Raw genomic sequence first — 115,343 nt, forward strand, 5'->3', positions numbered from 1 at the left:
GACAGGGAAAGAATGCGGTAGACATCGTCGCGCTTGGATTCGCGGCCGGTGGCGCGCTCTGCGAAACCATAGGTGCCCTGAAGTGCGATCTCGCCACCTTGGGCAACGATGATGTTGACACCATCATTGAAGCCGCGGTCGATATCGCGCTGGATTTCATCCTCGACGCGCTTGAGTTGCTGCTTATCAAATGCCATTTTCTTATCCTTAACGTGTGTTGAAGTGGTGGTTGCTTAAGCGAGGTACGCTCCGCCGGAAGGCGAGAGAATCTGACCGGTGTAGTGGGCGCCATCATTAGAGGAGAGGAAGATCAGCGTCTGAGCGATTTCTTCTGGTTCTGCAAATCGCTTGAGTGGCTGCATCATGAGCAGTGCATTGGCGTGGTCTTCGCCAGAACCCTTGAGCATGGCGGTGTTGATTCCTGCTGGTGCCAGCGCATTGACGCGAATATTAAATGGTGCAAGCTCACCTGCGGCGGCGCGTGTCATGCCGACAACCGCGGCCTTTGACGCTGGGTAATACGCGGGCATGGGGAGTGCCACGAGGCCTGCGATGGATGCGAAGTTGGTGATTGCTCCGCCGCCTGCTGCTTTGAGCAGTGGAATAGCCTCACGGATCATGTAGAAGGTGCCGTAGAGATTGATGCGCATGGCGCGATCAAATTCATCATCGGTGATGCCGCCGAAGAACTCTGGGTTATAAACTTCACCCTTTTGCATTGCTTCAACCATGGCGTGGTTGATGGCATCTACTCGTTGGGTGGACTCGCGGGTAGGCATTGCGACACCAGCAGCATTAACCAAAATGTCGAGCTTGCCGTGGTCTGCGGCAACCTGCGCAAAGACTTCCTTGACTGCTGCGGAATCAGAAATATCGAGCTGAAGGGCTGTGATATTGGTATCTGCGTATTCTGCGTCGAGCTTCTCAATCGAGATATCTGTGGCATATACAGTTGCACCTTCTTGTGCCATGGCATGAGCGGTGGCATTGCCCATTCCGGAGCCTGCTCCAGTGATCAGAGCGATTTTTCCGGCGAGTCTTCCTGTCTGCATTCTTTCTCCAAGCATGTGTTCTGAATTACTTTTCTGGCGATATGAGAGCGACTCTATACTATTTGCTTTACATGTGTAAACCCTTTTAAGGTCATATCTTTTCCCCTGATGTGGGGTGCTGGTGAGATTGCTTTCTCTATAGGGGAGGAACTATTCTTTTGCGAAATATTGCCTACTACCCCCGTTAAGTTCGAGATCACGTTGTCGAGTTCTTAACTACAATTTCGCATCTTCGAGAGCAGTCACTTTTTGTCCAAAAACCGAGTGAAATTGAGGACAAGAAATTGAGCACGAGATATCGAAGGTGTGATCTCGAACTTTGGCCCCCAAGGCCTGAAATATGAAAACGGCGCACATGATAAAAACTGTCTCTGATTCCATTGATTGGCATCCGCAGCGCATTGCGATAGCTGGAGTAAGTGGCGTTGGAAAAACCACGCTTGGCCAAAAGATTGCGGAGCTTGCAGGCTTCCCGCGAACAGAATTGGATGGCCTTTATTGGGGAGGGGATTGGACTCCGCGGGATGATTTCCTTGAGGAAGTTCAGGCCTTTGTTGGGGGCGAGCGGTGGGTAACAGAATGGCAGTATCGAAAAGTGCGTCCGCTGATTGCTGCCCGGGCGGATACTATTGTGTGGTTGGACTATTCCACGCCACGGCAGATGTTCAGGTTAATAACTAGGACTGTGTCCAGAAGTGTGGCTAAGAAAAAGCTCTGGAATGGCAATGTTGAGCAGCCGTTATGGACAATTTTTAACAACCCGGACCATATTCTGCGGTGGGGATGGAAGACGAGAAACTCCTTGAAGGAGCTTGTACCCACACTTGAGGAACGCTTTGCGCCGTTGGCAGTGGTTCGTTTAAAGAGTCCTAAAGAAACAAAGCGCTGGTTGAGGGCATATGGGGAAAGCTTGAAACTCTGATATGGTGCCATATCCATGGCAGAAAGTTTTATAGAGGTCTCCGCGGGGCATGCGGGTCGGAGATTGGATAAGTTTTTGCGGGCACAGCTAAAGGGCGTGCCCGCTTCGTTGATTTTCCGGCAAATGCGCAAGGGTGATATCCGGGTCAATGCTCGGAAGGTGGATCCGAGCTACCGTTTGCAAGAGGGAGATCGTATTCGAATGTGGCAGATGGATTTGCCGGCAGATTTGCCGCCACCGGTCGTCGATAAGCGTATTTTTAATGCTGTTGCAGACAGTGTGCTTTTTGAAGACGATGAGTTGTTGGTGGTTAATAAGCCAGCGGGAATTCCTGTGCACGGTGGAACGGGGCACGGCGGTGGCGTGATTGAGGCGCTGCGCCAGAAGTTTCCACAGGAACGTGATCTGGAATTGGTGCACCGTTTAGACCGGGATACGTCCGGGTTGTTGTTGATTGCGAAAACTCCGCCCGTGTTGCGTGAGTTGCAGGAGATTTTGCGGGACCGCGAAGAGGAAATTTTTCGGGGATATTTGCTCAAGGTTGAGGGGACTTGGCCTGGGCATCTGCGCCAGGTTGATATGCCGTTGAAGCGCACTGAAACCACTGTTGTGCCACATCCGCAGGGATTGCGTGCGCGTACATACTTTGAGGTGGTCAAGCGTCTGAAGGGCGCAACATTGATGAAGGCGCAGCTGGCTACGGGGCGCAAACATCAAATTCGTGCGCATGCGCAATATGCAGGCCATCCGATTGTCGGTGACCGTAAATATGGAGGCCGTGAAGCAATGTCGGCGAAGGCGATGCATTTGCATGCGGCGGAGCTGATCGTGCCGAGAGCTGCGGGGAAGCAGCAGAAATTTGTGGCGCCAGTACCGGAGGCCTGGCAAAAATAAGCATGAGAAATAACATGTTTTTGGCGGGGAAAATTGACTACGATGGTAGGTGAACAAGGAAAGGGATTACCATTATGTCGAAAGAGCAGCCTCAAATTGGCACCCGTCTCTCCCGTTTCATCGAAAAAGACGGCCTGCAATTCCGAGATTTAGACGGCGACGGCGCACTTGCACCTTATGAAGATTGGCGCCTAAGCGCAGCGCAGCGCGCCGCTGACCTTGTGAGCCGCATGAGCGTGGAAGAAAAAGCTGGCCTCATGGTCATCGGTTCACACCACCCGGGCTATTCGCCGATGCTTCCAGACCACGAAGGTAAGGACGCTGATAAGTGCGAGCCTTTGCTCAACCCCGCCGACGTGTGGCGCGAAGAAAATCCCATCACCGGTGTCCCGTTTGCCGAGCCAGTGCTGGTAACTTCCTCCACTGATAATGCCATTAGCCTGCGTAATCAGCGCTACTTGGTGGTGCGTGACAACCTTCCTGCTCGCGAGCTTGCCACCTGGACCAACGCGGTGCAGGAAATCGCAGAAAACTCCCGCTTGGGCATTCCAGTGGTGTTCGCATCTAACCCGCGCAATCACGTGGCACTTGTCGCGCAGTTCGGTGTCAATGAGTCCGCCGGTGTGTTCTCTGAATGGCCTGGCGAGCTCGGCCTTGCCGCCCTGCAGGATCCAGAACTGATGGAAACCTTCGGCACAGAAGCAGCCAAGGAATGGCGGGCAGGTGGCGTGCATAAGCTCTACGGTTACATGGCTGACCTGGCTTCCGAGCCACGCTGGTCCCGCTTCAACGGCACCTTCGGCGAAGATCCAGAGCTGATTTCTGACTACATTGGCGCGGTTGTGCGCGGTCTGCAAGGACCTGAGCTGTCCAAGGATTCCGTGGCCACCACCATCAAGCACTTCCCAGGCGGCGGCGTGCGCCTTGACGGCCACGATCCGCACTTCCACTGGGGTCAGACCAACGAGTACCCCACCGAAGACGCGCTGGGTAAATACCATCTGCCACCATTCCAAGCGGCTATCGACGCTGGCTGCGCCTCGATCATGCCTTACTATGCACGGCCAATGAACAACTCGGCCAAGCAGCTTGACCAGCAGCTCTGGCAAAACCCGACCACCCAGTTCGAAGAGGTCGCCTTCGCCTACAACCGCACCTTCATCCAGGATTTGCTTCGCGACGCCATGGGTCACCGTGGCTACGTCAACTCCGACTCCGGAGTCATTGACGCCATGATGTGGGGTGTGGAAGAGCTCACCGAAGCAGAACGTTTTGCTGCAGCTGTCCGCGCAGGTACTGATATCTTCTCCGATATGGCCAACCCTCGCCGTTTGCTTGAAGCAGTTGCCGAAGGCCATTTGGAAGAAGCAGAACTGAATCAACCTGTGCAGCGCCTGTTGGAAGAGATTTTCCAACTCGGACTGTTTGAAAACCCATATGTCGTGGAAGACGATGCAGAAAAGATCATCGGTGCTCCAGCAGTAGCAGCACTAGGTAATAAGGCACAGCTGGATTCCGTCACTTTGTTGCGCAACAACCCAGATGTGTTGCCACTAGATCCTTCCGTGGAGCTGAAGATCTACCCATTGGTAACTGGTCGCACCAAAATCGATCAGGTACAAAGCCAATTGGAAGAAGCCATCCGTGCGGAACTTCCAGGCGCTACTTTGGTGGCTTCCGAAGCAGAAGCAGACTTAGCAATCGTGTGGGCGCGGCCAGAAATCGCGCTGTTTGAAGATGACCTTGATGGCGTAGCCCTCTCTGTGGATCCGCGCGCCAACGGAGTCGATGTGGAACGCGTCCAAGCAATTGAAGCTGCCGTGCCAACCATCTTGGCGGTCAACTTCACTAACCCGTGGGTGCTCTCTGAAATCGAGCCAGGTGCCGCAGCCATTGTGGGCACGTTTGAAATCAAACCAGAGTTCTTGCTCAAGGCACTTTCTAATCAAGATGGCGGACCAAAGGGCAAGCTGCCATTGACAGTTCCAGCGTCTACAGAAGCAATCGCAGACTCACCACGTGATGTCCCAGGCAAGTTCTTGGATGATTCCTATGTCTACGTAGATTCTGCAGGGGTGGCTTATAAGTATGGCCATGGACTGACTTTCTAGTTTGTCGGTAGTCTCGTGGACACAACTGAAATCTTAATGAAAAGGAGTGTCCATGAGCACTGTCGTTCCTGGAATCGTTGCCCTATCCAAGGGTGCACCTGTTGAAAAAGTAAACGTCGTTGTCCCAGATCCAGGCGCTAATGATGTCATCGTCAAGATCCAGGCCTGCGGAGTATGCCACACAGATTTGGCCTACCGCGACGGCGATATTTCCGATGAATTCCCATACCTCCTCGGACACGAAGCCGCTGGCATCGTGGAGGAAGTAGGAGAGTCCGTCACTCACGTTGCCGTGGGCGATTTCGTGGTGCTCAACTGGCGTGCAGTGTGTGGTGAATGCCGCGCATGTAAGAAGGGCGAGCCAAAGTACTGCTTCAACACCCACAATGCTTCCAAGAAGATGACCTTGGAAGATGGCACCGAACTTTCCCCAGCTCTGGGAATTGGTGCATTCATTGAAAAGACTCTGGTCCATGAAGGCCAGTGCACCAAGGTCAACCCAGCGGAAGATCCAGCCGCAGCAGGTTTGTTGGGCTGTGGCATCATGGCTGGTCTTGGCGCTGCGGTCAACACTGGTGAAATTCAGCGCGGCGAGTCCGTGGCAGTCTTTGGTCTTGGTGGCGTGGGTATGGCAGCTATTGCAGGTGCCAAGCTTGCTGGCGCATCTAAGATCATCGCTGTTGATATCGATCCAAAGAAGCTGGACTGGGCTAAGGAATTCGGCGCTACCGACGTTATCGATTCCTCTCAGCTCGGCGGCGAAGGCGATGCTTCCGAGGTCGTTGCGAAGATCCGCGAACTCACTGGTGGCTTTGGCACCGACGTCTCCATCGATGCCGTGGGCATCATGCCAACCTGGCAGCAGGCGTTTTACTCCCGCGACCACGCAGGCCGCATGGTCATGGTCGGCGTGCCAAACTTGACCTCCCGCGTGGATGTTCCAGCGATTGATTTCTACGGCCGCGGTGGCTCTGTGCGCCCAGCATGGTACGGCGACTGCCTGCCAGAGCGTGATTTCCCAACCTATGTGGATCTGCATCTGCAAGGCCGTTTCCCATTGGATAAGTTCGTTTCCGAACGCATCGGACTTGATGATGTTGAAGAAGCTTTCGGCACCATGAAGGCCGGCGACGTACTGCGTTCAGTAGTGGAGATTTAACATGGCACACGAAGGATTGCGCGTAGAAAACATCGTCACCTCCGGCATTTTTGCCCTTGATGGTGGCGAATGGGAAGTAGATAACAACATTTGGTTGGTCGGAAATGATGAAGAAGTGTTCATCATTGATGCTGCCCACACTGCTGCTCCGATCATTGAAGCAGTCAACGGCCGCACCGTGAAGGGCATTTTGTGCTCACACGCGCACAATGACCACATCACTGTGGCACCAGAGCTGTCCAAGGCCTTTGATGCGCCGATCTTTGTGCACCCAGGAGATCAAATGCTGTGGGAGGAAACTCACGGCAACCTGGCACACGAAGACTTGGCAGATCAGCAGAAATTCCAGATTGCTGGAACAGATCTGATTGTGTTCAACACCCCAGGACATTCACCTGGATCTAGCTGTTTCTACTTACCTGAAGCAAATGAACTCTTCTCTGGAGACACCTTGTTCCAGGGAGGACCAGGCGCAACAGGACGTAAATACAGCTCCTTTGACACCATCATTGAGTCCCTAAAGACCTCAATTTTGGATCTTCCAGCGGAAACCACCGTGCGCACCGGACACGGTGATCACACCAGTGTGGGCGCAGAAGCTCCACATTTGGAAGAGTGGATTAAAAGGGGACACTAGTTCCTAGATATCTCAGTAGGCTTGTGCCATGGATCTGAAACTTCATGGACAAGTCATACTGGTTGTCGGCGGTGCCGGCACGATCGGTGCACAAGTTGTAAAACTCTTAACGGAAGAGGGAGCTGTGGCGCTAGCGGCGTCGAGAAGCACTCCCTTATCTCTTGATGCCTCGGATGAGGCATCAGTGCGCGCGGCTATTGATGCCGTGATCGCAGAACACGGTCGATTGGATGGAGTCGTGGTGTCTTCGGCACCCAACGCTCATTCGCTTCGTCCAGAAACTGCAGATGATCCCGATGCAGTACTTGCAGCCATTGATGGAAAAGCGATTACATTCTTGCGCGTTGCCACCGTTGCTCTAGAGAAGATGTGCGAGGCTGGTTATGGTCGCATTGTGGCGCTTTCTGGGATGAATTCCTACCTGACCTTAAGCACAGCTGCATCGGCGCGTAACGCAGCACTTAATGTGGTGGTCAAAAACCTGGCGGATCGTCATGCAGGTACGGGAATTACTGTTAATGCCATTAGTCCGGGATTCGTGGTGACTGAACCCGGCGCGCCTATTGATCGTGCGCAGGGAGATACCAGTCTTGCAGAGGTTGCGGAAGCGATTGCGTTTTTGGTATCGCCTCGCACGGCATCTATTTCGGGGGAGATTATCTCTGTGGGGCACAAGACCAAGGGCGTGATTTTGCCTTAAGTTCTCTTAAGATCACCCCCAGGTGAGGGCATAACGGCCGTCCTATCTAGATTGGTCTGGCCAAATCCATTTTGTGAGATATAAAGGCGTTTAACATGTCTGACATGGTGGAGAACAAACGGGCACAACACAAAGTCTGGCTGACGGTTGCATTATCTATCTTCACCGTCGCATGGGGTGGCAATGAGTTCACCCCACTGCTGGTGTTCTACCGCGGTGAAGGATTTTTCAGTGATCTTTTCATCGATATGCTGCTGGTGTTCTATGCCATCGGCGTAGCTGTCGGCCTGCTAGCTGCAGGTCCCTTATCTGACCGCTACGGCAGACGTGCAGTCATGCTGCCTGCACCGTTGCTGGCTATGTTGGGGTCAACACTCATTGCCACAGGTGAAGAAATGGCACCGCTGATTGGCCTTGGGCGCGTGTTCTCTGGCATCGCGGTGGGCATGGTGATGACCGCCGGTGGTGCGTGGATTAAAGAACTCGCCACTCCTCGGTTTGAACCAGGAGTAAAGCCTAGCGCTGGTGCAAAACGAGCCTCAATGTCTCTCACCGGTGGTTTCGCGCTGGGTCCTGCTGTTGCTGGTGTGATGGCACAGTGGCTGCCATTACCTGGGCAATTGGCGTATATCGTGCACATTGTTCTTACTCTTGTGCTTTTGCCATTGCTGTTTACCGCACCGGAAACACGACAATCAGCACACCTAAAGACCAAAGGATCCTTCTGGGCAGATGTCTTGGTTCCCTCTGCGCTGTCACCACGTTTCCTCTTTGTTGTGGCACCTGTGGGACCATGGGTATTCGGCGCAGCATTCACCGCTTATGCAATTTTGCCAACACTTTTACGCGATATGGTTGCCGCGCCCATTGCCTATTCCGCACTGATTGCCTTGATCACGCTTGGCACCGGATTTGGTATCCAACAATTTGGGCCACAAATCATGGGTACTTCTAAAACTCGTGGACCTATCCTGGCAATGGTCGCCACTGTGGTTGGCATGGTTGGCGCGGTTATTGTCTCCTTGCATCCGCATCCGTGGTGGGCACTGCTTGTCTGTATGTTCCTCGGTCTGTCCTATGGCCTGTGCATGTTTATTGGACTGGCTGAAACACAAAATATTGCACCACCTGTAGATATGGCTGGACTCACCGGAATTTTCTACTGCCTTGCCTACTCCGGCATGGTTTTCCCCGCCATTATGACCTGGCTTAACCAGTGGCTCAGCTACCCAATTATGTTGGGATTCGGTGCCGCCATGGCCACGTTATGTTTGCTCATCGTGAGTTTTAGTACACGTAAAGTCTAAGAAAGAACTACAGTTGCTCCCATGCGCACAGTAGTAACCGGCGGTGCCGGCTTTATCGGATCCCATCTTGTTGACCTCCTAATCAAGGAAGGCCACGAAGTAGTTGTCATTGATAACCTCTCCCGTGGGCGCCTGGAAAACCTCACTGATGCGTTTGAGACTGGCAAACTTACCTTTGTTGAGGCTGACCTCTTGGAAGTAGATTTCAACGAGTTCCTCGGACAGTTCACCCCTGAGGTCATTTTCCACCTCGCGGCTCAGATTGATGTCCGCCACTCTGTGGTTGATCCTCTCCACGATGCCGAAACCAATATTTTATCCACCATCCGCATCGCTGATGCTGCTCGCCAACACGGTGTCCGCAAGGTGGTATTCACCTCTTCAGGCGGATCCATCTACGGCGAGCCTTCCGAATTCCCAGTCTCTGAAGCAGTGCCAGTAGATCCACACTCCCCATATGCAGCATCCAAGGTATCGGGCGAGATCTACCTCAACACCTTCCGCCACCTCTACGGCCTGGATTGCTCCCACATTGCTCCTGCAAATGTGTATGGCCCACGCCAGGACCCACATGGCGAAGCCGGAGTCGTGGCGATTTTCGCACAGCGTCTCCTTGACGGATCAGACACCAAGGTATTCGGCGACGGCGGCAACACCCGCGATTACGTCTACGTCGGAGATGTTGTCCGTGCCTTCTACCTGGCCTCCGGCGAAATCGGTGGGGGAGAGCGCTTCAACATTGGCACCTCAGTAGAAACCTCCGACCGCCAGCTCCACGCCCTTGTTGCCACTGCAGCCGCATCCAAGGATGACCCAGAATGTGCTCCTGCACGTCTAGGCGATGTCCCACGCAGCGCACTCAGCTTCGCCAAAGCAAAAAAAGTACTTGGTTGGGAACCAGAAGTAGATATCGCGCAAGGCGTTGCTAATACCGTGGAGTATTTCCGCACCCACTAGGTTTTGCCGAGGGCGGATGTGGGATGAGCGACTTCGCATATTCGACTTCTCACCAACGACTTCACTATGAAAATTACGAAAATCGTAGTGAAGTCGACTATGAGAAGTTGAATGTATGAAGTCGTTCCCGTGAAGTCGAACTGTAGGACTTCTGAAGCCTTGTCTGGGTGGGGGCTGCTCTTTTTAAGTTCGACTTCATAACAGCGACTTCATAACAGCGACTTCTCACCAACGACTTCACTATGAAAATTGCGAAAATCGTAGTGAAGTCGACTATGAGAAGTTGAATATGCGAAGTCGTTCCCGTGAAGTCGAACTTAAACTCCAGGACCCTCATAAAAATTAGGCCCCCAGGAAAACCCTGAAGGCCTAAAATCAACCACTAAAACCCAAAACCAATTACCAGAAGAAACCTAGTCCTTAACATTCTCTGGCAGCACAGCGTTTTGTAAAGCTACTGCGCGGGCGAGCTTTGAGTAGCGAAGTTCTTGTTCCCTAAACCGCACGTAGCTGGACAGTGTGGTGAACATGAATGCTACGACCAGGGCGTAGAGCATGAGGTCGGTGCCGCGGTCTACACCAACGAAATTAGCGATCGCGGTGAGATCATCGGGGCGGATGACTGCCCAGACTGCGGCGAAGATGAACACAACAAAGCCAATTTTGACCCACGCTTTGGCACGAGCCTTGCGGCGATTCCGAAGGAAGTACAGTGCAAGAGCAGCGGTGGCCAGCAGGAGCAGTATCTGAATGATGATTTGTGTGGTGGACTGCGTCATGGGAGTCTCCTTGCGAGGAAGCCGTCGGCCAGGATATTTACGCCGTTGATCAGGGATTGTCCCTTGCTCATGGAGTATTCGGTGTAGAGGATATCTACGGGTTCTTCGGAGATCCGCCAACCGCGTTCGGAGATTTGATCAACGATTTCCGATGCATGCGACATGCCGTTCATGCGGATATTGATCTCTTGCGCCACTTTTTGGTTGAACACGCGCAGACCATTGTGGGCATCTGTGAGCCCTAGCTTGCGGGTCTTTGGTGACAACATGACAACGATGCGCAGCACGATGCGTTTGATCATGGGCACCTGATCGCCTTCCTGGCGTGGGCGGCCAAAACGCGTGCCGACGATAATGTCCGCGTCCTCGGCACGGAGCCGGGAGACCATCTTCACAACGTCTTTGACCTGGTGCTGACCATCGGCATCGAAAGTAACAAAGTACTTTGCGCCAGGTTGCGCACGGGCATATTCAATACCAGTTTGGATCGCAGCGCCTTGGCCCAAGTTGACCGGATGATTAACCAGGTGTGCGCCCGCGGCATGAATTTCTTCCGCGGAGTTGTCTGGGGAGCCATCGTTGACCGCAACGATATTGGGGAATGTCTTGAGCGCGTTTTCAAGAACTTCTCGGATAACCGTCCCCTCGTTATAACAAGGTACGACTAACCATGTGTCTTTGAAGTCGCTGTTTTGTGATGCATCCATGATAGAAGTAGAGCCTAGTGCATGCGGGCCGATTTTCCTGTTAGGTGCTGCCGACGCCAGTGATGATAACTTGATTGTCATGAAATCCCTTGATCTTGAGCAGCTTGCCGGTACACAATCGCGCACGTATCAATCGCGCAAGATCACCGATGACATGATTGCCCGTCCAGTCCATGTGGCGATCGCGTTGTGGGAGGTGCCATGGGAATCTGCCGACTCGGGAAAAATTGAGGGTTGGGTGATCGCCGTTGACGCACCACGAGGGCGGTTTGTGCGCAGCGGACAAACTAAAAACGGCGATGTTGTGTCACGAACTGTGTCAATGTTGAAAGCAGCGTTGAAAGGGGTGCGCGGGAAGGCATGGCTTGTGACGGGGCGTCGACAAGCAGCTTTGCGCGCGGAATTGGTGCGCCAAAACTACCTGGTTACAGGGAGTTTCGCCGAGCAGAATAGAGCCGGCGTGAAAGCCTCGGCGATCTCGCGCCGCGCCGAACAAGCAGCCCTTTACAAGGCCAAAAAAATCGGCGAATTCGCCGAACGCGCACCACGCGTCAAAGAACGCCAAGAGGCACATTGGTGGCCACAATTTGCGCGCGCGGAAGGAGCACTAGGCGTTTTACGCTTAGCGACGGACGCCTCCACCGACGGCGTCTTCCGCGGAGCCATGTGCTTCGTAGCCTCAAACGGCGACTACCTTTTAGATACCCGCGACACCACTGCCAGCTCCGATGAACTAGAACTCGAAAGCATCACCCATGCCCTCCGCTACCTCAAAAAAATTGGTGCGAGCCAGGCACGAATAGAATCAGACAGCAAAGCAGCACTCGAAGCAATCGACTTCATCTTGGCCACTACTCCGCGCCGAGGCCGATGGCGCGGAATTACCGCACGTGCCCGTAACCATTTCAAAGAAGCCTGGGAAGAACTCGAAGGCGCCTGCACCGTGGAATTATCACGCGTCTTGGGGCATGCCGGCGATCCGCTGAATCAAGCCGCAGACCAAATCGCGTACATGGGAATGCGCGCCGTAATTTTCGAGCAAAAATCCGCACACCCAACGCTGCTTAAAGGAATTGAAAAAGCATTACACAAGGCGGGGTAGTGTGGGTGAGAGTCTTTTAGATAAATGAGGATTATTTGATGAGCAACAAACGTATCGGCGTGGTTATTGTTTCCTATGGCCACGAACAAGACGTTGCCAATTTGGTAGACACATTTGCAGACCAGCTAAAAGATGGTGACCGCGTGGTCGTCGTAGACAACCGCAAGCCGTGGGTGTTGAAAGACGCCGTCGGTGATCGCCTGGAAAAGCATGGTGTGGAGATCATCGACCACGACAACGGTGGCTTCGCCGCTGGTTGCAACGTGGGTGCTGCACGCATTGTGGATGATGTAGACCTACTGTTTTTCCTCAACCCGGACACTGTTATTGATGATCCAACGCTGTTTAATTCACTGCGCCGCGTCGATGAACAATGGGCGGCATTCATGCCCTACCTGCTGCTTCCTGATGGAACTGTTAATTCCGCAGGCAATGCGCTACACATCTCGGGGCTGTCCTGGGTAACCGGACTGGATGAAAAACCAGTGGAAGGCGAAGCAGAAGTTACCGATATTTCCATCGCTTCTGGCGCCTGCCTAGCCGTGCGCGTGGACTGGTGGAAGCGCCTGGGTGGCATGGAAGAAATGTACTTCATGTACCACGAGGACACGGATTTCTCTGCACGTTTATTGCTGGCAGGCGGGCGAATTGGACTCTTGCATTCCGCTTATGTCACCCACCACTATGACTACGCCAAAGGCGATTACAAGTGGATTTATATTGAACGCAACCGGCACGTGTTATTGCTAAGTGTCCTCCCACTTCCATTGCTGCTGGTGTTGCTGCCACAGATTCTGGGAGCAAACCTTGGGCTGTGGGCAATCGCTGCTAAAGAAAACCGAGTGGGACTCAAGATGAAGTCTCTGCGCCTCTTGCTGCGTGATGCGCCAGCAATTTTTAAACTGCGCAGTCGGACACAGAAGCTTGCCGAACTCACACCTTCGCAATACCTGAGCAAAATGGAATGGCGTCTAGACAATCCCAATCTTGGCGATATCGGATCCAATAAAATTGTTGCCACTGTCTATGGAACCTATTACAAGGTGTGTATGAGCATCCTGAAATTACTCGCATAATGCCCCCTATTGAGGGTGCTTAGTTAATTCCCGGTGCGGTGCGGGTGAACAATATTTAAATATTACCTTTCGCTAATGGAAAGCCCCAGCTCAGAGAAATTCTCATTGGATTTAATTGCTTCGTTAACTAAAACCAGGTTCTTTCCAGGAGAATTTAATGAAGAGGCTTTCCCGCGCAGCACTTGCTGTCGTCGCCACCACTGCCGTCAGCTTCGGCGTCATCGCAGCCCCTGCTTCTGCGCAGGAGAACAACGTTGAGCTGAACATCCTCGGTGTCACTGACTTCCACGGACACATTGAGCAAAACCTTGAAGATGGTGAAATGGGTGCAAGCGGACTCGCTTGCTATGTTGCATCCGAGCGTGCAGCAAACCCAAACACCAGCTTCGTCACTGTTGGTGACAACATTGGTGGCTCCCCATTCGTATCCTCCATCCTGAGGGACGCGCCAACCCTTGCGGCTTTGAGTGCAATGGGCGTTGATGCATCTGCACTGGGCAACCACGAGTTTGACCAGGGCTACGAAGACCTAGTCAACCGCGTCTCCCTAGATGGCACCGGCAGCGCAAAGTTTCCATACTTGGGTGCAAACGTTGAAGGCGGAGATCCTGCTCCAGCTAAATCTGAAATCGTTGAGCTTGATGGCGTGAAGATCGCCTACGTTGGTGCAGTAACTGAAGAAACCGCCACTCTGGTTTCTCCAGCAGGTATCGAAGGCATCACCTTCACCGGTGATATTGAAGCCATCAATGCTGAAGCAGATCGCGTTATTGAGGCTGGCGACGCAGATGTAGTGATCGCATTGATCCACGCAGAAGCAGCACCAACCGATCCATTCTCCAACAACGTTGACGTTGTTTTCTCCGGACACACCCACTTCCCTTATGTGGAATCTGGCGCAGCACGCGGCGATAAGCAGCCACTCGTAGTCATCCAGGGACATGAGTACGGCAAGGTTGTCTCCGATGTAGAGATCTCCTACGACCGCGAAGCTGGAAAGATCACCAACATTGAGGCACGCAACGTTTCTGCGGCTGATGTTATTGCAGGTTGTGAAACTCCAAATGAAGCAGTTGACGCAATTGTCGAGGCAGCCGTTGGCGCAGCTGAAGAAGCTGGCAACGAAGTTGTCACCACAATCGAGAACGGCTTCTACCGTGGAGCAAACGAAGAGGGCGCAACCGGCTCCAACCGTGGTGTCGAATCCTCACTAAGCAACCTCATTGCAGAAGCTGGTCTGTGGGCAGTCAATGACGCAACCAATCTGAACGCTGATATCGGAATCATGAACGCAGGCGGCGTCCGCGCTGACCTGGAAGCCGGCGAAGTAACCTTCGCAGAAGCTTATGCAACCCAGAACTTCTCTAACACCTACGGTGCTCGCGACCTTACCGGTGCTCAGTTCAAGAAAGCTCTTGAGCAGCAGTGGAAGGAGACTGGTGACCGCCCACGTCTAGCACTTGGCCTGTCCAACAACGTGCAGTATTCCTACGATGAGACCCGCGAATATGGCGATCGCATCACCCACATCACCATCAACGGTGCACCAATGGACATGGATGCCAGCTACCGCATCACCGGTTCTTCCTTCCTCATCGCAGGTGGTGACAGCTTCACCGCATTCGCTGAAGGCGGCCCAATCGCGGAGTCCGGATTCGTGGACATCGATCTGTTTAACCGCTACATCTCAGCTCACTCTGACGTAGAGGTTCGCGCAAACCAGTCCTCCGTAGGCATCAACCTCTCCGGAGCTGGCCTTGCAGAAGATGGCACTCTCATTGCAGGTGAAGAACTGACTGTTGACCTCTCCTCACTGTCCTACACTGGACCAGAGGCCAAGCCAACCTCCGTTAAGGTCACTGTTGGTTCCGAGTCTAAGACTGCTGAAGTAGACACCACCATCGTTCCTCAGATAGACAGCACCGGTACCGCATCCGTAACCCTGACTGTTCCTGCAGGAGCAACATCTGTTGACATTGAAACCGACAACGGCACCACCTTCTCCCTGCCAGTTACCGTTGAAGGTGACGACAACGGCAACGGTGATGACAATGCGGATGATCAGGCTTCCGGTTCTTCCGCTGGATCCCTCGTAGCAGTTCTCGGTGTACTTGGTGCGCTGGGTGGCCTGCTTGGATTCTTCTTGAACTCCGCGCAGGGTGCTCCATTCATGGCACAGCTACAGGCAACTCTTGCTCAGTTCATGTAAAAAGTACGTAATTCAGTAAGAGGCCGGGCCTCACCTTTGGGATTCATTTCCTTTGGTGGGGCCCGGTCTTAGCATTAGATAAAGGATCTTTGTTGCCACAGTGAGAATGCGATGGATTTCTAGATAATTTTTCATATAGAGCCCAGGGGCTCTCCTTCTCACATGAGTGGAGAAAGTATACGGCAATCAAAGTGATGCGGGAGGCAGCAATGATGCTGCATTAGTCAGAATCTAGTTTCTGAAATTCTTGGTAGCGCTAGATTGCTTTCAATTCGATTTATCAAATAATTTCTGAGATAGATTTTGGACCCTAAATCAGTAATAAAATGAGGTACAGTACTAGGCATAAGTCACCGGCCCCCTCTGAACCAGATCGTGAGATCAAGTAAGGGGTCGGTTTTCTAATTCTTGTGGTGTTTTGAAGTGTACAAAGCGAAACAAGAGGTCACTGTCCTCCACTGGATCCCTCGTAGCAGTTCTCGGGTGTACTCAGTGGGTTGCTTGGATTCTTCCTGAACCGTGCAGAGTGCTTCATTCATGGCGCAGCTATAAGGAAATGATTATTCAGGTCGTGTAGAAGTTAGTACTTATCCTCATAGCTAGGAGCATTCTTGAAAAGAGATCTACTCTACGAAGTGGTCTGAACAGCCTTAATATTTTTGATGATTGCATCGGGAATATTTTAGTGAATGAGATAGAGACCATCCCCACCTAGGCGGGGAGAACGCTCTGTATGTGGTGAGCCCTGCGGTTCCATCGGGACCATCCCCACGTGAGCGGGGAGAACCAAAAAGCTGATTCGGTCTGTCGCCCGGCTTAGGGACCATCCCCACGTGAGCGGGGAGAACACTAATTAATCAGCAGATATTTTGGGTCCAAAGGTCATTTTACATCACTTTGATTTTGAATCTGTTGCTTACTATTCCATCAATAAATAAGAATGATTCCAAATTTCATCCGCCGAATAATAGATCCCAAAAGCAGCGCCAGAAAAGCGGCGCCGGAATAGTCTGTACAACCCACGTAACCGGCACCGCCCAAAGTAACTCCCAAAGCCAAAGCTAGGGGCCAAAACTAACTCCAGGCCCCTAGCTCCACTCAAGAAGTAAAAACTAAACCGCTTCAGCCTCTGCAAATGAAGCTGTGTCAATGACAACGCGGAACTGCACATCGCCAGCAACAACGCGGTCATAAGCTGCGTCGACATCGTTGATGCCGATGGTTTCGATCATGGCGCCGAGGCCGTGCTGTGCGCAGAAATCGAGCATTTCTTGGGTTTCACGGATGCCGCCGATATTGGATCCGGTAAGTACCTTGCTGCCGGAGATGAGGTTGCCGAAGCCGACTGATTGCTGCTCTGGTGGGAGACCAACAACAGCCATGACACCTTGTGGTTTGAGCAGTCCGAGGTACTTGTTGACTGGGATTGATGCGCTAATGGTGTTGAGGATGAAGTCGAATTCTCCGGCGTGCTCTTCGAAGAAGCTGTCGTCAGCAGTTGCGAGGGTTCGGGCTGCGCCTAGTTCCTTGGCGAGTTCTGCCTTGCGCAGGGATCGTGAAAGTACGGTGACGTCTGCGCCCTTTGCTGCAGCGATTTGGACACCCATGTGGCCGAGGCCGCCGAGGCCCATGACGGCTACTTTGTCTCCTTCTTTAACGTTCCAGCGTGCGATTGGGGAGTAGCTGGTGATACCTGCGCAGAGCAGTGGTGCGGCCACTGCAAAATCAATTTCCTCTGGAATACTGCAGAGGAATCGTTCGTTGACCACGACTTTTTCAGCGTAGCCACCTTGGGTGATGGAGCCGTCGACATCGTCGGAGTTGTAGGTTCCTACGTTGCCGCGGAGGCAGTAGTTTTCAAATCCGGCAACGCACTGTTCGCATTCGCCACAAGAGTTCACCATGCAGCCGACGCCAACGCGGTCGCCAACTTTCCACTTGGTTACGCCTGTTCCAACGGCAGAGACCACACCTGCGATTTCGTGGCCTACTGTGAGTGGGAAATGTGCCTCGCCCCATTCGTTGCGGATGGTGTGGATATCGCTGTGGCAGATGCCGGCAGCTTTGATATCAATAACCACATCATCTGCGCGTGGGTCGCGGCGTTCGATGATCTTGACCTCGAAAGGTGCATCGGGGCCGGTTTTCTGAAGTGCTTTTACTGGGATACTCACCCGCGCCATGGTACCGATTTTTCTTGGTCAGAAAAGATCAAGAAGCAAAACATCAACGAAATTAGGGTTGTGCATATGTTGGAACTGAATCGGATTATTCAAGAGATTGAGGATGATCTGGAAGTGGACGTCGATAAGCTGGCGCGTCGTGCGCTGACCACCGAGTATCATCTGCGAAAAATGTTTGGCACCCTGGCCGGGATGTCGCTTGCGGAGTACATCCGCAATCGGCGCCTGACGCTGGCGGCGGCGGATTTAAAAGCCGGGCAGGCGGTGCTCGACGTCGCGATTAAGTACGGTTATGCCTCTTCCGAGGCCTTCGCGCGCGCTTTTCGACGTTTCCATGCGGTCAATCCTTCCCAGGCCCGTTCAGATTCCATCATGCTCAGTTCTCAGCCACGGCTGAGATTTCATATTCATGTTAAAGGAGTGACAGATTTGCGATACCGCATTATAGAAAAAGAAGCCTTCTATCTCACAGGATTTCATACCCAAGTGCAGTTGGTATTTAAGGGAGATAACCAGGGCATTGTTGATTTTGAGAAGTCTTTAGGCAAGGATCTCAAAGCTCGGTTGCTATCTCTTAATGACATTGAGCCCAAAGGTGCGCTTTCAATTAGCGATGAGATAGAAAACCAGCAGGCAGAAGGATCAACGCTGGATTATTGGCATGCAGTGGCCACGAGTAACCCTTCGAAAGAATTCGAATCCATGGAGGTTCCAGCTGGAACCTGGGTGATGTTTGAATCCGAGGGAGCATTTCCGGAAAGCATCCAGCAAATGTGGGCGGATGCAGCTACGGAATGGTTCCCCGCGAACCCATATTCATGGGCGCCGGGGCCGCAGCTGCTGCACACGGAATATTCGGAGGATTTTTCCACCGCATCGGCGCAATTATGGTTGCCGATTACGCGGAATAGTTAATTTCTACACAGCCCTCAGGAGATAGTTTCCGTAGCCGGATTTCTTCAGTTCCTCACCAAGCACTGTGAGTTCTTCAGCTGTGATGAAACCCTCGCGGTACGCAGCGACTTCGGGGGATCCGATGATGTTGCCGGTACGTTTTTGCAGGACCTCAACATAGGAAGACGCCTCGGACATGGAATCGATCGTGCCGGTGTCCAGCCAGACGTCGCCTCGGTCTAGGCGCTGCACAGTTAAAGCACCTTGCTGGAGGTAGGCATCGTTAACGGAGGTGATTTCCAGTTCGCCACGCGAGGAAGGCTTGATTGACTTGGCGATGTCCACCACGCGATTGTCGTAGAAATATAGTCCTACCACGGCAAAGTTGGATTTTGGCGCGGTGGGCTTTTCTTCAATAGACACCGCCTTATTAGCAGCATCAAATTCCACCACGCCATAACGCTCAGGATCGGAGACCTCATAAGCAAAGACAATGCCACCGTCGGGGTTGGAGCACTGCTTTAGTGCGCGGCCAAGTTGTGCGCCGTCGAAGATGTTATCGCCAAGCACCAGTGCCACATCATCATCACCGATGAAGTCTTCGCCGATGATAAACGCCTGGGCTAGTCCGTCGGGGGAGGGCTGGACGGCGTAGCTGAGATGAATTCCCCAGGAGGAGCCGTCGCCAAGCAGTCGTTCAAAGGATGCGCTGTCTTCTGGAGTGGTGATGATCAGGATGTCTTTGATGCCAGCCTGGATGAGCGTGGTCAGTGGGTAGTAGACCATGGGCTTGTCATAGATCGGCATGAGCTGTTTAGAAATGCCCTTGGTGATTGGGTAGAGCCTGGTGCCAGAGCCGCCTGCGAGGATGATGCCTTTCATTTAAAGCTCCTTGAGGTAGTCGTTGAGGCGGGTATTCCATGCCGGCGCAGTGAAGCCGGTGGCTTCAATTTTGCCGAGCTCCAAAACGGAGTTCAGTGGGCGTGGTGCTGCGTCTTTGCCGGCAAAGTATTCGGCGGTGCTCACACCAGTGACCTTGGCAGGATCCGTAAAGACTGCACGCGCAATATCTGCCCAGCTTGCGGGTTCGCCGGTGTTGGTGAGGTTGTAAGTTCCGTATGCTGCACCCACATTAAGAAGGTGTGCGATGCCCGCGGCGATATCTTGTGTGAAGGAGAGTCGGCCGATTTGATCATCGACAACCGAGGGGGCGATGCCACGTTCATCGAGTGATTTCATGGTGCGGACGAAGTTGTTGCCATCGCCGATAACCCAGCTGGTGCGCACAATATAGTGGCGTGGTGCGGTGGCGGCGGCGATATCACCGGCTGCTTTGGATTGTCCATAAACACCGAGCGGGGAAAATGGTGCGGTTTCAGCGTAGGAAGATGCGGTGCCATCGAACACATAATCAGAGGACACATGCACGAGGGTGATGTTGTTCTCGCGTGCGATGACCGCCAGGTTGGCAACGGCGGTGGCGTTGATGGCCCAGGCTGCGCCACGATCATGTTCAGCCTGGTCAACGGCAGTATAAGCAGCTGCGTTGATGATGGTGGAGTACTGTTTCCACGCACGCGCATCAGTAAGATCGGCGGTGATGTCTAACTCGTCACGGGTGACAAATTCTGCCTCTGGGAACTGCGCGCGCAGCGCGGTTCCCAGTTGTCCGCCGGCGCCGAGGACTAAGACCTTGCGGTCGGGCAGGGGGGAGGCGTCGATAAGTGCGGGATGTTTTTTGTCTTTGTCGGAGATCTCGGTGATCGGGAGCGGCCAATCAATCATATCGAGATTGACGTTGGCGTAGTGCGCGTCCGGGGACCAATGATCGTTGACGAGGTAGGTGTAGAGCGTGCCATCCTCGAGGGCCTGGAAGCCGTTTGCCACACCACGTGGGACGTAAACTCCCACGTCAGGGGTAATTTTTTGCGTGACGACGTTGCCGTACGTGCTCGAGCCTTCGCGCAGATCCACCCACGCGCCGAAAACAGAACCAACCGCGACGGAGATGAACTTATCCCACGGCTCGGCGTGCATGCCGCGGGTGGTGCCGGCGGTGGCGTTGAAGCTCATGTTGTTTTGGACTGGGCCGAAATCAGGCAGGCCGAGGTTGACCATTTTGGTGCGTTGCCAGTTTTCTTTGAACCAGCCGCGGTTGTCGCCGTGGACGGGGAAATCGAAAATCAGCAGGCCATCGATGTCGGTGGTGCGCATGGTGAGTTCTTTGTTAAACATTATTGGCCTTGCTGTGCGTAAGTTGCTTCGACGTTGTTCTTGGTGCCGCGCCACCACGCTTCATTGTCGCGGTACCAGGCAATGGTTTGCTCCAAACCCTTGCGCATGCCGGAATCAGTGTCGGTATATTTCGGTTCCCAACCAAGTTCGGTGCGTAGTTTGGTGGAGTCCATGGCGTAGCGCATATCGTGGCCGGGGCGATCGGCGACGTGCTCATAAGACTCTGCGCCGATGCCCATGAGTTCACAAATAAGCTCGATGACTTCCTTGTTATTCACATGATCATTGTCGGCGCCGATGATGTAGGTGTCGCCAATTTTTCCTTCTTTGAGGATCAGGTGCACGGCATCGTTGTGGTCATCGACGTGGATCCAGTCGCGTACCTGCTCGCCGGTTCCATACAGCTTTGGTGTCAGGCCTGCCAAGATATTGGTGATCTGGCGGGGGATGAACTTTTCAATGTGCTGGTACGGGCCATAATTATTGGAGCAATTAGACATGGTTGCTTGGATGCCGAAAGAACGGATCCAGGCGTGCACGAGGTGATCAGAGCCAGCCTTGGTTGCAGAGTATGGCGAGGATGGTTTGTAGGCGGTGGTTTCGGTGAAACGGTTTGGATCATCGAGTTCAAGATCGCCGAATACTTCATCGGTGGAGATGTGGTGGAAGCGTTTATTATGCTTGCGCACCGCTTCTAGCAGGGTATATGTGCCGATGAGGTTGGTGTGTACGAAGGGGGTGGGATCATTGAGCGAGTTATCGTTGTGTGATTCCGCAGCGAAGTGGACGGTGATGTCATGGTCTTTAACTAGGGAATCCACTAGCTCGGCATCGCAGATATCGCCCTCGATAAGGGTCACTTTGCTTTCGGGTAAACCTTTAAGATTATCGGCGTTACCTGCGTAGGTGAGTTTGTCCAGCACCGTGATCTGGGTGTATTCCGGATGCTGCTCAACAGTTTGGCGGACGAAGTTGGCACCGATAAATCCGGCACCTCCGGTCACAAGCAAAGAAGTCATGCGGACTAGCTTAGTTCGTTTGGAATATCTGGCTGAGTTGCAACGTGCAAGGATGCACGTGTGTCTTCATCGGTGGCGTTTGAACCCAAACCACAAAATAGACTGCTTGGTCTGAAATTTCTAGACATGAGCGTACTGTGTGGTCTATGTTTGAGGAAGCTTAAAAGTCTCTACCCTTAAAAAGCTGGTTTCCCATGATTATCACCGGACTCGCCGTCGGTGCTGTGCTCGGTATTGTGATGCAGCGAGGAAGGTTCTGTGTCACCGGCATGCTGCGTGATATCTTCCTGCAGCGTTCTTGGCGCACTTTCGTCGGTTTGTTAATTGTCATCGCTGTGCATGCCGTGGGTATTGCCGCACTGACTTCAGCCGGTGTCATCACCCCGACTTATGACAACTTCGCTCCGCTAGCAGTGATCGTCGGTGCCTTCATCTTCGGTTTCGGCATCATTCTTTCCGGTGGCTGTGCTTCTGGAACGTGGTACCGCTCAGGTGAAGGACTGGTTGGCTCCTGGATCGCTCTGGCCACCTATGCACTGTCTACAGCAGCGATGAAGACCGGCATCCTCAGCGGTTTCACTGCAGCGATGAGCTCTTGGGAGACAGAACTAACTACACTGCCAGCACTTTTCGGAGTGTCCGTCTGGTGGTTCGTAGTTCCTTTCGCAGCTCTAACTGCTTACCTCACCCGTCACTTCATGATCAAGGAATCTAAGCGTCCAAAGATCGCCCGACTTGGTAACCAGCCAGCGTGGAAGCGTCCTTTGCATGTCTATACCGCCGGTGCTCTCATTGGTCTGATCGGTGTTATCGCTTGGCCACTATCTGCAGCTGCTGGACGCAACTCCGGCCTGGGTATCACCACCCCAACCGCACACACCTTGCAGTACATCACCACCGGTGATGAAAGCTACCTCAACTGGGGTGTCATGCTGGTCCTGGGTATCCTCGCAGGCTCCTTCATCGCGGCGAAGGCCACCGGAGAATTCCGTATCCGCGTTGCTGATGCCACCACTTCAGTCCGCGCAGTAGCTGGCGGCACCATGATGGGTGTAGGCGCTTCCCTTGCAGGTGGCTGCACCGTGGGCAACGGCATGGTCCAGACCAGCCTGTTCAGCTTCCAGGGATGGATCGCCCTGCTGTTCATCGCAATCGGCGTTGGCGTAGCAGCCAAGATCTTCCTCAAGCCTGCGGCCGTGGCCAAGAAAACCAATGCACAAGAAGGTACCTACAGCACCGAACAGAGCATTGCTAACGAGTCCGTGACTTCCGCTGAAGACCGCGTCCTGCCTGTGACAACATCCCAGGCGCCAGTATCTCTTGGTGGCGTAAAGGTAGCTACCGGACTAGTAAGCCTCAAACCAGCAGTCAGCGAGAAGCTGCGCGATCTCGGCGATGGCTACTACGCCTTAGATTCCCTTGGCGCAGTCTGCCCATTCCCACTCATTGAAGCCAAGGATGTAATCAAGACCTTGGATTCCGGCGAGCATCTTGTCATCGACTTCGACTGCACCCAAGCCACTGATGCCATCCCACAGTGGTGTGCCACCGACGGCCATGAAGTTACCGATTTCAAGGAAACCGGAGATGCCTCCTGGCAGATCACAGTGAAGAAGGGCTAGTAGTTCTTCATTCTTAGTTGGGGTGCACCTGTAAAAGGGTTGCACCCCAATTTTTTGTGACTGTCTGGCTGGTGCCACAGACCTTCTGCCTGAGCCGTGAGAATCAAGAAAGCAGAGGTGAAGCTGTCATCCTGCAACGTTGCTTCGCACGCCTGCTGAAGACAGTAGCTATTGATAAAACCAGCAACTCGTTCGACGCGTTCTGAACCAAGAATTTCTTCCAAATCCTCAGATTCATTTTCTACGCGTGCAACTGAAATGAAAGTTACTGGGGCAGTGTTGCGATGCCAATCAAAGCAAGGGTTTTATTAGCTTTGTGGGATAGTTTCAGGCTGGATGAAAAACTTGACATTTGTGCAGGTCAAGGAACTATCGGTTTTCGCTTTAGTATTTTCTACTCAAACTCGAAATCGAGCTCAATTTTGGTGTCATCGTATAGTTCTTCATCAAGTTTTTCGGTGAATTCGTTTAGTAGATCGTTGTAGAAATTAGCTGCTTGATCTTCCAGTATTTCTCGGTTGGTATCTATTTGTGCAATGAAGTTTTCAGGGCTCATGATCTCGGTAACTACCGCCGCGGTATCAATATCTTCAGTACTGAAACTGATCCAACCAGCATCTTCGGCTAAAGTTTTGAACTTTAGATCGTCATATCCGATGAAGATAAACTCGGGGATAGTGATGGAAAATCGGTTGTCACCTGAGGATTTGATTTCAACATCTGAGGCATCAATTCCAAGTTTTCCGGTGTAGCCGTATTGGATGTGCACAGTTTTTTGCGTGCCAGGAATTCTTTTACCACGAATCGTGCGTTCAATGCTTTCTTCATGGATTCCAATAGCTCCGGCGCTTAAAAGTACAATTTCTTCTTCGCGCTGAAGAGCTTTGATGACCATGGTGTTATTGACAGTTGTTCGGGTTGAAGACGACGCCTCTTCATCGCTTTGTGAGTTAACCATCAGCACAATTAGGCCAGTTATTAGACCAATCAATGCGACTAGCGCGAAGAGCATGAAGAATAGCCTGTTTCGAAGCATTTGTTATTGCTTTCTTTGAATGGGGAGGGCATTCAGGCTTCCGCGTTCTTCTTGCTGTGAAATTGCAGTGGGTGTGTGGAAACTTAATGCGACGATGTGAGGAATAGTAGCAACTTATATAACAAAGTAAAAACTGAATCACTACGGTATTCACAGGAAATTTTAATCCTCTAAAGAGTCAGGATTCCTGAACCAACCCAAATTAAACCCCAACCAAAGCCCGTTCCCTACGTGCCCCACCAATAAACGCACCCATGTGCACAATCAAGCCACACAGCGGTCCAACAATGAGCGCGAGACCTGCAGCGACACCTAGATCGAATGGTCCGAGAAGGAATCCCACGGCAACGACAGTGGCAACAACCCAGCCGCCGAGGTAGATTCCGTGGCGTTCAAAAGCAATCGCAGCGCAACCAGAGATCATGAGTGAAGCAGTAGTGGTTGCTCCCAAAGTAAGTAATGCCAATAGCCAGCCAGGAACTGCGAAGAGTTCTTTTTGGAGGACAACATCCAAGATCCATGGGCCAACTAACCAAGCTAAACCGGCACCCACAATGCCGATGGCCCAGACAAGCGCTAAAGGCCCAGCCAGAGTTTTCAGGGGACCGGAAGTGCCTTTAACAAAGCGCACGATGATCGCGGATTGGAATTGCTGGAGAGGCACCAGCAGGGGAGCGCGGGTCAAAATAACAGCGTAGGACACAGCTGCCATGGACACTCCGCCAGCGACAGCTGAAGGGTTCGCAAATTTCAGCAAGGTGGGGAAGCCGGTAATCAATACCGCCGTGGCACCAGATGCAGCCATTGCAAGCAACGCTTGGCGGATAAAAGTTCCACGTGGAACATCGGCAACTGAACCCAAAACGGAACGCACGGAACCAAAGCACATCACGATGACCAGCCACGATACCGAACCCACCACGGTGATCACTAAGAATGCCAACAATTGATAACCCAGCAGCCACGCAATAACCGCCAATACCATGCGGATGCCGGTATCAAGTGAAATCAGCGCAGCGTATTCTTTCCACAACTGACAGCCGGATAAAATTCCAGAAATTGTTGCTTGGATCGCGTAGCTGGCAAGTCCAACCGCGAGGAGTGCAACGCCAAATCCTTGCAGACTACTGAGCAGCTGCCCGATCCAAAAAGGCGCCGAAACGCCAAGCACTACGAGCATAACTGCGGCAACGCCAAAGCTAAACAGAAACGGCTTAAACGGCCGAAAACCACGAGAGCCAGAATCTCCAGCAACACCCGCAGCAGCAGAACCCGAAGACCTAGCAGCTCCTGCAGCCCCAGCAGTCACCGCACGAGTGGTCTCCTGCGTCAGGCCCGTTAACACACCGGTGCCAGCGAAGAAGAGCCCCCAATAGGCAGTGAACTCTTCCGTTAATATGCCAGATTCACCGAGCGCCCAGGCTGCGATGATGATGACCACGAAGCCGGAGAGTCCAGCGATGATCGTGGCGAGGGTCAGGTATTTCATTAACGGAGGAACTCCGGGCGCCAAGGCCACCTTGGCTTTTCGACGCCCCCACCCAGCTGGGCAGGCTCAGTGACCTCAGGGGTCTCTACCGAAACCTCAGAAACCTTAGAATCACCAGAACCAGGGAACTCCGGCAACACGAGTTCTTTTAGCCAAGAATTCCACACAGCATCCAAAGCAGCGTGGTCTTTAGATACTTCGTAGAGGTGGCGTTTGAGGTCGCGTGGTTCGACGAGGGCATGGCGGCCTTCGGAAACGTATGCCTGAACAGCCTTAAAGAACGCGGCATCACCAAGCAGTACCCGCAACGCGTGAACGGTCAGGGCGCCGCGTTTGTACACGCGGTCATCAAACATATCCTTCGGGCCCGGGTTGGACAGCAGAATATCCTGGGGCAGCGCAGCGAGGCCTTGGTAGAATTCCCACGCGCTATCTGCAGCCGATTTAACACCAACAGATTCGAACCAGAGCCATTCGGCGTAGCAGGCGAAGCCTTCGTTGAGCCAGATGTCGTTCCATTGGGCAAGACCCAGGGAGTTTCCGAACCATTGGTGGGAGAGTTCGTGGGCGATCAATCGTTCCCAGGTTCCTTGACCAGTGGCGTGGTTGGCGCCGAAGCTGGAGAGGCCATGAGCTTCGAGTGGGATTTCGAGTTCGTCTTCGGTGATGACTACGCGGTAGGTGCTAAAAGGGTAGGGGCCGAAGTATTTTTCATAGGCGTCGAGCATATCGACTTGTTTGGAGAAGTCCTGCAGGATCCGTCCACGCAGCTCGAACTGTCCAGCTGGCACATACGCATCTACGGAAACCCCAGATGCAGACACTCCCAATGGCACCGTGTCGTAATCTCCCACGTGCACGGCTGCGAGATAGGTGGCCATGCGTTCGCGGGATTGGTAGTGCCAGGTGGTCATGCTTCCGCTGACCTGTTTGGATTTTAAGTCTCCGGTGATTACTGCAACGTATCCATTGTCGGTGTGGAAGTGGACGTCGAAAAGCGCCTTCTCGTCGGGCGTGTCGTCGCAGGGGAACCAGCTCGGCGCGCCGCTGGGTTGGGAGGCGACGAGGGCGCCGTTGTTGAGTTCTTCCCAGCCGATCATGCCCCATTCGCTGCGCACTGGGCGCGGGTTGCCGCGGTAGCGGATGACCAGCGAGAATTCCTGGTCGACGGGGACTTGGTTGCGGAAGGTGACGCGCAGTTTGCGGTCGGTGTGGCGGAAGCGCGCGACTTGGATGCGGGTGCCGGCGGTGCCGATGGCGGTGACTTTTTCCACGCGCAGGCTACCTGCCAGGTCGAGGGTGAGGAAGTCGAGTGGCTGGTAGTTGTCCATCTGCAGCGTTGCGGTGCCCATGAGCAGGTTGGGTGCTACGCGGTAGGTGAGATCAAGGTTGTAGCTTCTGATGTGGAAGCCTAAGTTGAAATCGATTCCCGTGTAAGAATCGCGTGTACCAGGGACTGGGGTGGAGCGCATCCTTCGCATAATCATAGATACCAAATGCTACCTTGCTGTTCTAAAGTCTTCTCGATCCAGGTGTAAATCAGCGATTCCATGAATGCGGATTGCTTGTTGTCGGCGGCACCGGCATGCCCGCCTTCGGTGTTTTCGTAATAATCCACGGCCTGCCCGGCATCAAGCAAAGCTTGCGCAAAAAGGCGCGCGTGCGCGGGGTGGACGCGATCATCGCGGGTTGAGGTGGTTACCAATGCAGGCGGATAAACCTGCTTATCGACGCCCACCACCTTCTGCACCGGCGAGTACTGCTCAATCACCGCCCGTTCCTCGGCAACATCAGGGTTGCCGTATTCCGCCATCCACGAAGCGCCTGCTGACCAGGTGTGATAACGCAACATATCCGCCAACGGCACCTGGACTACTGCTGCTCCAAAAGCTTCTGGGTACTGAGTCAACGCACCACTGGTGAGCAAACCACCGTTGGATCCACCGCGAATCGCGATCTGTTGCGGGGTTGCGTAACCGCGCTCCACAAGATCTGCCAGCACTGCGTGGTGATCCTCCCACACCTTCATGCGGTTCAACTTAGTTGCCTGTGAATGCCATTCCGGACCGAATTCACCGCCGCCACGCAAATTAGCTTCGACAAAGAAGTAACCCTTTTCCAACCACGCGATGCCACGCGTAGGGGAGTGGCTTGGAGTAAGTGAAACCTCGAAACCACCGTAGGCGTGGACCAAAGTTTTCCGGGGCTCTGCTGTAGAGAAGGTTCCGGTGATGAAATACGGAATCTTCGTACCATCCGCAGAAGTGGCCCAATGCTGACGAGTTTCCTGCCCCGCATTGTCAAATTGCAAGGGCGCACGCTTTACCGAAGACAACGCCCCCGGAAGCTCAGCCCGCAGCAACGTTGGTGCTTCCGTGAAACTTGCCGCCTGCACCCAAATTTCATCGCCATCCAGTGCAGAGGTAGCAACCACATGCGCGGTGACATGGTCGGGGAGTTCCATATGCGTCGGCGCAGCAACCGGATCAGTCAGCGGTACCGTGAGGATTTCCGTAGACACATTATTTAATAAGGTAAGCACCAAAAAATTCTTCGTGGTGGCAAGCCCCTGCAAAGAAGTAGCCGCAGTCGGAGTAAATACTGCAGCAAAATCACGCGCACCAGCCAAGAAATCATCCAACAGCAGCACACCCAAACCACCAGCCGGAATACCCGCAAAATCAGTACGCGGATTCACAAACAACCACTGACGCTGCACAATCACATCGCAATCAGTCGGCACCTCCAACAACACCAAACCATCAGCTGTATCCAAGTACGTCTCTGAGTTATAAAAATCCACCGAACGAGAAGCAAAAATACGCTCAAACCCAGGCGTCGAATCCCGCCACGCATGCGTCGCCACATCTTGAAGCGAGCCCTCAAAAAACACCTCCGCCTGCTCAATCGGCGTGCCACGCTTCCACTTCAACGCGCGCGCCGGGTAGCCGGAATCCGTCAGGGAACCTTCACCGGTATCCGTGCCGACCAACAAGGTATCCACATCAATCCAGGTGACATTCGATTTCGCCTCAGGCAATGCAAACGCGCCAGCTCCTACGAATTCCCGCGCGACCAGATCAAATTCCCTAATCACCGTGGCATCGGCACCACCGCGCGATAATTTAATCAGCGCTAAATCTCGTTGTGGCGAGCGCACAACCGCGCCCTTCCACACCCAGTTTTCATCCTCTAATTCCGCCAATGCATCCACATCAATGAGCACATCCCACTTCGGCTGCTCCGATTGATAAGACTCAAAAGTGGTCGTGCGCCACACACCACGCGGATGCTCGGCATCACGCCAAAAATTATACAACTTCTCCCCGCGCCTGCTCACATAAGCAATGCGATCATCGGTGTCCAACGCAGCCAGCAGCCGCGCTTTCAGCTTGTCTTTGCTTGAGCTTTTTAGCTTTTCGACGCTTTCCCCCGACCACTTCTCCGCCCACGCGAGCGCTTCCGGGGTGTCGATATTTTCAAGAAAAGAATAATCAGTCATGTAGTTAAGACTAGTGATGTGTCTGGAGTGAGGTATGTGCACGTGTGTTTGCACCTGTGTTTATTAGCCCTGGTGGCTGGAAGTGGTTGTGAGATGTGGCGGGCTAATTACTAAAAGATAAACACCATGGCGGTGTAGTAATTTTCACCATCGGTATCCACAAGAGCTGAAAATTGTGCAGGTTCTGACGAAGCGCTGTTTTCTACACCTTGGAGCATTGATTGGGCCTGAGCGATCTCAAAGTCAATGTTCTCTGTAGGAAATACTGAAACCGAAATGCTTGTGGAATCATAATCTTCGTTATAAGACATTCCTTCAAACAGCGGAAGTTCATCATTCATGGCACGGTCAAGATGGTCCTTGGCGATACCTTCCACTTCTGCAGTGGCGGTCATACCACCTTGGGTCATGAGTTCGTTGAGCAGATTTTCAAGGTGAGTTGCTTTGGCATCTTTAGCCGGCGGAGCTTCAGTTTCGCTCGAACTTGAACTGGAGACAAAACTTGATTGAGCTTGAGTGGCGCTAGCCGGGAATAGCAGAACACTTGTAACCGCTATGGCCAGGGATTTATATAAAAGTTTCTGCACAGGTAGAGGGTAGCTTACTGCAGTGACAGATGGGCGGTTTAGAAAGTCTATGAATTTTTCATATCTCTTTCATATTTATTCGACTGCTACTATTTGGATCTAACGAGGCGTTGAATTCAAACTAATTAATTAAGAAAACAAGTTTGAAAATAAAATCCGATAAAATACATAAATCAACTAATTTGCGAGTTTCCTTGTATATACAGGGATGGTTCTTAGTGAGTTTGAATTTTGTAAAATGGTTGAGATCCATGCAAGAGCAGGGAAGCTAAATGCGGAACATAAAGTGATTAAAAACCTTAGTCAGTGAATTGTTATGAGCTGGTAAATTAGTGTTTTCCCCGCATGGGCGGGGATGGTCCCTCACCACCTGCAAAATCGCCATTCCTGATCTTGTTTTCCCCGCATGGGCGGGGATGGTCCGGCTGGTTTGGTAGGGGTTGTGAGTGGCCCTGTGTTTTCCCCGCATGGGCGGGGATGGTCCAAGGACGGAGCTCTACCAACTGAGCTACACACGGTTTTCCCCGCATTGGCGGGGATGGTCCCCAGCATCGACGCTAAAACCTGGGATTCAGAGGGTTTTCCCCGCATGGGCGGGGATGGTCCCACACCTTCAGGTTTCGACGCCAACCACCCCTGGTTTTCCCCGCACCCGCGGGGATGGTCCGCGGCCGGTAGCTCCCACCGCGCAGTAGTCGCAGTTTTCCCCGCACCCGCGGGGATGGTCCGATACGCATCCTGCGGAGTGGGCGATGAATCAGCGTTTTCCCCGCACCCGCGGGGATGATCCGCAAATCGTACTCAACCGCTAGACGAAAATCATGTTTTCCCCGCACCCGCGGGGATGGTCCCACCCTGACCTGCAAGAATATTCCGCACACCCTGTTTTCCCCGCACCCGCGGGGATGGTCCGTGTTTGGGTTGACACGCTTTTTGCAATGTTTGTTTTCCCCGCACCCGCGGGGATGGTCCCTCACTGCGTGACGCGTCGAAAATCTTGCGAGCGTTTTCCCCGCACCCGCGGGGATGGTCCACATTATGGCTCCTACGGGTTCAGGGTGAATGAGTTTTCCCCGCACCCGCGGGGATGGTCCCACGGGATCAATGCCCATCAGAACGGCATACGGGTTTTCCCGCACCCGCGGGGATGGTCCGACGCGGGACTTGCGGGCGCTCCAGGAGCTGCTTGTTTTCCCCGCACCCGCGGGGATGGTCCCGACTGACTCAAATTCAGCAGTCTTGGTGGCAGTGTTTTCCCCGCACCCGCGGGGATGGTCCCAGATTGGGGCGAATATTGCGTTTATGCCAGCCCGTTTTCCCCGCACCCGCGGGGATGGCCGGAAAATCCGCGCCTAGTTTTCTCGCACCTGCGGGGATGATCTCAAATATGGTTGCTCCCATAGCAAGCACGCTCTTTGGCAAAATGTGGATCCTTATTTCGACAGTGACATGCTACTTAGGGAGCCAACCTAATTACATTGTGGTCTGAGACTTGTTCATGAATTAGGCCTCCGACGGGGAGGATTTGCTCAGCTTCAGAGCGGAAAAAATCCACTACGGCAAGAGTCGCTGGGCTTGGATCAATATTGTCAGGGATACACACTACTGTGAAGTTTTCTCGGCCGATATCTCTGATGGGAACTGAACTGAGTTTCTTGCCAGAGATGGTGTGAAAGTGTTGGTTATAGCTGTAGAGAAGTGAAATGCCTAGGCCACTTCCTACCAGTTCCTTGACTGTTTCAATACTGTCGGAGGTCCATCGAATTCGGTCTTTTAGGCCGTGCTCTTCGAGGATTGCGGTCATGTGCTGACGTGCTGGGCTGAGACCGAGTCGGATGAAATCTTCATTGTGTAGTTGATGGAAGCTGATGTCGGTTTCAGCAGCTAGAAGATGATCAGTGGACATGAGTATGTAGGGCTTGAGGCGTCTGATAGGGAGGGCTTGGACACCTGGTCGTAGCTGATTGCGCTGTGCCAAAAACATGTCAATTTCACCAGCAGAAAGAGCAGCGGTAAGGACGTCGTAGTCTCCTTCGATGAAATGTATTTCAGTCTCTGGATGGCTCTTTCTGAAATGCGTGATCAGAGGCGGAATGGTGGATGCCGATAGGGAAGCGAAGGCGCCGATGCGAACAGTTCGGCCAATAGTGGTGGATTGGGCATCGATGAGGAGAGGTAGCTGTGCGACATCTTGGAGAATTTTTCGTGCTTGTTCTGCCACTGTTTCTCCAGCTGGAGTGAGGCTGACTCCTTTTGCACGTACTCGGTTGGTGAGCGGCGTGCCCAGAGCTCGGTCTAGTTCTCCTAGTGCATGGCCAACTGCGACAGGGGAGACCATGCAGATGTCTGCAGCTGCGTTGATCGTTCCGGTTTCGGCCACCGTAACTAGATATTCCAATTGGCGGAGTGAAATATTAAACATAAATTTAATTTAGTTTAAATCAATGATTAAACAAGTTTTTCTTTTACAAATCACTCTGTATCGTGACTTTCATCTCAAAGACATTCTTTTGTGAGGCAGATTTTATGCTATGAGTTGGAGGAAAATAATGGAGAAACCATACGTCATCACCCTTGGTACTGCGGGTGGGCCTCGGGTCTGGACGCCGGAAGATGGTGCAGAACCGCGCTGCGGCATTGCGACAGCCATTGTGGTGGGGGATCGTTGGTACCTCGTGGACTGCGGTCAGGGGGTATACCGGCAGATCTGGAAAGCTGGGCTGGATTTAAAAAAGCTTGCCGGAATTTTCATTACCCACCTCCACTCTGATCACGTTGTAGACCTCACGAATGTCTTGGTTTTAGCCTTCCCAGAATTTGCGAAGCTGGGAATTCAGGTTCCAATTTATGGACCTGGAGATCGCGGCTTCCTTCCACCTGTGAACAAGCAAGCAACAGGACCTGTGAATCCGGTATATCCGGATAACCCAACACCGGGCACTGTAGATTTTGTTGACCTGGCTTTGCGTGCACATGCAACTGACATCAATGATCGGGTCATGGATTCGCTGCGGCCCTCTCCTCTAGATATTTGGCGTCCGAAGGATATTGCCTTGCCTTCGGAGATCGGTTTTCATCCGAATGACAATCCTTATCCAGAGATGGCACCTTTTGTTATCCATGAGGATGACTCGGTGAAAGTGACTGCCACTTTGGTTATCCACCCGCCAATTGCTCCAGCGTTTGCTTTCCGCTTTGATACTGAAGCTGGAAGCGTCACGATCTCAGGCGATACGCGTTTTTCTGAGAACTTGCGTACTCTTTCGGAAAATACGGATCTTCTCCTCCATGAAGCCATTGATTTTGAGTGGGTTCACCGTTTCAATGATGAGCACACAGAAACTGGTCGTGCTGTGATTGAGCATCATCAAAAATCGCATTCATCACCAGAAGATGCAGCCATTATCGCTGAGGAATCGGGTGCGAAACAGTTGGCATTGCACCATCTCGTGCCAGGTACAGCTCCGGCCTCTGTTTGGCATGCTGCCTCCAATACTTTTGGCGGAAAGCTTCATATTCCTGTTGATAATCAGCGAATCTCCCTTTCAGAAAAGATCGGAGATGAACATGCGTAAAACACTGATTGCGATGATTTCACTCATGGGCGTTTTTCTCGCAGGCTGCAGCACTGGAGATTTTGAGTACCCGTCTAAGAAGATGGAGCTCATCGTTGGTTATGGCGCAGGTAGTGCTAATGACACAATTGCACGCTCCTATGCCTCAGCTTTGGAAGAAGTTTCTGGAGCCACTGTGTTGGTAGTGAATCGACCGGGTGCAGGTGGAATTATCTCTGCAACAGAAGCGATGTTGGCTCCTGCTGATGGCTACAGCCTGTTACTTGCTCCAATTTCTGCATTTACTACGGCGCCCCTAATGCAGGAGGTCTACTATTCACCGGAGGACTTCCGAACGGTATCTGCGCTGGCTGAGCAACCTTTTGCTATAACCGTGGCTGCTGATTCTCCTTATGATTCTTTGGAAGACCTTGGGAAGGTGGATTCACTAACCAGCGCCATCCTTGGCGAGGGGCATGCCAGCCAGGTCGTTATCGGCACCATCATGCAGCAATTGGGAAGCCAGATTCGAAGTGTCCCTTTTGATGGATCTGGCGCAGTTCTGCAGTCGGTGATCAGTGGTGAAACTGATGTGGCCATTACTGATGCCAACACTGCCTATCAACGAGTGCGATCTGGTGAGCTGAAGGCTCTTGCGGTTACCGGTTCACAACCAATGGAAGTCTTTCCAGGGGTACCTACAGTAAGTGAAGCTGGTTTTCCTGAAGCAGATTACATGGTGACACAGGCGCTTGCGGTTCCTGTTGGTACTCCAGATGAGATTGTAAAAAAGCTTGAGGAACTATCTGATCGAGCAGTGGGAACTGCAACCTATCAGGACTTTCTTGCAGCTACTAATACCTTTGTGCCAGAGATGGAAGGTAGCGAATGGATGGAGAATTACGCACCTTCTGAAATGGAACGTTTGAAGAAGGCCTATACAGAACTGGGAATTGGTCCAAAATGAGTAATATTTCGCAACCAGACAGAATTACAGATGAACAAGTTCAGCTGAGTGCAACCAAGGTTGACACCGTTGACAAGGAGTCTGAAATTTTAGACTCCCCGCATGAACCATTGCACCTGGAATCAGGCAGCCCCATCCTCTATCGAATTGTCATCGGGGTGTTGACGATTGTTGCTCTCTTCCTTGCTGTTTATTCCTGGAATCTAGGTATTGGATCCTTTAGGAAGCCAGCACCTGGGCTATGGATCTTCGTTGTTTCCCTCATGATCTTGGTATCGATTCCGGGTGCGATCCTTGTCAAAGAAAAATTTGAAGTTTTTAATATCGCTGACGTGAGCCGCTCTGTGATCATGGCTGCTGGACTTGGTGCTTTTGTTCTTCTTTATCCATGGTTTGGATTCTTGATTGCCGGAGCTGTGTCTCTAGTGATCATTACTCGTTATAGCGCGCTGGAAACCTGGCGCAATACCTGGATCATCGCTCTTGGAACACCTGCGGTGTTGTATGTCCTCTTCGGAGTTCTTTTCCAGGTGTCTTTCGTTCCACTACCCACGTTCTTTTAATCCCGTACGTTAAGAAAGGAACCTTCCCATGGATACTCTCAGTGGATTGATGTCGGGATTTGAAGTTGCCTTCAGTCCCTATAACCTGCTGTTTGTTGGTCTTGGAGTCCTCATCGGCACTGTAATTGGTTTGATTCCAGGCTTAGGACCTGTCACAGCCATTGCACTGCTGCTCCCGCTAACTTATGAGCTTGAAGCAACCACATCAATCATGATGCTTGCTGGTATTTATTATGGCTCGATGTATGGTGGCCGAATTCCTGCGATTCTTCTTCGGCTTCCCGGTGATGCTTCAGCGGTGATCACTACCTTTGATGGTTATCCGCTGGCTAAACAAGGTAAGGCCAGTGAAGCTTTATCGTTGACTGCTATTGGTTCATTTATCGGTGGCACCATCGCCATCGTAGGACTAACTTTCCTTTCTCCATGGTTGGCCACACTGGCTACCAACATCAACTCAGCAGATATGTTTGCATTGGCTTTCGTAGGCTTGCTGATGATTGTTTTGATGGGGTCTGGTTCTAAGTGGAAAGCTTTGATTATTGGTTGCTTGGGCATCCTGATCGCAACGATTGGTATCGATCCGGTCAGTGGTACTTCTCGACTTACTTTCGGCAATCTGGAATTGCTAATGGGCATCGATATCGTTGCTGTTGCCGTTGGTCTTTTCGGTATTGGTGAACTGATTTACAACGCTGAGCATGGCTTCCACAAGGGTATGAAGGATATGAACGTCAAGCCGAAGATGCCAAGTCGAGCAGATTGGGTGCTCTCCCGGTTTGCCATTCTGCGTGCTTCTATCATCGGTTTTTTCATCGGTATCATTCCTGGCGGCGGTGGTCCAGTATCCTCTGTTGTCGCTTATGGAGCGGAAAAGCGTATTTCCAAGCGACCTGAGAAGTTTGGTAAGGGCGCCATCGAGGGATTGGCTGCAACTGAGACTGCAGATAATGCTTCATCGAACTCTGCATTCATCCCACTGCTAACTCTCGGTGTTCCTCCGAACCCAGTATTGGCATTGATTTTCGGTGCACTCATGCTGCAAAACATCACGCCTGGTCCAAATCTGATTAATGAACACCCAGAAGTATTCTGGGGTGTTATTGCATCCATGTACATCGGCAATGTGTTGCTGTTGGCTCTGAACTTGCCGTTGGTGGGTGTGTTCGTGCAGATGCTGCGTATCCGTGGCAGCCTGATGGCACCAGTCATTCTCCTTGTAGCTCTATGTGGTGTATTCAGTGTCCGTAACAGCCTCTTCGATGTAGCGACCTCTATTGTTTTCGGTTTCGTTGGATACGCACTGCGTAAGGCAAACTTTGAGATGGGTCCATTCATCCTGGGATTCATCCTTGGACCAATCCTAGAAGTTCAGTTCCGTCGCACCATGCTGGTATCTGATGGAGATTTCGGAATCTTCCTAGAACGCCCTCTAGTGCTGGCCATTGGTCTGGTTATTCTTGCAATAGTCGCGGCTTCTGTTGTAGATCTCTTCAGAAAGAGGCAGAAAAAGCTGCGACAACTCGCGGACGACCCCGACCACACTATGTATATCGGCTAGTCAGAGTGCTATTTCAATGACTGAAACACTAAAATCTGATGGACGTGGCTGGTTCTCACGATTCGTATTCCCGGATGGTGAGGAACCAGATCCACGATTCACTCTGGCTAATGAACGTACTTTTTTAGCCTGGACACGTACTTCACTAGCATTTCTTGCCGGTGGCATCGCGTTTGAGGCATTCCCGATTGACTCAATTGATCCGACTCTGCGTACTGGAGTTGCGGTGTTCATTATCGCTGTGGGCATGCTGATCGCAGCTGGTGCAGCAGGCCGGTGGGTGAATGTGGAACGGGCTATGCGTCATAAAAAGCCCCTTCCTGTCCCCGCGATTGTGCCCCTGTTATCACTGTCGGCTCTAGTCGCAGCGTCTACTGTCCTTGTCCTCTTTGTTATTAAGTAAAAGGCTATGTCTTCCTATCTCGCACCGCTTCATAGTGATCCCGGCTTGCAACCTGAGCGCACGATCCTTGCGTGGAACCGCACGACGGTGTCTATGGCGGTGTGTACTGCAGTGATCTTGCGGTGGACCAATTTTTATGGGGCAGCCATCCTAATTCCTGTTGCTTTTCTCGTGGGATTGGCGATGTTTATTTTGGTCACGCAGAAATTCCGGTATCACCGTCAGTCTCTGGGGCTCGCTAATGAGACGATATCTCCGAACCTGATCGGTGTGACCACTATGACGCTTACGTTGTTGCTTTTCGGTGGAGCCGGCGTATTTTTTGTTGTCGTCAACTAAAAAGGGCAGATTTTCCCGAGATCATCTAGTACTCCAAGACGATTAATCAAGCCATATGAATAACGGCATAAAATAAAAAGAGGCGATGAGTGCACACTTCACTCATCGCCTCAATTAATTAGCCTTCAGGGTTTAATAAAGCCATATAAGCCCCAAGCCCTAAACCCCAAAAACTAACCCTACCTAGGGCGTGATTCGCAACCCACGCCATCGCGATCGCGGTCAAGGTGGGTTCCATAGCCTGGCTCGCCTTGGCGAATTGATCGGCCTAGAACGCGCCAGACTTCAGTGCAGTTCTTGTAAGAACGGTTGGTCTGAACTGGAGCAGGCGCAGGTGCTGGGGCCGGGGCAACACGCTGAACCGGAGCCGGAGCAGTCGCAGGAGCTGGGGCAACTGGCTGAGGAGCTGGTGCCGGCGCAGGAGCTAGGGCAGGTGGGTTCGGAATGATTCCTGGCAATGGGTTAGGGATCATGCGCTGCTGGACTGCCCAGTGCACGCCGCCTGCGATAAGTCCGCCAACCGCTGCGATTGCAGCGATGCCGAAGATGATTTCGCTATCGGAGTGCTCGGAGCTTCCGCTGCTGAGCTCTGAGGACTGTGAGGCGTTTACATCTGATTCAACGGTTTCGGCCTGTACTGGGGAAATCGCTGAAAAGGCGATCGCAGTGGTCGCTAGGAGGGTGACGATTGTTTTACGCATGAGGCTAATATTGGCATAACCTGGCAGTTTTCATACTATTTTCTGGCAACGCTCCCCGTTTCGGGTGTATTGGAGGTGCTATTTAAAAATCTCCCACGTCAACCCGCGTAAACCTACAAAGTCTCGAAGATGCAGGGGAGCGTGCTCCCGCACTGGAGCCTTAACAAGATCGCTTTTCGATGCCAACCTCCACGCGCCCCAGCCTGCCAAAACAAAAACAAGGCCTCACTTCAGAAGAAAGAGATGGGGCCTCGACATGGTCCCAATTAGATATTAAGAAGCAAACAAGCGCTCCAAGTCTTGATGGGAATTACCCTCTTGCTAGCCATATGGGTGGCAAGCGACCTAAGGGCCACCAGAGTTTTAGGGGAGCAGCTGTAGCGTGGCCCAAGTTGAGCCATTAGCCCCATAAACGATACCTATGCCCATAACTGAGTAATTGCCATTGAGCATGTTTCTGTTGTGCCCTGGTGAATTTTTCCAAGAGGTGAAAGTTTTTTCCGCTCCAACGGAATTGCTTGCCCAGAAGATGTTTTCGGCTACATTTTGACCAGAGTGGCGAAAATTATCTTCTCGGGACATCGTTTGTGACCAGCGTTTGGAATTTTCCATTAGGTCGGTGCGTATTTGGGCTGGTGCTACGCCGTGAGCTGCTCTGTGCTTATTGATTAGGTCGAGGACTTCTAGTTCCACTGAACTTGCGTTGTTGTTTGTGGGGTTTGTGTTAGTTGCTGGCGAGCTGTTGGTGAAGTTGCTAGATAGTGCGGAAAAGGCATTTGCGTTAGGGATCACGCTTAGGGCAAGTGCGAAAGGTAGGGTGATTGCTGCTATTTTTCGAGTAATTTTCCACATACTTAAGATTCTAAGCTAGGTATTAAATTTTTATGTGAAAAAACTTAAAGCCGTATAGGTTTCACCCTGTTTCGGAGGTGGGTTTGAGCTATATGGAAAGTATTTATAAGAAATTGGATTAATCAGATTTTTGTTATTGCTGAGATATCGCCCCATTTTTCTACCCCTTATCGCGGGCTATTTGTGCGGAACCTGAAAGCCCGTCTTATCAGGGAGGGCCCTACAAGATTGCTTTTCGACGCCCACCTCCACACCCCAGCCCCCACCCAAGTGCAACCAGGCGTTCCCAAAAAAAACAAAACAAAAATAAGGCCCCATCTCCAAGAAGGAGATGAAAACCTCGCTACGAGCTCATTCACGAGCCCAGCTAGAAAACCAAATGAACCCGAAAAATTATGGGAGTGGAAATCGTACTCCAGCGGACCCTGCAAGAAACTTTTGTTGCAAAAGAATAGACGTGGGACTGGATCACTCCCTAAAAGGGATACAACAGATACGATCCTGTTCCTCTAGGTGTAAACATGCTAAATAGTAAGGGCTGTTAATCGACCTTGATTGAAGTATCTGGCATGTAATTTCCAGTGATCTCTGGAGAGTAGTGCGCTGCTGCTAATTAGTAGATAATACTTGTGGAATAGTGTTTGCTGTTGAAACCCTTATTCGTAGAGGTGCTAAAAAAGCAGGCCAACGAAAACTCCAGCTACAAATAGCAGGAGTCCAAAAATTAAAAATATCGTGACACTCCGTTTGGGGCCACCAAGCTTCTTGATCGACTTTGTTGCAGTGATGTAGCCACCAAGATTACTCATTTTTTCTCTTTTCAGCTGAGATTTTTGACTAAGAGATTGCGCGGATAAGGGTTGACATAGGGGTAATGAAATAAAGCAGACACGAGGCCTGATAGATATGAATTCGACCAAGAAAACATACAACACCCAGGAGCACTCGTGCCTGCCCTGCCATCATCTATCATCGACCCCCTCTGGCACCAATTCTCCAGGTTAATCCCACCACTGATCGACACCCACCCACTACGCTGTCACCGCCCACGCATCAGTGACCGGATCATCTTCGACAAACTCATCGCAGTTCTCGTCCTCGGTGCCTCCTATCTCAAGATCTCTGATTCCACCTGCTCAGCGACCACACGTCGGGCACGCCGGGATGAATGGATCACCGCCGGAATCTTCCACAAGTTGGAACAGATCTGCCTAGAGTCCTACGACCGTATTATCGGATTAGCCCTGGACAACATCAGTGTTGATGGGTGCATCGTTAAAGCACCGTGTGGTGGTGAGATAGCTGGAAGGTCTCCTGTTGACCGGGGAAAACAGGGCACGAAACGCTCCCTGATGGTTGATGGTAACGGGATTCCTTTGGGGTGTGTGATTGCTGGGGCGAATCGGCATGATTCAATTTTGCTGGCCCCAACATTAAAGACATTATCGAGGTTTGGGGATCATCTACCTGGTCGCATTACGGTGCATTTGGATGCTGGGTACGATTCGAAGAAAACCAGGAGTCTGCTGAGCACATGTGGTTACACGTGGGTGATTAGTGCCAAGCTTAGCTCCGTGTGTCGGAGTTGTAGATGATAGGTGGTGTGGATAACACCAGAGCTATTTTCTCGCCTTGTGCCGGGGGCAGCTTGGATGCATTCGTGTTCGCTGTGTGACCGGTTAAAAGGCTGGTCATTATGGTGCATTGATAGTCTTTGGCTCATGTTGTCACAGTGGGGTGTCGGTTTAAAAATCTTATGATGAAGTTGATGTCGATGTTGCCATTGAACAGTAGGAATGCTTCTGCTTTGTGTTTGGACGAGGCCGAATCGGGAGTGTTTGTAGCTTTTGAGGATAGTTATTACATCGTTGGTGAGAGCAATTTTCGGGGTTGCGGACATAGTTTTAGCCCCAACAACTCTAGTGAGTCCAATCAGCAGTCAAGCATGCTTATCCAGAAGCTTCTGATTTGTGAGAGCTGAATAATGACACTTCTTCAAATGGCAGGGAAGCTATCTAGACAATTGCGTGGAATTTAGTCATCTTGTTCTGTTTCTTCCATTTTGCGAGTAGCTACGGTGTCATCAACAAGTGCAGAAAGGTGGAACAAACTGGTGAGGAGAGATCCATAGATAGGCCAGGCTTTAGAGCTTAATTTTTGATCCTCACTCATCTCACTGGAGAGCTTCGCGAGCCGTTCGCGGATGGGATCTATTTGCTGTTTCGGATCTGACAGAAGACTTCCGGCATCGTGCACCAGCGCTACCCATTGCTGTTGGAATATTGGATCCCAATCGGAATCTATATTCGGGGTATCACGAAGAGTGCGGGCAAGGTGGCGTAAATGAGCGATTCCTTCATCAATGCGCGTGAGGTTTGCTTCGTAGTTTATTTCCGTTGGCTGGGGGCGGCCACGTTGGATACGGATTTTGCGAGGATTTACACGACGGCTTTCTCGGGCGAACCGTACTGAATTCCACGCTTTTTCCAGTTCGTTGTTAATAGAATTGATTTCCCGAAGCCATTCGTCTGCATTGTCTATATTCCACTTTTCTGAAAGATCATCAGCAATTTTTTGCAGAATCTCTCCCATTCTTTGGTCTAATCCATCTACGACCATATTGGCCTCCCGGTCGCGTAGCGGCGGAAAGATGATGAGGTTGATGCCGATGGCAATAGCCACGCCGAGAAAGATCTCTAGAACACGGTCAAGTAAGAGTGGCTGCTGATCGTCAAAGCCGGCGGCAAGAAGAAAAATGGATGTAGTGGCAATTCCGATTCCTTCAGCGCGTAGCTTTGGTATTCGCGCGCCTATTAGACCAATGACCATTGCCAGACCGAAAGTCCATACATTGACGTCTAAGTATGTGCCTATGACAAAAGAAAGTCCGACTCCGATGACAGAAGCGATCGCTGTTTGGATCCCACTGATAACGGTGTGGTAGAACGTGAATTGCATGGTCATCAGAGCTACCCAGGGGGCTAGAAAGGGTAGTTGAGAGTGTAGAAGGTTGACAGAAATCCACCAGGTGACTGTCGCAGCAAGTGCTGCTTTGAATACCTGCAATACGTCTGATTGGAACGCGGGAGAGCTAATTTTTTGTTTTAAACGGGCAGCGACTTCAGACATAGGTCTCTCTTCGACTGGAATTGTTTTACAGAATCCTATCGGAGGCCATAAGAGAAAGGTGGTCTTAGTATGGAGGTGCAGAAAGAGAGGAAAACCGGTTGCATTTCACATGTGAAATGCAACCGGTTTTAAGTTAAACCCTAAATCTTAAGCATTAAACGCACGGTTGAAGGTTTCCCATGATCCGCGGAGGTCGTCCTGCCACCAGCCCCATGAGTGGGTTCCAGTTGGGCGGAGGTTCCAGTCGGCTGCAATGCCGGCGGAGTCAAGTTTTGCCTTCAGATCGTGGGTGCACTTGTTGGTTGCGGCTTCAATGATGCCACCGGTGATTACAGTTTCGGCCATTGCGATGGACTGTACCTGCTGGTTGAGTCCTTCGAAGCGTGGGCTGTCTACGGATTCCCATTCGCCGGCAAGTCCTGAGGCGTTGGAGACGTAGAGTTCGGTGCCGCGGAGTTTGTCGGAGTTGATCAGGGCGTCGTTGTAGACGTTGTATTCGCCGCCGCGTGGTCCCCACATTTGCTCTGGGGTTGCGTTGCCGCGGTCGAGGGTGAGTTTGAGGTATTCCCATGGGAGGATGCTGGAGGTTGCTGCGCATCCGGAGAAGGAGGCTGCTGCGTCGTAGAATCCTGGGTAGTGCTGTGGGAGTACAAGGGAGGAGGTTGCGGACATGGACATGCCTGCGATTGCGCGCTGGCCGTCTGCGTTGAGCTTTTCCTCTAGTGGTCCTGGGAGTTCCTTGACTAGGAAGGTTTCCCACATTTGCTTGCCGCCGAGTGCTTCGTTCTCTTCTACCCAGTCGGTGTAGTAGGAGAATTTGCCTTCCATTGGGATGACTACATTGACGTTTTTGTCGAGGTAGAACTCGAGTGCGTCGGTTTGCATGACCCAGTTAGCTGCGCCTTCGCCGCCGTCGCCGCCGTTGAGGAGATAGACCACTGGGCGTGGTCCTGCGGACTCATCTGCGGTGATTACTACCAGTGGAACATCGCGATCCATGGATGGGGAGTATGCCCACATTTCTTTGACGCGTTCATCCGCTGCGTTGACGTATGCGCGCCAGCGAGGGCTTTGTTCTGGGTACTTGGCGCCTTCTGTGATGGTGGAGAGCGCGGTATCACCGGCGACGTCTGCTGGGGTTAATTCGGCAGCGCCTGCAGCGGTAGGCATGGTAATGGTGGACATTGCAATGCCTAGCGCGATGGCTGGTGTGGCGATGCGGCGAAGAAGCTTCATACGTCTTTCCCTCGTGAACTTGTGGTTGGTAGCCCTGACCTCGCGATAAATGAGCAACCTAAACAGGTAACTAATAGACAGCTTGTGCGGGACTGCAGGGCGTAAACCCACTTATCGACAATATAAACCAAAGCTGGGCTAACAGCCCGTTGTGCACCGCATCTTGGAATAGAATGTGGCGCACCTTTCATTTACATCGAGAACTTAAGCAACAACGTTAACAGGCTCATTAAGATTTCGGAATCGATCCCTACAAAATTGCGGGACCAATTAAATTCAAATTTCAAAATCAATACCATCGGTACAATGTGTGCCCATAGTATCGAACGAAAACTAAGGTAAATCTAAGTATTAACTAAATATATTTTAAGTAAAAATGTTCTTTGAATAATGTTCTACCCCACGAATTTGTGCTTTGTGCTGAAGCGTAGCGATTTTCACGCTAGATTGAAGAATCTAAGATTCAAACTTATTAAGGGCTGGTTAATTTCTGGCATTTTCTTAGTAGCCGTAGTGTTGCTAACCTTGATAGATTGTTAAAAAATCATCTGCAAAAAGGCGCCAAAATATGGAATTACGGGAATACGCGACAATCTTAATAAAGAATTGGGTGCTTATTGTTATTGCAGCCATTCTTGGAATTGCTGCAGGTGCGGGCTTTTCGCTTTTGGCAACTCCGGAGTATCAATCGCGTACCCAATTGTATGTTTCTGTGCGTTCGGGTGCGGGTACTACCTCGGACATGGTTCAGGGTGCTAATTTTTCTCGCCAGATTGTTAATAGTTATGTAGATGTCATTAAAACTGGTGTGGTTCTGGAGCCGGTTGTTAATGAGCTTGGTCTTGAAATGTCTGCATCTGCGCTCGCGAGCCATGTTACGGCTGCTTCTCCTGCAGATACTGCGTTGATTAACCTCACTGTTACTAGTCCTTCGCCGCAGCAGGCTGCAGAGATTGCAAATGCGGTGGGGGAGAGCTTCAAAAACGTTGTTCAGACGGAGTTGGAGCCTGACCAGGAATCAGGCATGAGCCCGGTTAACCTGACTACCACTCAGGTGGCTCTTGAGCCTTCTTCACCGGTCAGCCCTAATGTCACGATGAATATTCTTCTGGGCTTGCTCGTCGGTCTTGCCGTCGGTGTGGGAATCGCGGTTCTTCGTTCAGCTCTAGACACGCGCATCTATTCTTTGCGCGATGTCGAAGCAGTGACAGATAAGCCACTACTAGGTGGAATCCTTGAGGATCAAGATGTTAAGAAACAGCCTCTTGTCATCAAAGACAAGCCTCAAAGCGCCATCGCTGAATCATTCCGTACTCTGCGCACTAACTTGCAATTTCTTAACGTCGGTGGCTCATCTTCGGTATTTGTTATCTCCTCCGCAAAGCCTGGTGAAGGTAAGTCCACCACGGCAGTTAACCTTTCTTTGACTCTTGCAGAGGCTGGTTCTCGTGTGGCTCTTATTGAGGCCGATCTTCGCCTTCCTCGCGTGAGCAAGTACCTTGGCGTGGAGGGCGGTGCTGGTCTTACGGATATTTTGATTGGCAACGCAGATTTGAATGATGTTCTGCAGCGCTGGGGCAGGACTCAAATGTATTATTTGCCAGCCGGCCGCATTCCACCGAACCCAAGTGAATTGCTGGGCTCTCCGGAGATGGACAAGGTTATTGCGGAGCTCGAGGAGAGCTTTGATTATGTCATTATTGATGCCCCTCCCGCACTAGCCGTAACGGATGCTGCAGTTGTCGCTCACGGAAGGGCAGGAGTCTTGATTGCTGTTGCTTCTGGATCCACTAAGAAACCTGAGTTGCATGCAGCGCTTTCGACTCTTGACAATGCTGATGCCAATGTCGTCGGTGTAGTAGTTACTATGCTTCCCGACAAGGCCGTTTATGGGTATGGCTATGGCAACTATGGATATGGTGATGCCGCAAATGTTGATACAACACTAAAGGCAGACAATGAGCACTAGCTTCACTATTCTCACTGTCTGTACTGGAAACATTTGTCGCTCTCCGTTAGCTAAGCAGCTACTTGAGCTTGAGCTTCCGAGGGCAGATATAATCCGCGTTGATTCTGCCGGTGTTCAGGCGATGGTTGATTCGCCTATGCCGGAGCAGTCTTTAGAAATCGCACGTAAACAGGGTGTCCTAAGCCCTGAGGGCCACCGCGCCAAACAGATTACCGAGGAGCTGATTAACCAATCTGATCTGATTCTTGCGATGGATCGGGGGCATCGAAAATCCATTGTCCAGCTAAGTCCGCGTGCAACCCGTAAGGTTTTCACTGTTGTTGATCTTGCCAGGTTAATTGAGGCAACAACTGATGCTGATCTGCAGGAAGAGCTCAATCTGGCAGGGGATTCTGTGATCGAGAAGCTGCATGCGACAGTTGAGGCTGCTCGTCTTAGCCGCAGTGAATTGAATCCTCTGGATAACCTCGCAGATGAAGATATTGTTGACCCGTACGGAAAGAGTCAATCGGTTTATGAGGCATCGGCGAGCCAGCTAATTCCAGCTATCCGTTTGATTGCTTCTTATTTGAACAAAGCATGGGAGTCCGCGTAATGGCGAGGAAGTATCAGGTAGGCCAACGCCAACGTGGATGGCCCATATGGTTAAGCATTCTTGTTATTGTCGTGCTTTTGGTTGGAGCTGGAGCACTTTCGCTTTTTGCTCTTAAAAGCGTTAAAGAAAGCGATAAAAACGAAGGCTTTTCGACGACTAAAGCTGCCTCCGTAGAGCAAATAAGCGCTGAAACTACTGAAGAAGCCGCCGAGGAAGTGTCGGCAGAAATTTCGGAGTCGGAAGAAACCTCTGCTGAGCAAGCTTTGTTACCGCTTGTGGCACCACAGCGTCAGATTGCACAATTTGCAAATCTAGCTGTGCGATCCCAAGTTGGTACGTGCACTGATCCTGGAACGCTCGAGATTTCCACTGATGGTGGACAAGCTTGGTCTGCATCAGAGTCATTTGCAGCAACCACCGCAACGCAAGTACTTCGGTTGATTCCGGTGAGCACTTCAAACATCTTTGTAGTCGCACTCAACGCTGATTGCGAGCCTCGGATTTACGGAACAGCCGATCAAGGTGCAACGTGGCAACAACCAGTTTCAGCAGTAGGAACCTGGTACTTAGATCCTTCTAACCCAACGCAGCTGCCAGCTCCCGGTGGGGCTAAAGCAATTAGCTGTGAGGCAATTTCAATTGCTCCAAGAACTAACAGCAACGTTGATGCGCTTTGTGCAGATGGTTCATTGACCTCCACCTCTGATGGAGGTGCAACATGGTCAGACCCTGTGGCTGGAGATGGTGTGTTGAATGTTGCGCACTCAAATAGCGATCGATTGCTGATCACTCAAAGCCCTGATCAATGCTCAGGAGTTCAACTGAGTGCCAATGTTCCTGTTGCTGAGGGAGCTACATGCGTGCATGCTGAACTCGGTGAATCCGATGCCGGTCAAATCGCAGCAACTCAATTTGGAGATTCAATTTTAGCCTGGGTTGGCGAAACCCAATTTATTTCAAAAGATGGTGGACAAACATGGCAATAAGCACTGGTAAAGCAGGTCAGAATTTAAAAGGGTCAGTGCCTATTGGAAAAGTTCTTTTCCTCATTGATGCCATTGCCTGGATCGCTGCACTATTTATCGGTGTGGTTTTGCGGTATGAATTCAATTTAAGTTCCATCAATTGGAGTGGATTCGCATGGTTCGGGCTTGCTGCAGTTATTTTGCAGTTTGTTCTCGGACTTTCTCTCCACCTTTACCGTAAAGGATTACGCCACCCTTTCGGTAGTTTCGAAGACACCCTGAATGTATCTATTTCAGTCATTGTTGTTGGTGTTGTTCTTTGGATCGCATCACTTTTTGTTGGTCAGCGTTGGGAAATTTCACGCGGTGTCATGCTGCTAGTTATCCCGCTTGCTCTCGTGTTTGTATTGGCAGTACGTTATCTCGCGCGTATGCGATTCGAGCGTCTTCGCCGTCCGGCTGCAGATTCCACACCAGCATTGATACTTGGTGGTGGATACATCGGCACTAACCTGATCCAGTGGATGATGTCCGACCCTAAGTCACCTTTCCGTCCTGTCGGCGTTATTGATGATAATCCTGAATTAGCATGGCAGCGCGTACGCGGTGTGCCTGTTCTCGGAAAATTTGAAGATATCGCTCAAGTTGCATCAGATACCGGCGCAGAGCTCCTTATCGTTGCTATTGGTGATGCCAACTCTGCTCTTTTAAGGCGTGTCCAAGATACCGCTAATAAAAATGGTCTTTCAGTCAAAGTGATGCCAGCTATTGACCGCGTTGTTTCTAAGGGCGTTCGTGGTAATGATCTTCGTGATCTGTCGATTGAAGATTTGCTTGGACGTCAACCTGTTGAAACTAACGTTTCAGAAATTACTGGCTATCTAACAGGAAAGCGTGTCCTAGTCACCGGTGCAGGTGGTTCGATCGGTTCTCAGCTGTGTACAGAAATTGCTAAGTACGGACCTGCTGAGCTCATGATGCTTGATCGTGATGAGACCGGCTTGCAACAAGTTCTGATTAATGTTGCTGGTAACGGTTTGTTGGATACGGATGCTGTGGTTCTTGCAGATATCCGCGAAGCGGACGCGATGAAGGAGATTTTCCTCAAGCGAAAGCCAGAAGTTGTTTTCCATGCGGCAGCCTTAAAGCACTTGCCAATGCTGGAGCAGTATCCCGATGAAGGCTGGAAAACAAACGTCTTAGGAACCCTCAACGTGCTTGCTGCCGCAGAGGCCGTTGGAGTTGAAACTTTCGTTAATATCTCTACTGATAAGGCCGCGAACCCAACTAGTGTTTTGGGGCACTCAAAGCGAGTCGCTGAGAAATTGACTGCTTGGTACGGGCAGAATTCCACTAGTAAATACCTATCAGTTCGATTTGGAAACGTCATTGGTAGTCGCGGATCGATGCTTCCAACTTTCACCAGGCTCATCATGGAAGACAAACCATTAACAGTGACGCACCCAGACGTTACTAGGTTCTTTATGACAATTCCTGAAGCTTGCCAACTGGTTCTTCAAGCTGGCGGTATTGGACGTTCTGGTGAGGTTCTCATCCTCGATATGGGTGAACCTGTAAGTATTTTGGAGATCGCCCAGCGAATGATTGCGATGTCCGGTAAAGATATTGACATTGTGTTCACTGGTCTTCGCGAGGGGGAGAAGATGCATGAAGAGTTGGTGGGCGATGGCGAAACTGAGGATCGTCCATTCCACCCAAAGATCTCGCATGCGCATGCGGAGAGCCTCTCCCCAGAGAATTTAGACCATAATCAATTTATGATCCGAGCAGGCAAAACTAATGCCACGATCTAAAAGCCAATATTAAACAATGGCATTTTAAACTTATTTAGACCAACGGTAATTGCCTCTTGGTATTTGAAGCTTATATGAGAACGTACAAAAGCTTGGATAGTTGTGATGCATATGAATTCACCAGTTGGGATAAATTAGAGATTCCGAGAAGATGAAGCAAGGAGAGCGATACACGATGTATGAACAAATTTACATGTCGAAGCCAGACGTTACTGAACTTGAAGAAAAAGCGGTTTTAAAAGCTATACGAAGTGGCTGGGTTGCTCCGACAGGGCCAGATTTGACTGCATTCGAAGAAGAAATGGCCCAGCGGGTAGGGGTTAAGCATGCAGTAGCTTTAGGTTCTGGTACTGCTGGTCTCCATTTAGGTCTCCTATCGCTGGGGGTCGGACCAGATTCTGTAGTTGTCACGTCTACGATGACTTTTGCTGCTACTGCGAATGCGATTTCATATACAGGTGCTACTCCTTATTTTATTGACGCAGATCCCGTCTCAGGAAATATGGATACGGATTTGCTCCTCGAGGCGTTGAATGAGCTTCGGGAACAAGGGATAAAAGTTTCGGCTGTTGTTCCCGTTGATTTGCTGGGGAAAGCAGTAGATTACACAACGATAGAGTCCATTTGTGCAGAGTTTGGAATTCCCTTACTGGCAGATGCTGCTGAATCGTTAGGTGCGTCTCACAAAGGTAAAAAGGCTGGCTCCTTCGGATCAGCTTCGGTTGTTTCGTTTAATGGAAATAAAATTATGACGACGTCAGGAGGGGGGATGTTACTGACTGATGATAAAGATATCGCAGACCGCGTTAGGTATCTTTCTACTCAGGCTCGCCAGCCTGTTGTGCACTATGAACATATTGATATTGGCTACAACTATCGGTTGAGTAATATTCTTGCTGCTCTTGGACGGGCGCAGCTCACACGGCTCGATTCAATGATTACCAAGAGAAAACATTGGCGTGAACGCTATAGAGATTTGTTTGGCAAAATTCGTGGTGTCGAAATTTTTGGTGGAGAAGACAGCGAAGATAATTATTGGCTGACTTCAATTATAGTTAATTCTACAGTTGCAGGCTCGACAGCAAGTGAATTGCAAGACGCTCTCAAGCAAGAAAATATCGAATCTCGTCCACTATGGAAGCCAATGCATCTTCAACCCGTTTTCGAAGGACTTCAGGGAAAAATTAACGGAACATCGCAGTCTATGTTTGAAAATGGGCTTACTTTACCTAGTGGTTCTGGAATGACTGAGGATCAGTTTGAGCGAGTGTTGAAAGTAATCTCGAATCATTTTCAAACAGCAGCATAGATGCCAGAATGCAATTCAATATTAGGGAATCATTATGAGAAATATATTGCTTTTAAGCTCAGGTAGAAGAGTCGAGTTGATTCAAAGCTTCCAGCGTGCCTTTGCTAAGAAATCACCAAATTCAAAAGTTGTTGCTGCAGATGCTCAGCCTTTGGCTCCAGCATTATATTATGCAGATTCTTCAGTTGTACTACCTAAAATCTCAGAAAGTGGATACAAAAAGGAACTAATAAAAGCCATTAAAGAACGCAATATTGATCTGGTTATTCCGACAATTGATCCCGAACTTCCTGTGCTTGCAGCAGCTAAGACTGAAATTGAAGAGGTCACTGATGCAAAAGTAATGATTGCAGATCCTTGGGTGATCAATATTTGTAATGATAAAGAGCTTACGCATAGTCATGTAACCGAAAAGGGTCTCATCGCTCCTGATCTTTACGACACTGAATCTGAACTGGACGATTCAAACTTTCCTTTGATCTTGAAGCCAAAATCAGGTAGTTCAAGTATTGGCGTTAATGTAGTGAATTCCAATGAGGAATTGCAGTTCCTTCTTCCGCGAACTAATGATCCAATGATTCAAGAATTGATTTCGGGTGAAGAATATACCGCAGATTGTTTCTGTGATTTTGATGGCAAAGTGATTAGTATTGTTCCGCGGCTTAGGATTGCAACTCGCGGTGGAGAGATTCTAAAAGGGAAAATTGTCAAAGATATGGAAATAATCAATTCAGTTCGATCTTTGCTAGAGACTTTACCTATGCCTGGGCACAGCACTGTTCAGTGTTTCAAGACAGAACGAGGTATTGAGTTTATTGAGGTGAACCCACGGTTTGGTGGAGGAGCTCCAATGAGTATTGCAGCTGGAGCGAACAGCTGCGAGCGACTCATTGATTTACTTGCAGGTAAGACTCTAGATTATGACGAAGGCTACGAAGATGGACTGTTGTTTTTACGTTTTGATCAGTCTATAGTTTTGCGTGAAGAACAGTTGAAAACTGGGCTGAAAAATTGATTAAAGCCGTAGTTTTCGATCTTGATGACACCTTGATTTCCGAGTCGGAATATCAGCGAAGCGCAAATAATGCAGTTTTCGGTCATCTTTCAGATTTGACCGGATTTCCAATTTCGGTAGTTAGGGATCATTCGGCGAGAGCATCACTTGGACCACGAACTGAGTATTTTCAAAATTTGCTGCCGATGCTCGGACTTGAGGTCAATCAGGACTCAGTTAGCTCTTTGATTTCTTTTCATCGAGAACACACTCCAGAATTAAACTGGTATCCAGATGTTCTAGAAGTTGTTAGTTGTCTCAAGAATGAAGGCGCAAAACTTGGGATCATCACTGATGGTTATTCGGTTGTACAACATCAAAAATTGAAAGCAGTGCAAGCTGAAAAATTTTTCGATGTGGTGATGGTATCTGATGATCTTGGTAGGGAATTCTGGAAACCACACCCTCGTGTTTTTAATGAAACTGCTTTGAAACTCGGGATTCTTCCCCACGAAATGTTGTATGTAGGAGATAATCCCGCGAAGGACTTTTACATTTCGAAGACTCTAGGAGTGATAACTGCCCGGGTAATTAGAAATGATTCTATAAAGGCAGATCTAGAATATTTTGAAGATGTCAAGGAGAATTTTCCGTTAAAAAATTTTCAGTCTGTAGTTGAATTATTTAGGAATCTAAAGTTAAATTAGTGTTTTTATCTGAATAATGTGCGAATTAATATGCTTTTGGTTTTAATCAGTATTCTGAAGACTCGTCTTCATTCGCCTCAATCGGCTTGATATCAAACTATTGAGAAATTTCCTGGTTTTTATTTCACACTGTTTAAGGTGTTTCTAGCCGGATCCGATTTTTCGATAAACACTATAAGAGCTTTTTAAATAGAAACCTTCAATCGAACGAAAGGATATTTGGAAATGGTAGCGAGGAACAGAGTTTATGATTTTGGTAAGCGATTGATCGACATATTTGTTAGTTCGATTGCCTTCGTTATAACTGCACCTTTACAAGCGTTAATTTTTCTAATCGTAAGATTCACGCTTGGTCGTCCAGTCTTTTTCAGACAACGGCGACCGGGGAAAAACGGAGTGATCTTTGAGATGATAAAGTTTCGAACAATGCGCGAAGCTACGAATAATTTAACAACTGATGCTGAACGATTAACAAAAATTGGCAAAATACTTCGTGCGTCTAGCTTAGACGAGCTACCGACATTGTGGAATGTTTTAAAAGGGGATATGAGCTTGGTAGGGCCAAGACCTTTGCTTGAAAGTTATCTTGAAAAGTATTCTGATGAGCAAGCTAGGCGGCATGAAGTTAAACCTGGCGTTACCGGGCTAGCGCAAGTTAGGGGGAGGAATTCGATTACCTGGGATGAGCGTCTTGTTCTTGATGTTGAGTATGTTGATCGGCGTAGTTTGAAGCTTGATTTCAAAATTCTCATTGAGACTATCAAAGTGATCATAAAAAAAGACGGCATAACTCATCAAGATCATGCGACTATGCCACTATTCAAGGAATAAAATTGATTACTTGTCCGTAAAATGCAGGTGCCTTTTCATTTTGCCTACCAGGTACAAATATGAATCGCAGGAATTCCAGGTGTGGATATCTCGCATGTGCGGTGTTTGAAGCTCAAGCTTCTGATGTGCTCAAACGTGCTTCCTGATTGTTCCGAACGTGCATTTTGTAGCGCAGTGGTGAGTAACTCGTAGCACGAAAGTGAGAAAAGTGTAGCACCCCGGCATAATCCGATACAGGATTCCTGGTATCACCCAACAACCCGATTGGGTGACAACCAGAAAGGCAACCACCGTGATCAAATACCGGTTGGTTATGTAGCAACTCCTAAAGGGCTGCTCATATCGTGACATACACGGCCGATACACAGTGTCCCACTCCACGACCGCCAAGGCAGGAAAAGCCCTTGCCGATAACAACATCACCACTATCGACTAGTTCAACGGCTGCAGTGGCGATGACCTTGTGTCCCTTATCAGTGATCGCCGGACCGTTATCGCTGACGACTTCGTCGCTATTGATATCGAAGCAGTGCCGATTATGGTGGTTTGGTACCGGGATTCCGGAAAGTTGGTACCGCATTCTGATCACATTCTGTTGTGTGCCAGAGGGTTGTGCACACTCAGTGTCATGACCTTGTGCATGCATAGTGTCATGACCTTGTGCACACCCCAGACCTACACCACAGGCATAGTCCTAGGCTGCTCACAATTGAGATCATGCGCTCGTTAAGTTTTTGAGACAGCTTGATTGATTTTTCTTCTTACGCTGCTGCTAATCCATACTGCTGCTGATATGCGGTTAAAGCACTAGCCGGTGAGAGCCCCTGGTTATTGCTATGCGGGCGGCGCCGGTTGTGACCTGCCCCTCGATGTACTCCATCACCGCGGTTCGGGCCGACAGGTGATTCTTAAAGTCGTAGTGGTGATACATTTCGGTCTTCAAATGTGAGAAAAAAATTCTCCGCGACTTCCGTTATCCCAACACACCCCGGTCAATCTCATGGATTGGGTGATCTTGTTGCCGGCGCACCATGTCTGGAACTGCTCGGAGGTGTATTGCGATCCTCTATCGGAGTGAAAAATTGCGCCTTCAGGATGAAGACGCCCATGATTACGTGCCATGGCCAGCGCGTTGATCACCAACGGTGTGCGCATAGTGGAATCCATAGACCACCCCACCACCATCCGCGTAGCCAAATCGATCACGGTAGCCAAGTACAGCCACCCGGAACCCGTCTTTAAGTGCGTAATGTCACCAACGAGCCTGGTTCCAGGCACGGTAGCGGTAAAGTCTCGTTTCCCGTGGCTATCGAGCATATGATTTTTAATATGCTCGGTCCGGGCAGAAGGGTCACTGACCGTGGTGTTCTGCCAGGCCCGCATTCGTCTGGCACGCACTCCTCATTCGTTCATAATTGATCCCACAGTCCCAGTAGAAACTGTGACACCACGCTGGTTGAGCAACGTGGTCAGCTGATCCCTACCCGCCATCTGGTTGCTTTTTCAAACTCCTGGGCAACCTCAGCCCTGAGTTCTGAATGCCTTATGGCTGTCGGAGTCAGACCCGCAGGCTTGGCCCACCGGTAATACGACGCTCTGGACACGCCCAACTTTCTGCACATCCATGTAATGGGAAACGACGCCTTCTCTTGCTCGATGAACGCTGAGAGATCCTCTACAGGTGCTTCGGCTTCCAAAGAAGGCGCTGGCTTTTCCCAAAAACTCGTTTTCCCGTTTCAACGCGGCGTTCTCAGCCTGCAGGGCCTTGTATTTCGCCCATTCGACTGGGCCTGGTTCATCCACACCGGCGTCTGGATGCTCGGACCTCCAGGTTCTTACCCACGCACCCAATGTTGCTTCTTGGATGCCTGACTCGGTGGCTGCATCTTTGATGTAGTGCCCGCATGACACGACGAGTTGCACAGCTCCTGCTTTGAATTCTTCGGTGAAGATGACGTGCGATTCGACATGGAACTAATTCTCCTAGACCCTGTCTCAAATCACCATACGGGCGCAACCTAGTGGGATCGGGCGTGTACAAGGATATGACATTGTGTGTGCACAACGTGCTGACACTTTACATTCTGATCACGTGGTACCGGCAGAAACCCCACAACGACAGGCCCTACCGGCACCCGTTTGGCAATCAACTAGTCAGTTTCCACCACAGCTAACCGCTTCCGTTTCACGATTGTTACCAAGCCGCTTCAAAAAGCACGTTCCTCACAATCAGACCAAAATGACCTAAGTTCGGCTGGAGTCTAAAGCCATTAAAAATGGTAGGAAATACTCTAGTCCATCTTCTTAGCACAGGAGAGAATAACTTACTTTTTTAACCCGGCACTGAGCTTTCGGAAAGGAATCTTAATAAATCGAAGTACACTTTTTGCGATGGAAAGGGAAGCGGCGAAAAGTAATTGTTGTAAACTAATAACATTCTTTGAATAAAGGCTTTTAAAGGTGGCTAGCTCCCCAAGTGCCATAGCAAACATATTTGAAGAAAGTCCTGTCCCACTGAAAGGTTTCTTGAAGAGGACTGCGGTTGGAGCGTCGAGCCGAACGGCAAGATGATCACTTGCAACAATTTGAAGCCAGAGTTGGAAATCTTCCGAATAACGCCTGCCTGTAGGAAAGCGAAAAACCAATTCAGATTTCACCATAACTGTGGGCGTTGCAAATCGGTTGCGCACAAGAAGTTTGTTTATGGAAATTGGAGATGAAGAACTATTTGATAATTCAGTTTCCATAAAATCTTGACTATTATCTTCAATGACTTTCACGGAGGAGCCCACGAGAGCTAGCTCATCCCCATATTCATTAACTGCATTTAATTGTAATTCAGTTTTTTGAGGGTGCCATGCATCGTCTGAATCCAAAAAGGCGATCCACGTTCCAGACGCCTGACTCCATCCGAAATTTCTCGCGCTAGCAGGGCCCTCATTTGTATTGAGACGATAGACTTTTACTCCACTATAATCAGAAACGAGATCTTTGAGGCGCTCGAAACTTTCAATGTCCGAACAATCATCAACAATAATAATCTCCGAGACTCGAACTGTTTGGTTCCTAACAGAACTAACAGCACGCAATATTGTGGCTTCAGAATTATAATATGGAATCACTACACTAATTGAATCCTTCGTCATGATGTAATCCTTTATTTTGTGTTTGAATTTCAGAGCCCAAATCCTTTTATATAATCCTACTGAAAAGCACTATATGTTGTTAGATGTCACATTGGCTAAGTGTTAAAAGATTGATTCCACCGCTCGGTCAGTTTAAAGAAGCAAAATCTTTTGAGATTCAAGGACCTGACCCCTGTTTGGTAGATACCTAATATCCCAACATTCTGGGACAGAAAGGTAACCTACCGATCATGCCCACCAAGACTTACCCCGAGGAGTTCAAACGCGACGGAAGTTGCTTTGTACGAGAACTGAAGATGGGGCCTTAATCCAACAGATCGCCAACGATCTCGGCATCAACCGAGTGACCCTGAAAAACTCTGATCAATAAATACGGTGCGCACGCCTCGACCAACACCAAACAAGCAACAGCCATGTCTGAAGCTGAACAAATCCGACAGCTGAAGAAGGGAAACGCGCTACTGTGTGAAGAGCGAGACATCTTGCGTAAGGCTGCTAAATATTTCCCGGCAAGAGACAAGACTTATGAACCGCTTCCGGTTTGTTGATGACGTGCGAAAAACCTATCCGGTTAACCGGTTATGCGAAGTGTTGAAGATCAACCGCTCGTCCTATTACAAATGGAAAAAGACTGCCCCGACCAGGAACAACCGCCTGCTCAGCGACGCAGTCCTAGGAGCTAAGATCAAATCCATCTTCACAAAAGAACGCGGATGGTACGGTGCGAAACGCATCACTGCCGAGCTAAATGACGGGCCGGATACAACAACCCGGGTTAACCACAAGCGAGTCGCTCGAGTGATGTCGTCGATGAAGCTTGATGGTTTCACGAAGAAACGCAAGGTCATCACCACAATCCCAGCAGCAATAAAGCCGGTGTTTCCAGACTTGGTGAAACGTCATTTCAACGCTTTGGCTGCTAATGAAGTCTACGTCGGTGATATTACTTATCTGCCGATTGCTGATGGGTCGAATATGTACCTAGCCACGGTCATTGATTGCTATTCCCGCAGGTTGGTGGGTTTTGCCATCGCGGATCATATGCGTACGTCATTGGTTCAGGATGCTTGGGTGTGATGATTCTTGTTGACAGGGAAACCCGTATACGACAAGGATTAAGAATATGCTGCGCTCGTTAAGTTTTTGAGACAGCTTGATTGATTTTTCTTCTTACGCTGCTGCTAATCCATACTGCTGCTGATATGCGGTTAAAGCACTAGCCGGTGAGAGCCCCTGGTTATTGCTATGCGGGCGGCGCCGGTTGTGACCTGCCCCTCGATGTACTCCATCACCGCGGTTCGGGCCGACAGGTGATTCTTAAAGTCGTAGTGGTGATACATTTCGGTCTTCAAATGTGAGAAAAAAATTCTCCGCGACTTCCGTTATCCCAACACACCCCGGTCAATCTCATGGATTGGGTGATCTTGTTGCCGGCGCACCATGTCTGGAACTGCTCGGAGGTGTATTGCGATCCTCTATCGGAGTGAAAAATTGCGCCTTCAGGATGAAGACGCCCATGATTACGTGCCATGGCCAGCGCGTTGATCACCAACGGTGTGCGCATAGTGGAATCCATAGACCACCCCACCACCATCCGCGTAGCCAAATCGATCACGGTAGCCAAGTACAGCCACCCGGAACCCGTCTTTAAGTGCGTAATGTCACCAACGAGCCTGGTTCCAGGCACGGTAGCGGTAAAGTCTCGTTTCCCGTGGCTATCGAGCATATGATTTTTAATATGCTCGGTCCGGGCAGAAGGGTCACTGACCGTGGTGTTCTGCCAGGCCCGCATTCGTCTGGCACGCACTCCTCATTCGTTCATAATTGATCCCACAGTCCCAGTAGAAACTGTGACACCACGCTGGTTGAGCAACGTGGTCAGCTGATCCCTACCCGCCATCTGGTTGCTTTTTCAAACTCCTGGGCAACCTCAGCCCTGAGTTCTGAATGCCTTATGGCTGTCGGAGTCAGACCCGCAGGCTTGGCCCACCGGTAATACGACGCTCTGGACACGCCCAACTTTCTGCACATCCATGTAATGGGAAACGACGCCTTCTCTTGCTCGATGAACGCTGAGAGATCCTCTACAGGTGCTTCGGCTTCCAAAGAAGGCGCTGGCTTTTCCCAAAAACTCGTTTTCCCGTTTCAACGCGGCGTTCTCAGCCTGCAGGGCCTTGTATTTCGCCCATTCGACTGGGCCTGGTTCATCCACACCGGCGTCTGGATGCTCGGACCTCCAGGTTCTTACCCACGCACCCAATGTTGCTTCTTGGATGCCTGACTCGGTGGCTGCATCTTTGATGTAGTGCCCGCATGACACGACGAGTTGCACAGCTCCTGCTTTGAATTCTTCGGTGAAGATGACGTGCGATTCGACATGGAACTAATTCTCCTAGACCCTGTCTCAAATCACCATACGGGCGCAATGCCAAAAGCCTATCCGCCACAGTTCAAGCAGCAATGCGTTGATGCGGTACTAGTGCTGGGAAAGACGGACCTGACCCCTGTTTGGTAGACACCTAACATCCCACCAATCTGGGACAGAAAGGTAACCTACCGATCATGCCAAGCAAGACCTACACAGAGGAGTTCAAGCGCGACGCCGTGGCCTTGTACGAGAACTCCCCGGAGGCTTCAATCCACACCATCGCCACCGATCTCGGGATCAACCGGGCTACCCTGGCGAACTGGGTGAAAAAGTATGGAACCGAAACCCGTGCCACCAGCCCTGCGACTGAGAAATCCCCCTCTGCTTCAGTGACCGAAGCTGAGCAGATCCGGCAACTACAACGCGAAAACGCCCGACTGAGGGAAGAGCGTGACATCCTGCACAAGGCAGCAAAATATTTCCCGGCAAGAGACGAACTGGTGATCCGCTTCCGGTTCGTTGACGACACCCAGAAGAACCATTCGGTTAAGCGGTTATGCGAGGTCCTGGGCCTCAACAGGTCCTCGTATTACAAATGGAAAACTACCTCTCCTGGGCGTGAGAAACGCCTGATCAACGATGCTATTCTCGGTGCTCGAGTCACTGCCGTATTCACGAAAGAACGTGGCTGTTATGGTGCCAAGCGCATTACAGCTGAACTCCAAGACCAGGTGGGGCATGAGCCGGTGAATCATAAGCGGGTCGCGCGAGTCATGAAGTCCTTGAAGCTGTTTGGTTACACAAAGAAACGCAAGGTCACCACCACGGTGTCGGACAAAACCAAAACAGTGTTTCCTGACCTTGTCGGCCGGAAATTCACCGCTGACAAGCCCAACCGCCTTTACGTCGGGGATATCACCTATTTGCCGATCGCAGACGGATCGAATATGTATCTGGCCACCGTTATTGACTGCTATTCTCCACGGTTGGTGGGGTTTGCCATCGCGGACCATATGCGGACCAGCTTGGTTCAGGACGCGCTGACCATGGCTAAGGGCCAGCGCGGGAGCCTTAGAAGTGCGATCTTTTACTCGGACCACGGCAGCGTTTATACGTCCCGCGCGTTCCAGAACACCTGCACAGAGTTAGGTATCCGGCAGTCGATGGGAGCGATTGGTATCAGCGCGGATAATGCTTTGGCCGAGTCTTTCAACGCCACGATGAAACGGGAAGTGCTCCAGGATTCCAAGACCTTTGCCAACCACTTGCGCTGCCGCCGGGACGTATTCCGCCGGCGCACCCGCTACAACACGGTGCGCCGGCATTCCTGGTGTAAATATCTCGTCCCTGCGGTGTGTGAGGAGTGCGGTCCTGCTATCTTGAAATCTGCTTCCTGATCAAATCCCCTGTGTCCACTTTCCGGGGGTCGGGCCCTTACTCCACTCACGTAACGTCCTCGCAAATCTGGGATCCAAACATAGTAAAATTACCTTGGAACCTGCCTGCCGGGTCATTGTGGATAAGAAACTAGCCCCAAATTTGGCAGTGATTAAGCGTATCCAAACTGATATCCTGCATAACACTGCCCTTGAAGTTGATCCGGGGCTGACCCCTAATTCAAATGGATTTACGCAATGTGAATTCTGCCTTATCGACAGATCAAAATATTTTTCCGGTATGCTACCTTTTCTCAAATATCCAAGTAAAGTTACTTAGATCATCTGTCTTGGTGATTTCAATAAAGAAAAATATTGCAAAAAGAACAATGAGTGCGATTCTTAAAAGAATTCTTTCCTTAGACTTTGGAATAGAGGTCGTGTACGCAAGGCCTAATACGACGAAAGGTAATGGGTAAATTGTAAATCGTGCAACCATTGCGCTGCTTATAGAGGCCAAATAGGTAACGCTAAAGACCAACATCATATTTACATAGAACCAAGCTTGTGAATCCTCGATTTGTTTTCTTGAATTAAATAACCAAAATAAGAGAATTGGTATGAATGCTGTGAAAACTCTTAGTGGATTTACCGAGCGGGATGCATAGTTTCCCTGCCATTGAGAAACATCTCCGGTCACATTTACAAGCATATCAAGAATGAAGCCCATACTGAGCATTGAAGCTATACCGATAATTATGATAACCAATTGATACTTGGCGCTTGTCTTTTTTGTCGGTATGAAATAGAAAAGAATAGCAACTACCGCGCTGACGTGAAAAAGAAATGCAAGGCAGACTATAAGTAGCCATTTTGCAAACTTACGTTCTATGATTAATCGATGAGCTGCGAATAATATGGCAACCGCTAGGTATTGGCGAACAGCATTAAAAGATCCAGTCCAGCCCGCGTATAGAATATAAATGGCAATAGAAAAAGCAAAGGCCGGGCTCCATCGCCAAATGGTAATTACTATTAGTCCGATAGTGATAATTGCTGCAAAAGCGAACATTATTTGGCTGCTGTCACCAAGCTGGCTTGAGAACCAGGCGAGAATTCGGATTCCGGGCTCGTTTGTCAAACTAAGATCATAAGGAACTTCGGATGCATATACCCTAAAAAGGGTATGGTATGTAGGGTAATCTGTTCCTACATTCCATCGTAGAGCTGACACAGAAATTAAAATCACAGCGACGAATAGTGCGCCAAGTGTTGTAGTCCTTGGATATGTGTTGCCTTTTCTTCGACGCCAACTGGCTTCTGTGATGCCAGAAACCAGTACAGACGCGAAAAATGCAATAGTATAAACGGTCAAAATATTTACCTTAGCGTTCTAGATAGAAATCTCTGAGACATGTTAATGGACTTCGGCATGCTGCGCTGAAGTTATACTCTAAAATGTAATTCTGAATGTATCTCTACCTAACAATTCTCTAGTTAATAACTCAATGGGACGCTATCAAGCAATTGGAGAAAATCTCGATACTCAAAGAGTGATCTCCCCCCCAGATGTCTTAAGCTTAAGGGTAGATTGCACTGGGGCAATGGAAATGTTCGAAATTTGAGTCGAATTCAAACCGTAAAGGAATTTTATGAGGATCGGTCTTATTACAAGCGTTGGAGCAACCCTGAACGCGTTTTTTCCTCCAATTATTGAGCATTGGGAATCTATGGGGCACCAGGTATTTACCGCAGCTTCAGATTCTTTTAGGTTTGAGCGGCATACGATCTTGAACGCCGTGACTAGGAACCCTTCGCCGAAAAATCTAGGAGCTCCATTTCAGCTTTCCAAATGGGCTAAAATGAACAATCTGGATGTAATAATCACCAATACCGCGACTGTTTCTTTCCTTTCTCGAGTTGTAAAGATGCCGGTCCCAGTGATCTATTTTTGCCATGGCTTACATTGGAATTCTGGAAATGAGAAAGCCAGTGCAGTCTGGAAAGGGTTGGAGTATCTGTCACTCCGTAACACCGCTGCAGTGATCACAATTAATCACGATGATGAAGCATGGTTCAGGGAGAAAGCTCCAGGTGTTCCTGCGTTACGAATCGCAAGTGGCGTTGGAGTGCCAATAGATAAATTCCCAAGAGCAGAGAGGCTTCCAGTTGATGGTGCAGTGAAGTTAGTGTGGGCAGGAGAATTTTCTAAGAGGAAGCGTCCCTTTTTGGCCATCGATGTCGTGCGTCAAATGGTTGAAATGGGAGCGCCTGTTCATTTAACAATGTGTGGTCGGGGGGAGTTCTTTGAAGAAGCTAAGAAAATGATTAAAGACCAAAAATTGGAAAATCAAATTTCATTAGAAGGTTACACTAAGGAAGTTCACAGATTCTTGAGTGAGTCTCATGCGCTGTTGATGACTTCGGAGTGGGAGGGGCTCCCTCGAATTGGTCTAGAAGCACTTGCAATTGACCGTCCTATTTATGCATTTGACGTTAAAGGAACGAGAAGTCTGCCGTTAGTTAACACTGTTACTGAATATGATGTTGAGTATCTTGCAAAACTAATAATTCGGGACGCATCGATACAATTTGCAAATAATCTAACTGTGAACCCGGAAGATCTAACCCCAGATTCAGTAGCAGAGGAAATCTTAAGAATTGTATCTGTTGGTGTTGAGGAAACTAGAAAATAAGTGGAAATTCCTTTAGAACGCCACTTGCAACTTAAATAAGTAATTATTTTTAAGCTGATGCGCTGTTTTAATGTAGGCACTTTGAAAGCCAGTGTAATATTAAGAGATTTCAAAATCCCAGACATTGCATCCTGGGCCATTTTAGGTTTTGCTTTAAATTTTGAATTTAGTGTGGAGCATCTAAAGAGAAAAGTACTTTAGAAGCTATTAATGACCATTTACCTTGGTTAGTTATTAGGAGAAAAGATGAAAAAGAACAGAATCAACAAACTTTCTTTTTATGAAAGTGTCATCAGCAGTGGATTCGATGTGAGAAGCGGAGCTTTTGCCGTGCTTAATTCGAATATTCAGATGTGCTTGAATGAATACGGGGAGTTTGAATCAACTGCGCTTAGTGAGTCTGCATTTGAGGACCCTATGCTGAGAGAAGTGTCAGCAATGACGAGTAGCGTCAATGAGGATGACGTTGCATCGGAGCTTTTCGGAGCAGTTGCAGGAATAAAGTATCGAGAAGTTATTGGATACTACAGTGGACTGTACGCGGGGCATGTGGTTGAAGGGGATTTTCGAAAAAATGCTAGTTCTGGTGGCCTCACGACTTGGATTTTGAAAGAACTCTTTGAGAAAGACCTTATTGATGGAGTCGTGCATGTCAAGAAAACTGGACAAGGTAGTGAATTATTATTCGAGTATGGAATTTCGAACAGTGTAGAGGAGATCCTTGCAAGTTCGAAATCTCGTTATTATCCAGCTGAGTTTTCTAAAGTGATAACAGAAGTGAAGTCTCGCCAGGGACGCTTTGCTTTCGTAGGGATTCCGAGTATTTTGTTTGAGCTAAGACTTCTTTGCAGAGTTGACCCTGAAGTAAATAAAAAAATTAAGTATATGTTTGGCCTGATCTGTGGACATCAAAAAAGCACCAAATATGCGGAAAGTATTGGATGGCAATTTGGAATTGCGCCGGGGCACCTTACTGATATTGATTTTAGAAAGAAAGTACCGGGATTGCCAGCGAGTTCTTACAGTACAGAATTAACTGGATTGGTGAATGGTGTTGAAAGAACGGTATCGAGGTTCCAGGATGATATTTTTGTATCGAACTGGGGTCACGGAATGTTTAAGACCAAATTTTCAGATTTCACTGATGATGCATTAAATGAGACTGCGGATGTCTCATTGGGTGATGCATGGTTACCGGAATATGTTCATGATAGCGGCGGGAATAACGTTCTAATAGTGAGGAATCCAGACATCCAGCGGATTATTGAAGAGGGGGTGTTCAACGGCCAAGTGAATTTAGATCAAATCAGCGAGCAAACGGTTTTAGACTCGCAAAAAGGTCTGATCAATCATACTCGGAATGAGCTTCCTTATCGGATTTCTAAGTATGATGAGAATGGACTGTGGCGCCCTAGAAAAAGAGTCACCGCAGATATCGAAGAAATTACCACTCATAAACGGAAAGTCCAGGATAGCCGAGCCAGAATACAAGAATTATCTAGTCGGGCGTATAAGGAGGCTGTGTTCTCTGGGAATTGGAGTCAATTCGAAAAAATCATGGTTCCTGAAGTTGAAGCTTATTCGCGACTATACAGAAAAATGCGACTTAAACGATCCTGGGCGAATGGTCCATTCTGGGTAATTAGGAAGCTTGGGTCAAAGCTGTCTCACAAATGGCAGAAGTGGCAAAAGAAAGCGTAATTGAAAAGTTCTATCGATATCTAAATGAACCAGAGTAGCAATGAGTTGTTTCGCTTAAGTTGTGGTAGCTGATAGAGAAGTAGGGGATGGCAGGAAAATTGTCTTTAAATATTCATTCTGGAGAGTCAGATAGTGCGGTTTATAGCACATGTGAAAAGGTACTTATTTCAACCCTCTATCCATTAGGGAAAAACTACGGTGGAATGCTCCAAGCATTTGCGCTACAACAAGTCCTAAAAACGATGGGGTTTGAAGTACAGACCATAAACTCTAGCCTCCAGAATAATAAGGCGAGATTTTTGGCTAGCAGAGTAAGGTTTCAATTAAAGAAACTTTTAAAAAAGGATCCTGGAGTATTCCCGCTCAGTGATGAGCAAACCAGATCAGTTTATCGAAAAACACTCACCTTCGTTTCTCGGCATATTGACACTGTTGATCTTTTTGAAATGTCAAAAAAGCAAAGAGTGCGATACTTAGAGCAGTGCAAAGCTATTGTGGTCGGTAGTGACCAAGTCTGGAGAGGCGGTTATGCTCATATACCTACACAGTTATTAGACTATGCGAAGAATCTTCGTCTTTTAAAAATTTCATATGCAGCATCGTTTGGGGCTGACTCTCTAATTAGATATTCTTCACGACTGAAGTCAAGAGCAAAGGAATTAGCTAGTCATTTCGATGCAGTATCAGTCCGTGAGAAAAGTGGGATACAGATATGTCGCAATGAATGGGATGTTGAAGCTCAATTTCATATTGATCCGACGCTTCTGTTAGATGCCACCGTGTATTTAGATCTTCTTAAAGATTCTGGAATCGAAGTGTCGTCTCATGATGGAGGTGGCCTAGTTTCGTATATTCTGGATGAATCTGATGATAAACGAGCCACGGTGACTGAGTTGGCTAACAGAATGAATCTTTCATTTGATGAGATTCTTACTGTTCGCCCAGAGGGGGGAAAAGAATGGATGAAAGATCCGAACAAATTTGTAGTTCGTTCAGTTGAAGAATGGCTAAAGAAATTTATTGAAGCGGATTTTATCGTTACTGATTCTTTTCATGGAACCGTATTTGCGATTTTGTTCCAGAAGCCCTTTGTTACAATCGGAAACCCGGCACGAGGTCTAGCTCGATTTGACACTTTATTATACGTATTTGGTCTTGAAAATCGACTAATGAAGGTAGGAGAATCAATAGATTCGCTAGACCTTTCAGGACCAGATTGGAATAGAACAAAATTGGTGTTGGATGCAGAACGAGCCCGAGCGTTTTCTTATTTGAAAGCGAATTTAAGCAATTCCACTCGAAGCACTACCTAGAAGGTTACTGACTTTGTTGACGCCGCACTTGTCTATTTCTCTTGGTAAATGACAATTCGGACATCAGGAGATCTAGATAATGAAGCAAGTTAGAAACGTTGGTCAAGCAGGAATGCTATTGACTGCGGGAAGCATAGCAAGTGCTATTGCTAAGTGGTATTTAGTCTGGTTGGCACAGCGAATTGGGGGGCCTGAGACTCTCGGTACCTATGGAATGATTCTAGCAATCGCAACTCCTATATTCGTGGCTGCACAGTTGGGTCTTCGGACGGTCTTTTTAACTCTCAGGCAAGCTTATCCGTGGAAAAACTATTTGGAGTTAAGATTCTTCGGCTTGGTTTCTGCGACAATTGCTTTGCTTCTATTCTTGTTTTCTTCCCCACAAGAAATGTTTTATTTAGGCTTGGCAATATTAAGCTTTAAAATTGTAGATTCTTTACAAGATTTGAATGTTGCAAGAATTCAATACGCAAACCGGCTAAAGGTAGTTGGGTGGATATCCATTGTTAATGCTATTTTTTCAATTGTTTGTTCTACACTGATTGCGATAACAACTGGGTCATTTATCTTTGCAATTATCGGTGCTACAGGATCCTCTCTGGTGGTAGCAGTGGTTGCACGGCATATTGCATTAAAGAATGCCTATATTCCAGAAACGCTCCTTAATGGAAAACGTAAAATTGTTCAAGCTAGTTTCCCTGTTACGGTCGCTGAACTGTTATCCACTCTGTTGCTATATTTACCAGTTTTTGTAATGAGTTTGAGCAACGACTTGAAAATAGTCGGTGTATTCACTGGTACAGCTTATGTATTGACTGCAGCAAATCTTGTTGGAGCGAGTCTTTCAAAGATTCTTATCTCACCTTTGAAACATCGGTTCAAACAGGGGGGGATCAGTTCATTATATAATTTTGTGCAAAAAATTACATTATTTCTCTTTGTTAGCTGTGGATCTGTCTCTCTCATTTTTATTGCTTTTGGTGGCCCTTTATTTGAGACGGTTTATGGATCTGAATTTGCATTGACGTATTTTGAATTGTCGATTTATTCGATAGCCTCGGTTTGCATTATTTTGTCTCTAGTTCAGTCTGTGGCTTTGAGTGTCATGAATAAATACTATGCAGTAACCGCAGCATTTATAGTAGCGTGCATAGTTTCGTTAGTTTCGGGCCTCATCTTCATGGAAATGTCTGTTGACTTACTGATGGTGGGTATTGGTATGTCGGCGGTGGGTTCTGTTTGTAGATTTATAGTGCTTTGGAGTATTCTGTTTTTTAGTAAATTTAGGAGAGGTAACACTTCGTCTTCTATATTGAATTAGTGCTTTGGCTTTTTCTTTTCACGCGGAAGATAGATCTGACCTCTTTTTATAGACGCCTAAATTTCCAACAATTCGGGATGGTAAGAAAACCTACTGATCACGTCAAACAGAACCTACTTCGAGGAGTTGATAAGCGACGCCGTCGCCTTGTATGAGAACTTCGTTGGGGGTCTCATCTCCGGCAGATGGCTAACGATCTCGGAGTTAAGCGAGCGACTCTGCGCAACTTGATCACTAATTATACATCCATCCCCAACACATAAGAATCAACCCCCATTTGTGGCGGTATCTGAAGCCGAGTAAATCCTGCCGGCAGCTGAAAAGGAAAAGGCCTTCTACGTGAAGAGTGAGATATCCTGTGTAAAGGCACTTGAATATTTCTCAGAAGAGTAAAGCTTGTGTTCTCAACAGTGCCTGATCAGATATACTCAGTTGCCGTGCACACCACTTCAAAAACGTCTTCATTAAATATCGCTAATCGCCTCGATTGGGTTGACGCAATTAAAGGCGCAACCATCTTACTCGTAGTTGCGGGACATGCGACGAACTTTGCCATGCCATATCATTGGTATGGAAGTATTCCCGATGATATTATGTCGGCATTTAGATCCTTCAGAATGCCGTTGTTTTTCATGTTGTCAGGGTTTTTCTTCTTGCGTAGGGTAGAAAAACCCTGGTTTTGGTGGATAAAAAATCGGGCCTATATGCCAAAAGTGGTGTCTGGCGGCGTGTCGGGGTGGGGTGTTTAGCGGATGGTTCCTTTTCTGATTCCTACTGAGTGGTTGTATTCGGTTGGGATAGCATTGTCGTAGAGGGCTGGCCTTCCGGTTTCGTGGTTGGTGTGGTTCTCGGTGTGGGTTAAGACGTGGACTTTGGCGAGTTGGTCTTTTCCCCAGTTCTGCTGTCTGGCGATCTTGTGTGGGTCGTCAGGCAGTGGTGTTTTGTTGTAGAGCCACCATTCGAGCATTTTTCTTTGCCGTTCCCCGCCGCGTCCGCGGTGGCAGCGAGCGATGAATTTCAGTTGCGAGTTGATGCCGCCTTCTAGTCTGTTGGTATTTGATGCCCAAGATTTTTTGTCTATCGCTTGTTTTGGTGGGGTGAGGTAGATAAATAGGTGTCCCTTTTTGTGCAGGTTAGTCAGCGAGTTATAGGCGCTGCGGACTCTGCGGTGGGTGAATTCATAGCGTTTGCCGGTGCGGTCTATTTCTGGGGGCAAGGGGGTTTTCTCGTTGAGGAAATCGTGGTGTTTGATTCCATATTTGTGGAGGTCGACGGCCCATTTTCGGGCTTGTTGCACGGTTTCTCTGCTTGTTAGTTCTAAGGCGAGATTATAGATTTCGCGTCCGGCTTCGGTGCGTGGCCGGGAGGTGACATAGCGGCGAACAACTCGTTGGGCATGGATGAGGCAGCGTTGGATCAAGGTGTTAGGCCAGAGCTTTTTGATGGCGGCTTGAGCACCTTGTCCACCGTCGAGTACCACGCATAAGGGTGCTGCGAGTTTAGAGAGTAGCTGTGTGTAGGCGTGGGTGGTTTCGTGTTTGCACCAGTGCCAGCACAAGACGTGGTCGGAGGTTGAGGCTATGAGTAGACATCCGGCTGCGGTGTAGGTGCCGTCGATAAAGATTTGGTCGTGGATGCGGTGTCTATCGGGGTTGTTGGGTATTTCGATAAGCCACAGTGGCTCGAAGTATCGGTATACGGTGCGGGTGGATACTTTCATCAGCCTGGCGCATTCGGTGATTGGGTAGATGCCAGTGACGTGGTTGTGGAAGTAGGTGAAGTGGTGTTTGGCAGTGATATCTGGTCGGTAGGTTTGTTCGGAGACTCCGCAGGTGGCGTTTTTACAGCGCCATCGGGTGCGTGCGTTTCTTTTCCCATTTTTCTTCATTTCCCCAGCGCATAGTGGGCATTGTGGTCGTATTTCGGACATGAGAAATACAAAACCGCACCTGTTAGCACATGTGCGGTAGAAATTCCGGGATTGACCGAAAAACTCGTCTGTGCAAGCTTTTTGACCTTGCAGAGTATTGATTTAGCTATTGAGAGCTGCGGAGGCTGCCGGATCTAGACACCACTTTTGTCACATAGCCCAAAAATCGAACGTTACCTTTCATCTACCTTTTTACTCTTTGGACTGCCATTTGGATCCTTGTTGAAAAGTTTGCCCCTTGGGAAAGGCTAACTAGTAGTTCTAATATTTTTCAATCATTTACAAATCCAAATGAAGGCCCCTGGTTTATCATTGCTTTAGCAATATATTTCACGCTAATGAAGATACTGTATTTCTTCCCAATTTGGATGCAGTTCGCATGTGGTGCCATCATTTCTCTACCGATAGCCACAGGCTTCGCCTCAATTAATCCAGGTTGGGATAATCTTTTCACCTACTTCATTATGTTCCAGATTGGTGCATACGGAAGAAATTTGATTACTTATATCGCGGACAACTCCAATTTATGGTGGTTAATATCCACTGGTGCAGTCTGGGCTGGACTTTCTGGCATTATGCTCCTGCAAGGCGGAGTGTTTTTATCCCCTATGCGAATTCCTGTTTCCATTGCGGGCGTCACAATGGGAGTAGTTGGTATTACCCTATTTAATAAATGCGCGCCCTGGGTGGGGCTCGCATGGATAGGAAAAAAGACTCTTCCTATCTATCTACTTCACTGCCCACTAATTGGAGTTATTTATGGAATTAGTCCAGCCTGGCCCGAAAACTCCGCCTTAATCCAGTTCATGGTTCCTCTCATCACAACGATCGCGGTTGTAATCATTTCCCTCCTTCTTGAGAAACCACTCAGAGCGATTCCGGGAATATTCACTGCCCCGTGGAGAGGAGAAGGTGTACAAACTCTTCAATCTGCTAACAAATGACTGTAACTGACAAAAATTCTGTCTCTCTTTCCAAGATTGTTGAAAACACCCAAAATGAATTTGTGGCGGGCGGTAGACGGAGACTAATCGGTGTGCTAAAAATCCTAAACTTTAACTAAAAGCAAAGGTACTGCTAAGCATTGGTTAAAAATAGAGAATTATTTTTGCCCCAACAGCTTGTGGGAACCTGCCCCACACAATCTTGTGCGAGGTCTTGAAGAATTGTGGAACCCACGAAAACTTGAGTCTTTCCGCGCCAACGGCTGATTAACCGGATCTGGGTGATGAAAAGCGAAGTCGAGGCTACCCGAGGACGGCTCTTTACCCCGCAATCTGAATTTGTGAAACTTTCTAGTATCACAAGTGCATGCAATTAAAACCTTACAGGGATATGTGCTCCATTTGAAGAAATCGTTGCGATGGGAATCGAGCTTCCAACGGTCGGGCCCAGTCGGATTACAGCAGTGTGTACACGTCGTAAGCGCCGTTTTTCGATAGAGTAGGAACTCGTTTCAATCGGTTGCTAATGTTTGCAAGACATTGAACGATTGGACAAGTGACTATCTAGGTTTTGATGCATAATATGTATTAAGGCTAGCGACAAAATCGGCTATATAGAAACTATTAGTCGGAATCACTATATTTTTTAGGAGTTTTACAATGCAGTTCTTAGAACCAATCATCTTCTTTATTAACACAATTCTTGGATACGGGTTACACGCAGGGTCTTCCGCCTCAAGCAATCTATCTCACAGTATTGGTCTTTTCTAAGAGATAATTCCTTCGTGAATCCCGCGAACATTTGTTCTTCGAAGATCGCGGGATTTATTTCCCCCTATTTGGTGTACAAGGACTGTTCGTATACCCAGATAGACGACAGCTTCGATGTAACCACGTATCCTTGAATGCGTGACTGAACATTATGACGTAGTAGTACTCGGAGCTGGCCCCGGTGGCTATGTCTCCGCCATCCGCGCAGCCCAGCTTGGCAAGAAGGTTGCTGTTATTGAAAAGCAGTATTGGGGTGGTGTCTGCCTTAACGTTGGCTGCATCCCTTCTAAGTCTCTGATCAAAAACGCTGAGGTTGCCCATACCTTTACCCATGAGAAGAAGACCTTCGGCATTAACGGTGAAGTGACTTTTAATTACGAGGATGCTCATAAGCGTTCCCGTGGTGTTTCCGACAAGATCGTCGGTGGAGTTCACTACCTGATGAAGAAGAACAAGATCACTGAAATTGATGGTTTTGGAAACTTCAAGGATGCAAAAACTCTCGAAGTGACCGATGGCAAAGATGCTGGCAAGACCATCACTTTTGATGACTGCATCATCGCAACCGGCTCGGTTGTCAACACTCTGCGTGGGGTTGAATTCTCTGAGAACGTGGTTTCTTACGAAGAGCAGATTCTTAACCCTGTTGCTCCAAAGAAGATGGTCATCGTTGGCGCAGGCGCGATCGGCATGGAATTCGCCTACGTTCTTGGCAACTATGGCGTAGACGTAACTGTCATCGAATTCATGGATCGCGTACTTCCAAACGAAGACGCAGAAGTCTCCAAGGTGATTGCAAAGGCTTACAAGAAGATGGGCGTTAAGCTTCTTCCTGGCCATGCAACTACCGCAGTTCGTGATAACGGTGACTCTGTCGAGGTTGATTACCAGAAGAAGGGCTCTGACAAGACAGAGACCCTCACTGTTGATCGCGTCATGGTTTCCGTTGGTTTCCGCCCACGCGTTGAAGGCTTTGGTCTGGAGAACACCGGCGTTAAGCTCACCGAGCGAGGTGCAATCGAAATTGATGATTACATGCGTACCAACGTCGATGGCATTTACGCCATCGGTGACGTGACCGCGAAGCTTCAGCTTGCTCACGTTGCAGAAGCACAGGGCATTGTTGCCGCAGAGACCATTGCCGGTGCAGAAACTCAGACTCTCGGTGATTACATGATGATGCCACGCGCCACATTCTGTAACCCACAGGTTTCTTCCTTCGGTTACACCGAAGAGCAGGCCAAGGAGAAGTGGCCAGATCGTGAGATCAAGGTTGCTTCCTTCCCATTCTCTGCCAACGGTAAAGCAGTTGGTCTGGCCGAAACTGATGGTTTCGCAAAGATCGTTGCCGATGCTGAATTCGGTGAACTGCTCGGGGCACACTTAGTTGGTGCAAACGCTTCAGAGCTCATTAATGAATTGGTTCTTGCTCAGAACTGGGACCTCACCACTGAAGAGATTTCTCGCAGCGTTCATATCCACCCAACGCTATCCGAGGCAGTTAAGGAAGCTGCACACGGCATTTCCGGACACATGATCAACTTCTAATATCCACCTAATTGGCCCTGTTTCCATATGGAAACAGGGCCAATGCTGATTTTCAATCCAAACCAAGTGCTGGTTAGTGCTCATACTCACATAAACTTCTCGAGTATCAAAGAGAATTATTTCTAAAATTCGGTATCGTCTAAGAAATGAGTTTGCCAATAGCTCAGCATCAAAATGCTGTAAAAACTGTCGTGGTACCAGCTGCAGGAATGGGAACACGGTTCCTTCCTGCAACAAAGACAATTCCTAAGGAGCTTCTTCCTGTAGTTGACACCCCAGGTATTGAGCTCGTTGCTAAAGAAGCAGCTGATCTTGGTGCAACTCGATTAGCAATTATTACTGCGCCAAACAAAGACGGAATTCTTAAACACTTTGAGGAGTTCCCTGAGCTCGAGGCAACTCTTGAAGCTCGCGGTAAGACTGATCAATTGAACAAAGTCCGAGCAGCTCGAGAATTGATTGCCACGGTGCCTGTGGTTCAAGAAAAGCCACTCGGTCTTGGACATGCAGTGGGCCTAGCAGAGTGTGTGCTTGATGAAGACGAAGACGTTGTCGCTGTCATGTTGCCAGATGATTTGGTACTGCCTTTTGGTGTTACTGAAAGAATGGCGGAAGTTCGCGCTAAGTTTGGTGGATCTGTTCTAGCTGCAATTGAGGTGGCTGAGGATGAAGTCTCTAGTTACGGAGTTTTTGAGCTTGGGGAAATCGATGCGGAATCTGAAAATGAAGGCATCCGACGTGTAGTAGGAATGGTTGAAAAGCCTTCTCCTGAAGAGGCTCCGTCAAGGTTTGCGGCTACTGGTCGTTATCTGCTTGATCGTGCTATTTTTGATGCTCTTCGCCGTATTGAGCCTGGTGCTGGTGGAGAACTGCAATTAACAGATGCCATCGCTTTGTTGATTGAAGAAGGTCACCCAGTCCACATTGTGGTTCATGAAGGTAAGCGCCATGATCTAGGAAACCCAGCGGGATATATTCCGGCTGTTGTGTACTTCGGACTTCGTCACGCAGAGTACGGTTCTAGAATTCACCGCGCAGTTAAGGAAATACTCGCAGAGTTTGAAGAATAATTAGGAAACCGCCCCTTACATTGTAAGAGGCGGTTTTCTCATGCGGGTAAAATCCTATCTCATGGCTAAGAAAGTTGATACTTCAAGTGCTACCCCCGCGCTCACCCTGCTTACGGAAAAGCAGATTCCTTTTGAGCTAGATGTCCATGATGTGGATCCGAAGTCAGCAAAAGGGTTCGCGTTGGATGCTTCGGAAGTAATGGGTGTGGAACCCGAAGTGGTGTTTAAAACGTTGATGGCCGACATTGATGGGGAGCATGTAGTTGCTATTGTTCCGGCCAACAGCACGTTGAATTTAAAGCAATTGGCTAAGGCTGGCAAAGGAAAGCATGCCAACATGATGGATCGTAGTCGAGCTCAGGTTGTTACCGGGTATGTCCCTGGTGGAATTTCACCAATTGGGCAGAAGAGTAAGCACCCCGTGTTTTTAGATGAATCGGCGATTCTTCAAGATCGTATTTATATCAGTGCGGGCCGCCGTGGTTGGTCGCTGATTATTGCCCCAGATGATGTTTTGCTCGCTACTGATGGGGTTTATGCAGATATTGCAGATCATTCTTAGCGCGAGCGTAGACAAAATGGCTATTGAGAAAGAATGGATCAATGAAAAGCCAATTCAAAAGACTAGTTACATTAATTCGAACAAAGGAAAAATATTTACCCCTGTTGAAAGACAAGTGGAAGTATTTAATTGCTTTGTTCTTGATTTTCGTTACTAAAGATACTTTTCCTGTTCTTGGCTACTTTATTTCTGGTCTAACATTCTTAGTACTGATTCACGACACTTTTGAAGTTATCCGCTTTGTTCGAGCTATTGACCTTATAGCCAATGATAAAGACAAAAACAGCTTTCCTTTTTCAAGTGTTCCTCGAAAGCCGAGCACCGGAGAGCCCACAAATGGGAATCCAGAGATACTAAATCTTGTGGCTTTACAGCAAGGATGCGAAAGGGAAGAATACACGTTTGAAAAGGTTTGGTTTGATGACTCTATAAACAAAATCTTGTGGGAATCTTCTGAATTTATAGGTGTTAGCGTACATAAGAAAAAGTATCTTTTGCCCCCGGATCTAGCAGAAATAGCAGCACCGGTGATAGCACAAGCAGGACGTAAGGCGCAGGGTGGCGTTCGCGGTCAGCCTATTTGTTCAATGGGGCACGCGCTAGGTTGATGGTGGATCCGAGTGACCTAATAGCTAATCCGCACGGAGAGTTCTGGTTTTAAAAAGCGATGTACTTTGACTTGTTGTCAAGTAATCATTTGTGGCATTACAGTCGTGATATTTCGATCCCAGAAGGCGGATTCAGGATCCCATTGCAGCATACAGTGGATTTTGAGAGGCGACTGTTGAGTCTCGATGAATCGAGATTGGCTAATACTGTTGGTGTTTCTTGTTTGGTAATCACTAAAGATGGCTGGTTGATTTTTGTAGTGCAGAGTGAGAGGAATGCTATACATCCCAGTGCAATTGCTCCTAGCGGGTCAGGCTCTTTAGATTGGTCTGATGTTCTCCAAGAAGTGCGTTCGCATGCAAATTGTGAAACTAGAAAAGCATCCCTTCAAAGTTTGTTGTTTCGAGGCATGTTACGAGAGTTGGAAGAAGAAACTACAGCGTCTGTTCATGCAGTGCCCCAAAAATCGCATGTCGTTACATCGTATTTTCGTTGGCTATCGCGTGGTGCTAAACCGTGAATTCACGGGTTTGGCTAAGTCTGTACAAAGTTGGGAGGAGATATGCCAGAAGCCAATTCAAATTGATGAAATGATTTATACAAAAAGCAGAATGCGAATTCCGTTGAGCTTTCTTTTGGAAGCGGTGAATCGAGAAGATGATTTTGAAGAAGCCGCGGAAATTAATCGACTTCGGGACAAGCTAGTTGAGGTTGCTTCGTCCCATATAAGCTCCCACGAAGTTGGAGTTGGGCCAGCGAGTATTTCAGTCAGTACGGGTCTTTCATGGCTAGCTGCCATTAAATTCTTGAAGGAAAATCCTTCGTATCTGGACGAGTTCCGATTGTAGAAACTCCACCGGCACAGTCAAGTACCAGCGGAGCAACCATCAGAAAAGATAAAACCCACCCCCGCAGGGAAACGTCGACAAGCAGCCCGCAAGGCCCAGCAACCTTGCTCCCCCCCTACCGCCGCAACCAGGCGCCATGTAGGCGAGCGTCGATAAGCAATCTAGTAAGGCGCGATCGTCGATTCGTGGGCGTCGATGTTGATGCGGCCGTGGACGGATGGGAATGCGCGCTGCGCGCAGTTTTCGCGGGTGCACACGCGGCAGCCGGACCCGATCGGGGTGGCTGTGGAAAGGTCCTGGAGGTTGAAACCGCGGGAGTAGATGGTGCGATCGGCGTGGCGGGCTTCGCAGCCCAGGCCGATGGCAAACATCTTGTCCACTTCACCGAACCGTGCCTCGTGGTGTCGCACGGTGCGTGAGATCCACAGGTAGTTGCGGCCATCAGGCATTTGCGCGAATTGGCGCAGCACCTGGCCGGGGTTGGTGAAGGTTTCAAACACATTCCACAGGGGGCAGGTGCCGCCGTAGTGGGTGAAGTGGAAGCCGGTGGCGGATTGACGCTTGGACATATTGCCGGCGCGGTCCACGCGCACGAAGGTGAATGGAATGCCGCGGAGGTTGGGGCGCTGCAGGGTGGATAGGCGGTGCGCGGTGGTTTCATAGCCCACGCCGAATAGCTGGCCTAAGAACTCGATATCGTAGCCGGATTTCTCAGCCTCGGCGTGGAAGATCTTGTACGGCAGCATCACAGCGGCGGCGAAGTAGGAGGCCACGCCGCGGATGGCGAGGGTGCGGGCTTCAGGCGTAGACCAGATGCCGTCATCAACAATGCCTTCGATGAGGTCATTGGCTTCCAGGTAGCCCAGTTCGGTGGCCATGCGGAAAGCTTTTTGTCCGGGGTTTAGGCGTGCGTGGACGGTGAGCAGGCGCGTTTCCGGGTCAAAGTGGTGCAGCGTCCCGGATTCCTCTTTGGAGGTGGTGATGGTGACATCGTGATCCATTTGCAGGCGGCGGGCGATCGAATCTTCCATGGCACGCGAATCGTACGGCTGCCAGCCCAGTTGCGCGGCGATGGCTTCGGCGCGGCGATCGAGCGCATCGAAATAGTTCTGGCGCGCATAAATGAAATCGCGGACCTCTTCATGCGGCATGCTTACCGCTTCCGCAATTGGGCGGCGTTCCTCAGGCGTATTGGTGCGATTATCCACCGCGATGGACAGCTTATCGCGCACATTTCGGTAGCGCTGATGCATTTCCACCATGGCGCGCGCCAGCTGCGGGTGGTTGTACACCATCTCCGAAAGTTCTTGCAGCTCCACGGTTGCCGGGTTGATCTCGCGGTCCAGCATCACGTCCTGGACTTCGGCGAGCAGGCGGGAATCATCGTCGCGGGAGAAAAATGTTGCGTCCACGCCGAACGCCTCGGTGATGCGGAGCAAAACTGGCACGGTGAGTGGCCGCACGTCGTGCTCGATCTGATTCACATAACTAGCAGATAAGCCCAGCGTTGCTGCCAATGACGCCTGGCTCAGGTCTCTTTCCCGGCGCAGTTGGCGCAGCCTGGACCCCACATATGTCTTTCCCATGAGAAGACTATAGCGTGATGGCCATCACCTTAGCCAATGTTGGCAATTTGGTGTTGCAAAGTTGTGGATTTTCGCTTTTCGACGTCGCCCGCCACCCGTAGGTGGCAAGGTGGTCTGGCCACACGCTGTCGGGAACTATTTAGGCACCTACGGTGCAGGTGTTTGGAATTGTATGTCACCTGCACAAAGCCTGTCTGTGGTGGGAGAATACTTTGCGTCTAAACTTTTTGGTTGATACCAAACGGGGTTAGTGGGCTTGGGTAAACGCAGCTTGTGAGCAAGCTCACCTTGGCTTTTTAATGTTGGGGGCGACTCACGTTTTCGCAGGTAGATCATAGTTGATTCGATAGGTGTCTTGTAGTGACAAAGCAAGGCTACCCTAATAATTGGCCTGAAAGTGTATGGGAACGCTAATTGGTGCGAGTGGGGGAGGGCCGTATAACTAGTGAATGCGATCATCTGGGAAGTAAGGTGACTACGACACTGGAGGTGCCATGACTGTTAGAAATCCCGACCGTGAGGCTATCCGTCACGGAAAAATCACGACGGAGGCGCTGCGTGAGCGTCCCGCATACCCGACCTGGGCAATGAAGCTGACCATGGCCATTACTGGCCTAATCTTCGGCGGCTTCGTACTTGTTCACATGATCGGAAACCTGAAGATCTTCATGCCGGACTACGCAGCCAATTCTGCGCATCCGGGTGAGCCACAAGTTGATGTTTACGGCGAGTTCCTGCGCGAGATCGGTTCCCCGATCCTGCCACACGGTTCCGTCTTGTGGATTCTTCGTATCATCCTGCTGGTTGCATTGGTTCTGCACATCTACTGTGCATTTGCCCTGACCGGCCGTTCCAACCAGTCCCGCGGAAAGTTCCGTCGCACCAACCTCATTGGTGGCTTCAACTCTTTCGCAACCCGCTCCATGCTGGTTACCGGACTCGTTTTGCTTGCGTTCATTATCTTCCACATCCTCGACTTGACCGTTGGTGTTGCACCTGCAGCCGCAACCTCATTCGAGCATGGCGAAGTGTATGCAAACATGGTGGCATCATTTAGCCGCTGGCCTGTAGCAATTTGGTACATCATTGCCAACCTGGTTCTGTTCGTTCACCTGTCACACGGCATCTGGCTTGCAGTATCTGACCTGGGAATCACCGGACGTCGCTGGAGGTCAATCCTGCTCGCCGTCGCGTACATCGTTCCTGCACTGGTTCTGATCGGCAACATCACCATTCCTTTCGCTATCGCGCTCGGCTGGATCGCTTAGGTAAAGGTAGGAAGAATTAATGAGCACACACTCTGAAACAACCCGCCCAGAGTTCATCCACCCAGTTTCCGTCCTCCCAGAGGTTTCGGCTGGTACGGTCCTTGACGCTGCTGAACCAGCAGGTGTTCCCTCTAAAGATATGTGGGAATACCAAAAAGACCACATGAACTTGGTCTCCCCACTGAACCGTCGTAAGTTCCGCGTTCTCGTCGTTGGTACCGGTCTATCCGGTGGCGCTGCAGCAGCAGCACTCGGCGAGCTCGGCTACGACGTCAAGGCGTTCACCTACCACGACGCACCTCGCCGTGCGCACTCCATTGCTGCACAGGGTGGCGTTAACTCCGCCCGCGGCAAGAAGGTAGATAACGACGGCGCATACCGCCACGTTAAGGACACCGTCAAGGGTGGCGACTACCGCTGCCGCGAGTCCGACTGCTGGCGTCTAGCCATCGAGTCCGTTCGCGTCATCGACCACATGAACGCCATCGGCGCACCATTCGCTCGCGAATACGGTGGAGCTTTGGCAACCCGTTCCTTCGGTGGTGTACAGGTCTCCCGTACCTACTACACCCGTGGACAAACCGGACAGCAGCTACAGCTGTCCACCGCATCCGCACTACAGCGCCAGATTCACTTGGGCTCCGTAGAAATCTTCACCCACAACGAAATGGTTGACGTCATCGTCACCGAGCGTAACGGTGAAAAGCGCTGCGAAGGCCTGATCATGCGTAACCTGATTACCGGCGAACTGACCGCACACACCGGACACGCTGTTATCTTGGCAACCGGTGGCTACGGCAACGTGTACCACATGTCGACCCTGGCGAAGAACTCCAACGCCTCGTCCATCATGCGTGCATACGAAGCAGGCGCATTCTTCGCGTCTCCTTCCTTCATTCAGTTCCACCCAACCGGCCTGCCTGTGAACTCCACCTGGCAGTCCAAGACCATTCTGATGTCTGAGTCGCTCCGTAACGACGGCCGCATCTGGTCACCAAAGAAGGAAGGTGACGATCGCGATCCAAACAGCATCCCTGATGAAGAGCGCGATTACTTCCTCGAGCGCCGCTACCCAGCATTCGGCAACCTCGTCCCACGTGACGTTGCTTCCCGTGCGATCTCTCAGCAGATCAACGCTGGTCTCGGTGTCGGACCTCTGAGCAACGCCGCATACCTGGACTTCCGTGACGCCACCGAGCGCCTCGGACAGGACACCATCCGCGAGCGTTACTCCAACCTCTTCACCATGTACGAAGAGGCAATTGGCGAGGATCCATACTCCACCCCAATGCGTATTGCACCGACCTGCCACTTCACCATGGGTGGCCTCTGGACCGACTTCAACGAAATGACGTCCATCCCAGGTCTGTTCTGCGCAGGTGAAGCATCTTGGACCTACCACGGTGCAAACCGTCTGGGCGCTAACTCCCTGCTTTCCGCTTCCGTCGATGGCTGGTTCACCCTGCCATTCACCATCCCTAACTACCTCGGCCCATTGCTTGGTGTTGAGCGTCTGTCCGAGGATGCACCAGAAGCAGTTGCAGCGATTGACCGCGCAAAGGCACGCATCGACAAGCTGATGAACATCCGCGGCGACAACCCACACGGACCTGATTACTACCACCGCCAGCTCGGCGATATCTTGTACTTCTCCTGTGGCGTTGCACGTAACGTAGAAGACCTCCAGGACGGCATCAACAAGATCCGTGCACTCCGCGAGGACTTCTGGAAGAACATGCGCATCACCGGCACCCCAGATGAGATGAACCAGGTTCTCGAGTACGCAGCACGCGTTGCTGACTACATCGACCTTGGCGAGCTCATGTGCGTTGATGCTCTCGACCGCGACGAGTCCTGTGGCGCTCACTTCCGTGACGACCACCTCTCCGAAGACGGCGAAGCAGAACGCGACGACGCAAACTGGTGCTTCGTTTCCGCATGGGAGCCAGGCGCAAACGGAACCTTCGTCCGCCACGCAGAACCACTGTTCTTCGAGTCCATCCCACTGCAGACAAGGAACTACAAGTAATGAAACTTACACTTGAGATCTGGCGTCAAGCAGGCCCAACTGCAGAAGGCAAGTTCGAAACCGTACAGGTTGACGACGCCGTCGCGCAGATGTCCATTCTGGAACTGCTTGACCACGTAAACAATAAGTTCATCGAAGCAGGTAAAGAACCATTCGCATTCGCGTCTGACTGCCGCGAAGGCATCTGTGGTACTTGTGGCCTCCTCGTGAACGGCCGCCCTCACGGCGCCGACCAGAACAAGCCTGCCTGTGCGCAGCGCCTGGTCAGCTACAAAGAAGGCGACACCCTCAAGATCGAACCACTGCGTTCCGCCGCATACCCAGTGATCAAGGACATGGTCGTTGACCGTTCCGCACTGGACCGCGTCATGGAACAGGGTGGCTACGTGACCATCAACGCAGGTACCGCACCTGACGCTGATACCCTTCACGTCAACCACGAAACCGCTGAACTCGCACTTGACCACGCAGCCTGCATCGGCTGTGGAGCATGTGTCGCTGCTTGCCCTAACGGCGCAGCACACCTGTTCACCGGCGCAAAGCTTGTTCACCTCTCCCTACTCCCACTGGGCAAGGAAGAGCGCGGACTGCGTGCACGTAAGATGGTTGATGAAATGGAAACCAACTTCGGACACTGCTCCCTCTACGGCGAGTGCGCAGACGTCTGCCCAGCAGGTATCCCACTGACCGCTGTTGCAGCTGTCACTAAGGAACGTGCGCGTGCAGCTTTCCGAGGCAAAGACGACTAGTCTTTAATCCAAGCAAGTAACGGCCAAAGACAGCTAAACCAGAAAGACGAGTGAACACCATGTCCTCCGCGAATAAGAATTCCGCCCCGGAGCGTATGCACTACATCAAGGGATATGTACCCGTGGCGTACAACTCTCCACATTCCTCCCTCGAGCGCAGCGCAACCTGGATGGGCATGGGCTTCCTCCTGGCTGCACTCGCAGGCGTTGGAGCAGTGCTCTTTGCAGTAGCTTCCAACAGCGTCGGCCAGCAGCAAGAACACTGGGTAACCTACAGCATCATCGGTGCTGTATTCGGTGTTGTCGGCCTGATCATTGGCACCGTCCTGATCATCAAGGGACGTGCACCTTACAACCGTTACGTTAAGGAAACCGGCCGTACACAGTAATTCTGTGGCCAGCCCACTTCCTTAAAGGATTTTTGGAGCACCTCCAATAACACCCTCTTATCCACTTCGGTGGATAAGAGGGTGTTATTTTTTAGGGGTGCTACTTGGTTTCATCCGCCACAACGAGCACAGGTGACAACGGAATGATGCGTTTCCAATGCTCAGACAAGTTGTCGTAGTTATCGATGATCAGATCCACAATGTCTTCACCAGTGAGTAATCGAAGCCCAGATTGCAGTCGTTCAATACTTCTGGCAGCCGTACTATATCCACCAAGCGTGAAAAATAGACACAATTCCCCATTGCTCAAAGTGCCGATGAGCTGATTAACCTCCGGAGATCCAATGGTGGACATCTTTTGCTTGCACTGCACTTTAATCTGCGGTGGTTCAATTCCAAGCGGATCCTTGTGCGCAATAACATCGATGCCACCATCTTGGAAATACTGCGTTACTCGCGCTTGGTATCCAATTGCTCGAAGTAGGGCAGCGGAGAGCTCCTCAAATTCGCGAGGAGAAATACGACTGGACAATACCTCCAAGATGAAGTCACGGGTATAGCGCATAATTGTCGTTGCTCGAGGCTGCTCTGGTTCTTGCTCATCTTCCGGATCATTATTTTCCAGTGGAGCACGCAGAATATCTATGGTCTCGGCGATTTCATCAGCGTCATCAGTCGTGCTATTCAGAACCGTCAAAAACTCATCAGTGTTTCGATTGATCTGAAAAAGCGTCAGCATAGATCCCAACGTATAGAGCGCTGCTTGGGAGAACACTGCGCGGGGAACATTAATTTTTCTCCACTGAACTGGACGCCTGTGCTTATGGCTGCTTGCGGAAGCATCGTAATAGTAATCACCTGTGACCACTCCAATGTTGATGGTGCTGGTGGATTTGTCTGGGGCAACCACAATATCTTGGGCAGCAATAACGTGCGCGAATCGATAAATTACACCTGCCTGACTAGAAATACTGCGCGGCTTGCTCTCGGGATCCGCAACGCTGAGGATCCGCTTAATTGCTTCACGATCATTCGGGATCGAAGCAAGTGAGGAGACATCGTCCCACCCAATGCTGATGAAGCCCTCGCTAATCAATTCATGACTAAGCCTGTCATTATGGATTCCCCACATTTGTACTGTCATGAGATTTCACCTTAGCGTTCGCTTTGGTCGGCAGCGAGAAAACGTAGCCTCCTTCAAGGGGGTAGATCTATATAGAATTCTATGTAGAATCTCAGTTATGAAAACAATGGGAATTACAGAAGCTTCCCGGACTGGCATTTCGGGGTTGGTATCAGCGGCTGAAGCTGGTGAATCAGTGGCAATCGCACGGCATGGTCATGTTGTTGCAGAGCTCATTTCTACACTCGAAATTGATCGGCTACGTAAAAGCCAAGAAGACCTTTTGGAAGCGCTGCTCGTGATGTCACGGTTCATCGCAGATGATGGCTACCGAACTGATTTAGATGTGGTGATCAATTCCTTGGGATTTGACCGTGAAGAACTCGAAGCAGAATTAGCATCTGAATTGGAAAGCGAGAACCTTGATGGTGATGCCACGCGCTCGGGTGAGATTAACTAGGGAAGCAGAAAAAGATCTCCTTCGGCTTGCTAAGAAAGATCCACAGATAGTTCGTGAAGTTCTGAAGAAGATGCTTCTCTTGCAATACTCACCCGATGCGGGGGAGCCGCTTTTGGGCACTTTGGTGGGATTCCGCAAGCTCACGGTAGGCAACCGGGCATACCGAATTTCCTGGAGGAAAACTGTTGATGAATCCTTTCAGCCAATTTTAGAAATAGCCGAAGTATGGGCAATTAGGACAAGATCAAACAGTGAGATTTACAAAGAACTCATGCGCCGTGTGGAGTCTTTAGGAAAATCTGATTCTCCAGATATTCGAACCCTTCAATCTGTGATGGACAGATTGAGCAGTTCGATTGGTGAGAGCAAAGTTCTTCCGGAGCCGGAACAAATAGTTAAATTACCGCAATGGCTCATCGAAGCTCTTCAAGTAAATCTCAATTTATCTTTGCCGGAGATCGCCCGATTGACTCAAGACGAAGCACAGCAGCTGTTGGCAAAGCATTGGAGCTAACCAAGCAATTGACGTGAAATTGTTTGAACGAACTATTTCGATGCTGAATAGATGCTCTCGATCTACCACAGGGGTAGGATCATTCATACATTAAGTAGCTTTTAACCAAAAGGAGGTGACAAGGATGGCCTTTGATCTTTATATGACTCAGTACCTCACAGGAGTGACTGAATCACAGCTTCGCGGATGGTCAAAGAAAGGAATCCTTGTCCCCGAAATTAATGAAGCACGACCCATGCTGTACTCGTTCCGTGATGTGGTTGCACTAAGAGTTATCGCAAAATTTCGAGCAGAACTCTCTTTGCAGCGGATTTCTGCGGTACTAAGAAATCTTGAAGAGAATGAATTCACGGAGCACTTATCTGAATATCGTTTTGCCTTTGATGGGAAATCAATCAGGGTAAAAGATGGAGATAGCTGGATGGATATTGATCAACAATCAGGTCAATGGGAATTTATTAGCTTTGAAGATGTCTACCAAGCATTCAACAATTTTAAGGGTGAAGTCGTTCCTGATCTCCTTAATCCAGCGCCAGGAATCGAAGTTGATGCCGGAACACTGGGAGGTGCACCGAGAGTGGAAGGCTCAAGAATTCCTACTGACGCCTTAACAGAATTACTTCGTGACCCAGATACCTCCGAAGAAGAAATTCGGGAGTTCTATCCAGCTCTGCGAGCAGTTGATTTAAAGAACGTCGGAAAATTTGACTCAGTTGTTTATGGTGCCGCTTAATGAATTTCCTGATCGATGAGAATTTCCCCGCTAATTCGCTTGGATACCTGAGCCAAATGTATCGGGGGCATTTCTTTGATCATGTTGTGATGGGAAATTACAAAGCAGGCATCGATGACTTGAGCTTATTTACAGAAGCTAAAAGGCAAGGCATCGATGTTTTGATAACTGGAGATATTAGACAAATAACAGGTCAAGATCGATTGAATGAACGGAAAGCTTGTAGACAAGCTGGTTTGCACTGGTTAGGTGTGCCTCAAGTCTTAAAAGCTCGGGGCAAAGAGGGCAAATGGGCACAGACGAATTCCTTGCTCTCAAATATGCGTTATGCCTTACCTGTATTTGAATCTGCGACTTCTCCAACAGCCATTCTCCTTCGACCTGGGTCTATTAAGCTCCAGGCCGAGAAAGAATTTCCGCAACTTTTATAGTTGATGAGTTCTGTCAGCACTAAACTGGCAGCGCTTTGTCTTGGATGTATCACCCTTTTGCTTCACTTGTATCACCCTGGATGATACAAGTGAAGCTTTTTAGGGAATTTCAGCGTGGTTTATGCCAGCCGTTCGAGCTTCCTGAACTAAACCGGCAGCGCCTCGCCCTGGATAACTTTGAATGGTTTAAACACACCGTTTTTACCCGGGCCGATGCTGAATAGATGCTCCCGATCCATCACATGGCTGCGGTCGGTATAAGACAGTAAATATTCATCAAAGGCGGGGAGTATGAGCTCTGGTGCCAGCGCAGCTGCAACTTCTGCGTCGGTGACATCGACAGCCCAGGTAGGGATCCACATTTCTTCCCCCTTGGGTCCTGTAACTGCTTGGATAGATCCTTCAGCTGCTACCAAGGCGATACCCTTTTTCACATCACGCACAGTCAGGCCAGTCCACCACACGAGGTCTTTCACAGTGGCTGCGCCGCGGGAATGAAAATAACGCCTCGTCATTTCTATCAGGGCCTCTTCGCCGCGCAGCGCCAGCGAGAGGGGACAGATGCTATCGAGAAGAACAAAACAATCTTCATTCCCAACAGGTGGACCTTGCACGATATCGCCTTCGCCCCCGAAGTGTCGCAGGAGATGTTGGCCTCGGTATTCGCCGGGATCCACATCCACTGAGCGGAAAAGTTCATAGGCCTGGGTTCTGGAAACTGGGGATTTTTCGGCGGCCGTGACCAGGGCGTCGCGGGCGCGCTGGACGGCGGCGTCGTCAAGCGAGAGGCTTGAGCGACGCTTGGTGGAGGCTGCAACGATGCGTGGGGAGCACAGCAGTGTCATCCAGCGGACGTCTTCGGCCGCCAGGATTTGGTGGGTACCGCGCTGCGTCCAGCTGCGGATGAGCAAGGAGTTTTCGACGGCCGCCCGCGCGTTGGCGGTATGCGCACGCGTATCAAGCGCGATGATCGCCGAACCGCGTTGCTGCGCCTGGCTGGCCAGCATATGTTTGGCCACATCCACAGAGGTGGCCTCGGCCTTGAATTTAAGCGCCTGCGACGGCGCAAGAAGCTGCGCAATGAGGCGCAGCGCACGGAGACGATCTAGTGAAAGTGCAGGCATAACCCCTAAAATACCCTGATTATTAGCAACCGTGTGCCCCCGTGTCGCCCCCTGCGTACATAATGGAGAACATGGGAAAACATGAAACCGTTCCGGGAGGTATTCCGGGAGGATCTCCAGAAATGGAAGCGCAGCGGCGCAAAGAATTACGCAAGCATAAAGCGATTGCTACAGGCTTGCTGATTTTTGCGGCCGTAGTTTATTTTGCCTGCCGTTTCGTGGAAACCCGCCAGGGCGATACCGGGGCGTGGGTTGGTTTTGTGCGCGCGGCTGCAGAAGCCGGCATGATCGGTGGTTTGGCTGACTGGTTCGCTGTGACCGCGCTGTTTCGGCACCCGCTGCGCCTGCCCATTCCGCACACCGCCATTATTCCCCGCAAAAAAGACCAGCTGGGTGAAGCACTGAGCGGATTTGTGGGAGATAATTTCTTAAATGCCCAGCTCATTACTGAAAAAGTCTCGCAGGCGCAGATCCCGGAGCGGGTGGGCGAGTGGTTGGCGCAGCCGGAGAACGGCGAAAAAGTGTCCAAAGAAGTGGGTAAACTGACCGCCAATATTATCCGCGCGATTGATCCAAAAGATGCGGAAGCGGTGATCAACTCCGCGGTGATCGATAAAATCGCCGAACCAATTTGGGGCCCGCCAGCTGGCCGTTTGCTGGAACAACTCCTCGCAGAGGGCAAGGCTGAGCCGATCGTGCAGGAATTGGCGCACTGGTTGCATAAAAAAGCGCTCACCTCTGAGCCGCTGATTGATCGTCTGCTCAATGAGCGCCGCCCGATTTGGGCGCCGAAATTCACCGCGCAGCTGGTCAGCGGCAAGGTTTATGATGAAGTGGTCAAATTTACCGAGGCCGTCGCCGCCGATGAAAACCACGAAGCCCGCCAATCGCTGCGCCGCTTCCTCAACAAATTGGCGCAGGACCTGCAATATGACGGCGATATGATCACAAAAGTCGAAGAAATCAAGCGCGATATCATGGGCTCCGGCGCAATTGCGCAGGCAGCACCGACGATCTGGGCGTCCGCGTCCGAGTCGCTCATCGATTCCGCCACTGACGAGGCATCAATTCTGCGCCGCAAAATCGCCGAAGCCGCCACGAGTTGGGGTCAAAAATTGCTTGACGACGCCTCCCTCCGACAATCCCTTGACACCCGCATTACCGGCGCTGCAGCCTTCCTCGCGGATAACTATGCTCCGGAAGTCACCAGCATCATCTCCGAAACCATCGAACGCTGGGACGCGGAAGAGGCCTCCGAGAAAATCGAACTCATGGTGGGCAAAGACCTCCAATACATCCGCCTCAATGGCACAATTGTGGGTGCACTAGCCGGACTTGTCATTTACACTATTTCTCATCTGCTCTTTGGCGCCTAACTAGGAGTAACAACCATGTCTGACCATTCTAAAGACGATTCCATTCTGTCCAAGTGGGGCAACGCAGCCTCCGAACTCGGCGAAGCCGTTGGCAAAGTGGCCAAAAATGTTCGTGATGAACTCTCCGACAACGACACCTTCAGCAAACTCAAAGCAGAAGCCTCCGAAGCCGTCGATCAAGTAAAGTCCGGCTCTTATGTCGAGGCTGGTAAAGAATTGGCTCGTGATGCAGGTTCCATCATCAAAGATGCCGCCAGCAGCGTCAAAGGCGCAGTCAATGACGCCGATAAAAACGATGTGAAATCAGCTTTCGGATCAGCCGTGGAAGCCTCCCGCGACAAGTTCGATGACACCCTAGAAAAGCGCAAAGCAAAGAAAGATTCCGCAGAACCAGGCGATGAGGATATCATCGATGGTGAAGTAATTCCTCCGCAGAATTAAGGAAGTCGGTTTTTTATCCCATGGATATCTCCATGCTCAGCATCATGACCAATTACGCCATCTGGGCCATCTTTGGACTAATCGGCATCTTTGGCTTCGTTGGCGCCTTCTTTGCAGCCACCACCAGGGAAGATGCCTTTGAAGTGGCTGATCGCCAGAAGAAGATGATCTGGGTGGCCATGCTTGTCGCTTCCGGATTTGTTCTCACTGTGCTCGGCCCTACAGTTCCAATCCTTCCGTGGGTTGCGATCATCATGATTGGCCTTTATTGGTTCGATGTTCGTCCACAAATCAAGGGCATCCTTGAAGGTGCTGGCGGTTGGTAAAAACCCGTTGAAGTGCATAAATCCTCCTACTTTTTGTAGGGGGATTTTTTCGTCCCTCATGTGATTGTGAGCTACCGCATTGGTGGTGTTTTGAGCCTTTAATTTCACTCAGTGCAATATTGCACTCGGTGTAAGTTTGCACTAGGTTTACTTGAGTGGATATTGAAGAGCAGCCCTCATTAAGGGAAATTAAGCGCCAAAAGACCCTGGAAGCGATCGAAGACAACGCGACCCGGCTCATTTTGGAGCGCGGTTTTGACAATGTCACAGTCGAAGACATCTGTGCCGAAGCGGGAATCTCTAAGAGAACCTTCTTCAACTATGTGGAGTCTAAAGAAATCGCTGCCATCGGACGTTCCGTGAGGTTTCCCGAGGAACAAGAGCGAGAAGATTTCCTCTCCACACAGCACGAAGATGTTTTAGAAACTGCCTTCGATCTCGTCGTTAAACTTTTTGGTAACCATGACAGTTCCACCGCAGGGATTGCCGGTGTTATTTTGCGGAGACGAAAAGAAATCCGCAGCAGGCACCCCCAATTGGCGCTGCAGCACTTTGCCACATTCCACCAAGCCCGCGCAGAACTCGAAGAACTACTCAGTGACTATTTCGTTCGCTGGCCTAACTCCCAACGTTTGGATGATCCTCCAAAAGTTGAAGCCATCGCCATCATCGGCGTGCTGATCACCTCGATGTTCCAAGGTTCACGCGAGTGGCATGAAAAGCCCGGAGCCGATCAAAACGATTTCCGTGACTGCTGCCAAAAAGCACTAAACAATATTTTTCTTCTTAAAGGTGGAGCACCACAATGAGTTCAGATTTTAAACCGGAGGACGAACGTCCGGTAACCACAATTTCAAAGAGCGGAGCACCTTCCGCTCACACGTCCGCACCTTATGGCGCAGCAGCAACTGAAGAAGCCATTGAAGAAAAGACCAATGGTCGTGTCGGTCTAATCATCGGCGCCCTCATGCTGGCGATGCTTCTCAGCTCCCTGGGGCAGACCATCTTCGGTTCCGCCCTGCCAACAATCGTTGGTGAACTCGGCGGCGTTAACCACATGACCTGGGTAATTACAGCCTTCCTGCTGGGTCAGACAATTTCTTTGCCAATCTTCGGCAAGCTGGGCGACCAGTTCGGCCGCAAGTACCTGTTCATGTTTGCCATTGCACTCTTCGTGGTGGGCTCCATCATTGGTGCACTCGCACAGAACATGAACACCTTGATCGTGGCTCGCGCACTGCAAGGTGTTGCCGGCGGCGGTCTGATGATTCTGTCTCAGGCAATTACCGCCGATGTCACCACCGCCCGCGAACGCGCAAAGTACATGGGTGTGATGGGTTCCGTATTCGGCCTTTCCTCCATTCTTGGCCCATTACTTGGCGGCTGGTTCACTGATGGTCCAGGCTGGCGCTGGGGACTCTGGCTCAACGTGCCAATCGGTATCCTTGCACTTGTTGCGATTGCTGCTTTGCTGAAACTTCCAAAGCGCGAACGCGGCAAGGTCACCGTTGACTGGTTGGGCAGCATCTTCATGTCCATTGCAACCACTGCTTTGGTGCTGGCTGTCACCTGGGGCGGTAATGAATACGAGTGGGGTTCACCGATGATTATCGGTCTGATTCTCCTGACGATTATTGCTGCGATTGTGTTTGTTTTCGTCGAAAAGCGTGCTGTTGACCCGCTGGTTCCGATGGGCCTTTTCGCAAACCGCAACTTCGTGCTCACCGCTGTCGCCGGTATCGGCGTCGGCCTGTTCATGATGGGCACCTTGTCCTACATGCCTACCTACCTGCAGATGGTGCACGGCTTGAACCCAACCGAAGCCGGCCTCATGCTGATCCCAATGATGATCGGCCTGATCGGTACCTCCATTGCAGTGGGCAATATCGTATCCAAGACCGGTAAATACAAGTGGTACCCATTCTTCGGCATGACCGTCATGGTGCTTGCGCTCTTCCTGCTGTCCACCCTGACCCCATCCGCAAGCCTGTACCTCATCGGCGTCTACTTCTTCGTCTTCGGTTTCGGTCTCGGCTGTGCAATGCAAATTTTGGTTCTCATCGTGCAGAACTCCTTCCCAATCACTATGGTTGGCACCGCAACCGGTTCAAATAACTTCTTCCGCCAAATCGGTGGAGCAGTTGGTTCCGCAATGATCGGTGGCATGTTCATCTCCAACCTTTCGGACCGTTTCACTGAAAATGTTCCAGCAGCTGTGGCCTCAATGGGCAAGGAAGGCGAGCAGTACGCGGCAGCAATGTCCGACTTCTCTGGCGCATCCAACCTCACCCCACACCTCATGGAAACCCTGCCGCAGGCACTCCGTGAAGCTATCCAACTTTCTTACAACGACGCACTAACCCCAATCTTCTTAGTGCTCACCCCGATCGCTGTACTCGCTGCGGTCTTGCTATTTTTTATCCGCGAAGAACACCTCAAGGAAACGCACGAATAATGTCAGATAACTCTGCGCTCCCGACGCCTGAAAAGGTTAAAAAGCGTCGGACAAAGAAGGAAAAACTCCCTTCCTCCATGACACCAGAAGAGCAGAAAAAAGTTTGGTGGATCCTCAGCGCGCTGATGGTAGCCATGATGATGGCTTCCCTTGACCAGATGATTTTTGGCACTGCACTGCCCACAATCGTCGGTGAACTCGGCGGCGTGGACCACATGATGTGGGTCATCACCGCATACCTGCTGGCAGAAACCATCATGCTGCCGATCTACGGCAAACTCGGTGACCTCGTTGGTCGCAAGGGCCTATTCATCGGAGCTCTTGGTATCTTCCTGCTGGGTTCCGTCATCGGTGGACTTGCTGGAAACATGACCTGGTTGATCATCGGCCGTGCCGTTCAAGGTATCGGTGGCGGTGGACTCATGATCCTATCCCAGGCGATCATCGCCGATGTTGTACCCGCACGTGAACGTGGCCGCTACATGGGTGTCATGGGTGGCGTGTTCGGACTCTCTGCAGTTCTTGGACCACTACTGGGTGGTTGGTTCACAGAAGGTCCCGGCTGGCGCTGGGCATTCTGGATGAACATTCCACTGGGCATCATCGCTATTGGTGTCGCTATCTACTTCCTGGATATTCCAAAGAAGAACGTGAAATTCCACTGGGATTACCTGGGCACCTTCTTCATGATCGTTGCCGCAACCAGCCTGATCCTGTTCACCACATGGGGTGGATCCCAATACGAGTGGAGCGATCCGATCATCATCGGACTTATCGCCGCTACAGTTATTGCTGCTGCGCTGCTGGTATTTGTAGAACTCCGCGCCAAGGACCCACTGGTTCCGATGGAATTCTTCAAGAACCGCAACTTCACCGTCACCACCATTGCAGGCCTCATTTTGGGTGTGGCAATGTTTGGCATTATTGGCTACCTTCCGACATACCTCCAGATGGTCCACGGAATCAGCGCCACCGAAGCCGGCTACATGCTGATCCCAATGATGGTTGGCATGATGGGTACCTCCATTTGGACAGGTATCCGCATCACCAAAACTGGTCGATACAAGCTGTTCCCACCAATCGGCATGGTGATCACTTTCGTGGCGTTGATCTTCTTCGCCCGCATGGAAGTATCCACCACACTGTGGCAGATCGGCCTCTACCTCTTCCTCCTCGGCGTTGGCCTGGGTCTCGCGATGCAGGTGCTGGTTCTGATCGTGCAAAACACTTTGCCAACAGCCGTCGTGGGTTCCGCAACAGCTGTGAACAACTTCTTCCGACAGATTGGTTCCTCACTTGGATCCGCATTGGTTGGTGGCATGTTCGTGGGTAACCTGAGCACTCTGATGGGCGAGCGGATGCCAGTTGCCATGGCAGAACTATCCCCAGAAGAACAAGCAGCCATGGCGGCCCAAGGTGGACTTGATTCCAACGAGCTGACTCCAGCTATCGTGAATCATCTGCCAGCACCACTTCATGATGCCTTCGCAAGTGCATACAACGATGCGCTCATCCCAGTGTTCTACGTGATGATGCCATTGATTGTTATCGCGCTGCTCCTCTTGCTGTTTGTCAAGCACGAGAAACTGCGTGAGACCACAACGGACTAAACAAATAACAAAAGAGACCAGCCCTCGGGTTGGTCTCTTTCGGTTTGGGGAAGCGTCGAAAAGCTAAAAAGCTTTAATCAAAGACAACCGTGCGGTTACCGTAAACCAGCACCCGGTCCTCGAGGTGGAAACGCAAACCGCGAGCCAGCACCTGCTTCTCAGCATCGCGACCAAGACGCTGCATCTCCGAAGGAGTGTCCTTGTGCGTCACGCGAATGACATCCTGCTCAATGATCGGACCATCATCCAAATCATGAGTCGCATAGTGGCAAGTCGCACCAATCAACTTCACACCACGGCTATACGCCTGGTGATACGGGCGCGCACCCATAAATGACGGCAAGAAACTATGGTGAATATTCAACACCTTGCCAGACCACATCTCACAAAGATCCGGCGGCAAAATCTGCATGAAACGAGCCAACACAATCGCATCCGGCTCATAACCATTCACAATCTCAGCGACCTGATCAAACGCCTTCCGCTTACCAACCGCATCCTTAGGGAACGGCACATGGAAAAACGGCACATTATGATTCTCCGCAATATAACGAAGATTCTCATGGTTACCCACAACCGCAACAACTTCCATCGGATAATCATTCTCCGCCACACGACCCAACAGATCATGCAAGCAGTGTCCCTCCTTAGACACCAACAACACAGCCTTCTTCACCTGTGCAGTATCAGTGAATTTCCACGTCGCCCGTGGACCGAACTCTTCTGCAATCGGAGCGAACTCCTCCCGCAACTGCTCAATGCTGGCATCAATAGATTCCGCACGAATCGCCTGACGAGTAAAGAACCAATTTGAATCAGGATCCGTAAAATAACCGGCCTCAGTAATCCAACCCCCACGCTCCGCAAGGAACGAAGACAACTTGGCTACAATTCCTGTGGAGTCAGGACAGCCGAAAGTAAGCACAAACTGACGCTCTTCAGGCGCTGTGCTTGGACGATTACGGATTTCGGGAGAACTCGGGGTCATTCGTCGCATTCTACATTGGAAATATCCCATGTCTAAGTAGGGTATGGAGTATGACGATTTCCCCATCAGACATGGCCCGAATCCTTGACTACACTATTCTCGGCCCTGAAGTTTCCCAATCAGATCTATCCGCTTTCATCGACTCCGCCATCGAATTAGGCGTGGGCACAATTTGTGTTCCCAACAGCATGGTCGGACTCACCCTAAAAGCCCAAGACGCTGGTATTCGAGTAGCCACTGTCGCCGGATTCCCACACGGAAAAACCCCCGCTTTGGTGAAAGCCGCCGAAGCTCGCCTTGCAGTCCAATCTGGTGCCTCTGAAGTAGACGTAGTTTTGGACATCGCAGTAGTAAAAGAAGGCGACTCCAACCGACTGCTACAGGAAATCGTTGCAATTAGGGAAGCTGTACCGCATCCAGTGGTGCTGAAATTCATCCTAGAAACTGCCGTTGTTAGTGATGAGGCCATTGGGATTGCAGTGAATGCGCTAATTGCTGCCGGTGCTGATTACGCAAAAACTTCCACAGGATTCCACCCAGCTGGCGGAGCAACTGTGGAAGCTATTGAAGTAATGGCTGCGGCAGCTAAGGGGAGAATTGGCATCAAAGCCTCCGGTGGAGTGAAAACTTGGGAAGATGCTGTTGCACTTGTTGCTGCGGGCGCGACACGTATCGGAACTTCCAACGCACAGGCCATTTTGGAGGGTGCGCCTGCCTAGTTTGGGGTGGACCTCAACGCGGGTGCAAATTTTCGTTCTAAATGTGAACCCACCAGTGATTTGGAACGAGGATTTGCATTGTTGGGAGCCAATAATGCGAATACTCGTTTCATTTTTGGGGTAGAGACGGCGGATGGAACGAGAATTTGATCAGGGAGTTCACAGGCAGAAAAGCACTCAAAATATCGGCGAAAAAGTGACGCTTTGTATGGCGTTTTAAGGGCTTTGTAGCAGGGGAGTGACACATAAGGTCATTTGGGGATTTAGGTGCCTTAAACGCGAGGGAACCAAATGGTGAAAAACGCAGTCTAACCAAGTATGAAGCCAGTTAGATATGAAGACGTAAAACACGAATTAAACAGAAGGAAATTCGCTGCTAAATACACAAAAGTAGTGGGCACGTTGTGGATTAAGAATGAACATATCCAAAACCCACTGGCTATAGCGGATGCCTTATTGATGAGATTTCCAAACGGTGTGATTAGGGGTTTTACAGCGTTATCTTTAAGAGGCTATTCATTGTTGGAGGAACAATGGGTGCCGGAAATAAGTGTTGTTAAAAAGAACAGCAGCCTGATTGTGCATTGTGGAAACGTCATACTCCGAAAAACCCCAGAGGTGTTTTTAGTAAAGGGGAGGCGGTGCGTTAGCGAATCCCGGGCGCTGCTTGATGAGTTGCCTAAAATGCATATTGAGCAGCAGGTTGCTTTAGTGGATTATTTGGTACGACAAGAGGAAGAGCTCTATTACCGCTTGAAACAGGTGGAAGAATTACAAGAAGTAATTGATTTGGTGAATCCGATGGCGGAATCGCGGCCAGAGTCGATGCTTAGAGTAAGGCTTGTGCGCACGGGAGTTTTGGGGTTTGAGCCGCAGATGCCAGTGGGATGTGAAAGTGGCACTCGTTATGTGGATTTGGGGAATCCTAGGCTGAGGATTGCGCTGGAGTATCAGGGCGCTGTGCATTTTGAGAATGCGGAGAAGCGCTCGCAGGATAGTGCGCGGGTGAATGAATTACGGGCTGCGGGGTGGGTGGTGATAGAGGTGACCTGGCCAGATCTTAGAGATCAGGCCAGGTGGGGGAGGTTTCTCAAGGAGTTGAGGAGGCAGATTTCTCGGGCGGAGGATGCTCGGAAGGTGCGGAGGATCGTGTTTTAAGTCTTGGTGAAGCGGGCGATGGCGTCGGAAACTTCTTTGAGTTTTGCGTCGAGGTCTTCGCCACCAAGTTCGGCGGCATCTTTGACACAGTGGGCGAGGTGATCGTCGAGAAGTGCGAATGCCACGTTTTTGAGGGCGGAGTTCGCGGCGGAAATTTGGGTGAGGATATCGATGCAGTATTCGTCCTCTTCGATCATCCGGTGAATGCCGCGAGTCTGGCCTTCGATGCGTTTGAGCCTGGCTAGGTAGCGTTTTTTATCGTCAGAATAGCCGTGTGACATTAGTTGCTCCTTGCTTTGAATCCTCGCAGACGCAAGGAGTTAGAAACGACGAATACGGAACTGAACGCCATGGCGACGCCCGCGAGCATTGGGTTGAGTAGTCCGATTGCCGCAACTGGGATTAGTGCAACATTGTATGCGAAAGCCCAGAAGAGGTTTCCTTTGATGGTGCCGAGGGTTTTTCGGGAGAGTCGGATGGCATCGACGGCGGAGCGCAGGTCGTTGTTCATGAGGGTGATGTCGGAGGCTTCGATGGCAACGTCAGTGCCGGCGCCCATGGCGAGTCCGAGGTCTGCTTGGGCAAGGGCTGCGGCATCGTTGACGCCATCACCAACCATGGCTACATTTTTGCCTTCTGCCTGGAGGGATTCCACTTTGGCGACTTTTTCGTGGGGGAGAACATCGGCGATGACTTGGTCAATTCCTACTTCTGTGGCTACTGCATTCGCGGCGCCTTGGTTGTCGCCAGTAAGAAGAATTGGGGTGAGCCCTAGTGCTTTGAGTCCTTTGATAGCTTCGGCGGAAGTATCTTTGACGGTGTCGCGGACGGTGATGACGCCGGAATCTACGCCGTCAATCGTGACGACTACGGGCGTGCCGCCGATTTTTTGGGCGTGCTGGAAAGGGTGAAGGAGGGCGTCGATAAGCGTGCTTGAAGGCTTGCCGACGCGTACCTCATGCCCGTCTACCCAGCCCGTGACACCCTGACCTGCGGTGTTTTGAAAATCGCTGACGCCGGGGTGGTCGCTGGCCTTGGCGATTGCCTGCGCGATGGGATGCTCGGATGCGGATTCAACGGCAGCAGCGAACTTGAGGATTTCGGCCTCGGTGTAATTGATGGCGGTGACATCAGTGACGGACATGATTCCGGAGGTGACGGTGCCGGTTTTATCGAGGACGATGGTGTCGACTTTTTTCGTGGATTCCAGGATTTCTGGGCCCTTGATCAACAGGCCAAGTTGCGCGCCACGGCCAGTACCGACAAGAAGTGCGGTTGGAGTTGCGAGGCCGAGTGCACATGGGCAGGCGATGATCAGCACGGCCACGGCTGCGGTGAATGCGGGGGCAAGACCTGCATCTGTGAAAATGAGGTGGCCGAGCAGCGTCAGAATGGAAATAACGATGACAACAGGGACGAACACCTGTGAGATTTGATCAACAAGTCGCTGGACAGGGGCCTTTTTAGACTGCGCATCTGTCACCAATTTAGCCATCTGCGACAGTGTAGTATCCGCGCCGATGCGGGTTACTTGCACCATCAAACGGCCAGAAGTATTTAGCGTTGCGCCAGTAACTTTTGCACCTTTAGTGACTTCAACCGGAATGGATTCGCCAGTGAGCATGGATTCATCGACAGCAGAGGAACCTTCCACCACTTCACCATCTGTAGCGATTTTCTCGCCGGGACGGGTGATAAATACCTCGCCTAATTTCAGCTGGCTAATCGGAACGCGGACTTCCACACCATTGCGCAGCACAACCGCATCCTTTGCGCCCATATCCAAAAGTTTGCGCAGAGCTTCGGAAGACTGGCCCTTTGCTTTCGTCTCAAACCAGCGTCCGAGCAACAGGAATGTAATAACTACCGCGACAGTTTCCAGATAGATTTCATCCATCGTGGAGCCAGAGGGGAAAAGATGCATTTCCATTTTCATGCCGGGATGCCCCGCATTTCCAAGGAACAATGCCCACAGTGACCAAAGGTATGCAGCAGCGGTGCCCAAAGTAACCAGGGTGTCCATGGTGAAGGAACCATGCTTTAGGTTTGCCCATGTTGCTTTATGGAATGGAGCGCCACCCCAGAAGAAAATTGGGGTAACGATCGTGAGAACTGCCCACTGCCAATTGTTGAACTGCAGCGCAGGAATCATGCTGACCAGCACCACAGGTATAGAAAGCAGTGCTGAAATGATTACGCGGTGTTTTAAATCGGAGGCTTCATCATCGCGGGCGGCATCGATGCGGGATTGGCCGCTGTCTGACTCGGGAACTTCCGTGGCCATGGTAAAAGCGCCATAACCTGCTCCTTCAACAGTTTTAATCAACTGTTCCGTGTCTACTTTTTCGGGATCGTAGCTGACTTGAGCTGATTCAGTTGCGTAGTTCACGGTTGCTTCGACGCCATCGAGTTTGTTGAGTTTGCGCTCAACTCGGGCGGAGCAAGAAGTACAGGTCATGCCAGTTACGCCGAGATCGACGTCAATGAAGTTCAGTGCCGCCGGAATGGGGGTCTGAGACATGGGGATCATCTCTCCTTCTAGGGGGTCTGTATAAACCCCACCATATACCCCCTGGGGGTATCGGTCAACCATGGGCGAGGCCGATGAAAAAACTAAACCGCACTGCCACTAATCCACAAGGAAAAGCAGCAGTGCGGTGTTATCTGGGAGCGAAAACTACTGGACGCTCTCCAGGGTGCGAACGTTGATGTTTTCACCAGTCAGCGTCACATTGATGCCGCCATCAGCTACCTCAATATTGTCGATCTGCAGCCCACCAGCAACTTCTTCGATGGAAGCCTTCACACCGTCGGTGAGCATTTGGGACACCTGATCAGGGAGTCCGAAACCGAAAAGCTGAGAATCTAGAACCTCAAAAGCCAGCTGGCCGTTCAGCACGATCGGGCGCAGAGATGCCCGCGCTGCACCATCAGTGAATTCCACTTCGACAGATTGGTTCTCCGCATTGGAGGTAACATCGGTGATTTTCACCAGTTCCTGAATGATCTGTCCTGCAAGTCCTGCAGATTCGCCGTTTCCGCTGGCTGCCTGAGCCATTTGCTGCTGGACAGTCGCAAGGATGAAATCATCCGGTGCAAAAGTGGTCAGAGTTAAGTTCTGAGCAACTGGATTATTAGTGTCGCGAATAGCCAAGCCCTTGAGCTGAACATTCGCCTCAGGGGTGCCGCTGATGGCAGGGGAGCCATCTTGGTTGGAAATCGACAACGTATCTGGAGTATCAATTGTGACTTCATTGATGCTTCCCTTGGCAAGACCCAGCAGTAGCGGGCTCGCACCAAAGCTGATGGAAGGTTCTTCCGTGGAGGTGATCCCTTGATCGGATACCTGAGCTTGGAATTCGTCCTTCAGCTGTTTGCCGATCATAAAGCGCAACCCAAACTCGGCCACCAGCACGAGTAGGAGCAGGATGACCACGATTGTGAGCAGGACTTTTGGAAATGCAGATTTTTTCGTTTTAGCCACGATTACCAGTGTTCCTTATTTAGCTAGAGTTGGGCGGTTTTAAACCGGAAGAATTGCCTGAAAGCTTCCTGTGAACCGGCAGGACCGGCAGGACCAGCCAAGTCCGAAGAAAACTAGGGCGCCACAGTTTCCCACGGCACCGTGAGTAGGCAATCGCCCACGCGACGTCGGGATACTTTGATGGGCCAGCCTTGGTCGATGAGCATTTCTCGGGCTTTTTCCCAGCGGACTCGGGGGCCGTAGGGCTCCCAGCCGGCGGAATGGTTCCAGGCCAGGTCGGCAGCGGTCAGTAAGGTATGAATTTTTTCACCTGGCACGTTTCGGTGGATCAGGATTTTGGGAAGTCTTTCGGCTACATCAGATGGGGTGGATACTCCCCAGGGGTCCCAAGCGAGGGTGAGTTCTTTGGGGCCGGTGGCATCGAGGGTGATCCAGGTGCAGCGTTTGCCCAGTTCATCGCAGGTGCCTTCGAAGAATAATCCGCCGGGGGCTAATCGTGAGGTAACGGTTTCCCAGGCTGCTTCAACTTGGTCGACGTCGTATTGACGGAGCACATTGAAGGCTCGTACAAGTTGGGGTTGGTATCCGGCGAGTTCGAATCCGCCGAGTTCAAAGGACACGCCGTGTTGAGGTTCTAGGACGCGTTCGGGGTTGATCTCTAGGCCGATTACTCGCATGTCAGGGGAGAGGCGGTGCAGCCAGCGGCCCCATTCTACGGTGGTGGTGTGGCTGGCGCCGTAGCCGACATCTAAGGCCAGGGAAGAGGCGTCGAGAAGCGATCGTACTTCGGAATGGTGAAAGCACCACCGGTCGAAGCGCCTGAGGCGATTCACACCGGTGGTGCCGCGGGTGATCACGCCGATTGGCTTCTGTTTTCCGTTTGTTCCCAAGCGGAAAGAGGCGCGCAGATTGTGGGCGTGATCAGCCATGTTTTATAGATTTAGAGGTTCTCGGAGATCCACTTTTCGGTGAGGGCGCCCTCGTTTTCGAAGAGTCCACCGAGTGCGTCTGCAACCTTAGGCTCGATAGCAGGGCCCATGAATGGGATGTTCACGGAAACTTCGTTGTTGTACTCGAAGGTGGTTGCGGAATCGTCGCCGTTGACTGCGATGGTGCCCTTGAAATCAACAGGGGTGCCCTTGACGTCAGCGTTGTAGGTGATGATTGCTGCATTGTTGGTCAGTGCAGGAACGGTGATCTCACGCTTGACCTTCAAGGCCTGGCTGATCATTGCGCGAACTGCCTCTGGAAGGACCTCAAGTGGGAGGACCTCAAAAAGGGTTGCGTTTGCGCCGCCATCAGCTGCGGTGAACTCGTTGACCTCGCCCGCTTCTGGGGAAAGGTTCTCTGCAATGTAGGCCCAGTATGCTTCGGTGGTCAGTGCTTCGTGGACCTTGCCGACGGGCTGATTGATCGTAATGGTGTTTTCTGTACGCGTTGCCATGAGGTTAAGACTACCGTTAGTGGTGTGTTGGATTCATCGCTAGCCCAGGAAATTGCCGAGATCGACGGCGTCGTACTTGATTCAGACGTCACTTTTGCCGATTTAACCACCCTCCATATTGGTGGAAAACCCCGCGGCGCAGTGCGTTGCCAGACCATCCCAGCGCTGGTCAGTGCTATAAAATTGCTTGACGACGCCTCCCTCCCCCTCCTCATCGTCGGCGGCGGGTCTAACCTCGTCGTGGCAGATGGAGATTTGGACGTCGTGGCCGTCATTATCGAAGCCGATGATGTCAGCATCAACCTCTCCGATGGTTTACTCACCGCCGAAGCGGGCGCTGTTTGGGACGATGTTGTCCAACTTTCGGTGGAGGCTAGCCTCGGTGGCATCGAATGTCTTTCCGGCATCCCCGGTTCCGCCGGCGCCACCCCGGTGCAAAACGTGGGTGCATACGGAACGGAAGTGTCCGATGTCCTCACTCGCGTACAACTTCTTGATCGTGCCACCTACGATGTGGAATGGGTCGAAGCCTCTGCCTTGGAACTGTCGTATCGCTATTCCAATCTGAAATTCACTAATAGAGCCGTCGTGCTCGCCGTTGAGCTCCAATTGCTCACCGATGGTTTGTCCGCGCCGCTGCGATTTGGTGAGTTGGGGCGTCGATTAGCAATTTCGGAGGCTGAAGACCACCCGCGCCGCCCAGTGGGTATCGTGCGCGACACCGTGTTGGAACTGCGCCGTGCAAAAGGCATGGTCGTGGACCCTAGTGACCACGACACCTGGTCCGCCGGCTCATTTTTCACCAACCCGATTGTTACCCCAGAAGTTGCCGACGCAGTTTTCGATACCGTCGGCGAGCCAACCATGCCCCGTTTCCCAGCTGGTGAAGGCAAAGAAAAACTCTCCGCAGCCTGGCTCATTGAACGTGCAGGCTTCAAAAAGGGACATCCTGGAGCTGGCGCAAAAGCCTCATTAAGCACAAAGCACACCCTGGCGCTGACCAATAGGGGAGAGGCGGATGCTGCTGATCTCGTGGCATTAGCTAAAGAAATCCGCAACGGCGTCTTTGCGTCCTTCGGGGTTTCCCTAGTTCCGGAGCCAGTGTGGATAGGGATCAGCATCGATGACTGATTATTCCCAAGTTTCCGGCACCGCAGCTCCATTGCATAGGGCTTTGATGGCAGCAGGCTACCCAGAGTTGGAATCTTTGAATGGCGTTTCCTATGAGAGTTTGATTTCTCTGCATGGTGTGGGCAAAGTTGGGCTTGACAGGGTGCAAGAGGCCCTCAAAGAGCTCGGGATGTCTCTCACGTTCCCATAGCTGGTCTGCGGTGCAAATTCTCGTTCCAGAATCGAATGTTTCAGCAGTTTGGAACGAAAATTTGCATCTCACTGGCTTTCAAATGCAAATATTCGTTCGATTTACGGGATTGTGGCGGGGGCGGAACGAGAATTTGCACAGGATCCTCCCAGCCGCTAAAACTGCCCCAAAACATCGCCCTCTAGAATCGCCTCTCCAGCCTCGATAGCCCCCAACCCATACAAATACCCATCCCAGGTTTCCTAACCCCTTAAAACGCAAAAATTCCCCGAACCGCCAACTCAATCCGGGGAATTTCCTAACGCAATTACTTGCCGAGCTTCTTCAACAACTCAGCCTGAACTTCACGACGCCTAATCTTGCCCATCTGATCCCGAGGCATTTCCTCAAAATGGTAGAAGGTGCGTGGAACCTTGTAGCGAGTGAGGTTTTCGCGGGCGAATTCCTTCAAACCTTCCGGATCAAGCGCAGCACCTTCCACCAAAGTGATGGCAGCAACGACATTTTCGGAACCATCTTCCCGAGGAATGCCCACGACTGCAGCATCTTCAATATCTGGGTGCTCGGTGAGTACTTCTTCCACCTCAGCAGGATAAACATTGAATCCGCCGGTGATGATAACTTCCTTGATGCGGGCAACGAGACGAATGAAGCCGTCTTCTTCCATTACTCCCACATCGCCAGTTCGGTACCACTCGCCGTGGAAGCTATTTTTGGTAGCTTCTTCCTGGTTGAGGTAGCCCTTGAACACCTGTGGGCCCTTCACAAGGACTTCGCCTTCGGTGCCGTCTGGGACGGTTTCATCGAGGTTTTCTGGGTCTGCGATGCGCACGATGGTGTCTGGGAATGGAACACCGACGTAGCCTTGGCGGCGGTGATCACTCATTGGGTTGCCCACGATCACTGGTGAGGTTTCGGTCAGTCCGTAACCTTCGACAAGGCGTCCGCCGGTGTGCTTTTCCCAACGTTCCACGGTGCGCTGAGAAAGAGTGGATGCGCCGGAGAATGCATTGCGGACACCCTTGATTGGGATGCTTTCTTGCTCGGAGGCGTCGACAATCTTTTCATAAAGTGTTGGCACGCCTGGAAGCCAGGTTGGGGTGTGCTTTTTCATGATATTCATGATCAGGTCGATACGGGGGGTTGGCAGGAGCACCATTTCGCCGCCGATGAACACGGACAGTGTGCCAACCATGGTCAGGCCGTATGCGTGGAACATTGGCAGAGCTGCGAGCATACGTTCTGGTTTATCGCCAAGTCCTGGAACCCAGCTTTTGCCCTGCAACAAGTTGGAGAACAAGTTGCCGTGGGTTAGCTGCGCGCCCTTTGGACGTCCGGTGGTTCCGGAGGTGTAGAGAATCAGTGCGACAGTTTCTTTGGTGACAGTTGGCTCGGAGACGACATCCTCGCCTTCGCCACCCATTGCTGCGCTGGTCAAAGTTTCAAAAGGAACCGTATTTGGTGCAGCTCCGGACAGTGATTCACGGCTTTTGCGCAGCGCTGGGATAGGTAGCTTCAGCGCGAGACGCTGGAGTGTAGGCATCGCGTTGATCATGTTGACCGACACGATGGTTTCCAGCTGAGTTTGGCCACGGAGCTTTTCCACAGTGGGGGAGGCTTTATCCCACACGATGGCCACGCGGGCGCCATGATCCTTGAAAGGTTCGAGCAGCTCATGGGTGGTGTAGAGCGGGTTGTGTTCAATGACAATCGCGCCGAGTTTCAGCACTGCATAGAACGCTGCGATGTGCTGCGGACAGTTCGGGAGGATGATAGCTACGCGGTCGCCGGGGCGGACGCCTAAGGCGCGGAGACCAGCGGCGGCCTTGCGGACTTCCTTATCCAATTCGCCATAAGTTTGTGAGCGACCAAAAAAGTAGGTGGCTGGCTTATCTGCATTGATGGCCAGGTTGTTGTCATAAACGTCCAGGAGCGTGGTGTCGCCGTACTCCAGCGTGTGTGGAGTCCACTCTGGGTAATGCTGGAGCCAGGCTTTGGTTTCGTATGCTGACATGGTGTCCCTTCAAATACGTCTAAGTTCGTTGCCCCTAAGTATATAGAGACGCCCCAACACACACCGTGGTCATGTACTGGGATCTAGAATGGCTGCATGCGCGTAGCTATGATTTCCATGCACACCTCCCCGTTGCAGCAGCCGGGTACAGGTGATTCAGGCGGTATGAACGTCTATATCCTGTCCACTGCAACTGAGCTGGCGAAACAGGGTATTGAGGTGGATATTTATACCCGGGCCACCAGGCCTTCGCAAGGTGAGATTGTGCAGGTGGCTAAGAATTTGCGGGTCATTAACATTGCCGCCGGACCTTATGAAGGTTTGTCTAAGGAGGAGCTGCCTACTCAGTTGGCGGCTTTTTCGGGCGGTATGTTGGTGTTTACGCGCCGGGAGAAGGTTACTTATGATCTGATCCATTCTCACTATTGGCTGTCGGGGCAGGTGGGGTGGTTGATGCGTGATTTGTGGCGGATTCCCTTGATTCATACGGCTCATACGTTGGCTGCGGTGAAAAATTCTTATCGGGATGATTCGGACACTCCGGAGTCGGAGGCGCGTCGTATTTGTGAGCAGCAGCTGGTAGATAATGCGGATGTGTTGGCGGTGAATACGCATGAGGAGCTGCAGGATTTGATGCATCACTATGATGCGGATCCGGAGCGTATTTCTGTGGTGTCGCCGGGTGCGGATATTGATTTGTATAGCCCTGGTAATGATCGTGCGACGGAGCGTTCTCGCCGCGAGTTGGGCATTCCTTTGCACACTAAAGTGGTTGCGTTTGTGGGTAGGTTGCAGCCGTTTAAGGGGCCACAGGTGCTGATTAGAGCGGTGGCGGAGTTGTTTGAGCGAGATCCGGAGCGCAATCTGCGAGTGCTTATTTGTGGTGGGCCTTCTGGTCCAAATGCGACGCCGGATACGTATAGGGCGATGGCTGTGGAACTGGGCGTCGAAAAGCGAATTCGCTTTTTGGATCCGCGCCCGCCGAGCGAGCTGGTGGCCATTTATCGGGCGGCTGACATCGTGGCCGTGCCAAGTTTTAATGAATCTTTTGGGCTGGTTGCCATGGAGGCGCAAGCCAGCGGCACGCCGGTTATTGCGGCCCGGGTGGGCGGTTTGCCCATCGCAGTTGCAGAAGGCGAGACCGGATTGCTTGTCGACGGACACTCCCCGCAAGCCTGGGCCGACGCCTTGTCCACTCTTTTAGACGATGATGAAACGCGCATCAGAATGGGCGAAGATGCTGTTGAACACGCCAGAACTTTCTCCTGGGCAGCCACCGCAGCGCAATTATCGTCGCTGTACAACGACGCCATCACCAATGAAAGTGTCGATGGTGAAACGCATCACGGTCAAGTAACCGCGCGTCGTGCAACATAAAGTGGCAAACTGTTAGTTATGACTAACGGAAAACTGATTCTTCTTCGTCACGGTCAGAGCGAATGGAACGCATCCAACCAGTTCACTGGATGGGTCGACGTCAATCTGACCGCACAGGGTGAAACCGAGGCTAAGCGCGGCGGCGAGCTTCTCGCTGATGCCGGCATCCTCCCCGGCGTTGTTTATACTTCTTTGCTGCGCCGTGCGATTCGCACCGCAAACCTTGCGCTGAATGCAGCGGACCGCCACTGGATCCCAGTCATCCGCGATTGGCGCCTCAACGAACGTCACTACGGTGCACTGCAGGGCCTGGACAAGGCTGCCACCAAGGAAAAGTACGGCGATGACCAGTTCATGGAGTGGCGTCGTTCTTATGACACCCCACCACCAGAGCTTGCCGATGACGCCGAGTTCTCCCAGGCTAATGACCCTCGTTACGCGGACCTCGATGTAGTTCCACGCACCGAGTGCCTGAAGGACGTTGTGGTTCGTTTCGTTCCTTATTTCGAGGAAGAAATCCTGCCACGCGCGAAGAAGGGCGAAACCGTCCTCATCGCAGCCCACGGAAACTCCCTGCGTGCGCTGGTTAAGCACCTCGATGGCATTTCTGATGCTGATATCGCGGAGCTCAACATCCCAACCGGTATCCCACTGGTCTACGAAATCACCGAAGACGGTTCCGTAGTTAACCCAGGCGGAACTTACCTTGATCCTGAGGCAGCAGCAGCCGGCGCGGCCGCAGTAGCAAATCAGGGCAATAAGTAGTTATTTGTAGGTGAGCACTCTTCTTGCTTTCGTATCGGGCGCGGTCCTCATGGGCCTCGCCCTACCTGCGTATACGAAAATTAAAGATCGGATGCGTCGCCACAAATCCGCGGTCACCCTGTCCGAAAATCAGGTAACTACCGTCGGGCAGGTCCTTCACCTGGCGATTCAGGGCTCCCCAACAGGAATTACAGTTGTGGATCGCGCCGGAGACGTCATTTTATCCAATGGTCGTGCCCACGAACTGGGCATCGTCCATGAACGTTCCGTGGATAGCAACGTGTGGCGTGTTGCGCAGGAAGCTTTCGAGGATCAAGAAACCCACTCCTTGGACGTCCACCCAGACCGCAATCCGCGGCGCCCGGGTAGTCGCATCACTGCGGTGCAGGCGGTGGTCAAGCCTTTAACGCTTATCGACGATCGCTTCGTTATCATCTATGCCTCCGATGAATCTGAAAATGTTCGTATGGAATCGGCCCGCCGAGATTTCGTCGCAAACGTCTCCCACGAACTGAAAACCCCAGTCGGCGCCATGGCTCTTCTCGCAGAAGCTCTCATGGAATCCTCCGAGGATCCGGAACAAGTGGAATACTTCGGTTCCAGACTTCACCGCGAAGCCCACCGCATGGCCGACATGATCAATGAACTGATCTCCCTTTCTAAACTTCAGGGCGCCGAACGACTCCCCGATATGGAACCCATCAAAGCGGACCTCATCATCGACGAAGCCATCGAGCGCACCCAACTGGCAGCAGACAACGCCAACATTGAAATCATTCGTGATGATCGCACTGGCGTATGGGTAGAAGCCGATCGATCTTTGCTGGTCACGGCATTAGCCAACCTGATCGGCAACGCGATCAACTATTCCCCACAGTCCGTCCCAGTATCCGTTTCTCAAAGCATCCGCAATGGCGTCGTGATGATTCGAGTTACCGACCGTGGCATCGGCATCGCCCCCGAAGACCAATCCCGAGTTTTCGAAAGATTTTTCCGCGTAGACAAAGCCCGTTCCCGCCAAACCGGCGGCACTGGCCTTGGCCTTGCCATAGTCAAACATGTCATGGCCAACCATGGCGGTAGTATTAGTTTGTGGTCACGGCCTGGCACAGGCTCCACATTCACACTTGAACTCCCCGTATATCACCCAGAGTCCAAGGAACCGGCAGAATCTAAGCAGGGACCTAGTTTGGATTCACCCATTCGCACGACTGCGTCCAATAAAACACCTGGACGCCGAAAGGAAAAACCATGACGACAATCCTGATCGTTGAAGATGAGGAATCGTTAGCAGATCCTTTGGCCTTTCTTCTTCGCAAAGAAGGTTTCGACACCATCATCGCCGGTGATGGTCCAACCGCCCTTGTGGAGTTCAGTCGGAACGAAGTCGACATCGTCCTGCTTGACCTCATGCTTCCCGGAATGTCCGGCACTGACGTCTGCAAAGAACTCCGTAACGTCTCTACCGTTCCTGTCATCATGGTGACTGCCCGCGATTCCGAGATCGACAAAGTAGTGGGCCTGGAACTAGGTGCAGATGATTATGTCACCAAGCCTTATTCTTCCCGCGAATTGATCGCACGCATCCGTGCAGTGCTGCGCCGCCGTGGCGTTTCCGAGAGCGAAGCCGAAGATCTAGCTATGGACGAGCAAATCCTCGAAGGTGGCCGAGTCCGCATGGACGTGGATTCTCACACGGTGACCGTCAATGGCGAACCAGTGAGCATGCCCCTGAAGGAATTCGACCTTTTGGAGTACCTCCTCCGCAACGCCGGTAGGGTACTGACCCGCGGACAGCTCATTGACCGAATTTGGGGCGCAGATTATGTCGGCGACACCAAAACTTTGGACGTCCACGTGAAACGGTTGCGTTCCAAGATCGAAGAAGAGCCATCTCGCCCCCGTTACCTCGTCACCGTGCGTGGATTGGGCTATAAATTTGAGCTGTAGGGCCTAGCTCATCGCAATACCAAACCACACTGCCCACGAGACTGTTTTTCAGCCCTCGTGGGCAGTGTGGTTTGGTTAATAGACCTCAAAACCGGTCACAGGTGCCCAAAGATCAAGTTTTAGGAGTCCGTGGGCACTCTCGTTTGGTCGGCTTCAAAAAGCGTGCAGGGCCCCAGAAAAATCGACTCACTGTGTGGCTGTTAGACGGCTTAGCCCAAGCCCATCTAGGGGAACGTTCATTCGAAAAATTGAACCTCTTAAATTGGCTCCTAGCGCTTGGGAACCTTTTGCGTAGATGCGCAGTCTAACCAGGTATGGACAATTATCATTCTTACCTCTGGCCAGTAACCTATGAAGAGCTTTCCCATGAAATAACCAAGTGGAAGTTCTACAAACACTTCACCAAAATATCGGGCACAGTCTTTTTAAGAAATGACCTCATCGATGATTCTCATTTAGTCACCCAAGCTCTCCTTAAACGGGTGCCCAATGGAATTCTTCGAGGATACGCAGCGCTAAAACAGCGAGGTTATGAACTTCTCGATGATGACTGGATGCCCTTCATCAGTATTTCCGGAGATCGCACGAAAAAATTAGCATCAAAGGGAACCATCATCCGGAGAGAAGATCCAGAAAAGACCCTGCGCAGCGGTGACATTACTTTAGTTACGGACTCTCAGGCACTCATCGATATTTTCACGCTGCACAAACTCCACAACTTTGAGAATCAGATCGCGCTCATTGATCATCTACTCAGGCAGCGTCCAGATTTGTACCAAGAAATCGCAGCGGAGCCTGAATTACAAAAACATGCCGAATTTGCCGATGCCTTTGCGGAATCTCGGCCGGAATCACGACTGAGGGTACGACTTCATCTACTGGGGTATCGGAATTTTATTCCACAGATTCGGGTCGATCATGAAGGCTCTGTATTTTATTTAGATTTAGCTGATCCGGTGTGGAGAATTGCTCTCGAATACAACGGTGGGTGGCATTACAACTCTGAGCAGAGGGCACGGGATTCTTATCGGAAGAATGCGTTGAAAAGTGCAGGTTGGGATGTTTTTGAGATCACAGCAAAAACTTTAAACAACACTGGAGAGTGGGAGTATTTTCTGCAGCAGATAGGCGTGACGCTTAAAAGGAAACAAGCGGAACGCCGACGCAGATTGCCAATGCAAACGGTTAGCTGATTGCTTCCAATGGCGAAACTCTTGAGGCTTGGTTGGCTGGGATGAGGGCAGCAATTCCTCCGATGATGATCGCGGCAAGCAGCATGAACCCGATTTGGGTCCAGGGGAATTCCACTGGAGCCATGCCGCGGGAACGTAGACAGCTCACGATTGCCCAGCCCACAAAGGTGCCAAGGAAAAGTCCAAGGATGGCGCCGTGGATGGATAAAATTACGGATTCGAAGGTGATCATTGCGCGGATCTGGCCTCGTTGGACACCGGTTGCTCGCAGGATTCCGATTTCGCGGGTGCGTTCACTAATGGAGAGGAACAATGTGTTCACAATGCCCAGAACTGCGATGATTACTGCGAGTGCCAGGAGACCGTAGACGATGCCCAGCAGCTGATTGATTTGGGTGCCGAGGCTGCCGTGAAATTCTTCTTTAGATTTTACTTGCACGATGAGGAAAGAGGAGACGGCGTTGACGAGGATATCGCGTAGATCATCGTTTGCGGTAGAGCCATCGCCATTGACGAAGATTTGGGAGCGATGGTAGGCATCGGCTGTGGTGATCACTCGGTTGGTGGCTGCGGCGTTGACCATGAGGTGTCCCACGAGGTTAGTTTCTGCGTAGATGCCGGTGATAGGAACGCGGATTCCATCTTCGGAGCCGTAGGGGTTGACGGTGACGGTATCGCCAACGTCGAGGTCGGATTGGTCTGCGTAGGTGGTGGAGATCATCACGCCGGGTGCATCCCCGGTGAATGCTTCGCCGGAGCGGACGGCGAGGTTGAGGAATGCGGATAGGTTGCCGTCGAAAATTGTGGTGGATTCATTGTCCCAGCCGTTGACTTGGATGGGGCCGGTCATAAGCGTGCCCACGGAATCGACGCCTGGTGTTTCTTCAACTTTGGTGGCGACAGTGGATGGCATGGATAGCGATCGGGAGCCGCCGGCTGGTTGGCCGGGGGTCATGGTGCCACCGATGCTGTCGAGGACATAGGAGGATTGGATGGTGGATTCCATGGAACCGAATACGCTGGCGCGGGTGGTGGCTCCGATGACTCCTACGCAGGCTACTAGTCCGACGCTGAGGGTCACGGCCAATGCGGTGGTCGCGGACCTGCGCGGATTGCGGAGTGTATTGCGTTGAGCAAGCTTGCCGACGGTTCGAAACGGTGCCATTAGCGTCACGCCGAGTGATCTCGAAGTAGCCATGATCAACGCCGGACCGGACAGCGTGAGTGCGAAGAACATCAGAAGTAGACCAGCGCCGATGAGGCCTAAACGTGGTTCTGTTTTGAAGTCATCGCCATTGACCCCGGATACAAGGGCACCGGCAACAGTCAGGCTGATACCTAAAGTGCACATCACGGCGCTGATGAGGAATCGAATTTTACCGAGGCTGTTGCTGCGTGCATCGGAAGATTCAAAAGCCTGAACTGGCGGTAGATTTCCGGCGCGGTGGGCTGGGGCAATCGCGCTGAGCACCGTGGCAGTGACGGCGAAGAGGACGGGGATAACGAAGGATCCGGTGTTGTAAATGATGGTGATGGAAGAGAGGGCATCACCGAGTTGGTTTAGTACCTGTACCAGGGCGTTGACCACACTGAAGCCCACAGCAATGCCGATTAAGCCACCAATTAGACCAATGAATACTGCTTCCATGATGACGGAGAATCCGATTTGGAATGTGGAGACACCGATGGAGCGCAGCAGGGCGAATTCGCTGGTGCGCTGTGCAACAATCATCGCGAATGTATTGGCGATGATAAATGAGCCCACGATCAGAGCGATTGCTGCGAAAGCAAGGAGCACGTATTTCATGAATTCCAGCTGGGTGGCGGTATCCCCGGTGGTTTTCTCAATGATTTGTTCCGGCAGCAGAGGCATCAGATCACGGTGGGCTTTGCCAATGCGATTGCGCACAGATATCGGATCAGTGCCATCGTGCACTGCGATGGTGATCTGGCTGGCGTGGCTTCCGTTGGTAAAAAGTTCCAAATAGCGAGAAGGGCTAAAACCAACACCGACCCAGCCTGCAACATCTGAATTAGATTCAAAAATGCCTGAGAGGGAGGCCTCAACGCGCTCAGTTGGGGTGATGATAGTTAATTCATCACCGACGGACAGCCCGCCTCTTTTTGCTGCCGAAGCATTGACCACCACTTCATTAGCGTCGGAGGGGAAGTGGCCGTCGATAAGCGTGGGCTCGGGGGAGACCCACTGACCTTGTGGGTAGATGGCCAGCGGGTGCGTGCCAGAGCTGCCGGCTTGGAGGGGATCGCCGTGCGAATCGGTGAGGATGAGCGCGGATTGGCCGGTCATGGTGGTGCCGGACGGCATACCTGGGCCATCACCGATCACGTTGACCGCGCGGACCTCAGGGAAATGCTGAATTTCAGCGATGACCTCAAAGGGCACCCCGTCAGGGTTGTTTTGTTGCGCGATAACGCCCAAATCAACGCCTTCAACGCCGGCATCAACGATGGAGGAAAATGTGCGCTCCAAAGAATTAGTGAGCAGCAGGGAACCACACAAAAATGCGGTGCCCAAAACCACCGACAGCACAGTTAACGCCATGCGCAGCTTATTTGCTACAACACTGCGCCAAGTGATGGTGCGCAGTGGCGAATTTAAAAAATCCTTTGCTGCTTTTAAGCCGGTGATAATGTCCTCCTAGAAATTCTCCTTAAGTTTAACCGCGAGGGGCGACATCATCATTACGCGCCGACGCGGGATGCTGTGCACGCAGGTGCGCGGGGATTGCAGAACGCGCTTCCAAATAGTCACGCAACAGCTCATAAGACTCCGGTCCCATCAGCGCGCGCAGCTCAGCTTCCTGTGTTTTCCACATCGGATCGGCATCCGTATGGCAGCGTGGCGCCGTGGTGCAATACCAATCAAAATCCTCGCCACCATTGCCCCAACCGCGACGATTATATTCAGTAATCGTGGTGCGCAAGATTTCTTGCCCGTCCGCCCGCTCCTCCCACGCCTCCAGGCGGCGCAGCGGCAGCTGCCAACAAACTTCTGGCTTGACGACGGTTAGATCCTCCCCGGCGTCCACTGCCCATTGATGCAAAGCACACCCCGCGCCGGTTTCCCAACCTTTGCGATTCGCGAAAATACACGCACCATTTACGACAGATGTTTTCAACGCAGGCTCAGGATTACCATCTTCATCATCAAGCTCATCCCACGTTAGCCACGGCTCAATTTCTGTTGCATCATCAGACGCTAAAAAAGAATCAGTAGAAGACGGACGTAACTGCCAATACTTTGCCGGCATCTTGGCCACAGCATCATAAAGTTGGTCCCTATCGGTCTCATCCGCAAGGAAAGCACCGTGACCGCAACAGCCAACATCCGCGTTGTCGGCATCAATGCCTAGACAATCGGGGGTACCAAAGGTGCAATTCCAATTGGACTCAAGCCAAGTTAGATCGATGCTAAATACATGCTCCAAATCAGTAGGATCCGTGAATTCATACCATTCACGTGGGAAATCAGGAGGGAGCTCTTCCCCTGAACGAATCGAAGCCGCAGCCGGAGAAGATTCTGGAAAACCTAAAAACACTGAAGAAGAATTTGACCGATTCACACTTTGTCACCCTAGACCGTCTAACCTTTAAGGTGTGAGATTAGGTGTATTAGATGTGGGCAGCAATACTGTCCACCTAGTTGCAGTAGACGCGCGTCCCGGTGGTCATCCCACCCCGATGAGTAATTGGCGCACCCCGTTGCGTCTCGTCGAGCTTCTCGATGACACCGGGGCAATTACCGAAAAAGGCATTAACAAGCTGACTTCCGCAGTCAGCGAGGCTTCAGACCTGGCGAAAACCCTGGGCTGCTCCGAACTTATGCCTTTTGCTACATCGGCAGTACGTTCCGCCACTAACAGTGACGCCGTCCTCGACCATGTGGAAAAGGAAACAGGCGTGCGCTTGTCCATCCTCTCCGGTGAAGAAGAAGCACGGCAGACATTCCTTGCAGTGCGACGTTGGTACGGATGGTCCGCAGGGCGTATCACCAACCTCGATATCGGTGGAGGCTCCCTCGAGCTGTCCTCCGGCACTGACGAATCCCCAGATCTGGCGTTCTCCCTAGACCTGGGCGCTGGCCGCTTGACCCACAACTGGTTTGACACAGATCCACCAGCACGTAAGAAAATCAACCTCCTGCGCGATTATATCGATGCAGAGCTTGCAGAACCCTCCCGCAACATGCGCACCTTAGGGCCCGCACGTTTAGCAGTAGGAACTTCCAAAACCTTCCGCACTCTGGCACGACTCACAGGTGCAGCACCATCATCCGCAGGACCACACGTAACCCGAACCCTCACCGCGCCGGGTCTGCGCCAGCTGATTGCATTCATCTCACGAATGACAGCAGCTGACCGTGCCGAGCTGGAAGGCATCAGCGCCGATCGTTCTCATCAGATCGTTGCAGGTGCGTTAGTTGCGGAAGCTGCGATGCGTGCGTTGGATATTGAAAAGATAGAAATTTGTCCTTGGGCACTTCGTGAAGGTGTGATCCTTACCAGGATCGACAAGGGACTCGAATAACATTTAACCGGAAAGGAGTTGGCGAAAATGAGTGAAGAGAAACTCACAGTCGCTGAGCTGATGGCGCGTGCCGCGAAAGAGGGGCACTCCACTAATGCTCCCCGCCGACGCAGGCGCCGCAGCATCGAAGACGGTGGCGTATCCGTTGCTGAGCTGACCGGCTCCATTCCTGCTGTTAAGGAAAAGCCCGTAGAGTCCAAGCACTCGAGCGTGCCAATTGACGCTCCAGCTGAGACTGAACCAAAACCCGAGCCAAAAAAGCCTGAGCAGGAGTCTAAGCCGGAACTGAAAGCCGTTCCAGCACCTGCAAAGGTTGAGAAAAAGGTCGAAGAGGTTCCGAAGAAGCCGGAAACTCCTAAGGCTGTTGAGCAGCCCAAGGCAGTTATTCCGCCGAAGCCTGCTGCACAGCCTAAGGCTCCCGCACAACCTAAGGCCGCCAAGGTGGCTGAAGTTGTTGAGGTGGAAGGCGACGTCGAGAAGCAAGAAAATCCGGTGCGTCCGGCTCCGAGCAACGATGAAACCATGGTGCTGAGCATCGTGGATGAGAAGGATCCAATCAGCTTGACCACGGGGGCATTCCCAGTGGTTCCAGCTGTGGCGGCGAAGCCTACGCCGGTTGTGCGCGCTGAAAAGGAGGCAGATGCGGAATCTGCTGTGCAGGCCGAGTTCGCGCCGGTTGCAGTGGACAATGCAGAAACCACAACTTTTGATGTCAGCGGCATCGAAGAAGCGGAAGAAGCTGAATCAGACAATAAAATGTCGATTGCTTCTATCCTCTTGATGGCGATCGTCGGCATCGTGTTGGGCGTTGTCGTGTTCCTCGGTTTTGAGATGCTGTGGGAGCGCCTCAATAAGTGGCTAGTTGCGGTTCTTGCCGTCGGCGTCACCCTAGGAATGGTGGGCGTTGTGCATGCTTTGCGCACTTCACGCGATGGTTTGAGCATGGTGCTTGCCGGTATCGTTGGCGCTGTTATGACATTTGGTCCGCTGGCTATCGTTATGTAAATGGTGTGAAAATGGCCCCCCGCTGCTGCACGATTGGGGTGATTAGTGGCAGTGTGGGAACCATGACAACAATTGCTGTAATCGGTGGCGGCCAAATCGGCGAGGCTTTGGTCTCAGGTTTGGTCGCGGCCAAGATGAATCCACAAAGTATTCGAGTCACAAACCGCACGGAAGAACGTGGCCAAGAGCTCCACGATCGCTATGGCATTGTGAATATGGCAGACAACGCCCAAGCCGTAGATGAAGCTGATGTGGTGTTTTTGTGCGTGAAGCCGAAGTTCATCGTGGAGGTGCTCTCTGAAATTACAAGCACCCTGGATAACAACTCCGCGCAAAGCGTCGTGGTGAGCATGGCAGCAGGCATCAGCATCGCCGCCATGGAAGAAAGCGCTTCAGCAGGCCTTCCAGTTGTGCGCGTGATGCCAAATACTCCAATGCTGGTTGGCAAGGGCATGTCCACTGTCACTGGCGGTCGCCATGTTGATAGTGCGCAGTTGGCACAAGTGAAGGAATTATTGGGCACCGTGGGAGAGGTGCTTGAGGTTGCAGAATCTGATCTGAATGCAGTGACTGCGATGTCAGGTTCTTCGCCTGCGTACCTCTTCCTTGTGACTGAAGCGCTCATTGATGCTGGAGTGAACCTAGGACTGCCTCGTGCAACCGCCAAACAGCTCGCTGTGGCTTCCTTCGAGGGCGCTGCAACAATGATGAAGGAAACCGGCAAGGAGCCCTCAGAATTGCGTGCAGGCGTTTCTTCTCCAGCAGGCACCACAGTGGCTGCGATTCGGGAGTTGGAAGAAAGCGGAATTCGAGGCGCTTTCTACCGTGCAGCCCAAGCCTGTGCGGACCGTTCCGAAGCACTTGGAAAACATTAAGGATTGTTATTTGTCCGTTATCGGTCTGTTGTTTGGGGTGAATTTGGTGAAATCGTTTCTCCAAACTCACTCTTATGACCTGCAGTTTCACAACTGAAACTTTAGATAACGGGGGAATCAACCGCGTGTTTAAGTAACAATTGTCGCATTATTCACATAAACCACGCTAAGCTGAACCAGGCAAAAGCGTGATCGTACTGCGGGAGGGGAAGCCCGCAGCGCGCGAATTGCTGAAGGGTATTGATAGATATGGCTAGAGAAGATAACGGAACCTTCTTGACTGTTGCTGAGGTCGCGGAAATCATGCGCGTCTCTAAGATGACTGTCTACCGATTGGTTCACTCCGGAGAGCTTCCGGCAGTTCGCGTGGGACGATCATTTCGTGTCCACGAGAAGGCAGTTAATGAGTACTTGGACTCATCCTTCTACGAGGCTGGTTAAGCTCTACAACAGCAAAAACCTCTTTACGTAACTCTCGGATTTCACTTCCGAAAGTAACGTAAAGAGGTTTTTCTGATTCTTGGAACAGGCAGCTGTTTTTGGTGCTCAATAGTCTTAAAGGTAAGATGGAACAATCGTGCCAGCGCACACCCTTGGAAATGCCATCGCGGATACTTCCGGTGGTGTAGCACGCGGGTTAGATTTTTTGCTCGCGATCCGAAAGTGCACTTCGGCAAAAAGTGCTGGCAGGTTTTGTACGTACAACATCGATTTTAAGCGAGGGAAACCGTAATGGGTTCTGTCATTAAGAAGCGCCGCAAGCGCATGTCCAAGAAGAAGCACCGCAAGATGCTGCGCCGTACACGTGTTCAGCGTAGAAAATTGGGCAAGTAAGCCTTCAAATTAAGCACCGCCTTTCGGGGCGGTGCTTTTTTATGCGGATTTTCGGATGGTTCTCGGTGGTTCTCGGTGGTTCTCGGTGGTTCTCGGGTGATTTGAGGGGGCTTTGGGCGCTTGGGGGTCTTTTTGGGAGCTGGGAATGGCGATCTGAGGGGTCGGATTCTGAAAACCAGACAG

General features: G+C 50.9%; 99 protein-coding genes, 6 pseudogenes and 1 CRISPR repeat array (1 of these 106 running past the window's edge). Of the genes and pseudogenes, 69 read left to right on the top strand and 36 right to left on the bottom strand.

All coding sequences use genetic code 11. The features are described from left to right. Together ccrud_RS01630 and ccrud_RS01635 are read right to left on the bottom strand one after the other, a co-directional pair. A protein-coding gene (locus ccrud_RS01630) for a serine hydrolase domain-containing protein (RefSeq protein ID WP_066563951.1) crosses the window boundary here: on the bottom strand, positions 1–197 show its 5' portion. 958 nt of this gene lie to the left of the window's left edge; 197 of the gene's 1,155 nt are visible here — the first part of the coding sequence; the start codon lies at positions 195–197; its stop codon lies off the left edge, out of view. A 36-nt stretch (positions 198–233) separates the two neighbouring features. After that, the gene (locus tag ccrud_RS01635; RefSeq protein WP_066563954.1) at positions 234–1,052 is read right to left on the bottom strand and encodes an SDR family NAD(P)-dependent oxidoreductase; all 819 of its coding nucleotides are present in this window, start codon (positions 1,050–1,052) and stop codon (positions 234–236) included. Between the two features lie 355 nt (positions 1,053–1,407). Between ccrud_RS01635 and ccrud_RS01640 the strand changes: the two genes are divergently transcribed. The 8 genes from ccrud_RS01640 (at position 1,408) to ccrud_RS01675 (ending at position 9,739) form a co-directional block, all read left to right on the top strand. After that, positions 1,408–1,974, top strand: a complete 567-nt coding sequence (locus ccrud_RS01640) for a P-loop NTPase family protein (RefSeq protein ID WP_245670335.1) — start codon at positions 1,408–1,410, stop codon at positions 1,972–1,974. 15 nt (positions 1,975–1,989) lie between these two features. Then, complete coding sequence (locus ccrud_RS01645) at positions 1,990–2,868, top strand: RluA family pseudouridine synthase (RefSeq protein WP_066563958.1); 879 nt, start codon at positions 1,990–1,992, stop codon at positions 2,866–2,868. A gap of 74 nt (positions 2,869–2,942) precedes the next feature. Further along, complete coding sequence (locus ccrud_RS01650) at positions 2,943–4,979, top strand: glycoside hydrolase family 3 protein (RefSeq protein ID WP_066563960.1); 2,037 nt, start codon at positions 2,943–2,945, stop codon at positions 4,977–4,979. 52 nt (positions 4,980–5,031) lie between these two features. Further along, complete coding sequence (locus ccrud_RS01655) at positions 5,032–6,138, top strand: S-(hydroxymethyl)mycothiol dehydrogenase (RefSeq protein WP_066563962.1); 1,107 nt, start codon at positions 5,032–5,034, stop codon at positions 6,136–6,138. 1 nt (position 6,139) lies between these two features. Further along, positions 6,140–6,775, top strand: a complete 636-nt coding sequence (locus ccrud_RS01660) for an MBL fold metallo-hydrolase (protein WP_066563964.1) — start codon at positions 6,140–6,142, stop codon at positions 6,773–6,775. A 28-nt stretch (positions 6,776–6,803) separates the two neighbouring features. Further along, the gene (locus tag ccrud_RS01665) at positions 6,804–7,475 is read left to right on the top strand and encodes an SDR family NAD(P)-dependent oxidoreductase (RefSeq protein WP_066563967.1); all 672 of its coding nucleotides are present in this window, start codon (positions 6,804–6,806) and stop codon (positions 7,473–7,475) included. Positions 7,476–7,570: 95 nt separating this feature from the next. Continuing rightward, positions 7,571–8,782 carry an MFS transporter gene (locus tag ccrud_RS01670; RefSeq protein WP_066563970.1) on the top strand — a complete coding sequence of 404 codons (1,212 nt, stop codon included), beginning with the start codon at positions 7,571–7,573 and terminating at the stop codon, positions 8,780–8,782. A gap of 21 nt (positions 8,783–8,803) precedes the next feature. Next, positions 8,804–9,739: a GDP-mannose 4,6-dehydratase gene (locus ccrud_RS01675; protein WP_066563973.1), complete on the top strand. Its 936-nt coding sequence runs from the start codon at positions 8,804–8,806 to the stop codon at positions 9,737–9,739. Positions 9,740–10,152: 413 nt separating this feature from the next. On the opposite strand, the gene ccrud_RS01680 is transcribed toward ccrud_RS01675, so the two are convergent. Both ccrud_RS01680 and ccrud_RS01685 read right to left on the bottom strand, forming a co-directional pair. Continuing rightward, a complete protein-coding gene (locus ccrud_RS01680) occupies positions 10,153–10,518 on the bottom strand; it encodes a DUF2304 domain-containing protein (protein ID WP_066563975.1) in 366 nt (121 codons plus the stop codon). After that, complete coding sequence (locus ccrud_RS01685; RefSeq protein ID WP_066569384.1) at positions 10,515–11,225, bottom strand: glycosyltransferase family 2 protein; 711 nt, start codon at positions 11,223–11,225, stop codon at positions 10,515–10,517. The genes ccrud_RS01680 and ccrud_RS01685 overlap by 4 nt, the downstream gene beginning before the upstream one ends. A gap of 79 nt (positions 11,226–11,304) precedes the next feature. Between ccrud_RS01685 and ccrud_RS01690 the strand changes: the two genes are divergently transcribed. From ccrud_RS01690 to ccrud_RS01700, 3 genes are all read left to right on the top strand, one after another. Next, complete coding sequence (locus ccrud_RS01690; RefSeq protein WP_066563976.1) at positions 11,305–12,327, top strand: ribonuclease HI; 1,023 nt, start codon at positions 11,305–11,307, stop codon at positions 12,325–12,327. Positions 12,328–12,365: 38 nt separating this feature from the next. Beyond that, positions 12,366–13,403: a glycosyltransferase family 2 protein gene (locus ccrud_RS01695; RefSeq protein WP_066563978.1), complete on the top strand. Its 1,038-nt coding sequence runs from the start codon at positions 12,366–12,368 to the stop codon at positions 13,401–13,403. A gap of 157 nt (positions 13,404–13,560) precedes the next feature. Then, entirely contained in the window at positions 13,561–15,612 is a 2,052-nt protein-coding gene (locus ccrud_RS01700) for a bifunctional metallophosphatase/5'-nucleotidase (protein ID WP_066563979.1), read from the top strand. Positions 15,613–16,724: 1,112 nt separating this feature from the next. Here ccrud_RS01700 and ccrud_RS01705 read toward each other — a convergent pair. After that, the gene (locus ccrud_RS01705; protein WP_066569387.1) at positions 16,725–17,786 is read right to left on the bottom strand and encodes an NAD(P)-dependent alcohol dehydrogenase; all 1,062 of its coding nucleotides are present in this window, start codon (positions 17,784–17,786) and stop codon (positions 16,725–16,727) included. Between the two features lie 75 nt (positions 17,787–17,861). Here ccrud_RS01705 and ccrud_RS01710 point away from each other — a divergent pair, with 75 nt between their 5' ends. Further along, on the top strand, positions 17,862–18,710 hold the full coding sequence (locus tag ccrud_RS01710; RefSeq protein ID WP_066563981.1) for an AraC family transcriptional regulator: 849 nt from the start codon (positions 17,862–17,864) through the stop codon (positions 18,708–18,710). A 3-nt stretch (positions 18,711–18,713) separates the two neighbouring features. On the opposite strand, the gene rfbA is transcribed toward ccrud_RS01710, so the two are convergent. Genes rfbA through rfbB form a run of 3 tightly spaced genes read right to left on the bottom strand, consistent with a single transcriptional unit; the run spans position 18,714 to position 21,943 of the window. Then, complete coding sequence (rfbA, locus tag ccrud_RS01715) at positions 18,714–19,571, bottom strand: glucose-1-phosphate thymidylyltransferase RfbA (protein WP_066563984.1); 858 nt, start codon at positions 19,569–19,571, stop codon at positions 18,714–18,716. Continuing rightward, on the bottom strand, positions 19,572–20,924 hold the full coding sequence (locus ccrud_RS01720) for a sugar nucleotide-binding protein (protein WP_066563988.1): 1,353 nt from the start codon (positions 20,922–20,924) through the stop codon (positions 19,572–19,574). After that, the gene (rfbB, locus tag ccrud_RS01725; RefSeq protein ID WP_066563991.1) at positions 20,924–21,943 is read right to left on the bottom strand and encodes a dTDP-glucose 4,6-dehydratase; all 1,020 of its coding nucleotides are present in this window, start codon (positions 21,941–21,943) and stop codon (positions 20,924–20,926) included. Before rfbB ends, ccrud_RS01720 begins: the two co-directional genes overlap by 1 nt. Positions 21,944–22,137: 194 nt before the next feature. Between rfbB and ccrud_RS01730 the strand changes: the two genes are divergently transcribed. Next, complete coding sequence (locus ccrud_RS01730; protein ID WP_066563994.1) at positions 22,138–23,565, top strand: YeeE/YedE thiosulfate transporter family protein; 1,428 nt, start codon at positions 22,138–22,140, stop codon at positions 23,563–23,565. A gap of 394 nt (positions 23,566–23,959) precedes the next feature. On the opposite strand, the gene ccrud_RS01740 is transcribed toward ccrud_RS01730, so the two are convergent. The 6 genes and pseudogenes from ccrud_RS01740 to ccrud_RS01765 form a co-directional block, all read right to left on the bottom strand. Then, positions 23,960–24,577 (bottom strand): hypothetical protein, encoded by a 618-nt coding sequence (locus tag ccrud_RS01740; RefSeq protein WP_245670336.1) that lies wholly within the window; start codon positions 24,575–24,577, stop codon positions 23,960–23,962. A 226-nt stretch (positions 24,578–24,803) separates the two neighbouring features. Further along, on the bottom strand, positions 24,804–26,090 hold the full coding sequence (locus ccrud_RS01745; protein ID WP_066564002.1) for a hypothetical protein: 1,287 nt from the start codon (positions 26,088–26,090) through the stop codon (positions 24,804–24,806). Positions 26,091–26,203: 113 nt separating this feature from the next. After that, a pseudogene (locus ccrud_RS01750) lies at positions 26,204–27,577 on the bottom strand (M1 family metallopeptidase); the annotation flags it as partial. Further along, the gene (locus tag ccrud_RS01755; RefSeq protein ID WP_066564007.1) at positions 27,574–29,592 is read right to left on the bottom strand and encodes a prolyl oligopeptidase family serine peptidase; all 2,019 of its coding nucleotides are present in this window, start codon (positions 29,590–29,592) and stop codon (positions 27,574–27,576) included. The pseudogene ccrud_RS01750 and the gene ccrud_RS01755, both read right to left, overlap by 4 nt. Positions 29,593–29,702: 110 nt before the next feature. Further along, complete coding sequence (locus ccrud_RS15405) at positions 29,703–30,179, bottom strand: hypothetical protein (protein WP_157776000.1); 477 nt, start codon at positions 30,177–30,179, stop codon at positions 29,703–29,705. A 334-nt stretch (positions 30,180–30,513) separates the two neighbouring features. Further along, a CRISPR array of direct repeats spans positions 30,514–31,515; the repeat unit is 24 nt; unit sequence GTTTTCCCCGCACCCGCGGGGATG. Between the two features lie 120 nt (positions 31,516–31,635). Next, entirely contained in the window at positions 31,636–32,601 is a 966-nt protein-coding gene (locus ccrud_RS01765) for a LysR family transcriptional regulator (protein ID WP_074025361.1), read from the bottom strand. Positions 32,602–32,728: 127 nt separating this feature from the next. Between ccrud_RS01765 and ccrud_RS01770 the strand changes: the two genes are divergently transcribed. The 6 genes from ccrud_RS01770 to ccrud_RS01795 are packed head-to-tail and all read left to right on the top strand — an operon-like array spanning position 32,729 to position 37,566. Further along, positions 32,729–33,754, top strand: coding sequence for an MBL fold metallo-hydrolase (locus ccrud_RS01770; RefSeq protein WP_245670347.1), 1,026 nt, complete (start codon positions 32,729–32,731; stop codon positions 33,752–33,754). Then, positions 33,747–34,700 carry a tripartite tricarboxylate transporter substrate binding protein gene (locus ccrud_RS01775; protein WP_157776001.1) on the top strand — a complete coding sequence of 318 codons (954 nt, stop codon included), beginning with the start codon at positions 33,747–33,749 and terminating at the stop codon, positions 34,698–34,700. Before ccrud_RS01770 ends, ccrud_RS01775 begins: the two co-directional genes overlap by 8 nt. Then, complete coding sequence (locus ccrud_RS01780) at positions 34,697–35,263, top strand: tripartite tricarboxylate transporter TctB family protein (RefSeq protein WP_066564021.1); 567 nt, start codon at positions 34,697–34,699, stop codon at positions 35,261–35,263. The genes ccrud_RS01775 and ccrud_RS01780 overlap by 4 nt, the downstream gene beginning before the upstream one ends. A gap of 28 nt (positions 35,264–35,291) precedes the next feature. After that, a complete protein-coding gene (locus ccrud_RS01785; RefSeq protein WP_066564024.1) occupies positions 35,292–36,824 on the top strand; it encodes a tripartite tricarboxylate transporter permease in 1,533 nt (510 codons plus the stop codon). Positions 36,825–36,840: 16 nt separating this feature from the next. Further along, a complete protein-coding gene (locus ccrud_RS01790; protein ID WP_066564027.1) occupies positions 36,841–37,227 on the top strand; it encodes a YidH family protein in 387 nt (128 codons plus the stop codon). A gap of 6 nt (positions 37,228–37,233) precedes the next feature. Further along, positions 37,234–37,566, top strand: coding sequence for a DUF202 domain-containing protein (locus ccrud_RS01795; RefSeq protein ID WP_066564029.1), 333 nt, complete (start codon positions 37,234–37,236; stop codon positions 37,564–37,566). A gap of 179 nt (positions 37,567–37,745) precedes the next feature. Here ccrud_RS01795 and ccrud_RS01800 read toward each other — a convergent pair whose 3' ends face one another. Together ccrud_RS01800 and ccrud_RS01805 are read right to left on the bottom strand one after the other, a co-directional pair. Next, a complete protein-coding gene (locus ccrud_RS01800; RefSeq protein WP_066564031.1) occupies positions 37,746–38,267 on the bottom strand; it encodes an excalibur calcium-binding domain-containing protein in 522 nt (173 codons plus the stop codon). A 363-nt stretch (positions 38,268–38,630) separates the two neighbouring features. Beyond that, positions 38,631–39,119: a CAP domain-containing protein gene (locus ccrud_RS01805; RefSeq protein ID WP_066564033.1), complete on the bottom strand. Its 489-nt coding sequence runs from the start codon at positions 39,117–39,119 to the stop codon at positions 38,631–38,633. Between the two features lie 947 nt (positions 39,120–40,066). On the opposite strand from ccrud_RS01805, the pseudogene ccrud_RS01810 reads away from it, so the two are divergent. After that, positions 40,067–40,684: pseudogene (locus ccrud_RS01810) on the top strand (IS5 family transposase); the annotation flags it as partial. A 469-nt stretch (positions 40,685–41,153) separates the two neighbouring features. Here ccrud_RS01810 and ccrud_RS01815 read toward each other — a convergent pair. Both ccrud_RS01815 and ccrud_RS01820 read right to left on the bottom strand, forming a co-directional pair. After that, on the bottom strand, positions 41,154–42,248 hold the full coding sequence (locus tag ccrud_RS01815; protein WP_066564036.1) for an FUSC family protein: 1,095 nt from the start codon (positions 42,246–42,248) through the stop codon (positions 41,154–41,156). 147 nt (positions 42,249–42,395) lie between these two features. Continuing rightward, complete coding sequence (locus ccrud_RS01820; protein ID WP_066564038.1) at positions 42,396–43,484, bottom strand: alpha/beta hydrolase; 1,089 nt, start codon at positions 43,482–43,484, stop codon at positions 42,396–42,398. A gap of 568 nt (positions 43,485–44,052) precedes the next feature. Between ccrud_RS01820 and ccrud_RS01825 the strand changes: the two genes are divergently transcribed. The 8 genes from ccrud_RS01825 (at position 44,053) to ccrud_RS01860 (ending at position 52,668) form a co-directional block, all read left to right on the top strand. Next, a complete protein-coding gene (locus ccrud_RS01825) occupies positions 44,053–45,453 on the top strand; it encodes a tyrosine-protein kinase domain-containing protein (protein ID WP_066564040.1) in 1,401 nt (466 codons plus the stop codon). Beyond that, positions 45,443–46,048: an arsenate reductase/protein-tyrosine-phosphatase family protein gene (locus ccrud_RS01830; RefSeq protein ID WP_066564045.1), complete on the top strand. Its 606-nt coding sequence runs from the start codon at positions 45,443–45,445 to the stop codon at positions 46,046–46,048. Before ccrud_RS01825 ends, ccrud_RS01830 begins: the two co-directional genes overlap by 11 nt. Beyond that, entirely contained in the window at positions 46,048–47,034 is a 987-nt protein-coding gene (locus ccrud_RS01835; RefSeq protein ID WP_245670349.1) for a beta propeller repeat protein, read from the top strand. Before ccrud_RS01830 ends, ccrud_RS01835 begins: the two co-directional genes overlap by 1 nt. Beyond that, positions 47,025–48,827, top strand: coding sequence for a polysaccharide biosynthesis protein (locus ccrud_RS01840; protein ID WP_066564050.1), 1,803 nt, complete (start codon positions 47,025–47,027; stop codon positions 48,825–48,827). Before ccrud_RS01835 ends, ccrud_RS01840 begins: the two co-directional genes overlap by 10 nt. 175 nt (positions 48,828–49,002) lie before the next feature. After that, entirely contained in the window at positions 49,003–50,136 is a 1,134-nt protein-coding gene (locus ccrud_RS01845) for a DegT/DnrJ/EryC1/StrS family aminotransferase (protein WP_066564053.1), read from the top strand. 34 nt (positions 50,137–50,170) lie between these two features. Further along, entirely contained in the window at positions 50,171–51,151 is a 981-nt protein-coding gene (locus ccrud_RS01850; RefSeq protein ID WP_066564056.1) for an ATP-grasp domain-containing protein, read from the top strand. Further along, positions 51,148–51,837, top strand: coding sequence for an HAD-IA family hydrolase (locus tag ccrud_RS01855; protein ID WP_066564058.1), 690 nt, complete (start codon positions 51,148–51,150; stop codon positions 51,835–51,837). The genes ccrud_RS01850 and ccrud_RS01855 overlap by 4 nt, the downstream gene beginning before the upstream one ends. Positions 51,838–52,062: 225 nt before the next feature. Further along, positions 52,063–52,668 carry a sugar transferase gene (locus ccrud_RS01860; RefSeq protein WP_066564061.1) on the top strand — a complete coding sequence of 202 codons (606 nt, stop codon included), beginning with the start codon at positions 52,063–52,065 and terminating at the stop codon, positions 52,666–52,668. A 337-nt stretch (positions 52,669–53,005) separates the two neighbouring features. Here the strand turns inward: ccrud_RS01860 and ccrud_RS01865 are convergent, their stop codons facing one another. The 3 genes and pseudogenes from ccrud_RS01865 to ccrud_RS01880 all read right to left on the bottom strand — a co-directional run bounded on the left by ccrud_RS01865 (position 53,006) and on the right by ccrud_RS01880 (position 55,814). After that, positions 53,006–53,248, bottom strand: coding sequence for a hypothetical protein (locus ccrud_RS01865; RefSeq protein WP_157776002.1), 243 nt, complete (start codon positions 53,246–53,248; stop codon positions 53,006–53,008). A gap of 181 nt (positions 53,249–53,429) precedes the next feature. Beyond that, positions 53,430–54,621 (bottom strand): annotated as a pseudogene (locus ccrud_RS14820) (IS3 family transposase). Positions 54,622–54,992: 371 nt separating this feature from the next. Continuing rightward, entirely contained in the window at positions 54,993–55,814 is an 822-nt protein-coding gene (locus ccrud_RS01880; RefSeq protein WP_066564067.1) for a glycosyltransferase family 2 protein, read from the bottom strand. A 230-nt stretch (positions 55,815–56,044) separates the two neighbouring features. Between ccrud_RS01880 and ccrud_RS15625 the strand changes: the two are divergent. After that, positions 56,045–56,882 (top strand): annotated as a pseudogene (locus ccrud_RS15625) (IS3 family transposase); the annotation flags it as partial. Between the two features lie 102 nt (positions 56,883–56,984). Here the strand turns inward: ccrud_RS15625 and ccrud_RS14830 are convergent. After that, a pseudogene (locus ccrud_RS14830) lies at positions 56,985–58,176 on the bottom strand (IS3 family transposase). Positions 58,177–58,376: 200 nt separating this feature from the next. Here ccrud_RS14830 and ccrud_RS01900 point away from each other — a divergent pair. Next, positions 58,377–59,579, top strand: a complete 1,203-nt coding sequence (locus ccrud_RS01900; protein WP_082868773.1) for an IS3 family transposase — start codon at positions 58,377–58,379, stop codon at positions 59,577–59,579. A gap of 283 nt (positions 59,580–59,862) precedes the next feature. Here ccrud_RS01900 and ccrud_RS01905 read toward each other — a convergent pair whose 3' ends face one another. Next, positions 59,863–60,933, bottom strand: coding sequence for an EpsG family protein (locus ccrud_RS01905; RefSeq protein WP_157776003.1), 1,071 nt, complete (start codon positions 60,931–60,933; stop codon positions 59,863–59,865). A 277-nt stretch (positions 60,934–61,210) separates the two neighbouring features. On the opposite strand from ccrud_RS01905, the gene ccrud_RS01910 reads away from it, so the two are divergent. The 5 genes from ccrud_RS01910 (at position 61,211) to ccrud_RS01930 (ending at position 67,338) form a co-directional block, all read left to right on the top strand. After that, the gene (locus ccrud_RS01910) at positions 61,211–62,254 is read left to right on the top strand and encodes a glycosyltransferase (RefSeq protein WP_066564074.1); all 1,044 of its coding nucleotides are present in this window, start codon (positions 61,211–61,213) and stop codon (positions 62,252–62,254) included. A gap of 246 nt (positions 62,255–62,500) precedes the next feature. Beyond that, positions 62,501–63,955, top strand: a complete 1,455-nt coding sequence (locus ccrud_RS01915; RefSeq protein ID WP_066564077.1) for a coenzyme F420 hydrogenase/dehydrogenase beta subunit N-terminal domain-containing protein — start codon at positions 62,501–62,503, stop codon at positions 63,953–63,955. A gap of 86 nt (positions 63,956–64,041) precedes the next feature. Continuing rightward, complete coding sequence (locus tag ccrud_RS01920; RefSeq protein ID WP_066564079.1) at positions 64,042–65,268, top strand: polysaccharide pyruvyl transferase family protein; 1,227 nt, start codon at positions 64,042–64,044, stop codon at positions 65,266–65,268. A gap of 79 nt (positions 65,269–65,347) precedes the next feature. Further along, positions 65,348–66,589 (top strand): lipopolysaccharide biosynthesis protein, encoded by a 1,242-nt coding sequence (locus tag ccrud_RS01925; RefSeq protein WP_066564081.1) that lies wholly within the window; start codon positions 65,348–65,350, stop codon positions 66,587–66,589. 437 nt (positions 66,590–67,026) lie between these two features. Next, positions 67,027–67,338, top strand: coding sequence for an acyltransferase family protein (locus ccrud_RS01930; protein WP_157776004.1), 312 nt, complete (start codon positions 67,027–67,029; stop codon positions 67,336–67,338). Here ccrud_RS01930 and ccrud_RS01935 read toward each other — a convergent pair. Beyond that, entirely contained in the window at positions 67,335–68,519 is a 1,185-nt protein-coding gene (locus ccrud_RS01935) for an IS1249 family transposase (protein WP_066564087.1), read from the bottom strand. The two genes, ccrud_RS01930 and ccrud_RS01935, sit on opposite strands and share 4 nt — an antisense overlap. 182 nt (positions 68,520–68,701) lie before the next feature. On the opposite strand from ccrud_RS01935, the gene ccrud_RS01940 reads away from it, so the two are divergent. From ccrud_RS01940 to ccrud_RS01965, 6 genes are all read left to right on the top strand, one after another. After that, the gene (locus ccrud_RS01940; RefSeq protein WP_082868776.1) at positions 68,702–69,463 is read left to right on the top strand and encodes an acyltransferase family protein; all 762 of its coding nucleotides are present in this window, start codon (positions 68,702–68,704) and stop codon (positions 69,461–69,463) included. Between the two features lie 909 nt (positions 69,464–70,372). Next, positions 70,373–71,782, top strand: a complete 1,410-nt coding sequence (gene lpdA / locus ccrud_RS01945) for a dihydrolipoyl dehydrogenase (protein ID WP_066564095.1) — start codon at positions 70,373–70,375, stop codon at positions 71,780–71,782. A 146-nt stretch (positions 71,783–71,928) separates the two neighbouring features. Then, positions 71,929–72,852, top strand: a complete 924-nt coding sequence (locus ccrud_RS01950) for a UTP--glucose-1-phosphate uridylyltransferase (protein WP_066564098.1) — start codon at positions 71,929–71,931, stop codon at positions 72,850–72,852. 40 nt (positions 72,853–72,892) lie between these two features. Beyond that, positions 72,893–73,414, top strand: coding sequence for a Cys-tRNA(Pro) deacylase (ybaK, locus tag ccrud_RS01955; protein ID WP_074025371.1), 522 nt, complete (start codon positions 72,893–72,895; stop codon positions 73,412–73,414). Positions 73,415–73,455: 41 nt separating this feature from the next. Continuing rightward, positions 73,456–74,022 carry a hypothetical protein gene (locus ccrud_RS01960; protein ID WP_066564103.1) on the top strand — a complete coding sequence of 189 codons (567 nt, stop codon included), beginning with the start codon at positions 73,456–73,458 and terminating at the stop codon, positions 74,020–74,022. A 357-nt stretch (positions 74,023–74,379) separates the two neighbouring features. Beyond that, positions 74,380–74,871 carry a hypothetical protein gene (locus ccrud_RS01965; RefSeq protein ID WP_066564107.1) on the top strand — a complete coding sequence of 164 codons (492 nt, stop codon included), beginning with the start codon at positions 74,380–74,382 and terminating at the stop codon, positions 74,869–74,871. 161 nt (positions 74,872–75,032) lie between these two features. On the opposite strand, the gene ramB is transcribed toward ccrud_RS01965, so the two are convergent. Continuing rightward, entirely contained in the window at positions 75,033–76,457 is a 1,425-nt protein-coding gene (gene ramB / locus ccrud_RS01970; RefSeq protein WP_066564110.1) for an acetate metabolism transcriptional regulator RamB, read from the bottom strand. A gap of 494 nt (positions 76,458–76,951) precedes the next feature. Here ramB and ccrud_RS01975 point away from each other — a divergent pair, with 494 nt between their 5' ends. Genes ccrud_RS01975 through ccrud_RS01990 form a run of 4 tightly spaced genes read left to right on the top strand, consistent with a single transcriptional unit; the run spans position 76,952 to position 80,892 of the window. Continuing rightward, the gene (locus ccrud_RS01975) at positions 76,952–77,725 is read left to right on the top strand and encodes a succinate dehydrogenase cytochrome b subunit (RefSeq protein WP_066564113.1); all 774 of its coding nucleotides are present in this window, start codon (positions 76,952–76,954) and stop codon (positions 77,723–77,725) included. A gap of 19 nt (positions 77,726–77,744) precedes the next feature. Continuing rightward, positions 77,745–79,754: a fumarate reductase/succinate dehydrogenase flavoprotein subunit gene (locus tag ccrud_RS01980; RefSeq protein ID WP_066564122.1), complete on the top strand. Its 2,010-nt coding sequence runs from the start codon at positions 77,745–77,747 to the stop codon at positions 79,752–79,754. Next, positions 79,754–80,503, top strand: a complete 750-nt coding sequence (locus ccrud_RS01985) for a succinate dehydrogenase/fumarate reductase iron-sulfur subunit (protein WP_066564130.1) — start codon at positions 79,754–79,756, stop codon at positions 80,501–80,503. The genes ccrud_RS01980 and ccrud_RS01985 overlap by 1 nt, the downstream gene beginning before the upstream one ends. Before the next feature lie 59 nt (positions 80,504–80,562). Further along, on the top strand, positions 80,563–80,892 hold the full coding sequence (locus ccrud_RS01990) for a hypothetical protein (protein ID WP_066564131.1): 330 nt from the start codon (positions 80,563–80,565) through the stop codon (positions 80,890–80,892). A gap of 100 nt (positions 80,893–80,992) precedes the next feature. On the opposite strand, the gene ccrud_RS01995 is transcribed toward ccrud_RS01990, so the two are convergent. Beyond that, a complete protein-coding gene (locus ccrud_RS01995) occupies positions 80,993–82,036 on the bottom strand; it encodes a restriction endonuclease (protein ID WP_066564133.1) in 1,044 nt (347 codons plus the stop codon). 97 nt (positions 82,037–82,133) lie between these two features. On the opposite strand from ccrud_RS01995, the gene ccrud_RS14850 reads away from it, so the two are divergent. The 4 genes from ccrud_RS14850 to ccrud_RS02015 all read left to right on the top strand — a co-directional run bounded on the left by ccrud_RS14850 (position 82,134) and on the right by ccrud_RS02015 (position 84,153). Further along, positions 82,134–82,475, top strand: a complete 342-nt coding sequence (locus ccrud_RS14850) for a type II toxin-antitoxin system Phd/YefM family antitoxin (RefSeq protein WP_245670350.1) — start codon at positions 82,134–82,136, stop codon at positions 82,473–82,475. Then, positions 82,447–82,989 (top strand): type II toxin-antitoxin system RelE family toxin, encoded by a 543-nt coding sequence (locus ccrud_RS02005; RefSeq protein WP_157776005.1) that lies wholly within the window; start codon positions 82,447–82,449, stop codon positions 82,987–82,989. Before ccrud_RS14850 ends, ccrud_RS02005 begins: the two co-directional genes overlap by 29 nt. A gap of 124 nt (positions 82,990–83,113) precedes the next feature. Next, a complete protein-coding gene (locus ccrud_RS02010) occupies positions 83,114–83,722 on the top strand; it encodes a DUF433 domain-containing protein (RefSeq protein ID WP_066564139.1) in 609 nt (202 codons plus the stop codon). Continuing rightward, positions 83,722–84,153, top strand: a complete 432-nt coding sequence (locus tag ccrud_RS02015) for a hypothetical protein (protein ID WP_066564141.1) — start codon at positions 83,722–83,724, stop codon at positions 84,151–84,153. The genes ccrud_RS02010 and ccrud_RS02015 overlap by 1 nt, the downstream gene beginning before the upstream one ends. Positions 84,154–84,299: 146 nt before the next feature. Here ccrud_RS02015 and ccrud_RS02020 read toward each other — a convergent pair whose 3' ends face one another. Further along, positions 84,300–85,277 carry a winged helix DNA-binding domain-containing protein gene (locus tag ccrud_RS02020; protein WP_066564144.1) on the bottom strand — a complete coding sequence of 326 codons (978 nt, stop codon included), beginning with the start codon at positions 85,275–85,277 and terminating at the stop codon, positions 84,300–84,302. Between the two features lie 71 nt (positions 85,278–85,348). Between ccrud_RS02020 and ccrud_RS02025 the strand changes: the two genes are divergently transcribed. From ccrud_RS02025 to ccrud_RS02050, 6 genes are all read left to right on the top strand, one after another. After that, entirely contained in the window at positions 85,349–86,653 is a 1,305-nt protein-coding gene (locus tag ccrud_RS02025; RefSeq protein ID WP_066564148.1) for a DUF445 domain-containing protein, read from the top strand. A gap of 15 nt (positions 86,654–86,668) precedes the next feature. Next, positions 86,669–87,094 (top strand): CGLAU_01105 family protein, encoded by a 426-nt coding sequence (locus ccrud_RS02030; protein WP_066564150.1) that lies wholly within the window; start codon positions 86,669–86,671, stop codon positions 87,092–87,094. Positions 87,095–87,114: 20 nt separating this feature from the next. Then, complete coding sequence (locus ccrud_RS02035; protein WP_066564157.1) at positions 87,115–87,420, top strand: DUF2516 family protein; 306 nt, start codon at positions 87,115–87,117, stop codon at positions 87,418–87,420. A 155-nt stretch (positions 87,421–87,575) separates the two neighbouring features. After that, positions 87,576–88,229: a TetR/AcrR family transcriptional regulator gene (locus ccrud_RS02040; RefSeq protein WP_066564160.1), complete on the top strand. Its 654-nt coding sequence runs from the start codon at positions 87,576–87,578 to the stop codon at positions 88,227–88,229. Further along, entirely contained in the window at positions 88,226–89,875 is a 1,650-nt protein-coding gene (locus tag ccrud_RS02045; RefSeq protein WP_074025375.1) for an MDR family MFS transporter, read from the top strand. The genes ccrud_RS02040 and ccrud_RS02045 overlap by 4 nt, the downstream gene beginning before the upstream one ends. A gap of 77 nt (positions 89,876–89,952) precedes the next feature. Then, complete coding sequence (locus tag ccrud_RS02050; RefSeq protein ID WP_245670398.1) at positions 89,953–91,485, top strand: MDR family MFS transporter; 1,533 nt, start codon at positions 89,953–89,955, stop codon at positions 91,483–91,485. Between the two features lie 73 nt (positions 91,486–91,558). On the opposite strand, the gene purU is transcribed toward ccrud_RS02050, so the two are convergent. Beyond that, on the bottom strand, positions 91,559–92,473 hold the full coding sequence (purU, locus tag ccrud_RS02055; protein ID WP_066564165.1) for a formyltetrahydrofolate deformylase: 915 nt from the start codon (positions 92,471–92,473) through the stop codon (positions 91,559–91,561). Between the two features lie 50 nt (positions 92,474–92,523). Between purU and deoC the strand changes: the two genes are divergently transcribed. Both deoC and ccrud_RS02065 read left to right on the top strand, forming a co-directional pair. Next, a complete protein-coding gene (gene deoC / locus ccrud_RS02060) occupies positions 92,524–93,192 on the top strand; it encodes a deoxyribose-phosphate aldolase (RefSeq protein WP_066564167.1) in 669 nt (222 codons plus the stop codon). Between the two features lie 318 nt (positions 93,193–93,510). Further along, positions 93,511–94,350 carry a hypothetical protein gene (locus ccrud_RS02065; RefSeq protein ID WP_066564169.1) on the top strand — a complete coding sequence of 280 codons (840 nt, stop codon included), beginning with the start codon at positions 93,511–93,513 and terminating at the stop codon, positions 94,348–94,350. Here ccrud_RS02065 and ccrud_RS02070 read toward each other — a convergent pair. From ccrud_RS02070 to ccrud_RS02090, 5 genes are all read right to left on the bottom strand, one after another. Continuing rightward, positions 94,347–94,631, bottom strand: a complete 285-nt coding sequence (locus ccrud_RS02070) for a metal-sensitive transcriptional regulator (RefSeq protein WP_066564172.1) — start codon at positions 94,629–94,631, stop codon at positions 94,347–94,349. The two genes, ccrud_RS02065 and ccrud_RS02070, sit on opposite strands and share 4 nt — an antisense overlap. Further along, positions 94,631–96,871: a heavy metal translocating P-type ATPase gene (locus ccrud_RS02075; protein ID WP_066564176.1), complete on the bottom strand. Its 2,241-nt coding sequence runs from the start codon at positions 96,869–96,871 to the stop codon at positions 94,631–94,633. The genes ccrud_RS02070 and ccrud_RS02075 overlap by 1 nt, the downstream gene beginning before the upstream one ends. 156 nt (positions 96,872–97,027) lie before the next feature. Beyond that, entirely contained in the window at positions 97,028–97,834 is an 807-nt protein-coding gene (locus ccrud_RS02080) for an LmeA family phospholipid-binding protein (RefSeq protein WP_066564180.1), read from the bottom strand. A gap of 113 nt (positions 97,835–97,947) precedes the next feature. Further along, on the bottom strand, positions 97,948–98,763 hold the full coding sequence (locus tag ccrud_RS02085) for a class I SAM-dependent methyltransferase (RefSeq protein WP_066564183.1): 816 nt from the start codon (positions 98,761–98,763) through the stop codon (positions 97,948–97,950). 11 nt (positions 98,764–98,774) lie between these two features. Further along, positions 98,775–99,278, bottom strand: coding sequence for a DUF2505 domain-containing protein (locus ccrud_RS02090; RefSeq protein ID WP_066564186.1), 504 nt, complete (start codon positions 99,276–99,278; stop codon positions 98,775–98,777). Between the two features lie 24 nt (positions 99,279–99,302). Between ccrud_RS02090 and ccrud_RS02095 the strand changes: the two genes are divergently transcribed. Together ccrud_RS02095 and ccrud_RS02100 are read left to right on the top strand one after the other, a co-directional pair. Beyond that, on the top strand, positions 99,303–100,409 hold the full coding sequence (locus ccrud_RS02095) for a UDP-N-acetylmuramate dehydrogenase (RefSeq protein WP_066564189.1): 1,107 nt from the start codon (positions 99,303–99,305) through the stop codon (positions 100,407–100,409). Next, a pseudogene (locus tag ccrud_RS02100) lies at positions 100,402–100,587 on the top strand (helix-hairpin-helix domain-containing protein); the annotation flags it as partial. The gene ccrud_RS02095 and the pseudogene ccrud_RS02100, both read left to right, overlap by 8 nt. 319 nt (positions 100,588–100,906) lie before the next feature. On the opposite strand, the gene ccrud_RS02105 reads toward ccrud_RS02100, so the two are convergent. Beyond that, complete coding sequence (locus ccrud_RS02105) at positions 100,907–102,613, bottom strand: long-chain-fatty-acid--CoA ligase (RefSeq protein ID WP_066564198.1); 1,707 nt, start codon at positions 102,611–102,613, stop codon at positions 100,907–100,909. Between the two features lie 96 nt (positions 102,614–102,709). Here ccrud_RS02105 and mshA point away from each other — a divergent pair, with 96 nt between their 5' ends. The 5 genes from mshA to ccrud_RS02130 all read left to right on the top strand — a co-directional run bounded on the left by mshA (position 102,710) and on the right by ccrud_RS02130 (position 107,898). Next, positions 102,710–103,990, top strand: coding sequence for a D-inositol-3-phosphate glycosyltransferase (gene mshA, locus ccrud_RS02110; RefSeq protein WP_066564201.1), 1,281 nt, complete (start codon positions 102,710–102,712; stop codon positions 103,988–103,990). A gap of 18 nt (positions 103,991–104,008) precedes the next feature. Continuing rightward, complete coding sequence (locus ccrud_RS02115; RefSeq protein WP_066564204.1) at positions 104,009–104,755, top strand: phosphoglyceromutase; 747 nt, start codon at positions 104,009–104,011, stop codon at positions 104,753–104,755. 10 nt (positions 104,756–104,765) lie between these two features. Next, a complete protein-coding gene (locus ccrud_RS02120; RefSeq protein ID WP_066564210.1) occupies positions 104,766–106,010 on the top strand; it encodes a sensor histidine kinase in 1,245 nt (414 codons plus the stop codon). After that, positions 106,007–106,705 (top strand): response regulator transcription factor, encoded by a 699-nt coding sequence (locus ccrud_RS02125; protein WP_066564213.1) that lies wholly within the window; start codon positions 106,007–106,009, stop codon positions 106,703–106,705. Before ccrud_RS02120 ends, ccrud_RS02125 begins: the two co-directional genes overlap by 4 nt. A gap of 314 nt (positions 106,706–107,019) precedes the next feature. Continuing rightward, positions 107,020–107,898, top strand: coding sequence for an endonuclease domain-containing protein (locus ccrud_RS02130; protein WP_066564216.1), 879 nt, complete (start codon positions 107,020–107,022; stop codon positions 107,896–107,898). On the opposite strand, the gene ccrud_RS02135 is transcribed toward ccrud_RS02130, so the two are convergent. Continuing rightward, on the bottom strand, positions 107,891–110,461 hold the full coding sequence (locus tag ccrud_RS02135; protein WP_066564219.1) for an ABC transporter permease: 2,571 nt from the start codon (positions 110,459–110,461) through the stop codon (positions 107,891–107,893). The two genes, ccrud_RS02130 and ccrud_RS02135, sit on opposite strands and share 8 nt — an antisense overlap. A gap of 115 nt (positions 110,462–110,576) precedes the next feature. Further along, positions 110,577–111,482 carry a DUF3109 family protein gene (locus tag ccrud_RS02140; protein WP_066564221.1) on the bottom strand — a complete coding sequence of 302 codons (906 nt, stop codon included), beginning with the start codon at positions 111,480–111,482 and terminating at the stop codon, positions 110,577–110,579. 34 nt (positions 111,483–111,516) lie between these two features. Between ccrud_RS02140 and ccrud_RS02145 the strand changes: the two genes are divergently transcribed. The 5 genes from ccrud_RS02145 (at position 111,517) to ccrud_RS14855 (ending at position 115,160) form a co-directional block, all read left to right on the top strand. Next, positions 111,517–112,446 (top strand): Ppx/GppA family phosphatase, encoded by a 930-nt coding sequence (locus ccrud_RS02145; RefSeq protein ID WP_066564222.1) that lies wholly within the window; start codon positions 111,517–111,519, stop codon positions 112,444–112,446. 27 nt (positions 112,447–112,473) lie between these two features. Then, entirely contained in the window at positions 112,474–113,451 is a 978-nt protein-coding gene (locus ccrud_RS02150) for a hypothetical protein (protein WP_066564228.1), read from the top strand. Between the two features lie 62 nt (positions 113,452–113,513). After that, entirely contained in the window at positions 113,514–114,326 is an 813-nt protein-coding gene (gene proC / locus ccrud_RS02155) for a pyrroline-5-carboxylate reductase (RefSeq protein WP_066569407.1), read from the top strand. Positions 114,327–114,575: 249 nt separating this feature from the next. Beyond that, positions 114,576–114,767, top strand: coding sequence for a helix-turn-helix domain-containing protein (locus ccrud_RS02160; protein WP_003855509.1), 192 nt, complete (start codon positions 114,576–114,578; stop codon positions 114,765–114,767). A gap of 291 nt (positions 114,768–115,058) precedes the next feature. After that, complete coding sequence (locus ccrud_RS14855; protein WP_003855542.1) at positions 115,059–115,160, top strand: 30S ribosomal protein bS22; 102 nt, start codon at positions 115,059–115,061, stop codon at positions 115,158–115,160. The last annotated feature ends 183 nt before the right edge of the window (positions 115,161–115,343 follow it).

The sequence above is a fragment of the Corynebacterium crudilactis genome (genome assembly GCF_001643015.1).
In the GTDB taxonomy this organism is placed as follows: domain Bacteria; phylum Actinomycetota; class Actinomycetes; order Mycobacteriales; family Mycobacteriaceae; genus Corynebacterium; species Corynebacterium crudilactis.

Excerpts from the sequence above, each read along its gene's own strand:
- ccrud_RS01635 (WP_066563954.1), bottom strand. The coding sequence starts at position 1,052 with ATGCAGACAGGAAGACTCGCCGGAAAAATCGCTCTGATCACTGGAGCA.
- ccrud_RS01640 (WP_245670335.1), top strand. The coding sequence starts at position 1,408 with ATGATAAAAACTGTCTCTGATTCCATTGATTGGCATCCGCAGCGCATT.
- ccrud_RS01645 (WP_066563958.1), top strand. The coding sequence starts at position 1,990 with ATGGCAGAAAGTTTTATAGAGGTCTCCGCGGGGCATGCGGGTCGGAGA.
- ccrud_RS01650 (WP_066563960.1), top strand. The coding sequence starts at position 2,943 with ATGTCGAAAGAGCAGCCTCAAATTGGCACCCGTCTCTCCCGTTTCATC.
- ccrud_RS01655 (WP_066563962.1), top strand. The coding sequence starts at position 5,032 with ATGAGCACTGTCGTTCCTGGAATCGTTGCCCTATCCAAGGGTGCACCT.
- ccrud_RS01660 (WP_066563964.1), top strand. The coding sequence starts at position 6,140 with ATGGCACACGAAGGATTGCGCGTAGAAAACATCGTCACCTCCGGCATT.
- ccrud_RS01665 (WP_066563967.1), top strand. The coding sequence starts at position 6,804 with ATGGATCTGAAACTTCATGGACAAGTCATACTGGTTGTCGGCGGTGCC.
- ccrud_RS01670 (WP_066563970.1), top strand. The coding sequence starts at position 7,571 with ATGTCTGACATGGTGGAGAACAAACGGGCACAACACAAAGTCTGGCTG.
- ccrud_RS01675 (WP_066563973.1), top strand. The coding sequence starts at position 8,804 with ATGCGCACAGTAGTAACCGGCGGTGCCGGCTTTATCGGATCCCATCTT.
- ccrud_RS01680 (WP_066563975.1), bottom strand. The coding sequence starts at position 10,518 with ATGACGCAGTCCACCACACAAATCATCATTCAGATACTGCTCCTGCTG.
- ccrud_RS01685 (WP_066569384.1), bottom strand. The coding sequence starts at position 11,225 with ATGGATGCATCACAAAACAGCGACTTCAAAGACACATGGTTAGTCGTA.
- ccrud_RS01690 (WP_066563976.1), top strand. The coding sequence starts at position 11,305 with ATGAAATCCCTTGATCTTGAGCAGCTTGCCGGTACACAATCGCGCACG.
- ccrud_RS01695 (WP_066563978.1), top strand. The coding sequence starts at position 12,366 with ATGAGCAACAAACGTATCGGCGTGGTTATTGTTTCCTATGGCCACGAA.
- ccrud_RS01700 (WP_066563979.1), top strand. The coding sequence starts at position 13,561 with ATGAAGAGGCTTTCCCGCGCAGCACTTGCTGTCGTCGCCACCACTGCC.
- ccrud_RS01710 (WP_066563981.1), top strand. The coding sequence starts at position 17,862 with ATGTTGGAACTGAATCGGATTATTCAAGAGATTGAGGATGATCTGGAA.
- rfbA (WP_066563984.1), bottom strand. The coding sequence starts at position 19,571 with ATGAAAGGCATCATCCTCGCAGGCGGCTCTGGCACCAGGCTCTACCCA.
- ccrud_RS01720 (WP_066563988.1), bottom strand. The coding sequence starts at position 20,924 with ATGTTTAACAAAGAACTCACCATGCGCACCACCGACATCGATGGCCTG.
- rfbB (WP_066563991.1), bottom strand. The coding sequence starts at position 21,943 with ATGACTTCTTTGCTTGTGACCGGAGGTGCCGGATTTATCGGTGCCAAC.
- ccrud_RS01730 (WP_066563994.1), top strand. The coding sequence starts at position 22,138 with ATGATTATCACCGGACTCGCCGTCGGTGCTGTGCTCGGTATTGTGATG.
- ccrud_RS01740 (WP_245670336.1), bottom strand. The coding sequence starts at position 24,577 with ATGCTCTTCGCGCTAGTCGCATTGATTGGTCTAATAACTGGCCTAATT.
- ccrud_RS01745 (WP_066564002.1), bottom strand. The coding sequence starts at position 26,090 with ATGAAATACCTGACCCTCGCCACGATCATCGCTGGACTCTCCGGCTTC.
- ccrud_RS01755 (WP_066564007.1), bottom strand. The coding sequence starts at position 29,592 with ATGACTGATTATTCTTTTCTTGAAAATATCGACACCCCGGAAGCGCTC.
- ccrud_RS01765 (WP_074025361.1), bottom strand. The coding sequence starts at position 32,601 with ATGTTTAATATTTCACTCCGCCAATTGGAATATCTAGTTACGGTGGCC.
- ccrud_RS01770 (WP_245670347.1), top strand. The coding sequence starts at position 32,729 with ATGGAGAAACCATACGTCATCACCCTTGGTACTGCGGGTGGGCCTCGG.
- ccrud_RS01775 (WP_157776001.1), top strand. The coding sequence starts at position 33,747 with ATGCGTAAAACACTGATTGCGATGATTTCACTCATGGGCGTTTTTCTC.
- ccrud_RS01780 (WP_066564021.1), top strand. The coding sequence starts at position 34,697 with ATGAGTAATATTTCGCAACCAGACAGAATTACAGATGAACAAGTTCAG.
- ccrud_RS01785 (WP_066564024.1), top strand. The coding sequence starts at position 35,292 with ATGGATACTCTCAGTGGATTGATGTCGGGATTTGAAGTTGCCTTCAGT.
- ccrud_RS01790 (WP_066564027.1), top strand. The coding sequence starts at position 36,841 with ATGACTGAAACACTAAAATCTGATGGACGTGGCTGGTTCTCACGATTC.
- ccrud_RS01795 (WP_066564029.1), top strand. The coding sequence starts at position 37,234 with ATGTCTTCCTATCTCGCACCGCTTCATAGTGATCCCGGCTTGCAACCT.
- ccrud_RS01800 (WP_066564031.1), bottom strand. The coding sequence starts at position 38,267 with ATGCGTAAAACAATCGTCACCCTCCTAGCGACCACTGCGATCGCCTTT.
- ccrud_RS01805 (WP_066564033.1), bottom strand. The coding sequence starts at position 39,119 with ATGTGGAAAATTACTCGAAAAATAGCAGCAATCACCCTACCTTTCGCA.
- ccrud_RS01815 (WP_066564036.1), bottom strand. The coding sequence starts at position 42,248 with ATGTCTGAAGTCGCTGCCCGTTTAAAACAAAAAATTAGCTCTCCCGCG.
- ccrud_RS01820 (WP_066564038.1), bottom strand. The coding sequence starts at position 43,484 with ATGAAGCTTCTTCGCCGCATCGCCACACCAGCCATCGCGCTAGGCATT.
- ccrud_RS01825 (WP_066564040.1), top strand. The coding sequence starts at position 44,053 with ATGGAATTACGGGAATACGCGACAATCTTAATAAAGAATTGGGTGCTT.
- ccrud_RS01830 (WP_066564045.1), top strand. The coding sequence starts at position 45,443 with ATGAGCACTAGCTTCACTATTCTCACTGTCTGTACTGGAAACATTTGT.
- ccrud_RS01835 (WP_245670349.1), top strand. The coding sequence starts at position 46,048 with ATGGCGAGGAAGTATCAGGTAGGCCAACGCCAACGTGGATGGCCCATA.
- ccrud_RS01840 (WP_066564050.1), top strand. The coding sequence starts at position 47,025 with ATGGCAATAAGCACTGGTAAAGCAGGTCAGAATTTAAAAGGGTCAGTG.
- ccrud_RS01845 (WP_066564053.1), top strand. The coding sequence starts at position 49,003 with ATGTATGAACAAATTTACATGTCGAAGCCAGACGTTACTGAACTTGAA.
- ccrud_RS01850 (WP_066564056.1), top strand. The coding sequence starts at position 50,171 with ATGAGAAATATATTGCTTTTAAGCTCAGGTAGAAGAGTCGAGTTGATT.
- ccrud_RS01860 (WP_066564061.1), top strand. The coding sequence starts at position 52,063 with ATGGTAGCGAGGAACAGAGTTTATGATTTTGGTAAGCGATTGATCGAC.
- ccrud_RS01865 (WP_157776002.1), bottom strand. The coding sequence starts at position 53,248 with ATGCGGTACCAACTTTCCGGAATCCCGGTACCAAACCACCATAATCGG.
- ccrud_RS01880 (WP_066564067.1), bottom strand. The coding sequence starts at position 55,814 with ATGACGAAGGATTCAATTAGTGTAGTGATTCCATATTATAATTCTGAA.
- ccrud_RS01900 (WP_082868773.1), top strand. The coding sequence starts at position 58,377 with ATGCCAAGCAAGACCTACACAGAGGAGTTCAAGCGCGACGCCGTGGCC.
- ccrud_RS01910 (WP_066564074.1), top strand. The coding sequence starts at position 61,211 with ATGAGGATCGGTCTTATTACAAGCGTTGGAGCAACCCTGAACGCGTTT.
- ccrud_RS01915 (WP_066564077.1), top strand. The coding sequence starts at position 62,501 with ATGAAAAAGAACAGAATCAACAAACTTTCTTTTTATGAAAGTGTCATC.
- ccrud_RS01920 (WP_066564079.1), top strand. The coding sequence starts at position 64,042 with ATGGCAGGAAAATTGTCTTTAAATATTCATTCTGGAGAGTCAGATAGT.
- ccrud_RS01925 (WP_066564081.1), top strand. The coding sequence starts at position 65,348 with ATGAAGCAAGTTAGAAACGTTGGTCAAGCAGGAATGCTATTGACTGCG.
- ccrud_RS01935 (WP_066564087.1), bottom strand. The coding sequence starts at position 68,519 with ATGTCCGAAATACGACCACAATGCCCACTATGCGCTGGGGAAATGAAG.
- ccrud_RS01950 (WP_066564098.1), top strand. The coding sequence starts at position 71,929 with ATGAGTTTGCCAATAGCTCAGCATCAAAATGCTGTAAAAACTGTCGTG.
- ybaK (WP_074025371.1), top strand. The coding sequence starts at position 72,893 with ATGCGGGTAAAATCCTATCTCATGGCTAAGAAAGTTGATACTTCAAGT.
- ccrud_RS01960 (WP_066564103.1), top strand. The coding sequence starts at position 73,456 with ATGAAAAGCCAATTCAAAAGACTAGTTACATTAATTCGAACAAAGGAA.
- ccrud_RS01965 (WP_066564107.1), top strand. The coding sequence starts at position 74,380 with ATGCAAATTGTGAAACTAGAAAAGCATCCCTTCAAAGTTTGTTGTTTC.
- ramB (WP_066564110.1), bottom strand. The coding sequence starts at position 76,457 with ATGGGAAAGACATATGTGGGGTCCAGGCTGCGCCAACTGCGCCGGGAA.
- ccrud_RS01975 (WP_066564113.1), top strand. The coding sequence starts at position 76,952 with ATGACTGTTAGAAATCCCGACCGTGAGGCTATCCGTCACGGAAAAATC.
- ccrud_RS01980 (WP_066564122.1), top strand. The coding sequence starts at position 77,745 with ATGAGCACACACTCTGAAACAACCCGCCCAGAGTTCATCCACCCAGTT.
- ccrud_RS01985 (WP_066564130.1), top strand. The coding sequence starts at position 79,754 with ATGAAACTTACACTTGAGATCTGGCGTCAAGCAGGCCCAACTGCAGAA.
- ccrud_RS01990 (WP_066564131.1), top strand. The coding sequence starts at position 80,563 with ATGTCCTCCGCGAATAAGAATTCCGCCCCGGAGCGTATGCACTACATC.
- ccrud_RS01995 (WP_066564133.1), bottom strand. The coding sequence starts at position 82,036 with ATGACAGTACAAATGTGGGGAATCCATAATGACAGGCTTAGTCATGAA.
- ccrud_RS14850 (WP_245670350.1), top strand. The coding sequence starts at position 82,134 with ATGAAAACAATGGGAATTACAGAAGCTTCCCGGACTGGCATTTCGGGG.
- ccrud_RS02005 (WP_157776005.1), top strand. The coding sequence starts at position 82,447 with ATGCCACGCGCTCGGGTGAGATTAACTAGGGAAGCAGAAAAAGATCTC.
- ccrud_RS02010 (WP_066564139.1), top strand. The coding sequence starts at position 83,114 with ATGGCCTTTGATCTTTATATGACTCAGTACCTCACAGGAGTGACTGAA.
- ccrud_RS02015 (WP_066564141.1), top strand. The coding sequence starts at position 83,722 with ATGAATTTCCTGATCGATGAGAATTTCCCCGCTAATTCGCTTGGATAC.
- ccrud_RS02020 (WP_066564144.1), bottom strand. The coding sequence starts at position 85,277 with ATGCCTGCACTTTCACTAGATCGTCTCCGTGCGCTGCGCCTCATTGCG.
- ccrud_RS02025 (WP_066564148.1), top strand. The coding sequence starts at position 85,349 with ATGGGAAAACATGAAACCGTTCCGGGAGGTATTCCGGGAGGATCTCCA.
- ccrud_RS02030 (WP_066564150.1), top strand. The coding sequence starts at position 86,669 with ATGTCTGACCATTCTAAAGACGATTCCATTCTGTCCAAGTGGGGCAAC.
- ccrud_RS02035 (WP_066564157.1), top strand. The coding sequence starts at position 87,115 with ATGGATATCTCCATGCTCAGCATCATGACCAATTACGCCATCTGGGCC.
- ccrud_RS02045 (WP_074025375.1), top strand. The coding sequence starts at position 88,226 with ATGAGTTCAGATTTTAAACCGGAGGACGAACGTCCGGTAACCACAATT.
- ccrud_RS02050 (WP_245670398.1), top strand. The coding sequence starts at position 89,953 with ATGACACCAGAAGAGCAGAAAAAAGTTTGGTGGATCCTCAGCGCGCTG.
- purU (WP_066564165.1), bottom strand. The coding sequence starts at position 92,473 with ATGACCCCGAGTTCTCCCGAAATCCGTAATCGTCCAAGCACAGCGCCT.
- deoC (WP_066564167.1), top strand. The coding sequence starts at position 92,524 with ATGACGATTTCCCCATCAGACATGGCCCGAATCCTTGACTACACTATT.
- ccrud_RS02065 (WP_066564169.1), top strand. The coding sequence starts at position 93,511 with ATGAAGCCAGTTAGATATGAAGACGTAAAACACGAATTAAACAGAAGG.
- ccrud_RS02070 (WP_066564172.1), bottom strand. The coding sequence starts at position 94,631 with ATGTCACACGGCTATTCTGACGATAAAAAACGCTACCTAGCCAGGCTC.
- ccrud_RS02075 (WP_066564176.1), bottom strand. The coding sequence starts at position 96,871 with ATGTCTCAGACCCCCATTCCGGCGGCACTGAACTTCATTGACGTCGAT.
- ccrud_RS02085 (WP_066564183.1), bottom strand. The coding sequence starts at position 98,763 with ATGGCTGATCACGCCCACAATCTGCGCGCCTCTTTCCGCTTGGGAACA.
- ccrud_RS02090 (WP_066564186.1), bottom strand. The coding sequence starts at position 99,278 with ATGGCAACGCGTACAGAAAACACCATTACGATCAATCAGCCCGTCGGC.
- ccrud_RS02105 (WP_066564198.1), bottom strand. The coding sequence starts at position 102,613 with ATGTCAGCATACGAAACCAAAGCCTGGCTCCAGCATTACCCAGAGTGG.
- mshA (WP_066564201.1), top strand. The coding sequence starts at position 102,710 with ATGCGCGTAGCTATGATTTCCATGCACACCTCCCCGTTGCAGCAGCCG.
- ccrud_RS02115 (WP_066564204.1), top strand. The coding sequence starts at position 104,009 with ATGACTAACGGAAAACTGATTCTTCTTCGTCACGGTCAGAGCGAATGG.
- ccrud_RS02125 (WP_066564213.1), top strand. The coding sequence starts at position 106,007 with ATGACGACAATCCTGATCGTTGAAGATGAGGAATCGTTAGCAGATCCT.
- ccrud_RS02130 (WP_066564216.1), top strand. The coding sequence starts at position 107,020 with ATGGACAATTATCATTCTTACCTCTGGCCAGTAACCTATGAAGAGCTT.
- ccrud_RS02135 (WP_066564219.1), bottom strand. The coding sequence starts at position 110,461 with ATGGCGTTAACTGTGCTGTCGGTGGTTTTGGGCACCGCATTTTTGTGT.
- ccrud_RS02150 (WP_066564228.1), top strand. The coding sequence starts at position 112,474 with ATGAGTGAAGAGAAACTCACAGTCGCTGAGCTGATGGCGCGTGCCGCG.
- proC (WP_066569407.1), top strand. The coding sequence starts at position 113,514 with ATGACAACAATTGCTGTAATCGGTGGCGGCCAAATCGGCGAGGCTTTG.
- ccrud_RS02160 (WP_003855509.1), top strand. The coding sequence starts at position 114,576 with ATGGCTAGAGAAGATAACGGAACCTTCTTGACTGTTGCTGAGGTCGCG.
- ccrud_RS14855 (WP_003855542.1), top strand. The coding sequence starts at position 115,059 with ATGGGTTCTGTCATTAAGAAGCGCCGCAAGCGCATGTCCAAGAAGAAG.